The sequence below is a fragment of the Paenibacillus sp. DP01 genome (assembly GCF_044784315.1).
GTDB classification, from domain to species: domain Bacteria; phylum Bacillota; class Bacilli; order Paenibacillales; family Paenibacillaceae; genus Paenibacillus; species Paenibacillus polymyxa.
This window is the reverse complement of sequence record NZ_CP173059.1, coordinates 5,243,187-5,358,529: the sequence shown is the minus strand read 5'-3', so window position 1 is coordinate 5,358,529 and position 115,343 is coordinate 5,243,187. Positions and strand designations below refer to the sequence as shown.

The following is a 115,343-nucleotide window of genomic DNA, read 5'->3' as shown; positions in this document are numbered from 1 at the left end:
GCTTGCACAATCAGTCTGAGTGATCATCTGACCCCGTGGGAAACGATCGTGAAGCGTGTAGAAGCTGCGGCTTCGGCTGATTTTGTGATTGCCTTATACAATCCGCGCAGTGGTCGACGTACCCGCCAGATTGTGGAGACGCAGTCCATTTTGCTCCGTTACCGTGATCCGCAAACTCCAGTTGGACTGGTGAAGAGTGCTTATCGTGAACGTCAGCAGGTTATTGTAACGACGCTGGAAGATATGCTTAACCATGATATCGGGATGCTGACGACCGTAATCATCGGCAATTCCTCGACGACAGTGTATGACGGGTTAATCGTGACTCCGCGCGGCTATCAGCGCAAATACACGCTGGACGCGACCGAGCAAGTGCTCAAACCGCATCAGCGGCTTCGCACGGAAGCGGAGCCGTGGTCGCTGGGCGCGCAAGAGGATCGCGCGCTGGATACACCGCAGGGAGGTGGAGCTCTGACTGCGTCTCCCGAGCCTTCCGCGAGCAGCGCTGCGGTTGCCACGCAGGCACGCCCGCAAGCGATGGCTACCGTGCAGGCTGCGCCCGCGAAGCCAACCGGAGCGGCTCCAGCATCGCTGGCAGCAGAGGCACTAAGCCGCCTAGCTGTCGGCGGCAAGCTGCCGGGCGAAGCCAATGCTCGCTGGAGCGGGCAAGCGCCTGCCGCCCAGAGCGCCGTCGGAACAGCAACGGTGGCTACGACTGGGAAGGCGTCAGGCGGCTTTGGCAAGCCTGCGCTGTTTGAGGTGGGGGTTTCCCCTGGCGTGGGAAACAAGAAGTTCACTGCTCGGCAGATGGCATTGCTCGCCGAGGTAGCGGGTGATGATGGCGAGCTGGAATACACGCCAGATCATCAGATCGTGCTGCGCGTGCCGTGCGCAGACCCCGAGGAACTGGTCGGACGGCTTCGGGATGAACGATTCATTGTCATGCCGATCGGCGATGTGTTTAAGGTGAAGGCCTGCGACTTCTGCAATATGGAGAAAGATGATGCGGTGCCTGTGGCTGAGCATCTACAGGTTGTACTTGGCGGATTACAGGCACCCAAGGAAACGAGTATTGCTTTGAATGGATGCGGCATGGCTTGCTATGGAGCGGTGCTGGAGGATATCGGCATCGTCTATCGCAAGGGAGGATACGATCTTTTCCTTGGTGGCAAAAAATTTGGCCGAAATGCTCATGCCGCTCAGCCCGTAGCGGAAGGAATTGCGGGTGATCAGATTACGGATATCGTGGAGAACATTATTGCTGAATATAAGGAAAAAGGGCATCCGAACGAGCGTTTTCATAAATTCTTCAAACGTGTAGGCATCGTTGCGGGTTTCCGGCATGAAGATGCACCAGCAACAGTAGAAGTAAACGCGGTTTGTGGTGATTAAGTGGGTTGGTAGGCTTGATGAACAGGATACAAGCATATATATAAAATAGGGCGTCATGTAGGCTATCCCTATCAATGAGGAGGAAAACACAGCAGTGGATGCAATATTGTTGGTTGGACATGGAAGTCGGGACCCAGAGGGTAATCAGGAACTACTGGAATTTGCGCAAGCGGTGGCAGATCGGGCGCCAGGTACGTGTGTAGAAACCTGTTTTCTAGAGTTGGCACGCCCAAGTATTGCCGAAGGAGTACAGGCGTGTGTGGACAAAGGGGCGACACGTGTCGTTTTTATTCCGATTATTTTGTTCGCAGCAGTGCATGCCAAAATTGATATTCCGAAGGCAATCGACCGGGCAAAGGCAAAATACCCGCAGGTGGAATTTGTATACGGACGTCCGATTGGCGTCCACGAAAAAATCGTTAGTATATTGCTGGACCGCTTGAAGGAGGCTCGTCCAGTCGCAGTTCCAGCGGGAATGAATAGCGCTGTCGAGACATCTGCCCAGGTATCTGACGAAGAAACAGCGGTACTTGTATTAGGACGCGGAAGCAGCGATCCAGACGCGAACAGTGACTTTTTCAAAATCACTCGTATGCTGTGGGAGAAGCTTTCTTATACGTGGGTAGAAAGCAGCTTTATCGGTGTGACGCAGCCTTCTTTTCCCGATGGCCTAGAGCGTTGTGTGCGATTGGGGGCCAAAAAGATTATCGTGCTTCCGTATTTTCTATTCACGGGTGTGCTGATTAAGCGCATTGGAGAAATGACTCAGGAATTCGCCGAGGCTCACCCGGCATTACAAGTGGAAATGGGCGGATATTTTGGCTTCCATCCTCAATTAGTTGAGCTGGTGCTGGAGCGAGCTAACGAAGGTTTGTTCGGCAAGGTTACGGCTAATTGCGATAACTGCCAGTTCCGTCTGGAAGCGCAGGAGCATCACCATCATCACCACGATCATGATCACGACCACCATCACGACCATGATCACGACCATGACCACGATCACCATCACGACCATGATCACGACCATGACCACGATCACCATCACGACCATGATCATGACCATCACCACCATCATGCACATGAGCATGATCACCATCACGAGCACCATACACACAGCCACGCTCACGATCATGAGCATGTCCATGCTCACAGCCATGACGACCATGATCACCATCACGATCATTCACATGCGCCGTCTGTAGTGAATGTAACCGGGCAGGTGAATGGCTCATGATTTTTATGCTATGCGGAACGAGCGATGCAAGGGAATTGGCGCTGCAAATCCGTGACACCGGCTTTAACGTATTAACTTCGGTCGTAACCGAAAGCGCGGCGGCCAGCTTGTCCGAAGCAGGGCTGGACGTACGTACAGGCCGAATGACAGCCAATGAAATGGGTGCAATGATTCGGGAGAAGGGGATACAGGCCGTTGTTGATGCCAGTCATCCTTTTGCAGAAGAAGCACATGCGAATGCGATGACAGCTGCTCGCGAGTCTGGAGTTCCTTATATTCGCTACGAGCGGACGGGACTGGTGTATGACAATCATCCATTGCTCCATATTGTGTCTTCTTATGAAGAGGCCGCATTAATTGCTAAGCAACTCAAAGGCTCTGTCATGCTTACGACGGGCAGTAAGACGCTCGGCACATTCACCAAGCATCTACTCGGAGACCCGGAGATTCGTCTGGTTGCACGTATGTTGCCGCGCCTCGACAATATGGAGAAATGCGGCGAACTGGGGATGGAGCAAAAAAATATTATTGCCATGCAGGGGCCCTTTTCCCGTGAGATGAACGAAGCATTGTACAAGCACTTTGGTACAACCGTGATGGTCACCAAGGAAAGCGGACGCACGGGAGCAGTGGATGAGAAGGTTCAATCTGCTCTGGATCTGGGTATTCACGTCATTTTGATTTCCAGACCGGAAGTAGAGTTTGGTACGGTATTTGATCATTTCGACGGAGTAATTGATACATTGCGCACTGCAACAGGGAAGATTTCCATTTGAGTTGGTTCAAGTCCCTACGGGTTCAGTTAATCCATAACGACTGCTGGCATGTATCTAAAATATAGTCATCTTAAAATGCGTGTTTTAATAGAAATATCTGTTGTTTTAATACACGAGCAGTTATTTTTCCTAAACTAATTTTCCATAAGGGAGTGGGTCGATACCATGGACTTTAAAACAGACTTTAAACCGCTAACGGTACAGCCGCAGGAGATTGAGGGTAAAAGCTTCGCAATGATTACAGAAGAATTGGGAGAGCATCCATTTACAGCTGAACAATATCCTGTCGTACAGCGTGTCATTCATGCATCTGCTGATTTTGAGTTGGGCCGCAGCATGGTATTTCATCCAAAAGCCATTGAAGCCGGAATTGCAGCTATTCGCGCAGGACAGCCGGTGGTGGCAGATGTGCAGATGATTCAGGCGGGGTTGAGCAAGGATCGCATCCGTCAATTTGGCGGGGATGTTCATGTGTACATATCTGACCCGGACGTGATGGAAGAAGCCAAAAGGCTGAACACGACACGTGCCATTATTTCGATGCGCAAAGCGATTCAGGCGGGCGAAGGTGGAATCTATGCGATTGGTAATGCGCCGACAGCGTTGCTGGAGCTGATTCGTCTGGTGAAAGAAGGAGCGGCTAAGCCTGGACTAGTGATTGGTATGCCCGTAGGTTTTGTATCGGCGGCAGAATCCAAGGACGAGCTACGCAAGCTGGATATTCCGTTCATTACGAATATTGGACGCAAGGGCGGCAGCACGATTGTCGTAGCAGCATTGAATGCAATCTCCTTAATGGCTGTCCGCTAGATGCGGTTGTCCGTTTGCTGTATCATGAAATGAATTAGAGCATGATCAGCAGAAGAGGTTAAGGAGGAATTGGCATGGAAAAGGAAGCGGCGTCCGCCGACAGGCCCAAACGGATGAAAAGTGGTGAAGCTCCCGCGCCGGACAAGCCGATGCGGTCAGGCTTTACGACGGGGGCCTGTGCGGCTGCAGTAGCCAAAGGAGCGGTACAACTGCTCATTACGGGCATAGCGCCGAAGGAAGCGGTGATATCGCTGCCCGCGGGCTTCGATCATGCATTTGAACTGATCGAGCCTGTGTTGGATGCGGACGAAGCTTCCTGCACGACGATCAAGGACGGAGGCGATGACCCGGATGCCACGCATCAGGCGAGAATTAGCGCCTCTGTTAGCTGGCGCGAGGAGCCGGGCATTGAGCTGGACGGCGGCATCGGCGTCGGGCGGGTAACGAAGCCCGGTCTGCCTGTGCCTGTCGGGCAAGCCGCGATCAATCCGGTGCCGCGCCGGATGATTACGGAGGCCGTATCTGGCGTGCTTGAGGAGCACGGATCGGCCAAGGGTGTCCGTGTCGTTATCAGTGTGCCGGACGGCGAGGAAATCGCCAAGAAAACGCTGAACGGGCGACTTGGCATTCTTGGCGGTATTTCCATACTGGGCACACGCGGTGTAGTCGTTCCGTTCTCCACGTCTGCTTATAAAGCCAGCGTGGTGCAGGCTATATCGGTCGCACAAGCGATGAACTGCGAGGAAATTGTCCTGACCACAGGCGGCAGCAGTGAAAAATATGCAATGCAAATGTATGATCAGCTGACGGAAGAAGCCTTTATTCAGATGGGCGGCTTTGTCGGCTTTGCAGTCAAGCATGGCAAACGATTGGGAATGAAGAAGATTATTCTCGTCGGTATGCCCGGCAAGCTGTCGAAGGTTGCTCAGGGCGTCATGATGGTTCATTCCAAGAGCGCTCCGGTGGATTTTGGATTTTTGGCCCAGGTTGCGCGTGAGGCAGGTGTGGATGAGTCGCTTGCAACAGCAGTAGCTGAGGCGAATACAGCTACGCAGGTGGCGGATATGATGACCGAAGCGAATGCGCTGAGCTTTTTTGAAAAGTTATGTACCTATGGGTGTCAGCATTGTCTGGAGCATGCAGGTGGTGGAATCACCGTGGAAATGGTACTGGTAACGCTGAAAGGGAACGTGCTGGGGAGGGCGAGAGTCGGTGAGTAGAGTAATTCGTGTCATTGGTATCGGTGAAAATGGAGCGGCAGGTCTGTCGCAGGAGACGCTGGAACAAATCGAGCGTGCCGACTTGCTGGTTGGTGGTGAGCGCCAGCTAGCCTTTTTCGAGGCAGCCGCAGGAGAAAAACGAACATTAAAGAGCGGCTTATCCGCCGTGGTGGAAGAATTGGGACGGTTGCGTGAGCACAAGGATATTGTCGTGCTTGCGTCAGGCGATCCGCTTTTTTTTGGAATTGCAGGCTATTTGTCTGCCAAGCTGGGGGCTGAGCACCTGGATATTTTACCCCATCTCAGCTCGGTTCAACTGGCATTTGCGCGTCTTGGTGAAAGCTGGCAGGATGCGGTGCTGGAAAGTGTACATGGTCGTCCGATGACCGGACTGGCGCAGCGGATCGATGGACAGAACAAGATCGCGCTGCTGACGGATGACCGCAATCATCCCGCCGCGGTTGCCGCTTATCTGTTGCATTTTGGCATGACGGAATATGATGCCTTTGTCGGCGAGCATTTGGGAGGACCAGATGAGACGTATCGGCATTATACGCTGGAAGAGATGGCGCAGGGAACCTTCCAACCCTTGAACGTGGTTGTTTTGCGCCGCCGTAAGGGAGAAGACGTGCCAGCAATTCGCCGGGGATTTGGCTTCGAGGATGCGGAATTTCACCAGCGCAAGCCGGAAAAAGGGCTGATCACGAAGCGTGAAGTGCGCGTATTTAGCTTGTCCGAGCTGCGATTGACCGAGCGAAGCATCGTATGGGACATCGGCGCAGGCTCCGGTTCTGTAGCTGTGGAATGTGCGCGGCTGGCCAAGTACGGGCAAGTGTTTGCCATTGAGAAGAATGAAGGCGATCTGGCCAATGTGGAAGCGAACAAGGTCAAATTCCGCACTGATTTTCCAGTGATCCATGCCAAAGCGCCTGCCGGATTGGACGAGCTGCCAGACCCGGATGCCGTGTTTATCGGCGGGAGTGGAGGAGAACTGGCAGAACTGATTCGTCTGTGCGCTTCCCGTCTGCGTAAGGATGGGCGAATTGTAGTGAATGCTGCAACCATTGAGACGCTGCATGACGGTATGAAGGCGATGCAAGCCGTAGGACTCGAAACCTCGGTGACGTTACTGCAAACAGCGCGTAGCAAGCCGATTTTGAATATGACTCGTTTTGACGGACTCAATCCGATATATGTCATCACAGGACAGCCGCCGGTAGACGTGGCTGACGGAGCAGCAGAGGAGTAAGCTGGTAAATCAAGAGGGGGAGAGACAGCATGAATACGGCGGCAGTAGGAACACTTTATGGCGTAGGCGTGGGGCCGGGTGATCCCGAGCTGATCACGGTCAAGGCGTACCGGATGATTCAGGAATGTGAAGTTGTGGCATATCCGAAGAAGCGCCGGGGAGGCAAATCGTATGCTCACGAGATTGTGGAATTATACGTTAACCCGGAGGAAAAGGAGATGTTGGGACTCATTTTTCCAATGACCAAAGACCCGGTTGTACTGGAGCGGGAGTGGAACAAAACGGTAGTTGCTTGCTGGGAAGCTCTGAGTCAAGGAAAGGATGTAGCCTTTGTCACAGAGGGAGACCCTAATCTGTACAGTACCTTTATTCACTTGGCGCGTCTGATGAAGGATCTTCATCCCGAGGTGCCGATTGTATCTATTCCAGGCATCTCTTCTGTATTGGGAGCAGCGGCAGCGCTGGAATTGCCTTTGGCAGACGGAGACCAACAGGTAGGTATTATTCCGGCTACGGAGGATCGGGCAGCGATGAAGCGGGCGATTGAGAATCACGATACAGTCGTATTTATCAAGGTTGCCAAGGTACTGGATTTGATTTTGGATGTGCTGGACGAGCTCAATCTTGGCGATCGTGCCTCTGTCATTACCAAAGTCACGTCTCCTTATGAAATGGTATGGCACAACGCCCGTGAGCTGCGCGGACAGGAGCTTGAATATTTGAGTTTAATGGTGGTGAGCAAATGACGTTGGAGCCAAAGGTATATATCGTAGGAGCAGGCCCTGGTGACCCGGAGTTGATTACGGTCAAAGGCTCCCGGATTCTACGTACGGCAGATGTGGTGTTGTACACGGATTCACTAGTGAACGATGAGCTGATTGCTACGGCTAAGCCCGAGGCACAGGTACTGCAAAGCTCAGGCATGGATTTGGAGCGGCAGGTCGAGATTATGAGCGAGGCTGTGCAGGCTGGGCGCAGTGTAGCCCGTGTACATACAGGTGATCCGGCAGTATACGGTGCGATTTTGGAGCAAATGGTGCTGCTGAAGCAGCGCGGAGTAGCCTACGAAATCGTACCGGGCGTCAGCTCGGTCTTTGCTTCTGCGGCCGTGCTGGGTGCAGAGCTAACCGTGCCTGACTTGACGCAGACGGTCATTCTGACGCGTGCCGAAGGCCGTACACCTGTACCGGATCGTGAAAAGCTGCGTGATCTGGCATCCCATCACTGTACAGTGGCGCTGTTCCTCAGTGCAACGCTGGCGAAGAAGGTAGTCGTTGAATTTTTGGCGGCTGGCTGGAGCGAAGACACGCCTGTAGCCGTTGTGCAGCGCGCAACTTGGCCAGACCAAAAAATCGTGCGCACGACGCTTGCCCAATTGCCAGCCGATCTGCGTGCAGCAGGCATTACGATGCATGCCATGATTTTGGCAGGGTGGGCGCTCGACCCGGGGCTGGTGGACAAGGACGCACATCGTTCCAAGCTGTATGACAAGTCGTTCACCCACGGCTACCGAAAGGGAGTGAAGCCTGGTGAGTAATCCATTTGCCGCTGTGGCGATCACGAAGCATGGAGTCGAGATGGTCCGCAATTTGGGAGCCAGCTTTCCGGGTACGGATGTGTATTACATGTCCAAGTTTGAGCGTGGAGACGAGCAGGAGCGTGGCATTCAATTGTTCGAAGGTTCGGTCAAACTGATTTTGCCGGATTTATTCAAACAATATAACGGTATTATTTTATTTATTTCCCTCGGTGCGGTGGTTCGTATGATCGCACCGATTTTGGTGGATAAAAAGGTAGACCCAGCCGTGGTCGTCATTGATGATCGCGGAGAACATGTCATTAGCGTACTGTCTGGGCATTTGGGCGGTGCAAATGAATTGACCCGTCATGTAGCCGCTGTACTGGGGGCACGTGCGGTAATCACGACTGCATCGGACGTGCAGGGCACGATTCCAGTGGATATGTTGGGGCGGGAATTGGGTTGGGTGGTCGATAGCTTCGATAAGGCCACGCCTGTGAGCGCCGCTGTTGTGAACGAGGAGCCCGTTGTACTCATACAAGAGACAGGCGAACGGAACTGGTGGCGCTATGACAAGCCAGTACCTGCACATATCAAGGTATATGCCTCAATGGCGGAAGCGGCACAAGAACCGTTCAACGCCGCGTTGGTCGTAAGTGACCGTTTGTTGGAGCCTGAGGAAGAGGAGAGGTTTCTTTCTAATGGCGTGCTGTATCGTCCTAAAAGCTTGGTGCTTGGCATTGGCTGCAATCGGGGAACTGCATTGGAGGAACTGGAGGCTGGGGTGCTGAACACCTTGCAAGAGCTGCGTTTGTCTGTCAAAAGCGTACGGAATATTGCTACGATTGACCTGAAAAAGGATGAAGAGGGCTTGCTCGCCCTCTGCGCCAAATACGGCTGGGAGCTGGTGACGTACACTCCGTCAGAGCTGAACACGGTGCAGCTTCCCAATCCATCGGAAACTGTCTTCAAATACACTGGCGCCTATGGGGTCAGCGAACCATCAGCCCTGTTGTCTTCCGGTGCGGACCATTGGCTGCTGGAGAAGAAAAAAAGCGGAAATATGACGTTGTCTGTAGCGCGGATTTCCTATGACTGACGATATGAAGCAGGCTATACAGCCAGACTCGTCTGCCACGGCACGCAGAAGTCGTATCGTTGTCGCCGGTACGGGCAGCGGCGCGGGCAAAACGACTGTGACTCTCGGGCTGATGAAGGCGTTCGCCGACAGCGGCCTGCGAGTGCAGGGATTTAAGTGCGGTCCGGATTATATTGATCCGACCTATCATACGGCCGCGACCGGAACGCCTTCCCGTAATCTCGATTCCTGGATGACCTCGCCGGATACGGTGCGTGAAACCTTTATCCGCGCATCTGAAGGCGCAGATATCTCCGTGATTGAAGGCGTCATGGGGCTATATGACGGCAAGGACCCGCTCAGCAATATTGGCTCGACCGCCGAAATCGCCATGCTGACGGATAGCCCGGTATTGCTGGTCGTCGACGTGCGCAGCATGGCACGCAGCGCGGCCGCTATTGTGCTCGGCTTTCAGCGCTTGGAGCCCAAGCTGCGCATTGTAGGCGTAATCGTGAATCGCTGCGGTAGCCAGGGGCATTACGGCATTGTCAAAAAGGCGATCGAGCAGGAGTGCGGCATCCCTGTGCTCGGCTGGTTAAAGCGCGATGACGGATTGGATATTCCCGAGCGTCATCTGGGCCTGGTGCCTGCTGTAGAACGCGGCGAGCTGGAGCCGCTCTTCCAACGGGCGGCAGAGCTGATTCGTGCGGGTACGGATCTGGATGCACTCCGGGCATTGGCGGATTCGGCTCCGCCGCTCAGTCTGCCCGAGCACCCATTATTTCCTCCAGATCAGCCTCCCACAGCAGGACATGAAGTCGAGACTGGGGAACGTCCCATCATTGCTGTCGCCAGAGATGCGGCGTTCAATTTCTACTACCCCGAAAATATGGATTTGCTGCGCCAAGCGGGAGCAGAGATTGTCTATTTTAGTCCGCTGGCGGGAGAGCGCGTCCCTGAGCACGCCAACGGCCTATATCTGGGCGGCGGTTTTCCTGAGGAGTTTGCGGCAGATATCGCTGCCAATACGGGCTTTCTGCAAGATATCCGCAACGCAGTGAGCCGGGATATGCCTGTATTCGCCGAGTGCGGTGGTTATATGATACTGGCCCGGACACTTACGGATCGGGCGGGTCACGCCCACCACATGGCCGGGGTGATCCCTTCGGACGTTCGCATGCAGGAGAAGCGGGCTGCATTGGGATACCGGGAAGCAACCGCATTGCAAGATTGCTTGCTGCTGGAGGCTGGAGAGACGATTCGGGGACATGAATTTCATTATTCGGTCATGAGCTATGATGAATCTGCCGCCCCCTATCCCTTTGCCTATCAAACCAAGGGGATGCGCGGACTCCAGAGTGAAGGTTATGCCAAAGGGAACCTCTTGGCAGCCTACACACACATTCATCTCGCTTCTCTACCCAAGGCAGCAGCACGCTGGGTTGAAAAATGCCGAGCTTACGACTAAAACACAAAAAAGCCGGGTCCCTATAAGGGTCCGGCTGTTCTAAATATAAAGAGAATTAAATCTTACATAACATGGAAGCGTATACATTGTTTTTTTGGGCGATTCGCCTACATGAGCTTTTTCAGTTGGGAAATCCTTCCCTGACTCACGCCAAGCATGGAAGCGAGTTGTTTTTGTGAAGATGCTGGATGTTCTTCCATAAGCTCTCTCATTTTCTCCAAAATAACATCCGTGCGCTGATAAATCTTTTTCATATGCATATTTTGCTTCAGTGGAGGTGACTGGGTTTCAGTCGCTGTGACCGGAAGTAAATCTTCCGTTTTCATCGAGGTGGCACATGCATCGCAGATAAACTGATCTTTAAAATAGGTGTTGGTATCAACCGAACCGCAAAATATACAATTAGTTGATTTGTACTTACGGAGCATGAGTGTTTGGTCTTCAATAAAAAACTCTAATGGATCGCCGATGTCAATCTCCATCGTCATGCGCAACTCTTTAGGAAGCACAATTCGTCCCAAGCTGTCCAAGGGCCGGGTCATTCCAGTCCTTTTCATTCATGCAACCTCCCCAGTGTTTTAAGATTTATAGAATGTATAAGCTTTGAGGCAATTCTTATCAATTCTATAACCGCAAGCATAGATTTCTTACGAAAAGCGGCCCTTCATTGCTATTCATGCATGGACGCACTTTTTTTCTTACGAGTATACCATAAACGGGCGGAATCGCCAGCGTTCATGTTTATAAATTTATAATTAGTTTATTCCGAGCGAACATATATGCTATAATCTTCTGCTAAAGGATTTAATAGGCCGTCTGTAGAATTATTTATATATGCCGTAGCTTGGACAACGATGGCGGTGTTATGGGAAATAGATGAGGGCCAAAGGATTTTTTCAGAGCGTTTTGACCCCACAAACAAGAGACCGTTGGTACGGGACCCGCCTTTAAAGTCCTTATATACAAGTCAGGCAAGGAGGATTTATGATGGAAAAAAGAAAAGCATTGCTGCTAGGAGATTATTCATATCCGGAGTTTCACCCGCTACAAGGGGTGGACGAAGAGATTAGTCATATTTTACAAGATTGGATGACGGTTCAATGCAGTGAGAATCGTAAAATGCTGCTCAAGGAAAATCTAGCTTCATTTGATCTATGCATCTCGTATTGTGATAGCCGTAAGGAGGTTCTGTCTCCTCAACAAACAGCAGGACTGCTGTCCTACGTCAGCGGCGGAGGTGGACTGCTTGTGCTGCATAACGGAATCACATTGCAAGGACGTTATGAAATTGCACAGCTCATGGGAGCGCGTTTCCTGCGGCATCCGTCAGCGGAGCAGCTTTCCTTCAAGGTAACAGAGCCGGATCATCCGATTATGGAAGGAATCGAGCCGTTCGAGATTCAAGAGGAGCCGTATCGTTTTGATTTTGATCCATTCACTGAAAAAACACTGTTAATGGAATACGAGTATGAAGGTCAGTGGTGGCCAGCTGCATGGTCATTGTCCTATGGCTTGGGCAGAGTCGTCTACCTGATGCCTGGACATAATCAGCCAAGTTTCCAGCACGAGGGATACCGTAAGCTACTGCTTCAGGCTGCTAAGTGGGCCGGACGCTTTCCAGGTTAAGTATAATCATTCATTCCAACCATTGTGGGGGGAGCTGCGAACTTTATGCGGCTCCCCTTTTCAGGTTATACTATAGGTAATCACAGGTAGGGGAGGATATATTATGAGCGATTTGTTCAAAAAAGCCATCTCATTGGGGTGGGGCCTCACCGTTGTCAGCAAAGAAAAGGTGGAGAAAGCCGTCGAGGATCTTGTAAACCGTGGAGAACTTGCGCCCTCGGAATCCAAAGCGCTGGTCGATCGTCTGATCGAACGGGGAGCAGAGGAGCAGGGACAATTCAAAACCATGATCCGTGAGCAGGTTAGCCGCATTTTGCAGGAGCTGGAAGTACCTACCGAAAATGATGTCACAAGTTTGGAGCAGCGTGTGGCATTGTTGGAAAAAAAGGTAGCGGAGCTGGAAAAAGAAAAGGCGGCGCTTACGGGTTCGAGTGACGCTGAAGAAGCGAACCGGTTGGATTAAAATGGCCGTTCGCATGAAGCACGCCGGTCGTTACCGGGAAATTGCCATGGCGCTGGCGCGTCATGGCTTTGGCTATATGGTGGAAGAAATGGGACTGTTCCAGCTGCTATCCCTGCCCCGCAAGTGGCTAACGAGAGAAACCCCCGAGTCCAAAACCTTAGGTGAACGGATTCGGCTTGTGCTGGAGGACCTGGGGCCTGCATTCATCAAGCTTGGACAGTTGGCAAGTACACGTGCTGACCTGCTGCCAGAGCCTATTATTCGCGAACTGGTTAAGCTCCAGGATCAGGTACCGCCTTTTTCGCCTGACACGGCGCGTGGCATTCTGGAACAGGAGCTGGATACGTCATTAGAGGACATACTGGTTCGTTTTGACGATGATCCGCTGGCGGCTGCTTCGATCGGGCAAGTGCATCTGGGCAAGCTGCACAGCGGCGAAATGGTCGCGATTAAAATCCAGCGTCCAGGCGTTAATCGCATCATCCGGCGGGATTTGGACATTTTACGGGAACTGACCGCAATGGCAGCCAAGCGCTGGGAATGGGTGGAGCGTTATCAGCTTCGCCAGATGGTGGAAGAGCTGGGGAGATCGCTCATTCAGGAGCTGGATTACAACCATGAAGCTCGTAACACGGAAAAGATTGCGCTCCAGTTTGAGCAGGACCCACATATCTATATTCCGAAAATATACTGGGACCATACTTCCTCACGTATATTGACCATGGAGTTTCTGGACGGAACTCACTTAGGGAGTCGTGAAGAGTTATTGCGCCGTGGTTATAACTTGAAAGAACTGGCGCAGCGGCTGGTCAACAGCATGCTGCATCAAATTTTTATAGAGGGCTTTTTTCATGCCGATCCCCATCCGGGGAATTTGCTCGTCCTGAATAATGGAAGCCTCGCTTATCTGGACTTTGGCATGGCGGGAAGGCTAAGCGAAGAAATGAAGAATCATCTCGCTTCTCTCATGATCGCCCTGATGCGCAAAAATACCGATGCTATGGTTCGCGCCATCGAACGACTAGGGCTGGTCGAACCGGATACTGACCTGAATGCACTGCGAGCCGATCTGGACAAAATACGCGAAGATTACGCGGACGTTCCTTTCTCACAGGTCAGCATTGGCGATGCCTTGAACGACCTGTTTGGCGCAGCACAGCGCCATCGGATTGGTTTGCCATCAGACGTCCTGCTGCTGGGCAAGGCGCTGCTGACACTGGAAGGGGTCGTAGAGCATCTGGACCCTGATCTCAGCATTATTGCTTTGGCCGAGCCTTTTGGCAATAAGCTGCTGAAGGAACGCTTCAGCGGCCGCCGTATTCGGGGCAAGCTGTTGGGGAGTGCAACCGAGCTGGTGGAGACGCTGATGGAACTGCCGAGACAGACGAGGCATCTGGCCTCAATTATCAGCAAGGGTAAGCTTAAACTGGAAGTTACTGTACCAGAGCTGGAACAGCTTTTGCGCAAGCTGGATCAGATCAGCAATCGCCTGTCATTCAGTATTGTGCTGTTAGCATTCAGCATTATTATGGTCGGGCTGATTATCGGTTCATCACTAAATCATCAGGCGACCATGCTGTGGAACGTACCTGCGATTGAAATTGGTTTTGTTGTAGCGCTCTTGATGGTTGCCTTTTTACTATATTCTATTTTTAAATCAGGAAGATTCTAGATATCGACAACAAAGGAGGCGTCATGGACACTCATAAGATAAACACTGTCTCAATGAATACTCTTCAAATTACAGATGTACCGTGGCATCGCCTGACTACTCCTTATGGTAGGGGCACGGACCTGCCGCATTTGATATCCAATAGGGAGTATGCAGCCATCGCTGATCTGATAGAGCATCAAGGTACATTGTGGCAGGTTACCCCATGGGCGCTACTATTCTTATTGCGGAATATGCATGCGAGAAGCCCGCAGGATATCACGCTGAGTGAGTTGGATTTGTACCATACGGTTGTTCAAGCATTGGACATGGAAAATCTACAAGCGGACTCACAGAAGTCTGTAGAATCCTTGACTATGCTGCTAGAAGAGAAATATTTGTGGCCGGTAGACAGCGCTCCAGAAGATGATGAAGTGGAGTGGGAAGAGGAAGAAGCACGTGGCTATGATCCGGTAGCTTTTTGGAGTTATTATGTCTATAGCTGTCGGTTACTAAAGCAAGCGCTGCCTGATTTTGAGAGTTTGCTCCAGCGCTATGCGGACTCAGAGATTGCTGAATCCCTATCAGAGCTTGTGCAGCAATTACGAAAATTTTAAATATAAGAAAACGAATTAGATAAAGAAAACGGGCGATATTTCAAGTAAATAGACGTTTTCATTCTGTAAACAGCCTTTTAACTCATTCGTCTCTGCGAATCCCTTGCGTTATAATGATGGACTGGATGTAACGGAAGGGGTTCGTTTGAGAGAGACGAGCTGAATGATAGGAGAGCCTTAGCGTTTGACCGCTGGACGGATGCCCAAAGCAAGATCGGGTTGCGGGTCAAAATGCTGTTCTCTGTGAATATAGGAGGCTGGAACGAAACAGTATGAATCTTAGACAACAATGGTTCGGTAATATCCGGGCTGATATACTTGCGGGCATGACCGTGGCGCTGGCATTGATACCAGAGGCGATTGCCTTCTCCATCATTGCAGGTGTCAACCCTATGGTCGGACTGTATGCCTCCATCTCGATGGCGATTGTCATTTCTTTTGCAGGTGGACGTCCGGCGATGATCTCGGCAGCAACCGGGGCTGTAGCTGTAGTGGTTGTTGGTTTGGTCAAAGATTATGGCGTGGAGTATTTGTTTGCAGCTACTATTTTGGCTGGGATCATTCAGGTACTGCTGGGTGTTTTGAGAATAGGTCGCTTTATTAGCTTTATTTCACAGCCGGTCATGACCGGGTTTGTGAATGCGCTGGCGATCCTCGTCTTTATGGCGCAACTCACCCACTTTCATGGAGCCAATTGGATCATGTACGCGATGGTAGCGGGGACATTGCTCATTGTGTATATTTTACCGAGATTTGTGAAAAGCATTCCCGCCCCGTTGACAGCAATCATTATCATGACGATCATTACGTATGTTTTTGGATTGAATGTCAAAACGGTAGGGGATATCGGTACGCTGACCAGCTCGCTGCCTTCATTCCATTTGCCGCAAATTGAGTGGTCGTGGCACACGTTGCGGATATTGCTGCCATATTCCTTTACGATGGCGCTGGTTGGACTGCTGGAATCACTGCTGACAGCCAGTATTTTGGATGAAATGACCGAAACGAAAAGCAATAAAAACCGGGAAGCCCGTGGGCAAGGGATTGCCAACTTTGTAAATGGCTTTTTTGGGGGTATGGGTGGCTGTGCCATGATCGGACAATCCGTCATTAATGTAAGCTCAGGCGGAAGAGGACGTCTGTCCACTTTCACGGCTGGGGTGTTCTTGGCCTTTCTGCTGCTCGTGCTTGGCGGTGTTGTAAAGGAAGTACCTATGGGCGCATTGGTGGGAGTCATGTTCATGGTGTGTATCGGAACCGTGGATTGGAAGTCGCTCCGAAACATCGCCAAGGTTCCCAAAGCAGATACGTTTATTATGGTGGTCACGGTCATCATCGTGGTGGCTACGCACGATTTGTCCAAGGGCGTGATCGTAGGCGTACTGTTGAGTGCCCTGCATTTTGGCTGGAAAATGGCTAAAATCCGTATCAGTGCGACTGAGGATCAGGAAGCAAAGGTGTACCATGTCAGAGGGCCGATGTTTTTCGCCTCAACGACTCATTTTGTCGATCATTTTGAACCTTCGGATGATCCGGAGCGCGTTGTAGTGGACTTTAGCCATTCACATGTGTGGGATCACTCGGCGGTTACTGCCATTGGCAAGGTGCTGCAAAAATACAGAAACGCAGGTAAATCTATTACCTTACAAGGGTTAAATGAGGAAAGTCGTTTAATTGTGGAAAAGCTCGGTGGTCCTGTAGTTACAGAGCCGATCGTGTGATGAATCGTATAGCATAAAGCAAAGCCTAAAATGGAATTCATCCATTTTGGGCTTTTTTTATTTATTTCTGAAATGAAATAACGGTTTTCTTTCTTAATCATAGATAAATATGACAAATTTTCAGCAAAGTATTGACGTAATAAATGGGCAGGAATACAATCATTGTTATTAAGCATAGCAAATACATAGGAATAATTGAAAATTGAAAGGTATGTACATATGAACTTAGACTGGGAGTTTATTGTAGAAAGCTTGCCGCTATATGGAGAGGCCATGTGGCTGACGTTGAAGATTGCCTTTTTTGCTATTCTGTTTTCATTAGTCGTCGGTTTGCTGTGTAGCATAGTGCTGTATTACAGGGTGAGAGGAATTAGTGGAATTATTGTAGCCTATATCGAGCTTTCCCGAAATACGCCGCTGCTTGTACAGTTATATTTTCTGTACTACGGGTTTACCAAAATAGGTCTGCATATGAGCGAAATGACGTGTGCTATTGTGGGCATGACCTTTTTGGGCGGGGGCTATATGGCTGAGGCGTTCCGTGGTGGAATCGAAGCTGTGAGTAAAACCCAAACGGAATCCGGGCTGAGTCTCGGACTGTCCAAGATACAACTGGCAAGATATGTTATTTTGCCGCAGGCATTTGCCATCAGTATTCCGTCTTTGGGAGCCAATGCAATCTTTCTGCTCAAGGAAACTTCCATTGTGGGTGCCATTGCTTTACTAGATCTGATGAATGTGGCAAAGGACCTGATCGGTATGTACTACAAAACGACAGAATCGTTGATTCTGCTGGTATTGGCATATCTCGTTTTGCTTTTACCTTTGTCGATGCTGCTGACGTGGGTGGAAAGGAAGGTGCGATATGCTGAGTTCGGGGATTAATGTGCTTTTTGAGGGTTCGAATTTTGAACGTCTGTTAGGGGGATTGCTGGTTACGCTGGAAATTGCATTACTCTCCATTATTATCGGTACGCTGCTAGGCATTTTGATGGGTCTGCTACGCACTTTACAATCAAGACCGATTCGATTTGTGCTGAGATTTTATTTGGAGACATTTCGCATTATTCCGATTTTAGTGTGGTTGTATGTCGTGTATTTTGGATTTACGCCTTTGCTGAATGTGAATATCAGCGGGGAACTAACGGCCGTTATCGTATTCAGTCTGTGGGGAGCAGCCGAGATTGGTGACATCGTACGTGGTGCGCTGGAATCACTGCCTAAGCATCAGGTGGAATCCGGGCAGGCATTAGGGCTAACCTATTGGCAATTATACCGTCATGTGCTCATTCCCCAAGCGGTGCGCCGAATGCTTCCGGGTTCTATTAATCTGGCGACACGGATGATCAAAACCACGTCACTCGTGGTACTGATCGGTGTAGTGGAAGTGGTCAAGGTTGGGCAGCAGATTATTGAGCTTGGTGTAATCAAAGCGCCTTCGGCATCCTTTTGGGTGTATGGCTTTATTTTTATATTGTATTTTCTTGTATGCTATCCGTTATCCAGACTTTCCAAAAGATTTGAACGCAGATGGCAAAATTAGCAGGATGGGGTGGTGTCATGGAAGAGGCTGTGGAGGTTTTATTGGAAATTCGAGGGCTGGACAAAAGCTTCGGCGACCGAAAAGTGCTGCAGCAGATTAGTCTGGACGTAAGGAAAGGGGAAGTCGTGGTCATTCTCGGTCCTTCGGGATGTGGAAAAAGCACGCTTCTTCGGTGCCTCAATGGTCTGGAGCCAGTTCAGGGCGGAGATATCCGTTATAGAGGACAGGATCTGACGGATAGAAAAGTGAATTGGCGTGAGGTGCGGCAGCATATCGGAATGGTGTTCCAAAACTATGAGCTGTTTCCGCATATGACCGTCTTGGAAAATATATTGCTCGGCCCGCTTAAAGTTCAGCGGCGAAACAAGCAGGAGGCGCTTGCGCAAGCGGAGCAGCTATTGGAGCGAGTCGGTCTGCTGGATCGCAAGGATGCGTATCCGCGACAATTATCAGGCGGGCAAAAGCAACGGATTGCGATTGTGCGCGCCCTGTGTATGAATCCTGAAATTATGCTTTTTGATGAGGTCACCGCATCCTTGGACCCGGAAATGGTCAGAGAGGTGCTGGATGTCATGCGAGAGCTGGCCCAACAGGGGATGACGATGATTATCGTGACGCATGAGATGGGGTTTGCCAAGTCGGTAGGAGATCGTATCGTTTTTATGGATCAAGGACAGATATGTGAAATGACTACACCACAGCAATTTTTTACCCAACCGGAAACAGAGCGTGCCCAGCACTTTCTGGATATATTTCAGTACGAAACGTTATAAATAAGGGGATGAATACAGATGAGAAAAGGGATGAAGTTCACAACGTTATTACTGGCTTTGAGCTTGCTGCTCGTCGGCTTGGCGGGATGTGCAGGAGGCGGGAATACCAATGGTAGTTCAAGCTCGGCTAAATTTGCTTCAATTGAGGACATTAAAAAGAATGGCAAGATTCGAATCGGTGTATTCGCGGATAAGCCGCCTTTTGGCTACGTAGATTCAGAAGGGAAAAATCAAGGCTTTGATGTGTATATTGCGAAACGGTTTGCCAAAGACCTCTTGGGCGACGAGTCGAAGGTGGAGTTCGTTCTGGTGGATGCCGCCAGCCGGGTTGCCTATTTGGAATCCAACAAGGTAGATATCATCATGGCTAACTTTACTGTGACCGATGAACGTAAAGAAAAAGTCGATTTTGCTAACCCGTATATGAAATTATCCTTTGGCATTGTGTCACCCGACAGTGCTCCCATCACCACGATTGACCAATTGAAGGGCTCGGATCAAAAGCTGATTGTTGCCAAGGGAACGACAGCAGAGACCTATTTTACGAAAAATTATCCTGACATCAAGCTGCTCAAATTCGATCAATACACCGAAATCTTCTCGGCTCTCAAAGACAAACGCGGTGCCGCCATTGCGAACGATAATACAGAGCTGATCGCTTGGGCCAAGGCCAATCCCGGCTTTACCGTAAGCATTCCAGCCTTCGGTGGTCAAGATACGATTGCCCCTGCAGTAGCGAAGGGAAATAAGGAACTGTTGGATTGGATCAACAACGAACTGGCTACGTTGGGTAAAGAAAATTTTGTCCATCAAGCCTATAAGGACACACTGACCTCCGTTTACGGAGAAGGCTTTACGGATCAATTGGTTGTGGAGGGCGGCAAGGTTAATTAATCATCGTATAAATTGCTATTAAGTATAAAAAAGCGTTGGGCTTGCTGTCCCGACGCTTCTTGCATATGGGCAAAGGGAGATTCGCAAGTTTTAATCGAGATAATACTTCCCCAAAATCTCTTGCATGCTCGTAAATTTCATTATATAATTTTAAATGATTATGATTCTCATTATCATTTAAGTCTTTAGGCGCAGACTCCCAATATGAGCCTAAGTGAATAGGATGGTGCTTTATACATGGCTAAAACGGATGTGGCTACTGCCAGAAGACAGCTCAGCAGTCCGAACAAGGTAACGCGCAGACGGGCTTTAAGAACGATCAAAGCTGCGAAGCGCGCGAAGTAACAAGCTTCAAGTTAACTGCAAATGGCAATACCAGTGTCAAATTTTTTAGTCTCCTCGTTTTGATATTGCACCTGCCTTCCTGATGGTGGTACACAGGAAGGCAGGTGTCTTTTTTTATTTCTTTTGTGCAAACAGCCATTCAATCATATCCAGATTTTGTAAAGCAGGAACCCAGGAGAAGTGTCCTGTAGGTTTGATAATCCCTGCTTCGTATTCAGTGAAGTGAATGAGGTTTCCGTTCTGTGCTTTGATAGCAGCAACCATTTCTTCTGAGTTCTTAGGACTTACTGTCGTATCGTCCGCCGCATGGAAGGCCCAAATAGGAACGTTCTTCAATATTTCAACGTGTGCAGGGTCAACAGGGGCATACATGTTAACAGCCTTTTCATAGTTGGTCAGTCCGGCAATCGGTACGCCAGCAGCGAACAGATCAAGATTTTTTTCTAACAATCTCCATGTCCCCATAGCTCCTTGAGAAATACCTACGATATAGATGCGGTTGGTGTCGATCGGATATTTCAAGGCCGTTTCACGTACCAAATCGGCAACAGCACTGTTGCGCGGTTCATCTGCCCAAATAAATTTATGCTCTAGGTCAATCGGGCTTTGAGGAGCGATGACGAAGGATGGGTGCTTGGCTTGCTGCTCAGGAGAAGCCCAAGTAACGGCCCCGGCATTCGCTAACAGGTTAACCCCGTTTCCGTCACCACGTTCGCCGTTGCCATGTAGAAACACAACCAGCGGATAGGTTTTGCCAGGTTCTACTTTAGGCTCAAACGTAAAGTAGTTCAGTTTGAAGCCGGCTTTATTTTCAAAAGTGTTTTTTTGAAAATCGTCTACGATGGGTGTCACTTTATCGGTTGCTTTTACAGTCTGTGCAGAGGCTGGAACGACTGTTTTCTTCGAAGTTGAAATATCTTTCTTTTGGCTAATGTAATAGTTCAGCGGATTAATACGATTGACTGCGCTTGTCGAATCGTAAGTAAGGGTGCTTGCATTTTTATCCTGCGTGTCCAGCTCGATTACGACATATTTGCCATAAGTGCTGCGGTTGGTGATGGCACCCGTATCATTGGTGTATACACCAGTCACAGTTCTGTCTGCGTATACATCATTAAGCACAGATTGAACCTGAAAACTGGAAGTGGACAGGGATGATCCGTCAATATTGGTGCTGTATTTCATTACAACGGCAGAAACAACCTCACCCAGAGGCTGGACCTCAGTAAGCAGGGTTGCCTGTGGTGCTGGAACATCGGCTGCTGCGGCAGAGCTGGAGGATGGATAAAAGATCGTAAGCAGGAGCACGAAAGATAGTAGAACAAGGGCGAAACGTCTTTTTTGCATAAGATAATCTCCTTTGGCGTTTTTATAAAGCGCTTACTATATGCTCAGGATGCTTGACTGTATGCTGTAGAACTCATACAAATCAAAAAAAGGCAAACTCCGGGTACACAAGTGTACTCGGGTTTTGCCTTTTCAGTAACAATCCCAATTGAAGGATAGCATCCTCATTGGAATCTGACAAGTGAAAGCGCTACAATTTTGGATGTTTTTATAAAAAATTTTCCTTCTCAACCGGGATGCGATGGTATATAATCTCCTTAACTTAACACTGTTAACTTATATAACGACGTTAATAAGGGAGATGAAATCATGAACCAATATGATGTTATTGTCATTGGTGCTGGGCTGGGTGGTTTGTCTTGTGCAGCCAGACTTTCTGCGTTGGGTTACCGGACAGCTGTGTTTGAAAGTCATACTTTGGCTGGCGGCTTTGCTACTGAATTCACACGAAAGGGATATACCTTTGATGTGTCCTTGCACGGCGTCGGCGGACTCGAAGAAGGCAGCTTCGGTCAGATGTTAAAGGACTGCCATGTGGACCAGCAAATCGTTCCTCTCCGTAAAAAGCACCCTTACTCCATTCGCTGGGAAGGGCAGATCATTGATATCCCATCTGATGTGCAGGAGTATGTGCAACTCCTCAAAGGCATGTTTCCTGCTGAGGTAGCAGCCATTGACAAGCTATTCGCGGGCATTCGCCGTTTTGAGACAGGCTTTACCGCTTTTTCTTCCCTTACTTCCTGGCGTAAGCTGGCGGGTCTGTTCAAAGCAGGCACCTTCTTCCGCTGGACGAAAATGACCACCTGGGAGGCTGTAAGTCAGTTTGGCTTGTCTGACCGATTCACGGAGTTCTTCACTGCACTCTGGCCCTATTATGGGCTGCCCCCGAAGCGGTTGGCGGCTTTGTACTTTTTTATTCCCTGGATCGGCTATCATCTCGAGGGGACGTACTACATTCAGGGAGGTGCACAGGCCTTGTCCAATGCGCTGGTCGAAGCTATTCAATCAGCTGAAGGAGAAGTTCACCTGCGCAGTCAGGTATCTGAAATTATACTTGAACGCGGTAAAGCAGCTGGTGTACGTCTGAAAAAAGGGGATGTATATAAAGCCAACTGGGTTGTGTCTGGGATCAGTCCCCATCATACCTATGGCCGTCTGCTGGAGAGTCACAATGCCGCCCGTCGCGAGCTGGAGGCTGTAACCAGACTGGAAACTGGTACGTCTCTCACTCAACTGTACCTAGGGCTATCATGCGAGCCTCATGAGCTTGGGATCAGCGAAGAAGACTTAATCCTGTGTAACGAGCCGGATTCGGAGACGGATTATGAAGTCATGATGAGCGGCCAGTATATGAAAGGCAACTGGATGCTCACAAATTATAACGCCATGGATCCTACACTCAATGAAGCGGGAAAGGGTGTCATCGCTGTTACATTTTTGGACAGATTGGAGAACTGGCATAGTGCACGTCCCGAATATAAAGCCAAAAAGAAAGCAGTAACACAGCAGATACTGGAATGTCTTGAACAGCTATATCCTGGTTTTAGCAGCAAAGTCGTGGTGGCAGAGTTGGGCACACCACGCACCATGCAGCGGTATACTGCTAATCCCGGCGGAGCCGTTTATGGCTATGCACAAACGGTCCGGCAGTCCGGCATAAACAGACTGAAGCGCAAATCAGCAGTGAACCGCCTGTCATTGGTAGGAGCCTGGACACAGCCTGGGGGCGGGTTTCAAGGAGCTATGAACTCGGGTATAATGGAAGCTGATCGTATCGCCGCCAAATTGAGATAGGCAGAAAGGGCAAGTATATCTACTCATGAAACATATCAAACGCCGAGAACGTGAAAGCAGTGAGATTCGCCGCAAAATCATTGAGGCCGCTCGATCGCTCTTCTTGAACCAAGGGTATGCTGAGGTCTCTATGCGTAAAATTGCGGATCAGATCGAATATTCACCAACGACTATTTATCATTATTTCTCCAATAAGGAAGCGGTTGTCCGTGAACTGCTGTTAGAAGGGAATGCTTTGTTCCTGAAGGCTCTTCAGCAGCGCGTGGATGAAGCACAGGCAGCCGGACTGAACGCTCTGGACACACTGAAAACAGTGTCCGATGCTTATGTCCGTTTTGGCATGGCTAATCCCGAATACTACAACATCCTGTTTATCAGCAACCTTGAATCTGTAAGCTCGGTTACCCTTATAGACAGTGGGAGTTTTAAGGGGTTTGAGTTGCTTGAGGGCGGACTTAAAGCCGCTATGGAGGAAGGCTGCATCATTCAAGGAGATGAGCGCCTGATGGCTAGATCCGTATGGAGTATGCTGCACGGATTGACTTCTTTGCTCCTGAATTTTGAACTTCCTATGGCAAAATCAAATGATGAATTGATTTCATTTACTATAGATACTTTTATTCGGGGAATAAGCCGCTGATGCAGCGGCTCATTTTTTATCCTCACACCCCATACATGCAAGTCTGCATACGTCGATTCCAGTGTTAACGAAGTTCCAAATGTGAAAGCTGCTGAAGCACGGCTTCAATGCGACGTTTATCTTTTTTGAGCACCACGAGCTGTAAAGAAGCATGAAGCAGATTTGAGATGCTAGCCCAAGCGTCTGCTTCTAGAGTGGGCAGAAGATCGCGCTGAATCATGATATCCATCGCCTCGGTTGCAATTTTCTGATGAAGCTCGCTACCGGATAGCCATTCAATCACCTGCTCATCTGTAGGACGTGAGTAGGCGAAAAGTACTGCCCAGCCATCAACCGGATGATTGACCTTATCCCGCATCCAGTCGATGACCTGGGGGGAATGAAAATGCTGTAACTGCCCGCTAACGGTGTATCCTTCTAATTTGCCATCCTTCGCCCTATGCTGTATCAGATCATTGTAAACTTTTGTAAGCCCTTCCTGCTCGGGCAGGCAGCGGGCGGATAGATAGGCACGTGTCGAGATAAATGCGGCCCTAGCATGTGTGTTATTTGAAGCGGGAGGTCTCCATGCTTGCGCGGTATCCGTGTCCGGCTCCCATAAGGAGCGAACCCAATCAGCAGCCCCAATACCTGCGGTCTCCCCAACGAAAAATGCCCATGTAGCGAATTGGGCCGGGTTACACTGAATGCGCTGCTCCCAGGCAAGAAAAATATCCTTTGGATCATAGGCCTGGAAAGCCTGCAGTACAGCAGGATGATCTACGCCATGCATGGTGGTGTAGTGGATCAGTGTATCCAACGACCGGGCATCCTCCAGTTTCATCGTGCAGAACATATCCAACCAGCGTTGCCACAGCTGCAGCGACGGGCTATTTAGCTGAATACCATGCTCGTCTAACACGTTAGACCAGTCCCACAGCCATAGTCCGTGCAAGGTAAGCATGGTTTCTATATAGGTAGGTAGACTTTCTGCAAGCAGGGTGAACTGGTCCAACTCATGCTCATAACAGAACACTGCTGGCTCTGTTGCGGATGTCGCTCTATCAAGCAGGATCGGATCACCAGCACCGTTATAGTTCAAAATAAGATATCGTTGTTCGTCCGCTGCTGAGTAGGTATCTTCTCCATAGGATGTAAAATAGCCAATATCCTCATAATTCCAGCCAAATTCTCCTGTAATATCGTCAAGGTTAGTCGGTTCTTGTTCAAGGTCATGGCTGCCTTCATATGAATACTCTGATTCATCGACTACAACACAGTGTTGAGGGAGGCACCATAGCAGATGTAAGCTGCCACACCGCTTTAATAATTCAGACAGGGAGGCAGGCAAAGTGATCTGGAGCCGTTCCTCCAGCTCAGTCAGTTCCTCTTCGGAAATCCCCTTCGTGCATTGGTATGCCACGTCAGGCATTCCACCTTGTCTCAGACGATCAGCGATTTCCCCCAGCTTTTCTAAGGTATATGCAAAATGTACTGTCATTCGTATTCGTCCTCCTCTTACTCTACAACTCGGCAATGCTCTTTTTGCAAGAATGATAGAATTTCATCATGAAGTGCTATCGCCTTGGGTTCATAAATGATCGCCACTTCGCGTCCATATGCATAGTTGAAGCGCACATATCCGCCAAGAAGCTGGAAAAAAGCCATGCAGGTATGCTCGTTTTCGATCCATAGGTTTGTGTCAAAATGCTGTTTAAACCGCTGAGCCAATACTTGTGTAGATGCCGGAGCTATTTCCGGAATTTGATCATTCGGATTGGCTGGATCGTAAGCTTCGGCCGTATCCAGGGGATTAAATAGTAGGAATGTCGCGGTTCTGTCCAGACTGACAGGTTCGAAATAACGGGGGAATGGCTCTGTTTTTCCGAATTCATCCCGTAGTATATGCTCCAGCGTATCTGTAAATGGGGTTTGAACATCTAATGGCTTCATAGTAATGACTTCCGAATGTCGCGGTAGCCAAAGCAACCCTTCGATCTGAGGATGCACCGCTAGAAAATCACCATCTATGGAGCTGCCGATGACCACGCACTCGCCCAGCTGTTGCGCGGTGATCGGACAGTTATCATCATGCGTCCACAGTTCGTAATCTGCATAGGATTGCAAAAGTTGAGGATCAGGCGGTTCAATCACCAGCAGGCCACAATAGGTTCCTGGCCCGTATTGGGTGAGAAATGAAGCATAGGGAGTTGGTAAAGTTATGCCATGGGTATGTTCGAAATTTGTCATTTCATCGGCAGCCACTGGCGTGTGTTGTGTGGAAACCCAATACATGAAGAATACACCTGCTTTCCGGCACTCTATCTATAGGGATGGAGCCCAAATGTAAATGAGAGATATGCTATAATCAGGAAATAAAATAGTTAAATATTAGTCTATCTCAATTATGTAAGAACTACAATTTGTGAGGGTACGAAAGGGGAACACATCGTATGACATCGGGGGTACAGGCCTACATAGATCCAATTTTTGAAGAGATTGACCAGAGATACGCTTCTGAGCAAAAGCGCATCGCGGAATTCAAGAACAAAAGCGTCCTTCACGAAGGGATTCATGAATACTTAAAAGTTACCTGTAAGAGAGATGGGGTATGGGTGGATACCTACGAACCGTTTGATTGGGATCATCGTAGACCAGACACAAAAATTCCTGGTTTTACGGAGGAAGTGACGCTCCAGCAGGTGCAGGATGAATGGATGCCAGTGTTCAAAGAACGGATAGCGGCTCTGTATAATTCGGAAGAATTTGGTCCTATGTTTTTTCGTTATCGGCTGGAATTTCATTTGGAGGTGGTCTTGGAGAATAAGGCCAGTCATTTTACATTCTCGCTGCTGAACGAAGATAAGCGGCAGCACCTGTTAGCCTCTATTGAACGGTTTGTGGAGCAGAAGCTCAATCCTGCCAGTAGAGCTATGCCAAAGGAAGAGGACGATTTTTTCTTAATAAGGCACTTGCTTGATCCTCATTTGTACCCTGTAGACGCCCAGCGGGTGAATGAACTGCTGAATCGAATGGATGCAAAAGTGCAGGTCAGCCGCAAGCGAGAAGAAGCATGGAGGCATCAGCTGAGCAGAGGCTTAATGCATTGGGCTGAAGATGAATTTTTGGCTAAGTATACAGATCAGGAAAAAAGGTACGGGCTTGATTATACGGTGAGACCCGATATTCTTCCTTCAGATATTCCCGCCCCGGTTATGGAGATGTTCCTGCTGACCGCGATGCGAGTGGGTCTGACCGATGCCGATGCACGGCAGAAGTATTTGGAGATTGCTGCACAATTGGGCTCAGAGCAGGCTGTTCAGTGGCTTAAGAGCGGATCAGGCAGCATTCCAGCGTCATATACAAGCGAGCGTGTCACCTGCCAAGCGAATGATATTTTGCAAACACTAGAGGTTCAGATTCGTTCTGAGGAAGAAGAGAGCTACAGAGAAGCACTCATATATCTATGTGATATATTACGGAAAGGCTTTACTAAGGAATATGGGATGAAGTTTAAAAGCAAAGTGAAAAACTATCTACCCGTACCCAAGTTGGCCAAATCTGCATTACATCGTTTCTTTGCCAATGCACTTGAATACCCTTCGCTGCTTCCGTTGCTGGCGGAATATGCCGAGAACGTGATGGAAGAATTCAAGTGGTACAACGATGTAGAGCCGGGGGAGAAGTCGGCGATGCCAGGAACCTATGCGGTGATGGGATTAGGACTTAAAGGAACGGAGTATTTTTCGCTGGTGAATCGTTATATGAAGCTGGTAGACAGTGAGCATCAGTCGGTACAGGACGGTTACGCTGCTGTATTTGCTGAGGCGCATGGACTGACACCGGATACGATCCCCGTTTGGGCGAGGATTCTTTTGGCAGGTAATGATTCCGCCAAACCACTAAAATCGGCTGGCATTGAAAGTGTAGAGCAGGCACAGGCGTTAGTAGATGTGCTTCTACAACTGGAAGACTACGAACAAGAGATGCTCGTTTGTCGTATATGGGGTGGCGCGAAGAAACTAAAAAACAGCCTGAAGCAGGCTGTCCCTGAGGTAAAAGAGTTACTGGAGCCGCTTATTCCATAAAAGCATCGTATTCTTGATCATATCGCAGTCCCTGCGCAATGTGTTGAATATCTGGCTCGCTTCCACTGCGGCGTAGCACTTCAATAACATCCTGTACAGTCGCTATTTCCAGCCAAGATTGCACGTGCTGGTCTGGGAAACGGCCTGGATCAGTGCTTCTAGGCTGTCAAAAGTTTGTATACTCATGTTTGGTAATGCTCTCCCTTAGACGCTTGTTTATGCTGTAGCTTTTGTAATATTTTTAAAATGGCCTGGCGATTTTTAGCATCCTTAATGTATTTGGGAATGGAATGGGAAGCCGTACGCATCATACCGGATGAGGGTTTTTCTCGCAACTCGGCAGAGATATAGGAGAGCAGGTAATTCAGGTGTATCCGGTTAAGAGCCCAGACTGGTTTCCCCCGATAGTAATCAAGGAAGTACAGCTGGAGCTGGAAAATAGGATCTTTTCCATTTTGGATCACGTCCGTATGCCATTCACGTGACTGCATACGATGCACCGGAACCTGATTACGTGTCTCGCAATGCGGACAGTGTATATTTGTATTTTTGTGAGTAACCGTTCGGTCATCATGAATTTCGATATTAAAATACCGCTCACAGTGGCTGCATACGCCGCGTGCATAGAATTTATACGATTCTGGCTGCTGAAATGTGTAGTAACAATGAGAGCAGCGAACAACGTAATAACAGTCTTCCTTTGATTTGGAAATAGAAGCTTGACTCTGACAGCGAGGGCAGTGGACAGCTACCTGTTCTCCCCTCCTGATCACGGCGGCAAAGTCATATTTATATCCATATTCATCTTTGAAGCGTTTTTGCTCCATGTTCGTTCCTCCTTTTCGGAAAGAGCGTAAAAACGTACTTTTTATATATCATATGCTATAATATTCCTTAACAACAGAATGGCTTAGATGGGCGGTCGGCTAGTCTCCTGTGAAGGAGGTGAGGGTCCTGATTCTTTCCTTCCATAAAAAGAAATAGACCGCCCGTGGTAGGAACCGGTCTATTTCATGTACCGTAAACTTGCAGCCACCGCCCTTAAAAGCGGCTGTTGCCAAAGAGTGAGGATGTTGACGCATCTTCACTCTTTTTTAGAATATACATCTTATTCCCATTTTAACACTTGAAAAAGGCGTTTTCAATGTGCCGAAGCGTGGAAATAGGATTACGTAGTGCAAAGGAGAATGGGTATATGAGCATTTTTACAGGACTGCAGCGTCCGCAATTCCAGGCCTACTATGATGAGGAATTTCTTATAGAGCATCGTTTTGAAAACGGTCGAGGGTTTCCGCCTTCCTATATAAATTACGTCAAAACTCTCGGCTACGGGCGGTTATGCGGCCTATGGAACATCCATATTCCTCTCGGTGATCACCCGGATTCATGGCTTCGTCGTTACCATGACTGGCGAGCCTGGTTTGATGATGTACTGGAATCGGAAGAGGTTTTACAAGAAGCGGCGCTGGAGCCAGATGGTTTCCCGGAACTATTGGAGCATGCAGTTCCCTTCGCTTCCAGTGAAGGAAATGACCTGCTGGTCTGGGATGTTCAATCGCCTGATGAACGGGGGGAATTCCCGATTTATGCTTTGAATCTGCGCACATGGGGCAACTTTCGGTATGCAGCCCCTGATTTGTATAGCTTCGTCGAAGCGCTGCTGGATGGGGAGCGTGTAAAGTCGATTTTGGGAACACATCGTACACCATTCCCTTATACATTTGAACCCTTTTAGATCGTTAAAGAACCACCCTAGTTTTCGAAGTCTAAGGTGGCTCTTTGCGTTGCTATTCTTCTAGCTTTTATGTTTGGGCTAAATATTGCTGTACTAGCTCATATCCAGCCACGCCCATTACAGTATATTGATTATATTCTTCCAGTTCCAGATTGCGTATATATTCATCCCCGCAATACAGATGGCCCGCACAATTAAAATACTTTAGCTGCTGTTGCTCCTCGGATAGAGGGCGATGATCGATAATGGGCCATACTCCCTTCGTCAGATTTTGGGTAGCGGTGAATATAACCTCAAATCGACCCCGGTAATGTGTGAAGGAGAGATAGGTGGTTTCATCCTCGTACGTTTGATTCTGACCTATGGATAGCACCCCAAAGGAGAATGCCTTTTTGAATCGACCATACAGCGCGCAGATCACCTGACATACCGCAAAGCGGCCGTCATGCATGGGGATAACAAAAATATCGCCTTCCTGATGTTTGATTCTTTTGAATATCATCGTCAGGCCAGCTCTTCCTGAATGATCTCTGTTTTTAAGCCTTTAGCGCTGATAATCGTAATACTGATCGCATCAAAGCCATTTCGCTTTACCTCTTCAAAATCACATCGTTCGCCGCTGATCAACTCCAGCTGCCCGTTCTCATCCACATCATCCGCAAACTCGTCATCCCAATCAACATTATAAAAAGCAGTCACGGTCACCTCAAAGGTATCTTCACCATCATCGTCCAGATAAGGTAGCAGGGGAGTGCGATTGTTCTGCTGTTCTTCCGTATATACTTCACACAGCAGTGCATCGTAACCATGGCGGGTTCCATCAAAAATCACGATCTGCTCACCTGTGACTGCATCTTCTGCAATAATGAGCTGGGGTGCAAACTCCGTTACAGCGATCAGCTCGTCCATGAACTCTCCATAATAAAAAATGTGGAATTTCGTATTTCCGGCCTGTGAACGGAGCTTACCTGTCCATTCCTGCTCGACCCATGCCTCCGGGTTTTCGGGCACAACCCAACCATCCAAATAAGCGGGTCCTAATTTAACATGATGTGTTTCTGTCATCCGTAGCGCCTTCCTTTCTTTTCGTTCATTATGACATGGACAGGGTCACGATTTTGTTGTCCTCGTCAACATCTACCTTCACATTCACTCCCAGCTTGTCCTTAAACAGCTTACTGATATTGATATAGTTATCCTTTACCGCACGGCTTGAATTACCAGTGGTGCGAGTCATCCCAGCGGTGATGATGGAGCGAACATAGGTTTTGTCGAGCTTGGCTTCAGGATTGTAAGTATAAATAACCTGCTCTTGTTGATTGTAGTAATGGGTTAACTCCGTATAGTCGTTGGCGTTCTCATACTGTTTTTCCTCACGCACATAATCGGGATGGTCCATGGTGTAGTGGATTCCCCCGTCCAGAAAAGGATTATCCTTGGAGGGTCTGAGTTCATATTGTCCATATGCGAGTTGAAACAGGTATTCTATGCCTGAGCCCTCTGCTTGATAGTAGAGCTGACGATGATCCCCTTTTTTATCGATCGCGGTATAGCTGCTGATTAAAGGCCAGGTATCATACTTTTTACCCTTTACCTCAACGGCAACCTTATAATGTACGAGCACCTTTTCATTTTGGAATAACCCAAAGCTGCTCATAATGAAATACGCAGGCACACATATAATTCCGATAATCAATATGAATATAAATATTCTTACACGCATGAGTAGAGTAATTCTCCTTTAGTTGTCGATTATGTGGACAGCTCACGCTTCGCAGATGCGCCGAATTCCTCATGTTGCAATAATTGCTTCAGCGCATGTAGTGCAAAAGGGTTGGCTTTATGTGCGCGGAGCAGTGCAAAAGCGGCCCCCTTGACTAAGATATATGTATCACTGCAGATTATGTCCAAAGCTAAACGTAGCTCTGCTTCTGAACAAGGCATCCATGCCAAAGTTTGTAAAGCTGCGTTTTGCACATCATCATCTTCATCAGGCTTGGACAGCAGCTCGCGAATTCCTCGCATGATCATCGGCTGCTGGCTCTGAGCTGCATATAGTCCGATGACCTTCAGCGCTTCTATACGAAGCAGATCCTCCTCGGATGATTGCTGCGCAAGCTGCAAAAGTAATGCGATGGTGTCCTCCACAGGCTGGGGGATCGCTGTTAATTCGCGTAGTGATACCAACCGATCTTCATACGATAGTGTAGGGAAAATAGATAAAAATGTCTTTCCCTCATCATCGGTTTGTATGGACATATACCCTCCTTATTTCTTAGCCAGATTACTTTTGGCATTGTGTATTACCTACTCTTATGTCTATAGTTCGATAAAGCCTCTTCCGTTCCGCCCCCCTCCAGCAGCACCATAATCGCATAGGAGATTGTATCAATCCAATCGTCAAGGGTACTAATCTGCTCTGCGGTCAGCAGGTGATTCCGTTGCAGCATACTATCAGGATACAACGCCCATGCCCGTGTATATTGGCAAATTCCCCACAGAGCGGATATAAGCTCCCGTTCTACGGACGGTTTCTCCAGCTCATCTGCCAGAACTTCAATGATAGTCATGAGCTCATGGAAGTTGTCCTCGATCAGTTCGCCTTGAAAGGGACGAAGCATCCCTAGAAATCCGCTTTGCATTTTGGGATGCTCCAAATCATCATGAATAAAAGAATGACAGCGCAACAGCTCGCGAGCCTCTTGTTTATTCATGAAGTTCCGTAATCTCTGCTCGGATGCCTCTGCATAGAAAGCTACCTGACAGTCCCGACAAGGCATCGATGTCAACGACCATGTCTGCTTCTTCATAGCGGAAATCAAGCTGCAAGATGATATTTTCTGTTTCTACAGGGGTTAATACATGCTCTTTGGTTTCCAGAAATGTAAAAGTCACTGCATAGCGTGGAATGTCTTTCGCTGAAGCTTCAAGGATCACAGGTGCCTCAGCCGAAGGTTCCAGATCCGGTGATTTAGGAACCAGCACACTAGTGGGGGATAGCTCAATCGTCAGTGTAATCTGGTCTTTCGTCATATTGGCAGCTGTGACTCGGTCATAGTGGAAAGGTGGGAAATAGCCGAGCTTTTCGACAATGCTGTCTGCACCTTGAATAGAAACGGTTGGAGAGAAAGCCAGTTCCAGTCCGATAGACCCTGTCAGTTGGTCTTCATATTCTGGATTGATACGGATAAGGGCCTGTTCCGGCTCTACCTTCAAAATCGTACCTATAAAATACTGTTTGCCATGGATCAGGACAACATCATGCGGAACGAACGGCAGTGCTCCTCCGGCTTGATAATGAATGAGATATTCGTTTCCTTTTTTTTCAATGTTGTGAACTTGAATTTGCATAAATTGCAGCCTCCTAGGGTTAATGAGATGACGGATAGTTTAAGTGTGACGTAAAGGGTACGGAGTCCACGATTGAAAAACATACTTCATATCCGGGGTATTCTTTTCGAGCATAAATGGGAGAATATCCATAATAGCCCTTGCTTTACTGCCAGCATAAAAGTTGCGCGAGCTGTGTAACAACTTGTCTGCCTTCAACCACTGGCTCAGCTTCATCATAACGTCTTCCATGCTTGTTTGGTCGATATGTTCATAAACGTCCTGACGGATCGAAACGAGTATGCCGCAATTATTGGAGGATCGGGACATGGTGTCATTGGACAAAAGAATGTACACTTCCGGCGTGGTACCTTTGTTATAGGACGATTTGATACTAGGAGCCTCTATAACCAGCATCAAAGGAGTCATTTCATCATCGGTTACAATGCGGAGCAGCTCCTGCTTGTCCCAGCGGATCTTGCCGTGTTTGGCTTTCTTGGATTGATAGATAGACACACGGGTGTTACGGATTCCTGATATGTTCAGGAGCGTTTCAAAACAATCGAACAGGTTAGTAAAGCAGTCTTCGGCAAACAAAGTGTGTTTCTCCGATAAGGAGCCTGTCATTATGAAATTATAATGCAGGTTGTTAACCACAAGCATCCACCCTTTATTCATGAATTACCAATTATCCTACCATAATATATGACATGGTGATTGAATTCACCTTTTGCGGGATTCGTTAAAATCGTTTGGAAACCAGTTCAACTTCGCGTATACTAGGAAAGTCATATATGGAACGGCCTGAGCCGCCTTGCGGCCGTATGTTGAGTTACATGAACAGATTCAACGATAACGGATATGCTCCCTTCCTGAAAAGGGGAGAATGAGAACCGATACAAAAATGGGAATTCTGAACTATGGAACGATAGATGTCATATGGCACATGAACCTATTTTACGTGACACATATTGAATACAGATAAGGGAAGTGAATACAACTTGAAGAATTTTACAGCATTAGGCGTGGAGCAACATTGGGTAGAAGCCTTGAAAGAGCAAGGCATCTCAGCGCCAACACCTGTACAACAGGAGTCCATTCCACTGTTGATGGAAGGTCAGGATGTGATTGCCGAGGCACATACGGGCACGGGGAAGACGCTTGCGTTTTTACTGCCGATTCTACAAAAGCTGAATTTGGACAAGCGGCATCCGCAGGCGCTCGTGATTGCACCTACGCGTGAATTGGCGCTCCAGATTACAGAGGAAGCAAAATGCTTGGCTGCTGCGGAACCGAGTTTATCTCTGCTAGCTGTTTACGGAGGACAGGACGTGGAGCGTCAGCTTCGTAAACTAAAAGGTGGCGCACAACTGATTATTGGTACACCTGGGCGACTGTTGGATCACCTGAGACGTGGCACGCTTGATTTAGGCGGCATTAAAATGCTGGTCCTGGATGAGGCTGACCAAATGTTACACATGGGCTTCTTGAACGATGTGGAAACGATTCTTCAGGAGGTTCCTTACCGGAGACAAACCATGCTGTTTTCCGCTACGATGCCAGCTGGTATTCGCAAGCTGGCTCGTGTCTATATGAACGAACCCGTTGATGTCAAAGTGAAATCGGCTTCTTCCGTTCCCGTGAGCCAAATCCGTCAGGTCGTTGTGCAAACAACAGACCGTGGTAAGCAACAGGCATTGGTAGATATGCTGAATACGGATCGTCCGTATCTGGCTGTTATTTTCTGCCGTACCAAGCGCCGGGCTTCCAAACTGAATGAAGAACTCCAGGAGATGGGGTTCGAGAGCGGTGAGCTGCATGGGGACTTGTCCCAGAACAAGCGGGAGCAAGTGATGAAGGCGTTCCGTGAAGCGAAACTTCAATTGCTCGTAGCGACAGATGTAGCCGCACGCGGCCTCGATGTAGAAGGCGTCACGCATGTCTTCAACTATGACATGCCGCAGGATGCCGAAAGCTACATCCACCGCATCGGACGTACCGGTCGTGCCGGAGGCAAAGGCGTTGCGGTGACGCTCGCCACGCCAAGGGATGTTCCTGAGCTTCGGAACATCCAAAGAGTTGCTGGTGTCACATTCACCAGCAGTGAGGGCGGCGGGCAGCGTAGACCTGCTCCCGATACGCCTGAGCGGCAGGGTAGAAATGACCGCTCAGGCAGAAACGACCGCCGTTCCTTTGGCGGCAACGATGCTGGCGGCGGACGCCGCAGCGGCCGCGAACAGGCGGGTCGTCGTGACGGTGCAAGCGGCGAGCGTCGCTCCAACCGCAGTAGCAGTGAACGTGGCGGATATGACCGCAGTAGCGGCCGTTCTGTACGCGAAGGTCAAGGCCGCTCGGCAGGCCAAAGCAGCGGACGTGGCGGATATGACCGCAGCAGCGGCGGATCTGCACGCGGAGGTCAAGGCCGCTCCGCAGAGCAAAGCAGCGGACGTGGCGGATATGACCGCAGCAGCGGCGGATCTGCACGCGGAGGTCAAGGTCGTTCGGCAGGCCAAAGCAGCGGACGTAGCGGATATGACCGTAGCAGCGGCGGTTCCGCACGCGGAGGCCAAGGTGGACGCGGTGGACAAGGTCAAGGAGGCCGACGCGGTCGGTCCAGGTAGATAAAATGGGGGTATTCTCATAGAATGCTCCACTATGGTTATCATAATAGCCCCGGGGAGGCTCATCTTCCGGGGCTATTGTAATCTTCATATATGCCGCTGTAAGAACAGCATCATAAGATAAAGTGCAACCAAAGATGCCCTGAGATAACCGAATAGCGGTCAGGACATTTTTTAAAAGATAATTTGGAGGGGTTATACATCATGCAGGAACAGGATATGGGCAAGCGTGCCATGGTCTCAGCATGGATCAGCCTGATCAGCAACATCCTCTTAACCGGCATCAAAATAATCGCAGGACTCATGTTCAACAGTAAGGTGCTGGTGGCCGATGGTGTGCATAACGCCGGGGACGTCATTGCTTCTGCAACGGCACTGGGAGCGATGAGAATATCCAGCCAGCCGCCGGATGAGGATCATCCTTATGGTCATGGCAAGGCAGAAGTAATTGGTGCTAGTGTAGTGGCGGTCATACTGTTCGGGGCAGGCATATTTATCGGCTATCATTCCATTGCCGCACTGTTCGAACCGATGCCACAGGAGCATATACTGGCATTGGTGGCCGCCATTATTTCCTTGCTCTGGAAACAGTGGCTGTATATCTACACGATTCGTATTGGCAGAGCGGCCAATAGTCAGGGTCTCATTGCGACGGCAAAAGATCACCTCGCTGATGTGTATGCCTCGGGAGCGGCTGTCTTGGGGATCGGATTAGGACTGATTGGGGAACATTGGAATATTCCGATTTTATCTTACGGCGACCCCATTGCGGGGTTCGTAGTGGCGTTGCTGGTTCTGAAATTGGCGTGGGAAATGGGTCGCGAATCCATAGATGTGCTCATGGAGAAGGCCATTGCAACCGAGGAAATCGAAAGCTACGCAGCAGCGGCACTGAGTGTAGTCGAGGTTCAGCGTATTGATCGTATCCGTGCCCGTGAGCATGGTCATTATATTATCGTTGATATCCGAGCTTCAGTGGATGCCTCTTTGACGATTCAGCAGGGACACGATATTATCCGGCTGATCAAGAGGGCCGTCATGAAGCAGGAGCCGCGGGTTTATGAGGTGCTTGTCCATTTGAATCCGTGGTATGCAGACGACCTCCATGCTGTAAAATCAACACAAAAAGACCCTGAAGAAAAGGTATAACCGATACGAATAACGCCCCTAGAACATACGACGCGAATTGACAGATAACTTGCCGGAAGGGTATGCTTTTAAAAGCCGAACGATGATGAATAAAAGCGAGGTTACCCGAAAATATGCGAAAATTTTTAAAATGGCTAGGTATTTCTGTGACTGCTGCAGTCCTTTTAGTGGGCGGATATTATGCTTATTCTATATATCATTTTACGAACCAAATTTCGGTTGCTTCCGGACAGGATTCGAAATTTAAACCGCAAACCCAAACTTCAACCAATGTACAACCTGTAGAGGTATCACTCCCACCGGAATGGGATGGAACAGAAAGAGTAAATATACTGCTGCTTGGCGGAGATTCCCGTGGAGAAGATTCAGGGCGTTCTGACTCGGTTATGGTTGCTTCTGTTGATCCGGTTACGAAAAAGGCCACACTTATGTCGATTCTTCGTGATACGTATGTCAAGATCCCGGGTCATGGGCAAAGTCGATTGAATGCTGCCTTTTCCTACGGTGGGCCGGATTTGACTAGACAGACTGTGAGCGACCTTCTGGGCATACCGATTCAATATTATGTATATACTGATTTTAATGGTTTCATTGCACTGGTTGACTCTGTAGGTGGTATTGACCTGGATGTCGAAAAAGATATGCATTACACGTCCAAGGCAGACAAACACCAGTTTGATATTGACTTGAAAAAGGGAATGCAGCACATGGACGGTAAAACAGCCTTGCAATATGTACGTTTCCGTCATGATGCGACTTCGGATTTTACACGTACGGAGCGACAGCGCAAATTCATTACCGAACTGGGCAGTAAAATACAATCGACCTCGTCGCTCATTAAACTGCCAAGTATTTTAAATAGCATTTCTCCTTATATTGAAACGAATCTGAGTACAACGGAAATGCTGCAGTTGGCTTCATTGGGTTTTAATATCGATGCTAAAACAGTAGCGAAGCAGCAAATCCCGCCAAATGAACTGGTGCGTGGGGAAACCATCAAGGGTGCACAGGTGTTGGGTGTGGATGAGCGAAAGCTCAAGCGGTTCATACAGAATCTTTTTGATCAAGAAAACAAACCTGTGACTACGACGGTGGAGGCTGCCACCACGACAAATGATACTCCATAACCATTCAAAGCAAGCGAAGTTCGTACAATAACGTACAACTTTGTTTGCTTTTGTGTTTATTTGGGTATAACCTTGTATATTTTGTTCCAAAAATATATCGTAATTATGAAGAACGTATACTCATCTGTCTAAAGAGAAGGGGAATGTCATGTGGAAATAACTCCGGCATGGAAAGACCGGTTTAAGAAGTTTTTTCTGAACAACAAGTTTGTGTTATTCCTGTTGGTACTGCTGCTGATCGGCTTGAATATCTTAGTGCTTACCAAAATTTCATACATATTTACCCCTGTCATCGTGCTGCTGAAAACGATTATTCTCCCTGTCATTTTGTCCGGTGTATTGTACTATCTGCTCAATCCGTTGGTAGATGTACTGGAGCGGAATAAGGTAAAGCGAGTATACTCCATTGTTGTTCTGTTTTTGCTCATTATAGGCATTATCGCTATTGTGGTTACGTCGGTGGTACCTGTGATCCGTGATCAGATACAGGGCCTTATCCAAAATGTCCCTGCCTATACCGAGCAAGTCAAACAACAGTTTGAGCGACTGATTGGCAGTAACTTTGTGAACCAGTTCCAGAACACCATTCAAATAGATCCATCTGAACTGGCCTCCAAAGCTTCTGAAAAGTTATCTGGCTTTATCAATAATGCATGGACGGGTGTGGGAAGCTTTTTGGGTGTGATTACGGAAACTGTGCTTGCGATCGCTACGGTTCCGTTCATTCTGTTCTATTTGCTGAAAGATGGACACAAGCTGCCGCAGTGGATTCTAAAAATGCTTCCACCTATGTTTCGTAAAGAGACAGATCGTATCATGACCGAAATGAATCATCAGGTCAGCTCGTACATTCGTGGACAAATTATTGTTAGCTTCTGTATTGGAGTGCTGCTATATATAGGTTATCTGATTATTGGATTGGACTACTCTTTGACGCTTGCGGTCATTGCGTCTTTTACGAGCGTGGTTCCCTACTTAGGTCCTGTAATTGCCATTACACCCGCGTTAATCGTAGCTATAGTTACCTCACCGATCATGCTGCTCAAAATGGTTATCGTATGGACAGTTGTCCAGCTTATTGAGGGTAAATTTATTTCACCACAAATTATGGGCAAATCGCTTCGAGTACATCCGATTACGATTATCTTTGTTATTTTGACAGCAGGCAATTTGTTTGGTGTGGTAGGGATTGTACTGGCTGTTCCAGGTTATGCCGTCTTGAAAGTCATCGTGACCCATCTGTTTAGTTTCTTTCAAAAGCGTTCACATCTTTATGAAGCAGATAAAGTAAAGTAAAAAGCAGTCTCTATGAAAAGTAAACATGACTAATGGGCGCGTTAAATCTACTATTTTGCTCCTCTTGGTTAACTGTGGCTTTGCGTGCTATACTTAATGCCTATTCTTATTCCAAAATAGAAAGGTCAGACTTTTTATGATAAAACTCAGCATTCTTGACCAATCTCCGGTATCGGAAGGCATGACGCATGCACAAGCATTACAAAAGACTGCTGAGCTTGCTATAGAGGCGGAACGCTTGGGTTATCATCGCTTTTGGGTATCCGAGCATCATGCTGCCTCTAATCTTGCAGGGTCCAGCCCCGAGGTATTGATTTCACACCTGGCTGCTCGTACCCAGACGATTCGGGTAGGGTCGGGCGGTGTGATGCTGCCCCATTACAGCGCTTATAAAGTAGCGGAAAACTTCCGGGTACTGGAGGGATTGTATCCGGGGCGCATTGATCTGGGTCTGGGGCGAGCGCCCGGAGGAATGCCGATTGCTACCAGAGCTTTGCAGGAGGGGAAAATGCGGGGCGGCATTGATCTGTACCCCGAGCAGCTGGATGATCTGCTAGCCTACTTGCACGATAGCACAGGCAGCCAGCATCGCTTCGGTTCGCTACAGGCGATGCCGCTCGTAGAGACTGTGCCGGAAATGTGGCTGCTTGGCTCCAGCGGTGATAGCGCGGGTCTGGCCGCCGAGCGTGGCGTAGGCTTTGCGTTCGCGCAGTTTATTAATGGTGAAGGCGGCACAGGTGCTATGAAGGGATATCAGGAAAACTTCCAGCCTTCCCAGCATAGTGACCAACCACGTTCGCTTGTCTCCGTATTTGCGATCTGTGCGGATACTGAAGAGGAGGCCAATCGTTTGGCATCCAGCATGGACTTGTCCCTGGTGCTTTTGGAACAGGGAACGCGTTCCGCAGGAACACCTTCCGTCGAAAAGGCGCTTGCGTATCCGTATACGCCATATGACCGGATGCGCATTCGTGAGAATCGCAAGCGTATGGTGGTTGGTTCACCCGCACAGGTCAAGCGTCAGCTTGAGCAATTATCCAAGGACTATAATGCGCAGGAGATCATGGTTGCGAGCATTATTCACGACTTCGATGCCAAAATGAAATCTATACGTCTCATGGCTGAAGCATTTGGACTGTCCTCTGTACAGGCTTAATGCGAATGGCCAGAATTTTGTTGATGCTATACAGAATATTAGAAGTTTGGAGCACAAAGAGGAGCCGATGCGATCAGCACGGCTCCTCTTTTATTCCGAAATATGCTTATTATAAAAATGATAAAGATTATCAACTTACAAGTTTGGAATATAGAGGTAAAACCTATTTATTCCTTCTCTTGACCAAAAACACCAAAAAATATAAAAACCCAAAAATAATACTTATTAGAAATGAGGTTGATAATGTACTAAAAATAAAATCAGACGCAGGTAAAGTGAAGAACTTAGTCGCTCCATTAACTGTAGATGAATGTGTTGGGCCTTTGATGAAGGAATAATATATACCTACCATAAATCCGTAAGACAAATACTTAATTAGTTTTTTTTCAAATTTACTCATAACGATAACCACCCTAAAATTATTTTTTTGGAAAAGGAGAATTTCAAAAAATGAAACCAATTAAGGTAATAACGAAAACCGCAATTTTGGCAGCAATGACGGCACTATTACTCCCATACGTCCCCCTTGCTTCTGCAAGTGAATCACCAAATCCGTTATCTTCCAGCATACAAGCAGAGGCAGGTAATTGGGAAAAAACCGATGAAATAACATCCGCACATGGACAAGTATACAAATATATAGATCCGACTAGCAGTGTTGGAGAGGATGTTTATTACTATTATGTCAATTATAATGACTTGACGCAAGAAAAAGGCAATAAAGGTGTTGTTAGTCCACAGTCTTGGGGAATTGGCCCAATTGTTAAAACTAATGAAAATAAAGGATATTGGGTTGATACTAACAATGCACTTCGTGTAAGTACCTATTATGGACCTGGCAGTGCAAAACTTACAGTATCATCTTCAATTACAGCCCAAGTAGAAGGATCGATTTCGGGTTCTGCGGAAGCTATTGAAGCGAGCATGGGATTTAGTTTAAGCCAGGGTTTTTCTCTATCTGATGAATACTCTGTGAATGTTCCTAAGGGAGAAAGATGGGTTGTTAGTGCTTTCCCACGATATGAAAAACATAGATTAGGAGTTTATGATCCATACCCATGGGGAGATTCCTTCTTAGGTTATGTTATGGTGTCTAAGCCTGTGGGGGTTGCCTTCAGAGTCGATAAGCATTAAACAGGTAAAATAAATATATCTAAAATTAAAACAGGAGCCCTGCGATCAGCACTGCTCCTATTTTGTTGCAGAATTTCTCAAAATAACAATATAGGGGTAGGAGAGCGCTGCTGAGAGCCATCAGACCGCATAAGTAAACTCATCATAGGTGAATCGTTATAGCATCCGATGCGGTCCAAGATTTAAAGGAATATGTGAGTTAACACTTGATAATGATTATCAATATCTTTATTATATAAAGATAGAATGAAGTTTTGATGAATGTCGTGCGTTAAGCCCGTGATTATATATATTGGATTAGGGAAAGGGATGATTCCAAATGTTTCGTCTGAAAACGGCAAATCTGGATATTGCTTATGAAGATCGATTGATAGTAGAAGATCTGAACGTAGAAATACCGCAAGGGAAAATTACAGCGTTGGTGGGTGCAAATGGCTCCGGTAAGTCGACCATTTTGAAAACGATGGCTCGCATCATGAATCCTAAAGGCGGTAGCGTTCTGTTGGATGGTAAATCCATTCATAAGCAATCCACCCGGGAGGTAGCCAAGCAGTTGGCTATTTTGCCGCAGAATCCGACGGCACCGGAAGGATTGACCGTGACGGAACTGGTATCATACGGACGTTTTCCCTATCAAAAAGGTTTTGGTTCCATGAAAGCGGACGATCGCAAAATGGTAGAGTGGGCCATCCAAGTAACAGGAATGAGCGAATTTCACGATCGTCCGATTGATCAGCTTTCTGGGGGGCAGCGTCAGCGTGCCTGGATTGCTATGGCGCTTGCACAAGATACGGATATATTGTTTTTGGATGAGCCGACTACATTTTTGGATATGGCGCATCAACTGGAAGTGCTGCATCTGCTAGAGTATCTGAATACTTCGGCAGAACGCACCATTGTTATGGTCGTGCACGACTTGAACCACGCAGCCCGCTATGCTCAGCATATGATTGCGATCAAAAAAGGGAAAGCGAAGGCGGTAGGAGCCCCGACGGAGGTTATGACCCCAGATGTGCTGCGTGAGGTATTCGGAATTGAGGCGGATATTGTTACTGATCCTCGTACGGGGGTACCACTCTGTCTTCCGTATGCTTTGGCTGGTCAGCCTGCGGTAAGCCAAGCAGTAAAGGGAATGAATGTAGAAGAGAAACAAACGGTGGGTTCTGTTGCCGAGCGGCGTGATGCTAGACCACAAGTAGCAGCAAGAGGTTAGAGGGTGCGCCAAGTGGCAGCATCACGGTAAGGGTTTGTGAATATTGGCATGTCCGTCACGTTTTGGGTAAAATAGGTTGAGAACCTAAACCAAGCGACATGAAGGAGGATGCTATATGTCTGTCTATTCATATAATGCCGTAACACCAGCCAATCAGGAGGTTTCTCTGGAAACTTACACAGGTAAAGTGCTGGTTATTGCGAATACCGCTAGTAAGTGCGGACTTACCCCGCAATATGGGGATTTGCAAAAGCTTTATGACGAATATAAGGATCGGGGACTCGTTGTTTTAGGCTTCCCTTGCAACCAGTTTGGCGGTCAGGAGCCGGGCAGCAGCGAGGAAGCGGCTGAATTTTGTCAATTGAATTACGGGGTTAATTTCCCGGTATTCGCTAAAGTGGATGTGAACGGACCAGATACAGCCCCTCTGTTTGAATATTTGAAGAAGCAACAGCCTGGAGAACAGGAAGATGGTACAATTCAGTGGAATTTTACAAAATTCATTGTGAATCGTGAAGGTGTGCCTGTGGGACGCTTTGAGCCCAAGGAGTCACCGGAAGCGATGAAAACGGCCATTGAGCAGTTATTATAATAGCTTCGTGTAATTCCAAAGTATATGTGTAAACAAGGTCTGATTTCCGCTTGTCTTAGGGGAAACGGACCTTTTTTTATTCCCTACATACGCATTTGCCTAAAGATTGACGTATCGTGTGAAAGTCTGTTCCAGGAGCATAATCAAGAGGCAGGTAGGGAAAACTGAATGGAGCAAAAAAAGATTTCAGCAAACGGCTGAGTTCAGATATCCTTGCCTTTTAAAATGTGGACAAATTGTGAATATCATAAAAAGCTATTGTAATGTGAAAAATATCACACTATAATAAGCGCATGAAGTGAAATAAATCACAAGAAGTAATGAGTTATCTAAGTGAAAGTATTCACAATTATTATACATTTTATGCCCACACACCAAGGAGGAATTCAACATGAAAGTAGCAGTTATCGGATGTACACACGCAGGTACGGCAGCCATAGTCAACACAGCTAAATGTTATCCAGATGCCGAAATTACGGTCTATGAGCGTAATGACAATATTTCATTTTTATCTTGTGGTATTGCACTGTATGTAGGTGGTGTCGTCAAAGATCCGCACGGATTGTTTTATTCGTCCCCAGATCAACTGGCTGATATGGGTGTAGTGACCAAGATGCTTCATGAGGTAACGAGTGTAGATACAGCGGGCAAGACGCTGCATGCACGTAATCTCCAAACCGGTGAGGAATTTACGGATACATTTGATAAATTGATTGTGACTACTGGATCGTGGCCAATTATTCCGAAGCTGGAAGGCATTGAACTGGATCATATTTTGCTCTGCAAAAACTATAATCATTCGAATGAAATCATTGAGAAAGCCCAACATGTAAAGAACATTACTGTCGTGGGAGCTGGATACATTGGTGTTGAGCTGGTAGAAGCTTTTCAAATGAACGGTAAGAACGTAACGCTGATCGACAGTGCCGATCGTATATTGAATAAGTATTTAGACCATGAGTATACAGACCGGATTGAGAATTCCCTGAGAGAACATGGCATTAAGCTGGTACTTGGCGAGACAGTAAGTCGTTTTGAGGGGACTAACGGTAAAGTAAGTAAGGTCGTGACCTCCAAAGGAGAATATGAAACAGAGCTTGTTATACTCTGTATCGGTTTCCGACCTCAAACGGATCTGCTCAAAGGTCAGGTAGATATGTTGCCTAACGGTGCGATCATTGTGGACAATTATATGCAAAGTAGCTGCCCAGACGTGTTTGCTGCAGGCGACAGTTGTGCAATTCGTTATAATCCAACCGGCAAAACAGCTTATATCCCATTGGCGACCAATGCGGTTCGTATGGGTACGCTGGTGGCACGTAATCTGGTACAACCTACCATTGCCTACATGGGAACACAAGGAACCTCGGGTATCAAAATTTACGAAGACAATATTGCAGGAACAGGAATGACGGAAGCCGCAGCAATGGACGAGGGGATGACTGTAGAAGCTGTAACCATTGAGGACAGCTACCGTCCTGAGTTTATGCCAACTTCTGAAAAGGTGTTGCTGAAGGTTGTATATGAGCAGGAGACACGGAGAATTGTTGGGGCACAAATTATGTCGAAGGTTGATTTGACGCAATCCATTAACACCCTGTCTGTAGCCATTCAAAATCATATGACCATTGATCAGTTGGCCTTTGTCGATTTCTTCTTCCAGCCGCACTATAACAAGCCTTGGAATTTCCTGAACGCGGCAGGTTTGCAGGCATTGCCTACAATATCCGAACGGAATCCAGTTACTGTATAATCCGATTTGTCTGTGACATTGTTCATAAGTTTGTCAACAATCTGAAAGCGTACGATGAATCCTTATAGTACAATATAGAGAGCATAAGGATTAGGGGGAGAAGTAGATAATGGGTTTGTTTTATATCCTTTTTCTTGTAGTTGTTGCAGCCATCGGTCTGGGCGGAGTACTTTGGTTCTTGAAAGCCGTTGAAAAGGAAGAATATAATTAAATGTAAAGCGCATAGCAGCGCAGTAGCAGTAGATGTAATAAAATAGAAAGACAGTCCTTTTTCGAGGGCTGTTTTTTTTATAGCTGAGAAAGTGATTTTTTTCACAAACAAAATCACTGATTTTAAATAAAATATGAAAGAAGAATATTTTGTTTAAAAGATATTAAAGGAGCGGGGGCAGATGGCAAGCTATAAACCGGGGCAAATTGCCGAAAAGACGGTGGAAACAGGAGTGGCCAAGGCGAACAACCCGTGGACTGTGGCGGTGGTATTGGGATTTTTGGCAGGTGCATTTATTGCACTCGGGTTTTTGCTGGATATACGCGTTATTGCAAGTGCACCTAAAGAATGGGGAAGCATTGCTACCTTTATTGGAGCTGCGGTGTTCCCTGTAGGTCTGGTGTTAGTTTTGATAGCTGGTGGGGAATTGCTGACCGGCAATATGATGGCAGTCCCTTTGGCGAGATGGGCAGGACGAATTAAGACAGGAGCCATGCTTCGTAATTTGGCAATTATTACGCTCAGTAATTTTGCAGGTGCATTATTTGTTGCGTTTTTCTTTGGGCATGTTCTAGGCTTGACCGAAACGGGTCCTTACCTGGATAAAGTGGTGGATATGGCAGGACATAAGCTGCATGAAAGCTTTTTGCAGTCTTTTATATCAGGTATAGGATGTAACTGGCTCGTAGCACTGGCTGTGTGGATGGCATATAGCACAGACTCTATCGGCGGCAAAATTATGGGAATTTGGTTCCCGACCATGGCCTTTGTTGCTATTGGATTCCAGCACGTTGTTGCCAATATGTTCCTCATTCCGGCGGCTATATTTGCAGGTCATTTTTCGTGGGCAGAGTATGTTATGAATTTCATTCCGGTCTGGTTGGGGAATCTGGTAGGAGGCAGTCTGTTTGTGGCTGGAGCCTACTGGCTGGCCTATCTGAAAAAAACTCAAGCCAACACACATTCCGTGAATGAATCTCAAACTACTTCTTCAGTTACATCCAAGCCGTTGAGTGATCATGCATAATCACGTTACTTTATGAAGCAATAAACAAAGCAAATCCGCCATGACAGGCCCGGGGGAACGAAACCTGTCATGGCGGATTTTTTTGGGAGTGGTCCATGATTTGGCATGGAGGATGAGTGTGCTCTCGTCCATAATGCCTTGATCTCTTTTACCCTGGGTATGTAATGATGAAACAGAATGATAAAAAAATAATTATACTTTTTAAAATCCGTTTTGCTCTATGCAGCAGACGGATTTTTTTATATTTTGGAGAGCTACTGTGTGGTAAAATCCTTCTCTTGCCATAGGCCAAAGCTGTAGATATGATAAGAACAGTGTAATTTTTGGAAACGGTAACGGAAAGGAGCATTTAACCATGGATCATAGCAATAGCGCGCCTCTTGAGGCCACACTTCAACAAAATCTACAAAGAGGACAGCGGATGACGGAGCAGCAGAATGGTATTTTTCCGGCTGTATGCCCGTTGGATTGCCCGGATACGTGTGGGCTCCTGCTTCACAAGGAAGATGGAAAGATAGCCAAGGTGACTGGTAATCCGGATCATCCCATTACGAAAGGGGCTATATGCAACAAAGTCCGCAATATGACCGAGCGTGTATATGATCCGGATCGGGTGCTTTATCCGTTGAAGCGTGTAGGTGCCAAAGGGGAAGGGAAATTTGAACGAATTAGCTGGGAAGAAGCGGTCGATACCATTACAGGTCGGTTCAAGGAGCTGATACGTACGGATGGGCCGGAATCCATACTCCCCTACAGCTTTTATGGCAATATGGGCGTATTGAGTGTGGATGGAATGGATCGTCGCTTTTTCAATGCACTAGGTTCAAGCCAGCTGGATCAGACGATTTGTAGCGTGGCTGGGAATGAAGGCTGGGCATCCGTTATGGGGTTTAAGGGCGGCACGAGCCCGGAGGATACAGAAGATGCAGATCTCATTATTGTATGGGGTGGAAATGTCATCAGCACCAACATGCATCAGGTCGTATTGGCTGAGAAAGCACGTAAAAAAGGTGCTAAGGTGGTCGTAATTGATGTTCATCGCAACCGGACGGCGCAATGGGCGGATTGGTTCATTCCATTATATCCGGGTACGGATACGGCGCTTGCGCTGGGGGTTATGCATGTACTGTTTGATCAGGGACTGACAGACGACGAATTTTTACATCACTATACTATAGGTCACGAGGAACTGCGCGAGCATGTTAAGACCTATACACCAGAGCGAGTTTCGCGGATTACCGGCGTGCCGAAAGAGGATATTATCCGTCTGGCGGAAATGTACGGAAAGGCGCGAGCGGCCTATATCAATATTGGAAATGGGCTTCAGCATCATGATAATGGCGGTATGAACGTACGCGCAGTTACATGCTTGCCTGCACTCACTGGACAATGGTTGAAGCACGGCGGAGGAGCGTCGCGCTCCAATGGCGCTTATGCCAAGATTAACAGCGCCCATCTGGAGCGTCCTGATCTGCGACAGAACCCGGATGCCCGGGTGATCAACATGAACCGGATTGGAGAGGCGCTGCTACAAAAGGAACAGCCGATTAAGGCGTTATTCGTATATTGTAGTAATCCAGTAGTTGTAGCACCCGATTCGCAACGGGTAACGGAGGGATTTGAACGAGAGGATCTGTTTACGGTTGTTCATGACCTGTTCCTTACCGATACGGCCTGCTATGCAGATATTGTGCTGCCTGCTGCGTCTTCTTTTGAAGGAACAGATCTATACAAATCGTACTGGCACCACTATATCCAGATGCAGAAGCCTGTTATTGATCCGCTAGGGGAAAGCAAAAGCAATTATGAGCTATTTAGCCTGCTCGGACAGGCAATGGGCTTTGATGAAGCTGTCTTTACGGAAAGTGAAGAGGATATGATCGCAGGAGCGCTTGATAATCCAACGAACCCTTATCTCAATGGTGTAACCTTGGATGCCTTAATAAAGTCGCCTTTTGTAAAGCTCGATATGACGCCAAAGGCTACTTATTTGGAGCGTTTAACTACGCCTTCAGGCAAGATCGAGTTGTATTCGGAAAAGATGAAACAAGCAGGTCTGCCTGCATTGCCCTCCTATGTACCGCTGGTCGAAGGGTATGACGGAGAGCATCGGCCGCAAGCGGATGATCGTTTTCCATTGATGTTTGTTTCACCGCCAAACCATAATTTTTTGAATTCTACATTTGCTAATTTGCCCAAACATCAGCGCTTGGAACGGGAGCCCTTGCTGCAAATTCACCCGGAGGATGCTCAGGCAAGAGACATCGCAGATGGTGATCTGGTTACCGTCTGGAATGACAGGGGAATGTATGAATTGAAAGCCAAGGTCACCGATCTGATGCTGCCCGGCACGGTGATTAGCCAAGGATTATGGTGGAAAGGCAAAGGACGCAGACAGCGCGCCAATGCGTTAACCTCTGACCGGCTGTCGGATATGGGGCAGGGGGCTACTTTTTTCTCAACGGTGGTGAATGTGAAGCGCCAATGAGAAACTGCCTTTCATGGCGCCAGGTGCAAAAGGAGAAGTAAAACATATGAAATGGTTGGAGTCTTATCCGAAAGAAGTAAAAGTATTTCTCATTGCCAGCCTGATTAATTCCGCCGGAAGTTCCCTCATGTGGCCGCTCGTTAGCATGTATGTATTTGACGAACTGAACCGTAGTATGGAAGATGCGGGGATTGCAATTTTAGTGCAGTCTTTAGGCGGAATTTTTGGTCAAGTGCTGGGCGGAGCCCTTTATCATCGTATTGGAGCCAAGCAACTGATTGTCGGCTCACTGGCCATGAATGCGTTGGGACTTCTCTCGCTTCCATTTACCAGTGGTCATTGGGTAGCTTTTGTCATCATGATGGGCATTATCGGCTTTTTTAATGTAGTATCCGTGCCTGCGATTCAGGCTTTTGTAGGTTTTCGTTTTGCTGACCGACGTGGAGAGCTGTTTAATATCATTTATGTCGCGAACAATATTGGGGTGGCACTCGGAACGGGACTGAGCGGCGTTCTGGCCGACCTTTCCTATCAGCTCAGCTTTGTGATGAACGGGGTGACTTCTGCGGTATTTGCTGGATTCTTCTGGTCTTATCTAAGCAGGGTAGATCGGGAAGAGGGAGAAGTCCAGCTCAGCAAGTCTGTGATGAAAAAAGAAGAAATACCCGCTCGGTTGCTGTTTCGTGATACCAGGCTGTATCTCTTTGTGGGGTTAGGCTCGCTTTTTTTATGGTTCGGCAATTCGATCTGGAATACGGGAGTCTCTCCCCATATTATTGAACAGGGCTTGCCTAAAACGATGTATGGATTATTATGGACGTTGAATGGTATTCTCATTTTTGCCGCACAACCTATTATTTTCTGGATCAAACGGCTGTACGCTCATCACGCTTCTGCGCAAATGACATGGGCTGGAGGATTTTATTTGGCAGCTTATATTGTCATACTGGGCACACAGAACTATACTGGGATGATATTCGCTATGGTACTGGCGACTCTGGGAGAAATGCTGATTGCACCTGCGGTTCCAGCATTCCTGTCTGATCATGGAGGTCGGGGCGCCCCCTTTTACATTGGACTTGTGGGGGGCATTGGTGCAGCCGGACGGGTGATGGGACCTTATTTTATGGGAAAGTTGTATGATGGCGGTGGGTTACCTCCTACACTTTGGCTGGCAGCGGGCGTAGCGGTGTTGTCGATTCTATTTTTCGTCCTGCATAGCTGGTTGAATCGTTACCGTCACAATATGGGTGATTTTGACACTTCTTCCAAGGCGGACGTTCCCAGTCCTTAAGTCCTAATAAAAGTTCAGTAATGAGCTGCGATTATGGTACAATAAGTGACGAATGGTTGCAGTTATTGCTTCAGGAAAGCCTTCACAGGAAGGATTGAAAGGAATTGTTTACAAGTCAACCCTTGACGATACGTCATTCGGAGATGAAGGATGCTCCTGATCTGATTGCGCTGGATGAATTGGTATGGAATGAACGCACGGCTCCTGCTTCGCTGTCATGGAAGTCGCGCGGAGAGTTTCTGCGCAATACGCCTCCAGGCTCTCAACTGGTTGCCATCGAACAGGAAGTGCTCTGCGGGTATATTGGATTTCGTCCTCCAACGCTGTTGGCTAGTAATTGTCATGTGCTCGAAATAAATATAGCTGTGCGTCCAGACTATCATCGCAAAGGTATTGGGACGGCGCTCATGAACTCCATGAAGGAGATTGCAGCTGCGGAGGGCATCCGCAAGTTAAGTTTGCGTGTACTGTCCTGTAACACGGAAGCCCTTATGTTTTATGAAAAATGCGGTTTTGCAATTGAAGGGCGGCTGCATGAGGAGTTTTATATCGCAGGCCAATTTGTGGATGATGTTCTAATGGCCTATTTCTTAAAATAGACCGGATGATACAGACAGGCAGCAACATTCGGTTGTGATGTCCAGTTCATAATCAACAACGCCGCAGACCTGATCAGGCCTGCGGCGTTGTTGTGCAGTACAAGGCTATCGAAGTTGCTTCCATTCATTCTGGAGCATACCATACACTGCGTGGTTCATATAGCCATCTGGCAGCAACTCTGCTTCGCGTACAATGCCTTCGAGCACAAAGCCCAGGCGTTCTGGAATACCGCGGCTGCGGCGGTTTGTCGTTGCACAACGGATTTCGACCCGATGCAAGTCCAACTCCATCAACGCATATTCGACGAATACGCGGCAGGCACTGGTCATGAGACCCTGTCCTTCGTAACCGTGCCCAAGCCAGTATCCGATGCTAACCGAACGGTGAGCCCAATTGATCTCATGGTAGCTGATGATGCCAGCAAGCTCGTTGTCTATCCAAATTCCAGCGGTCAGGCTACCGTTCTCTGCGGCTTGTTTCAAGGCGCCTTGCACGAACTGCTCTGTATGGCTGATTTCCGTGGTGGAGTCTACCCATGGAAGCCATTGACGCAGACGGTCACGGGACATTTCGATCAGCTCAAACAGAGGCTGCACATGCTCCTTGGTGAGCGGCCGAAGGACTGTGCGTTCGTCCAACGCATATGTAAACATGATTAATCCCCTCTTTCACTCGGAAAATCGCTAAACCAGCCAGTCTAGCATTTAATCCCATGCTACCTTATTCTGCGAGAGTCGTCAAAAGGGAGAGGAAGCTTCAAATTTTATAGGTCCCACCCGGAACTGCCCCTGCTCGTATACATATTTCAGATCCAAATCCCCTACAAATTCGCTTGGCGATACGCTACCGGATACCGTGGCATGGAGTGGGAATTGTTCGGCGTTATACATTACAACAGAGCTAAAATCGAGATGCTTTGTAAACTGGGCTGGATCATCGTAAAATACAGACGCTTTGGGGTCTATCGTGTGTGTAGTACCATCAATCATAACCGCGATATGCACCTGGCGGTTGTGGTCACGCAGCTCCACGGAGCTATGTACTCGCTGGGATACAGCATTTTCCGCTGATTCAACGGCATATTCCTCCATTGTCTGTACGTTAACAATATGCAACTCCTGCAATTCCACACCCGTTCCCGAGGCACGCGTGAGAATAACAACGGCTTCACGGATCCCGTCTTCGTTTACATCTCTGTAAAATAACTGTGGTGCAGTGGAAATATCCGCCGAGCCCGACCACTGGAATGTGCGGTGCTGCTGGCCGATTTCCAGTACGGCTGAATGAAAGAGCCCCTGAGACGGGCTCACGGCATATAAGCGGACAGATGAGTCTTCTGGCGCGCTGGCCAGCGGATGAGATAATGCAGTTTCGGTCACCATGCTTGAAGAAGGATGATCGGTAGTCATAACGGAAGAGGATAGTAGCATAGACAGCAGGATGACGATCAACAGCTTAAACACGGGTGGGTCTCCTTTTCCGGTAAAATAAAAGATATATACACTATAACGAATTTATTTGCCGAAAATGTTAACTCTTTTTCATAACTTGCATCTTTTTTTGCTGAAGAGAGCATCCCGATTTTCATTTTATTGAGTTATGCGGTGTGAAAGGGTATATTTAAGGGAACAGGTTGTATACAGATTATACGGAAGAAAGGTTGATTAGTGTGGAGAAGCCGATTACTCCCCCCAATTTTATTAAAAATGTTATTGAAGAGGATTTACGTACGGGTAAGGTCAAGGAGGTTGTTACACGCTTTCCACCTGAACCCAACGGATATTTGCATATTGGACATGCTAAAGCCATCTGGATCAATTTCTCGTTGGGAGATGAATTCGGAGGACGCACGAACCTGCGTTTTGATGACACCAATCCGGCGAAGGAAGACACGGAATATGTGAACTCCATTCAGGAGGACGTGAAGTGGCTTGGTTATGAATGGGAAGAAAAACATTTTGCTTCCAATTACTTTGAAGAGATGTACAAGCGTGCTATCCTGCTGATTCAAAAGGGGAAAGCCTACGTAGATGACCAAAGTGCGGACCAAATCCGTGAAACGCGCGGAACACTGACAGAACCGGGACAAAACAGCCCCTATCGGGATCGCAGTGTGGAAGACAATCTGAAGCTGTTTGAAGAGATGCGTGCAGGCAAATACCAGAATGGTGAAAAGGTGCTGCGTGCCAAGATTGATATGGCTTCGCCAAACATCAATTTGCGTGACCCAGTTATTTACCGCATTTCACACACGGCCCATCACAATACAGGCGATACCTGGTGCATCTATCCGATGTATTCCTATGCTCATCCGCTGGAAGATGCAATTGAGGGTGTAACGCATTCGCTTTGTTCGCTGGAGTTCGAAGATCAGCGCCCACTGTACGATTGGGTTGTAGCTGAATGCGAGATGGAAAACGTACCTCATCAATACGAATTTGGACGGCTAAATCTAGCTCAAACGGTAACCAGCAAACGTAAGCTCAAGCTCCTGGTTGATGAAAAACACGTAGACGGCTGGGATGACCCGCGGATGCCGACCATTTCCGGTTTGCGTCGTCGTGGCTATACGCCAGAGGCCATTCGCAGCTTCGTATATGAGACAGGCATTTCCAAAGCCTACGGAGTCATTGATTTGCAGGTGCTGGAGCATTTTGCACGTGAGGATTTGAAGCTTAAGGCTCCTCGTACGATGGCAGTTATAGATCCGTTGAAGGTGGTCATTACGAACTATCCTGAAGGACAAGTGGAAATGCTGGAGGCGGAGAACAATACAGAAAATCCGGAGCTTGGAACACGCCAAATTCCATTTTCTCGTGAGATTTATATCGAGCGTGAGGACTTCATGGAGAATCCACCGAGCAAATACTTCCGCTTGTTCCCTGGTAATGAGGTGCGTCTCAAACATGCTTACTTCATTAAATGCAACGATGTCATTAAGGATGCGGACGGTCATGTAACAGAGATTCACTGTACCTATGATATAGAAACCAAAAGTGGATCGGGCTTTACGGGACGTAAAGTGAAAGGTACAATCCATTGGGTTGAGGCTACTCAGGCTGTTCCGGCTGAATTCCGTTTGTATGAGCCATTGATTAACGCAGAGGAACCAGAGGTGCTGGAAGAGGATGGATCGGAAAAAACATTCCTTGATCAATTAAATCCGAACTCTTTGGAAATTGCTCATGGCTATGTGGAGCGGAATATGAAAGAAGCACAATCGCAGGACAAGTTCCAATTTTTCCGTCATGGTTATTTCAGTGTAGATCCGAAGCTTTCCAAACCGGGTGAGCCTGTATTTAACCGTGTGGTATCATTGAAAAGCTCTTTCCAATTGCCTAAGCAATAAGACGTTGGAAACAGTGGGACGGATGGTTGCTTCGTGCGACCAAGTGAAAAAGGAGTCTGCCAACGGCAGACTCCTTTATTTTACGCACAACCGTTCTTCAGAACATGTCCATTGACTTGAAGACACTCTATTGTCGTTGTGGTGCTTCTTCTATTGGTTTATGCTCGCCTGGTTTGTGCTCGCCGCCATGCCCTGGCTGGTAGCCGTTCTTGTACAGCATATACCACATGATAGCGAATCCCGCAGAGCCCAGCAGGGCGAAGAAGACACCTGCATGGTACATCATTTCACCGCCGAAGTTCTGGAATAGCCAACCGCCAGCAAAACCTGCTACGATACCGGATATACCACTCCAAGTCAAGGTATATACGGCCTGTCCGGATGATCGGTATGCTGCAGGAGTGAACAGGACGGTCAACTGGGTGCCTACATAGAAATATCCACCGAAGGTGACACAATGAAGTGCCTGAATGAACACGATCTGGATCGGGTCTGTAGCCAGCGCCATGAGTTCCCAACGTAAGGCAAACAGCAAACTGACGAGTGCCAAACAGCCGACCATCACGGTCATTTTTTTCTTCAAGAAGCGATCAAACAGTAAAAAGACAATAATTTCGAATACCGATGACATAAAAACGGCAAAACCAAGCATCAGCTTGGACCCACCCAGTTCGGTGATGTACAAGGACATAAAGGCGCCGTTGATTGAATTAGGAATTGATACAAGGATGCCTAACAAAATGAAGGATATGAAATATCCGTTTAATATAATACTGCCAAAGCCACGCAAATGAATGGTTGCCGTCTCCACAGTGCTTTTCAGTGGTGGAATTGCCAAAGTGCAGATCAATGCAGCCAGAAGAAGTATCGTAAAGATAGTCGATATACTGGATACTCCTGTGTGGTCAACAACGATGCCGGCAACTGCCGCAGTCACAGCCCAACCGAAGGAACCCCATATGCGAAATGAACCAAATTTCCGGTCTGTGCCCTCAATATAACTGAGAATCAGGGTATTGCTTTGAGCAAATAACGGGCTTTGAAAAAAGTAAAAGCCAATCATCGACACATAAATCATGACATACGTGTGAACATGAAATAAAGCTTGGAGCAGTAACAGTGTACCTATAATCATAAATAGTAGGATACGTCGGAGATTTCGGCTGCGGTCGCTTGTATATCCCCAGAAAGGATTCGCGAATACAGATACAAAAGGTCCGATGGCCATCAGACTCCCGATTTCCAGCTTGTCCATGCCGATATCTTGTAGATACAACGGAAAGAAGCTGGAGAAAATGACCATAGCTCCATATAGAAAAAAGTTATATAGCTTTAGGGAATATAGGGGAGTCTCTTGAATTTCTCTCTTTTGCAAGACAAGCCATTCCTTTCTTAGCCCGATAGAGAACTACGCACCGATGTCGATCTGTGGGAATGTTCTTTATTCCAATGTATCATGTGTTGAAAGGGTTAACAAACCAATAAAATTACAATTATGTAAATTTCAATTTTGTCCAAAATTCCATATGCATATTTGTGATTGTTTTTAGAAAAAAAGGAGGAGTTTTCCGTGGAAGTGACTGGTATTATCATCGCAGGAGGACGTTCCAGCCGAATGGGACAGGATAAGGCCCTGCTTGAGATTGAGGGAGCTACTATGCTTGAACGGACATTTATTACCTTACAGCAGGCGGTCCAACGGGTGGTAGTAGTCACTCGTGACGATCAAGAATATGGACTGAGCGGTATTGAGACTATATCTGATATCTATCCGGGTATGGGACCCTTGAGTGGTATTCATGCAGGCTTATCTGCATCTACTACCGAATGGGGAATAGTCGTGGCCTGTGATATGCCTTTTGTACAGCTGGAAGTGCTGCAAGCCTTGCTCGTTTTAACTGAAAAGTGGGCGGCACCCAAAGAAGTAGCGGAATCACCACTGCAAGCGGTAATTGCTTCTGTGGCTGGACGTATGCATCCTTTGCTGGGAGTGTATCATCGGAGCATACTGCCATCTGCTGAGGAACGTTTGCGGAATAAAATGCTCCGTCTCACCGAATGGTTGGAAACGTTGAATGTTCGTTATGCCACTATAGAGGACATGCCAGGAGTGACAGAGAATATGTGGCACAATGCCGTGTTCAACATGAACAAACCTCAGGATTACAAGCTTGTGTTAGAGCAGTTCCGGAAGGATTAGAAGCATTTAGAGAATATTAGGCAATGAATTTGGGGGAGTACATAACATGCTGGAAGCTATTATTCATGCCGTTTTATTGGCATTGGGATTGATTTTGCCTTTAGGGGTACAAAATGTATTTGTGTTTAATCAGGGGGCGTCCCAGTCGCGGTTTCGCAATGCCTTGCCTGCGGTCATTACAGCGGGTGTCTGTGACACCATTCTGATCACGCTTGCAGTTGGGGGAGTATCCCTCATTTTGCAGCAATTTCTATGGCTCACGAATGTGCTTTATGCGGCGGGCTGTTTTTTTTTGCTGTATATGGCTTGGACTCTTTGGAGGTCCAAGGCTGCTTCCTCGGGAGAAAGTCAGCCGATGCTGCCGAAACGCCAGATGATCTTTGCCGCTTCGGTATCGCTACTGAATCCACATGCCATACTTGACACGGTTGGTGTAATTGGAACCAGCTCCCTTCAATATAACGGCGGGGAACGTTGGGCCTTCGGTCTGGCTGCCGTGTCAGTATCGTGGATATGGTTTGTGGGTCTGGCAACGGCGGGGCGGCTTGTAGGACGTATGGATTCAGAAGGAAAGTTTGGTACTATGCTCAACAAAATATCGGCACTGATTATTTTGGGTCTGGCCATTTATATGGCGATAACTTTTATGACTAGTATGTGACCCAAGCCTTGTTAGAAGAAAAATTTCAATAAAGCGAATACCCCGCTCAAAGCAAAGGGGACACCGATCAAAAACAACATAAAGGCCAGACAGCCTGCACCATTTACACCGCCAGCAATTCGGGCGTCCCGAGGGTTGGCCGGATTGTATAATACCTTAATCTTGCTGCCAACCCGGTTGAGGCTGAGATTGGTACTATAAGGATTCCAGAATTCCACGACTTCACCTGAAGCGGTATAGAAGCGTACCTTTAATCGGCGGGTGTAGCTGGTATCTACCGGATCATCACGGTCAAAAGGAACGACATCTATGTCTACTTCGATATGCGCGTCAACGATTTGCCCTTTGGTACGGACCCAGTGGCGTTTACGATAACGGTGGCGACGGATCGTTCTGAATCCGAAATAGATGAGCAGCAGACCGATCAAGCTGAACAACGGCATGAGCAGATCGGAGCTAAAATGAAACCAGTACACATTGAAGTCAATTGAAATGATAATCTACTCCTTTAAACAAGCGATAAACAATATATCGGAAATACTTAGGAATAGTTTAATTTTTCCATAGAGAATAGGGTGGAGATGAATGGAGTATAAAAAAAGATCCGCTTCCCCGGGAAGTGGATCTTTTTAATAGCTGTGGGGACTACTTCTTGCTCGATTGGGACATGTCAAAATCAACATCCTCGATAAATTCGATAACCTCACCATTAGGGCTGTGGACTAATGCATTGGTGACTACTAGAGGAGGTTCGCCAAGTGTAAGCTGATTGGGTTCCACAAAGGTTCTTGCTCCGTGGACAAGGGCTTTTTGGTATATTTCATCCACATTGTCTACGTAAAATGCGAGGTGTAATAAAGCCCCATGAGCAATGTCCTGCTCGGATGCAGCCTTTTTCCCTTGGGCAGGAATGACGGCATCGTTATCAAAGATTTCGAGACAGGTTCTTTGGTCAGGTGAGATCAGCATGGAAGCTTCTTGAATCCGAAAGGATGGAAGACTCCAGTGATGTCCTCTTTTAAATCCCAGTACTTCGGTATAAAATGCAATGGTTGCTTGATAATCACGGGCTTGGATGGCCACATGAGCTAGTCCCTTCACACTCATTTCAGATCCTCCTTATATGTAAGTAAACCTTATTATATGAATAATTATGTGCTACATATATATTTAAAATAAGCTTTTTATACTATATTGGTTATGAAACCGAAGATATTTTTGACGAAAAACGTTACTTTTTAAATCCAAATCAGGAGGTACTTGATATGCAGCATCACATAGACGAGATAGACTACAAAATCATGAAATTGTTACAGCATGATGCGCGAATAACGATTTCCCAAATCAGCAAAGAAATTTCGATGTCACAACCGTCCGTTAAAGAAAGAATGACCAAGCTTGAAGAACGAGGGATTATTTCTGGATATAATGCTGTATTTAATTTACGGGAACTGGATCGGGGGACAACTACGTTTATTCTGATAAAGACAGAACATTGCCAAGAGCTGATTGATTTTTGTAAGGAGGCGAAGGAGGTTACCGATTTGTTTCGCATCAGCGGGGAATTTAATTATCTCATTAAGGTACAAAGCGCGTCTGTAGAGGAAATTGCAGAGTTTCAGGATTCACTAGTCAAGCTGGGGCCTTCCAAATCGCATATTTGTATGAAAAATATACTGGAAAACAGGGTTTTGTTGTAAGTCATCCGGCAACGCATATTTGGAACATAAATCATTCAGAAAGCTGTTATTCGTAACATTAAATTAAGCGAATAATTGGATGAAATAAAAAAATTGACGCTGAATTACACCAGCGTCACCGTAATTCCTTGCTTCAGACGTTCCACGTCCTGAAGCTCGATCTTGCCGGCCATGGCGTGCAGAGCAGCCGCCGTGCCGCAGGCCGCTCCCTGCCGTAGCATGGCAGGGAGCTCCAGCCCCGCCACCGCGCCGCTAACCAGCCCGGCGACCATGGCGTCACCGCTGCCGAGCGCGCTGACAATGTCCGCGTCCGGCAGGCTTACGCGGTAGCGTGCATCGCGCGTTACCGCTAGTGCCCCGCGTGCGCCGAGCGAGATGACGGCCAGCTGCGCTCCGGCTTCCAGCAGCTGTAATGCCGCCGCTTCAGCGGCATCTGGGCGCGTGGCGTCGATCCCCGCGAAGCGGGCGGCCTCGTCCTCGTTAGGCTTCACGAGGTCGGGCTTCCCGCGCAGCCCCAAGCGCAGCGCCTCGCCGCTCGCGTCCAGCGCCACGCGCGCGCCGCGTTCCTTTGCCAGCGTGCACAGCTCGGCGTACAGATCGGACGGGCAGCCGGGTGGCAGGCTGCCGGAGAGAACAACCCAAGCCGAATCCTCGGCAAGGGTCGCGATTTTGCGCCGCAGCGCGGCTAGTTCAAGCGGCCCAACGGTCGGGCCGCTCTCAATCAGCTCGGTCTGCGTGCGGGCAGCCGGGTCGAGCACGGTTATGGCGAGACGGGTTTCCCCGTATGCCGTTTCGATGAAATCGGCGCTTACGCCCTCCGCGCTCAACCCGTCGATGAGCAGCCGTCCGGTATGTCCAGCTACAAACCCGGTCGCCCGTACAGGCTGACCTAGCGTGCGAATGACACGAGCGGCATTCACGCCCTTGCCGCCTGGTACCGTTAAGCCCCCTTCAATGCGGTGGACGGCATTCAGTCCAAAGCCTGCAACCGTGTAGATTTTATCCACTGCTGCGTTAAGCGTTACGGTGGTAATCACAAGGCATCACTCCTTTAAGAAATCAGCTTTAAGCCCAATGCTGCGGCAAGAATCATGGCGATGAATAAAACACGCAGTACGCTTTTTTGCTCACCATACAAGAACATGCCTGTAATCGTACTGCCGACGGTTCCAATGCCTGTCCATACGGCATAAGAAGTTCCCATCGGCAAACTTTTCATGGCGAAGCTGAGCAGAGAGAAGCTAAGAATAAAGGATAAAATCATAAGTGCTAAAGCCTTCCACCCTTTACCGACCGTAACTCCCTTCATGCCGATGACTCCAAGCACTTCCGAGCAGCCCGCGATAACCAATGCAATCCAAGCCATTATGCACCACTCCCTTCCTGAGCATCACGATCGGTAACTAACTTCAAGCCGATCACACCTGCTAGCAAAAGGGCGATTAGCAGCGTTTTGGACCATTGAAACGGTTCCCCGAAAAGCAGCATTTCGCCTACGACGGTTCCCCCTGTCCCCAGTCCGGTAAATACAGCATACACCGTGCCTACAGGCAGACGCTTTGCAGCCTTCATGATTAAATAAAAGCTGGCCACCACAGCCAGCACAGTTACAGCCCAGGTGAGTACAGAATCTGCATGCTTCAAGCCTGATACCCATACGACCTCAATCAGGCCTCCAACAAAAACGTAAATCCAACTGCGATTCATGATGAATTTCTCCTCAATTCAGTATAATTTTCAATTACGACTGCTTCACCCTTCATGAGATGAAGTTAACGTAATCCCACGCCAAAAAATAGGCCATGCAGCGTTTAGCCTTCGGTGGTAGTTGGTGCTTCCGCTGTACAGCAGCTCTACCATGATTCCATCCACCAGCGTCATGTAGGCTAAGGCCACATCCGCTGGCTTCATATGTCCAAAGGGTTCCCGATCCCGTACATTTCGGAGGCGACGAGTTAATTTTCGCTCCATTTGTTCCAGAAAAGGATTCACAATATTCAGTACCTCGTTATATAAAGATACAGGCGGAAAAAAGGAAAAACGAAGCATAAACTTGGCTGAGTTGTTGCCCTCATATTCCTGTTCCATCCAGAACAAGAAATTATGCAGTGTATGCTCCAGCGACTGTTCTTTGCGTTCCGTAAAGTATTCAAAAATACGTAAATTCTGCTCTTGAAACGCGTAACTTGCCACCTGCAAAAACAAATCCTCCTTACCCTGAAAATGCGCATATATAGACGGTTTTCGGATTCCAACCTCGGCGGCAATACTGCTCAAGGATGCTCCCTCATACCCATTGGCGGCAAATTGGAAAAGAGCGGCCTTTCGAATCTCTTCCATTCCCATCATCATCACCTACCTAACGTTCGTTAGTTTATTTTCACATGAAAAAAAGTAAGTGTCAACCCATCGACATTTCATTATGTACTCTGGATTTTTTTATTCAACATTTAAATAAAAAAGTGGGAAGAAATAAGGGGCTCATGTACAATATAATGAGGAATACCTGTTCAAATGCAGTCCATTGGAAGTGAGGTTAGTTATGAGGCGAAGCTTACTGGCCGTATTGATCGCGGCTATGGTGTTTATTATTTATTATTTTGGCTTGTTTAATTACATCGGTAAAAATGAAGGAACTGTCATCAGTATTTTCTCTACCTTGACGGTTATTTCCATAAGTCTGATTATTTTCACGGAGAATCGTAATCCTTCCACCACCATGTCATGGATTTTGCTGCTGGCGTTGTTGCCAGTCGTTGGACTTCCTCTTTATTTTTTATTTGGGCAAAATGTATTCAAGCGCCGTAAGTATGACAAAAAGGCATTGCGTGACCAACAGGCGTATGAGCGTATCGAAAAGGACGCTTTGCGGGTCAAACGAGATCTGACCTGCTTTACAGATGAGCAGCAGCAGTTAATGCGCCTGGCCCGGAGATTGGCCCGCTCCCCGATTTATTTTGCGACAGAAACCCAGATTCTGAATAATGGAGATGAAACCTTCTCCACGCTGCTCGAAGAACTGCGCAAGGCGCAGCATCATATCCATATGGAATATTACATTTTCCGCTCGGATGATATCGGTACCAGTATTCAGAAAATTTTGATTGAAAAGGCTAAAGCGGGTGTTAAGGTTCGGTTTATGTACGATGCAGTCGGTAGTATTCAGTTATCGAAGGCATTTTTGAAGGAAATGAAAGATGCAGGAGTCGAGGTTGTTGCATACGGAGGCGCTCGGATTTTGTTCTTCTCCAGTCGGGTAAACTACCGTAATCACCGTAAAATTGTAGTTATCGACGGTAAGATTGGATTAATCGGTGGCCTAAATGTGGGAGATGAGTATCTCAGCCGCAACAAAGCCTACGGCTTTTGGCGTGACACGCATATGATTGTGAAGGGCGAAGCTGTACGGACGTTGCAACTTATATTTTTACAGGATTGGCTTCATATGACGGGTGAATCGGTACTGGATAGCGAATATCTGTCTCCCGATATTGAACCGATCACGGATGGCGGCGTACAGATTATTGCCAGCGGACCAGACAATGAGCGGAGAGTGCTTAAAAATCTGTTCTTCTCCATGATCACATCCGCTCGAAAATCCGTCTGGATTGCCACTCCTTATTTTATCCCGGATGAAGATATCCTGACTGCTTTGCGGATGGCTGCTCTATCCGGGTTGGATGTGCGTATTCTATTTCCCGCGAAACCGGATAAATGGCTGCCTTTTCTCGCATCCCACTCGTATTTCCAATCGTTGCTGGAGGTGGGAGTCAAGGTATATGAATATGAAAAAGGGTTCCTTCATTCCAAGCTTCTCATTATTGACGGGGAAGTTGCGACTATTGGGACAGCCAATATGGATATGCGCAGCTTCCATTTGAATTTTGAAGTGAACGCTCTGTTGATTCAAACACACAGTGTGCAGCAGATGGTGAACGACTATGAGCGAGATTTGCACAATGCCAGCTTGATCGTACGTGAGGAATTCATGAAAAAGCGTCTGTTCAAACGTTTGATGGAATCGCTCGCTCGGCTGCTTTCACCACTGCTGTAATGTACAAACGATGAGCTGTGGATATGGAAGCAGATCTTAGAGTCAAAATGTAGTAAAGCCCAAAATATCCTGGAGACGGTATACAATATCTTTCCAAAATGTTGAATGATCCTCGTAAGCCGCCAGCTCCAGGCTGTATTCAGCTCCCCGGTTATTCCACAGCTTATCAAAATAGGCCGCCACCTGTCGGGTCAGCTTGCTGTCCGCCGGAGCGGCCACCCACAGTTCATTCTCCAGATTCAAATCATCCAAATTACGGGGGGTCAAATTGGTAGAGCCACCCCAAATCAAATGCTCTCCTTGTGCCTTGGCAATATAAATCAGCTTCGTATGGAATTGCTCATGGGTAGTATGATACCAGCGAATTTGAATGTTTCCATCCGATTTATCGGATAACTCTTGGGCAACCGGACGATTAGGTATGCCTATTTTTTCCTGACCAAACGCGTTTTCATTGGGGTCCAGCAGCAATTGGATATTCACACCGCGCGCCGAGGCATCCAACAGGCTATTCAATACTTTGCGGTCAGCTAAATAAAACATGCCCATATGAATGCTGTCACCTTGCTTCGTATGCTTAATGCCATTCAAAATGGAGGTATACACTTTACCTTCAGTGAGATATTTGATCCGGTAGCTGTCCTTACCTGATGGGACTAGGGGCTTTGCTTGAGGTGTGTAGACAGGAAGTTGCCCTCCGCCCGAGAAGTCCAATACCGCCTGCTCTGTTTGTAAAATATCTCCGATGATCGGCCCCTTCACCTCTAGGGCAACATTGGAATGATAGGCACTTGCATCGTGAACATTGCCTGTAGAAATGAGAGCAGTTTGCTCGTTGGTAACCAATTTTCGGTGATTGGCTTTGACGTTTAACAGCTTTAAATAGGAGCGAGCCGTAACGTCAGGTCCGTCACTGGCCATCAGATTGGGAATCCAGCCTGTGCCTTGCTGCCCGAACCACTGGAAAAAGGTACGCCACACCGCTGAATAGATGGGCGTGGAGTCCCGCAATGGATCTACATCGGTCTGCACGACCTGAATTCCTACTTGCTTCATATTCTCCAACAAAGGATTGGGAGCAGAATTATAGTTGGTATTGACTTCATCTGTAATGAAAAAGATAGGCATCTCAGGATGGGCTTTCTTTTTGGCGATAAGATGCTGGGTCATTTGCGCGCTGACTTCGGGGAAGTGCTGCCCTTTATGTTTATAATCGTTGAACAGAAACAGGTCAATGACGATAAATTGCTGAGCTTCATCAATGATTCCGAGCATACGATTCAAAATTTGTCCTTCATGTTGTACAGTGCTTCCATCCCCAGTAGGGTAGGTCAAATCCGTCCAAAAGTTTACCTCGTTCGTTGAATACTCCTGACTCTCGTAAGAGACGAACGGAGGCAATGGTTTATGGGTTTGATACAGCATAACGGCAATCAGCCACAGGATAAGGACCAAAATGGCGATTTTAAGAGCACGGCCCTTGTACATGAATTTTCTTTGGGATTCCGGCGCAGAATGCAGCGGATTTTGTTTAGTCATACGACGATCAGCTCCTCCATTGAATGCTGCATTCCATTTTATCGTGACCGAACATGCAGATTATGATATAGATACTGTCTAATTATTACCGCAAGTCCACAGGATTGAAGCGGAATGCTGAACGGAATGAATGAAGAACGTTTTATTAATTGAGGACATATGTCCTTTATAGGCAGGCTGACCTATACTTAAATAGATACAAAAGTCATTTATATGGGGAGAATAACGATTTATGAGAGGAATCTTGTTTGCTTTTCTGGGAGGCGCTTGTATTACGTTACAGGGGGTAGCGAATACACGGATTAGCCAGGATATCGGGACATGGCAGGCGGCTACCGTTACTCAGCTAATAGGTTTTATTTTGGCAGCATCAGTTTGGATGTTTACAAAGGATGGCCGTGTGTCTGAAATGAAACAGGTAAAGCCGATGTATCTTTGGGGTGGTGCTTTTGCGGCTATCATTATATTTAGTGAAGTCACAGCCATTCAACATATTGGGGTTACGTTCACAATCTCGGCGCTGTTGATTGCTCAGTTATGTTTAACCTTCCTGGTAGACATCAAAGGATGGTTCGGCATAGTGAAGCAGAAGATGAAGCTGCCACAATTTATAGGTATTGGTATGATGATCGCGGGTGTCATTATATTAAAACTCTAAAATAAAACTTTATTTATAGAAAAAGCTTAGAACGTAGAAAATGAAGGTGAGCTAAGCAATGAGAGAAATTCAGGATCAAGAGCAGCTAAAGTATTTTTTGCATCTGCATCAGTTAGAATCCATACTCTACGAGCCACTACATCCCTATTTGTCGCTGCATCGTTTGGAGCAAGGGGAAAAGCTCTGTTCGCAGGGGGACGCCATTGAGCATCTGTATATTCTGGTGCAGGGCAAGGTCAAAATTTTTACCAGCTCTACAGAAGGAAAGACTCTGATCCTTTGCTTCAAAACACCGATCGAGGTCATAGGAGATGTTGAATATATTCGTAATAGTCACGTCATCAATACAGTAGAGGCAGTGTCGTCGATCTATGTGATTGGTGTTCATCATCAATGGATGAATAAGTACGGCAGAGATTATGCTCCTTTGCTGCAATTTCTATTGGATATTGTCACGCGGAAGTTTTGCCTGGACTCTGATTTCTCCAATTTCAACCTGATGTATCCGGTGGAAGTTAGGCTTGCGAGCTACCTGCTATCTGTTTCTTTTGACGAATCCAATTCTGCCTTTCATGAGGAACTACGGGCATCCAGTCTGGTGGATGTGGCGAATTTGATCGGAACCAGCTACAGACACCTCAACCGTGTCATTCGCAAGCTGATCGAAGAGGGATTGGTTGAACGGGCAAAAGGCTATATTGTCATTAAGGACAGAAAAGGTTTGAGTGAACTGGCTGGCCATAATATTTATGAATCGTTGTAATCATAGTGCTTTGAATAAGTGCAGCACTATAAAGGGACTATCAAGGGAGAGTTAAATATGTTATTAGGGCTTATATTGGCAGTTATCGCAGGTGCTTTGGTCAGTCTGCAAACGATATTCAATAATAAGGTGAATGAGCGGACAGGTTCATGGGCCACAACGACATTGGTACTGGGAACAGGGTTCCTGGCTTCCTTGCTCGGGAGTCTTATTTTTGAAGGGAAAAATACATTTGCTTTACAGCATATGCAGCTGTGGTACTGGTTCAGTGGCATGATTGGTGTCGGCGTTGTGTTCTGTCTGGTGCAAGGAATGAAGCGACTTGGCCCTACCTATGCGATCTCCATCGTATTGACGGCACAATTAGGTACAGCCTTGTTGTGGGATTCATTAGGATGGCTTGGACTAGAGAAGATTCCGTTTACCTTCAATAAGTTGATTGGTGTATTGGTCATTATCGGTGGTATTCTCGTTTTCAAATTTGGACATGGGCGTACAAAGGAACCACAAGAAAATATTACAACTATACCTGATTCGATGAAGAGCTAAAGAAGGTTGTGATGACCTTAATCCTGCTTGATTGGGGTCCCACTTTCGGAGGGGTATTTTGCATTTTGCAGAGAAGCTGCATCTTAAGCAGGTGCTGCTTTTCGATCCCATAGGCAAAGAAAAATGTTCACGGTCATGTATATATTTTTCCATCCATGATACAATGAAAATATCTTAAAATAGTGCTTTAAGGGCCTAGATATTTGATATATGAGATGATAAATAGATCGGTTACCGTGTTCGGGAACGGTCTTATTTGTGCTTCACGAACCTGATGGAATGCACAGATTGACTTTGGATGAGGTGGAACATAGATGAGTAATACAGAAAATAAAAATGGATCACCTGACGGCTCAGACAGATCCGGCTCTTTGTTGCCTGCCACGCAGACAGGTGAACGGAAAATTGAGCATGTCCGCCTTTGTCTGCAGGAAGATGTGGCCGGACACGGCATTACCAGCGGACTGGAGCGATATAGTTTTAAGCACTGCGCTTTGCCGGAGCTACATTTTGACGAGGTGCGTCTAGATACAACTTTTATGGGGCGCACTGTACGGACACCGCTGCTCATCAGTTCGATGACAGGCGGTAGCGCCGAGACAGGAGCGATTAATGAGCGGTTGGCAGAGACAGCAGAGAGACGCGGCTGGGCGCTCGGTGTCGGCTCCGTACGAGCTGCGGTGGAAAAAGAAGAGTTGGCTTCAACCTTTGCAGTTCGCCGTCTAGCACCTAGCATCCCGATCCTTGCCAATCTGGGTGCAGTGCAGCTGAACTACGGGTTTGGTGTGGACGATTGCCAGCGTGCAGTGGAAATTGCCGGAGCGGATATGTTGGTGCTGCATTTGAACGGCTTGCAGGAGATATTCCAACCTGAAGGGAATTTGGATTTTAGCGGGCTGCTTGAGCGCATTGAGAAGTTGTGTCGTCGTCTTCCGGTGCCTGTAGGCGTGAAGGAAGTAGGCTGGGGCATAGATGGTGAGACGGCATCGAGATTATATGATGCAGGCGCTGCTTTTATTGATGTCGCAGGTGCGGGCGGGACAAGCTGGAGCCAAGTGGAGAAATTTCGCAATCCTGATCCTGTGCGCCGTGCAGCGGCAGAGGCGTTCGCCGATTGGGGCAATTCGACCGCTGATTGTATCGTGGAGGTTAGAGCAGCCCAGCCTAATGGCGCTCTGATCGGTAGCGGTGGACTGAAAAACGGTGTCGATGCTGCGAAAGCACTTGCTTTGGGCGCTGACATGGCAGGCTTCGGTCGCTCTTTGCTTGGCTCGGCGGTCACCTCCAGCGAGGCATTGGAAGCGCGATTGGAGCAAGTAGAGCTGGAATTGCGTACAGTCATGTTTGGCATCGGAGTAGCTGGGATCGAAGGTCTTAAAGAAACGACCAGACTAAGAAAGAAGGCGAACGGATGAGTGGATTCATTAAGTTGGTTCCGATGAACGCAGAGCAGTATGATCGCTTTGAGCAGCGCTCGCTCGCTGATTATGCGGAGGAGAAAATCCAGGCAGGCACGTGGACGGTGGAAGAGGCACCGGAACGGGCAAAGGAAAGCTTTGCAACATTTTTGCCACAAAGACTGGATACGCCCCATGCTCACCTGTACATGCTTGAGTATTCAGGTAGTGTGGGTCAAGGCCCCGAGGAAGCGGGATATATCTGGTTCAACATTACAGAAGGTACGCAAGGCAAAGAAGCTTTTTTGCTGGATATTCTCGTTTACGATTCATATCAGGGGCGAGGCCTGGGTACGTTGACGATGCAGGCGTTGGAACAAGAAGCTCGGAGGCTGGGTGCGGTTCGCATCGGTCTGCATGTATTTGGGCATAATGAGCGGGCTTTACATGTATATCGCAAGTCTGGTTATCGGGTTACGGATATCCAGATGAGCAAGGAAATCTAAATAAAGCTATCTAAATAGGGATGCAGCAAAATCCTAAATTCACAGCCGTATGCTTGCCGCATGTATAGGTTCTCCTATATAATGTGGGTTGGTAAACTAACAGAGGGTATAGCGCATATTTTATATAAACGGGAGTTGTTCTGATTATGGCTTTAAAAGCGGGGATCGTGGGTCTGCCGAACGTGGGCAAATCAACACTGTTTAACGCAATAACGCAGGCGGGGGCGGAATCCGCAAACTATCCATTTTGTACAATTGACCCTAATGTAGGGGTCGTTGAAGTACCGGACGAGCGACTGGATAAGCTGACTGAACTGGTAGTACCGAACAAAACGGTACCAACGGCTTTTGAATTTGTTGATATTGCAGGGCTTGTACGAGGTGCCAGCAAAGGCGAGGGTTTGGGTAACAAGTTTTTGGCTCATATTCGCGAAGTAGATGCCATTGTTCATGTGGTACGCTGCTTTGAAGATGAGAATATTACTCATGTGGACGGCAAAATTGATCCAATCAGCGATATTCAGACGATTAATCTAGAATTGATTCTGGCGGATATCGAAAGTGTAGACAAGCGCATTGATCGTTCCCGTAAGAACATGAAGGGCGGCAACAAGCAGTATGCCCAAGAGGTTGAAGTACTGGAACGGATCAAGGAATCGCTGTATGCCGACAAACCTGCACGTAGCGTAGAATTGTCAGAAGACGAAAAGCTGATTATACGCGACCTTCATTTGCTCACAATGAAGCCTGTATTGTACGCGGCTAATGTCAGTGAAGATGGTGTAACGGAAGCTGACAGCAATCCATATGTGCAAAAGGTACGTGAATTTGCAGTAGCGGAAAATGCTGAAGTGGTACCGATCAGTGCCAAAGTAGAGGCTGAAATTGCTGAGCTGGAAGGCGAAGACAAGGCAATGTTCCTTGAGGAGCTAGGGCTGGCTGAGTCTGGTCTGAACCGTCTGATCAAAGCAGCTTACCGCTTGCTGGGACTGTATACGTATTTCACAGCAGGTGTGCAGGAAGTACGCGCATGGACTATTCACAAAGGAACAAAAGCACCTGGCGCTGCGGGCGTAATCCACTCGGATTTTGAACGCGGATTTATTCGCGCTGAGGTTGTATCCTACGATGACTTGGTCGCTGCTGGATCTATGAACGGGGCCAAAGAACGTGGTCAGCTTCGTTTGGAAGGCAAGGAATATGTGGTGCAGGACGGAGACGTTATGCATTTCCGTTTTAATGTTTAGGATGCATCTCGGCGTATAGCAAACAGGGTTTATATACAAACATATTAGGTCATTGTATATGTGTTATCCGCATGTACTAACTTACTTAGTCGCTGCCTGTCCCGGGCGGCGACTTTTTATTTGATTCGTATTCCTTTTTCCTGATTGAGAGTTTGTTACCAAATCTTTAGCGGAATATTGTTTATTCGACTTCAATTGATTTGTTGATTTTTGCAAAATCCTAAATTAGCAAGTATTTTATGTAGCTAATTAATCGATTAGTTGTTATAATAAAGAGCTGTAGCCAGTGAATTCAAAGCTGGTTTCATATTAATTTAACTGAAGAGGTGAATCGCTTGTTGGACCGATTGCAATCATTGGCGGACCGCTACGATAAACTGAGCGAACTGCTCTGCGATCCGGATGTGGCGAACGATAGCAAAAAACTTAGAGATTATTCCAAAGAACAGTCTGATTTACAGCCTGCTTATGAAGCATATACCGAATATAAAACTGTCGTTGAGGAGCTGGACGCTGCTAAAGCCATGCAGGCTGAAAAGCTTGACGACGAGATGCGTGAAATGGTCAAAATGGAGATCGAAGAGCTGAGTGCCCGTAAGCGGGAACTGGACGAGAAAATCCGCATTTTGCTGCTGCCGAAGGACCCGAACGATGATAAGAACGTTATTATCGAAATTCGTGGTGCTGCGGGTGGGGACGAGGCTGCACTGTTTGCAGCGGACTTGTACCGGATGTACACTCGTTATGCAGATACACAAGGCTGGCGTGTAGAATTGATGGATGCGAACATGAATGACCTTGGAGGCTTTAAAGAGGTTATTTTCATGATTAACGGACGCGGTGCCTACAGCAAAATGAAATTCGAAAGTGGCGCACACCGTGTACAGCGGATTCCGACAACAGAATCTGGCGGACGTATTCATACGTCTACCTCCACGGTTTCCGTGATGCCTGAGGCAGAGGAAGTAGATATCGAAATTTTAGACAAGGATATCCGCGTGGATACTTTCTGCTCCAGCGGTGCGGGCGGTCAGTCCGTTAATACAACCAAGTCGGCGGTGCGTGTAACGCATATGCCAACAGGTATTGTGGCAACCTGCCAGGACGGCAAATCCCAGAACTCCAACAAGGAGAAGGCGCTGCAAGTTTTGCGTGCTCGTATTTCGGATATGATGCGTCAGGAAGAGGAAGCCAAATATGCAGGCGAGCGTAAGAGCAAAGTAGGTACCGGGGATCGCAGTGAGCGTATACGTACTTACAACTTCCCGCAAAGCCGTGTAACGGATCATCGCATTGGTTTGACCATGCACAAGCTGGACCAGGTGATGAACGGAGAGATCGAAGAAATCGTATCAGCACTCACGATTGCAGAGCAGGCTGATTTGATGGAACAAGAGGTTTAAGTTTTGGGGAACGAACGCGATTGTGTGTATCGGATGCCGCCGGAACGGAACATGAGTGTCAGAGAAGCCTTAGTTGAGGCTTCTTCTTTTTTAGGAAGTTGCGGCGTGTTGGAGCCGCAGCATAATGCCCGCTTGCTGCTGGAACATGTGCTTGGGCTGGAAGGTACGAGGTTTTACGCCGCTCTGGGCGATCCGTTCCCTTCCTCCGTTAAGGAGACGTGGGAACGGATCATCGCCCGCAAAGCTGCGGGTGAACCGGCGCAGTATATTATCGGACGGCAGGAATTTTATGGCCGCCCGTTCGCGGTTTCACCGTCGGTGCTGATTCCGCGCCCCGAGACAGAGCTGCTCGTCGAGGCGATACTCCAGCACGGCGACCGGCTGTGGTCGAGCGGTGCTCTGCACGCGCTCGACATTGGCACGGGTAGCGGCGCGATTGCCGTGACGCTGGCGGCTGAGCGGCCGCGCTGGCACGTAGCAGCGGGGGATATTTCTGCTGCTGCGCTTGAAATGGCGTCCCAGAACGCCGCCGCAAACGGCGCAGCCGTAGAATTCCGCGAGGGCGATCTACTGGTGCCGTTTGCGGGAACAGCGGTGGACATCCTCGTGTCCAACCCGCCATATATCCCGGCTGCTGACATCGCTGGCTTGCAGCCAGAGGTGCGCGACCATGAGCCGCGAATGGCGCTGGATGGCGGTCCTGACGGGCTTGGCCCGTATCGGGCAATGCTGGAGCAGCTGGGGCTCCTTCAGGCCCCACCCCGGCTAATCGGGTTTGAGCTGGGGATGGGACAGGCCAGAGACGTGGCTGGCCTGCTGGAACAGGCAGGTCATTGGAAGAACATTCTAATCATTCCTGACCTTGCGGGGATCGAGCGACATGTCCTAGGCGTCTCGGAGTAATGCTGCATTTTCTTTTTGCGAGTCTTTCCTTTAGAATAAGAGGAGTATGACCGAGAAACGGCTCAGGGGGAAATCATGCTTCAGAAATTGAAAAAAATTGATGGTCCGGTTATTTTTATTCTGGTTTTGCTCATGGCGATTAGTATCATAACGGTATACAGTGCTGGTAGGGGTCCTACGAACTTGGCAGAGCACGGCAACGATTACCAGAAGATGATCGGGTATTATATATTGGGCTTTGTAGCGATCTTGGGTTTAGCGATAGTTGATTTTCGGATATTCATTAAAAAAGCCTTGTATGTATATGGAGGCGGGATATTTCTGCTGATCCTCGGCTTTTTTGGCGGGACGGTTAATAACTCTCAAGGCTTTTTGAAAATTGGTGGCTTAAATCTCCAGCCTGCTGAGGTATTCAAGCTGGTTCTTATCATTTTTTTGGCGTATATGCTGATTAAAAAGCGCAAGAGCAAGCTGTATTTTATTCAGGATGTCCTTCCAGTTGCTCTGGTGAGCTTTGTCCCATTTGCCATGGTCATGGCACAAAATGACTTGGGTAATGCGCTCGGTTACATTGTCATCGTCATTGGTATGCTATGGATTGGTAATGTGAAGGCATCCCATGCGCTAATCGGATTTATCGTATTTGCAGTCGCCGTTGGTGGCGGGATCAAAGCGTATATTTCGTTTCATGATGAGATTGATTCCTTTATGAAAGGCATTGGACGTAGTCACTGGGTAGAGCGTTTAGACCCTTGGCTGGTACCAGAAGAAGCGACTGCGAAGGCATCTTATCATACGAAAAATGCCAAACTGGCCATAGCTTCTGGCGGAATGATGGGCAAGGGCTTCTTGCAGGGAACTTCGGTACAGTCCGGACGTGTTCCCTATACCTATGCGGATTCTATTTTTGTAGTTGTAGCAGAGGAGTTTGGGTTTGTAGGCTCATCCATTCTGCTGTTGCTATATTTTATTTTGATTCATCGAATGATCCTGATTTCGCTGGAATGCCGGGATCGAGCTGGACCATATATTATTGTCGGGATTGTGTCCATGTTGCTATATCAGATTTTTGAGAACATTGGTGCGTTTCTGGGCATTATGCCACTTACGGGGATTACGCTCCCGTTCATAAGCTATGGCGGTACCTCGTTGCTTATTAACATGGCTAGTATTGGCTTAGTTATGAGCATTAAGGTGCATGGTCAGGAGCTAGAGGATGACCTGCCGCAGCCTTCCAGAGTAAGCTTGACGAAGGCGAAAAAAGCCTAGTACAGGTGGGTTGTGGCTTAATATTAATAGTTATTTTTACGAGTTGAAACGGTGCAACAAAAGAGTCCAGATTGTGAAATCTGGGCTTTTTTATATCCCTAGGTGACGATCTAGCTTGCAATAGCCTGAATTATTTTACGAGATTCATAGGTTTAGACTCTCCCAAACCGGACAGACTGATAGACATGATAGAGTTTGGGTTTGGGGGGACGAAGATGAGAAGTTGGATAAAGCAAGCTGCAATGATACTCTTTTGTATTTCAATATTAATGATGTCTTGGGAAGGTCAAAAAACAGATGCAGCTATGACCACGGGGGCAAGAGGAACTTTAGCATCTGGAGTGGCCACCACAGGGTTGAAGGTAATTCCGCACGATTCCATTCGACTGCGCATTTTGGCTAATTCAGATCGTCCGGAGGATCAGTTGGTTAAGCGCGAAATACGGGATGCCATCGTGCAGCAGATGAATGCGTGGGTGGGTGAGCTGGACAATCCACAAAGCCTAAATCAAGCCAGAGTGTTGATTGACGCACATTTACCTGAAATTGATCGCTTGGTAGGTGAAGAACTGGCTCTTCGCGGTATAGCGTATGATCATCAGGTGGAGCTGGCAAGTGTACCTTTTCCGACGAAAATGTACGGTGGTCTTGTCTACCCGGCAGGGAATTATGAGGCGCTTCGGGTTACACTGGGGCAAGGGAAAGGGCAAAATTGGTGGTGTGTGCTGTTCCCACCGTTGTGCTTTATTGATGCAGGCAGTGGTGAAGCAGCAGCACAAACTGTATCGGCAAAAACAAGTCATGAAGACAATCGAACGAACGCCGCTGACAAGGAGCCGGAAGTACGTTTTTTCCTGTGGGATGCCCTTACGGGGCTGTGGAGCTGGGTGAGTGGCTTGTTTGCCTAAATGTTTCGTCAGTGCTATGGAAAAGAGAACAACGAGTGTAATTTTCCCCATATGTTATAATGGAACTTACGATAGATATACAGAGGGCAGAGCCAAATCGAACTGATTTGTTAAAGTAGGTTTTGGGGATCAGGGCCATGAAATGGCCTTTATGACAATAAGATATGGGATGATCTGATATGAGTGATAAAGTGAATCAAATGCATGACATGCACGTAGGTTTTGTGAAAAAAGAGATAGCAGAGCAGGAGCAGACGTTACAGCCTTCTCATACACACTGGTGGGATGTAAGATGTCTGGTTCCTGTAGAGAGCACGACTGTATCTGCTATCTCGTCTTTTGAGGTGGAAAAAGTGGATTCCGTTGATTCTGTGAACAACACTGACGGGGATGGTTCTGACGAACTTTCAGCTGGACAGGCTCTGATCGCAGCGGAAAAGGGCATACGCGAGGCCGCCGTACTTCTCCAGGCTGGAGAGACGGTAGCCTTCCCTACGGAAACCGTGTACGGACTGGGGGCCGATGCACGCAGCACGAAAGCGGTGGAGGCGGTATTTGCTGCTAAAGGTCGTCCTTCCGATAACCCGCTCATTGTACATATTTCCGATGCTGCTCAATTAAAAGGCATGGTAGCGGAAATTAACGATACATCCCGAGCGCTGATGAATGCATTTTGGCCAGGACCGCTGACCCTCGTATTGCCGGTAGTGCCGCAGGCACTGTCATCGCGTGTGACAGCAGGTTTGGACACGGTCGGTGTGCGCATGCCGGATCATCCGATCGCGCTGCGCTTGATCACGGAAGCCGGTTGTCCGCTGGCTGCACCAAGCGCCAACCGCTCGGGAAGACCCAGTCCGACTCTAGCACAGCATGTGCTGGAGGACCTGGAGGGTCGCATCGGCGGTATTTTGGACGGAGGTCCCACGGGGGTGGGACTGGAGTCCACGGTAGTGCAAGTGGGTGACGACGGAACCGTCACCATTCTGCGCCCCGGCGGCGTGACGGCTGAACAGCTCGCTGCGGTTGCTCGCGCCGTCGTATTGGACCCGGCGCTGGCTGACACGTCCGGGCAGGATGTCGACAGCCTGGCGCCACGCTCGCCGGGCATGAAGTATACGCACTACGCGCCGCGAGGCCGCTTGAGCGTGGTACAAGGCCCGTCGCCTGTTGAAGTGACGGGCTGGATTCGCGCTGCGTTGGCGGAGGCTGCTGCGCGCGGGGAGCGCACGGCGGTGCTCGCGTTCGACGACCATGCCGCCGGCTACGCCGGAGAACGGGTCTACACGCTGGGCAAGCTGGACGCGCTTCATGAGGCAGCGCAGCGTCTATATGGCGTGCTCCGACGCTGCGATGAAGACGGCGTCACCTACATTTTGGCGGAAGCCTGCCCGCCGAAGGGATTGGGAGACGCCGTCATGAATCGACTGCTTAAAGCGGCAGGTCATCGAATTAACCGATTGTAGCTTCTGTAAAGTATGGAGTCTCTTATTTTAATTCCTCCTCTCTCCTCGTCTCTGTTTTGGGTATTTTCAGTACCTGCTTGTACTGATTTGCCCCTTGTCCGCATAACGTGTACAAGAACAGACGGATAATGGAGGGATGGAGTATGCTGGCAGCCTCTGCCGATGCTGGGCAGGTTGTAACGATTCTGATCATGGCGGTAGCGCTAGGGATGGATGCGCTGTCGCTGGGCGTAGGGATCGGTATGAAGGGGATACGCCTGCGAGACGTGCTGCGCATCAGCATTGTGATTGGTTTTTTTCACATCCTGATGCCGTTGCTGGGAATGTTCACAGGCCATTATATGAGTTCTTTATTAGGCCATGTGACGACCTATTTCGCAGGGGGATTACTCATCCTTTTGGGCGGGCATATGGTGTACAATTCCTTCAAGGGAGACGGCGTACACGTATTGGATCATCGGTCGCCTTTGGGTCTTTTGCTATTTGCACTTGGGGTGAGCATTGACTCATTTTCTGTGGGAGTTTCCCTGGGGATGTTCCAGAGTGACCTGGTGCTGACTGTTCTGGCCTTTGGTTTTTGCGGGGGAGCGATGGCGATGCTGGGGCTGTTACTGGGGCGCAAGGTCAGCCGCAATCTGGGGGATTATGGAGAAGCGGTGGGCGGTGCCGTTTTGCTGGCATTCGGCTTTATGTTTATGTTTTGATTTTAACGTAGACAGTGTAAAATAAATACAGGATTTGAGTAATCCTCTGTTTATATATTTTTTCAACATACGGGGGGTGAAGACGTTGAAGAATATCTTATTTGTATGCACAGGGAACACCTGTCGCAGTCCAATGGCTGAGGGGATGCTGCGTAAGTTGGCTGCTGAGCATGGACTGGAACTGGAAGTGCGTTCCGCTGGAGTAGCTGCGATGGATGGGGCGTCGATATCCCGGCATGCAGAGGCGGTTCTACGTGATCACGATATATCCGATCAGATCACTTCAACCCCTTTAAGCGACGGGCTTGCCGAGTGGGCACATCTGATCTTAACCTTGACGCAAGGACATAAACAGCATGTCATTCAACGGTTTCCACAAACGGCGGGCAAAGTATTTACGCTGAAGGAATATGTGGAGGACCGGGACGCAGTGCTGAATGACGTACAGGAGTTAGATGGTTTGTATGCATCACAGCAGTTGATGGCTTCACTTGGACAAGAGCTATCAGCGCAGGAACGTGAGCGAATGATTGAATTACATCAACGGATTCCGGGCTTCGATATCTCAGATCCGTTTGGCGGTTCGCGGGAGGACTACGATGTCACAGCTGCGGAAATCCGTGTAGCTTTGCATAAGTTGCTGGACAAGCTAAAGGGATCTTCCGAATAAAGTCGGTACCATTCCTCTATTTTGTACGGAATCTGTTGATTTTCGAAAGTTAATCCGTTAAGATAAGGTGGAAAAATGAGAATCCGATGTAACTGGCGACAAAAGTGGGATTAACCACGATGGAGCATCGGATATACGGCCGGTCGCCTGGGCAAAAGAGCAATTCCACATAGGTGTGGACTGCTCTTTTTTCGTATACGAGCTACAGCAGATCTTCTGTTGCCTTCTTGTTCTTCCATTTTTTCTGCTCGAAATCTGAAACATCGGCTATAATATAGTCAGATTGTGATCAGGAGAGAGTGTGTTGAACTTGGGGCATGGGACCATGCCTAGTCTCTGAGAGGCTGTTCAACCAAAGGAGGTTCCAATGGTAGAACAATTGGATCATGAGATTTCACTCGAAGCACAGACCGCTTCTGTCGTGCGGGAAATTGCAGAAGTGGCCAGTCTTAAAGCTGGTCGCCTGCTGGTTATTGGCGCAAGCACGAGTGAAGTGGCTGGAAGTCGGATCGGCACAGCAGGAGCGCTGGATGTGGCTCAGCAAGTGTTGTCTGGAGTAGAATCCGTTCGCAGAGAGTATGGCTTTGATGTGGCGTTTCAATGCTGTGAGCACTTGAACCGAGCACTGGTCGTTGAACGTTCTCTACTGGAGCGATTAGGCCTGATGGAGGTTGCGGCTGTTCCTGTTCGTACAGCAGGGGGCTCTATGGCTACCGTTGCCTATCGCTCTATGGACGATGCGTGTCTGGCGGCGAATGTGCAGGCTCATGCCGGGATAGACATCGGCGAAACGCTGATTGGCATGCATTTGCGCCCGATTGCCGTTCCGTTTCGCCCAAGCCTTCGCTGGATTGGTGAAGCACGTGTGACGGCCGCGTTCACTCGTCCTCCACTTATTGGCGGACAACGGGCAGTGTACAGTCTGGAACAAGAAGCCGGCGGAAACTGCGATTAGCATTTGGCATGTCGGCATGTTTGTACTGATCTTTTTTGCATTGATGATGAGGTACCCAACAGAGGAGCAGGCATTTGCTTGTATACCCAACAATTTGACCATGGAGAGGGAGTAATCAATCATGATGGAACATCTGCGTAAAAGTGACCCGGCAGTGATGGAAGCAATGGGGCTTGAACTGAAACGGCAACGCCACAATATCGAGCTGATCGCATCTGAGAATATCGTCAGTGAAGCAGTAATGGAAGCCATGGGCTCCGTGCTTACCAATAAATATGCTGAAGGTTATCCGAACAAACGCTACTATGGTGGCTGTGAGCATGTAGATATCGTCGAAGATATTGCACGTGACCGTGCGAAAGAACTATTTGGCGCCGAGCATGCGAACGTGCAGCCTCACTCTGGAGCGCAGGCTAACATGGCGGTATATCTGGCAGCTCTTCAACCTGGAGATACTGTACTGGGTATGAATCTGGCGCATGGCGGCCACTTAACACACGGAAGCCCGGTTAATGCCTCCGGTTTGTTGTATAACTTTGCTGCTTACGGTGTACGTGAAGACAACTTCCGCATCGACTATGATGAAGTGCGCAAAGCAGCCTTCAAGCACCGCCCTCGTCTGATCGTAGCTGGTGCAAGTGCATATCCGCGTACTATCGATTTTGAAGCCTTTGCTTCCATTGCTAATGATGTAGGTGCTTTATTCATGGTGGATATGGCACATATCGCAGGTCTCGTGGCAGCAGGGATTCACCCTAGTCCAGTTCCTCATGCCCAATTTGTGACAACAACGACACACAAAACGCTGCGTGGTCCGCGTGGGGGCCTAATTCTGACTCGCAAAGCGTGGGCGCAAGCGATTGATAAAGCTATCTTCCCTGGTACTCAAGGAGGACCACTGATGCACGTGATCGCGTCCAAAGCAGTTGCTTTGGGTGAAGCGCTCCAGCCATCATTCAAAACCTATGCGCAAAACGTAGTTCGCAACGCACAGGTGCTGGCTGAGACACTGCTGGCAGAGGGGATCAACATTGTATCCGGTGGTACGGATAATCACCTGATGCTGTTGGATACCCGCAATTTGAATATTACAGGTAAGGAAGCGGAGCATGTATTGGATTCCGTGGGTATCACGGTCAACAAAAATGCTATTCCTTTCGACCCAACGAGTCCGTTCGTTACCAGCGGCATCCGTATTGGTACACCTGCTGCAACTTCTCGTGGTATGGATGAAGAGGCTATGGTTAAAATCGGTAAAATCATTGCTGATACTCTTAAAAATCCAAAAGATGATACTGTATTGTCCAAAGCAAGCCAAGCGGTGGGCGAGTTGACAGACAAGTTCCCGATCTATCCAGGAACACAATACTAATTCATCGCCATTCCTTTTAATCTTTATATGATAAGGCTGTTTTCCTTTCGTTAGCGAAGGGAGAACAGCCTTTTTTTGATTCCAGACGACTCGAAACTTACGTTTTTGGGTAATAAGCGATTAAAGTAAGGATTTATGCGCATTTTCCTTCATGATCTACGACAAAGGAGTGATTGCATTGAGCCAAAGAAAATCCGCGCAATTATTGCAGCAGCTCATATTTGTAGGACCGATGGCGTTGTTTTTCGTCTTAATTATGGTCATTCCGTTTCTGTTGGGGCTGTATTATTCCATGACGAACTGGGATGGCGTATCTGAACATGTCCGATGGCTCGGGCTAGGGAATTACATTCATATTTTTAAAGATGATCCGGACTTCCGTAATGCATTTTGGTTTACGGTCCGCTTTACCGTATGTGGTGTCATTCTAACTAACCTGGTGGGCTTTTTCCTGGCCTATGCGCTTACAAAGCCGTTGCGTACCCGCAATGCACTGCGAACTGTATTTTTTATGCCTAATATGATCGGCGGCTTGCTGCTCGGCTTCATCTGGCAATTTATATTTGTACGCGGCTTTTCGGCGGTGGGAGAGGTCACAGGGCTTTCTTTTTTCAAACTGCCGTGGTTAGGTGATGGGCCGACTGCATTTTGGGGAACTGTCATTGTGTTTGTTTGGCAATACGCAGGTTATCTCATGGTTATTTACATATCCTCTCTAAATAATGTCCCACATGCTCTTATTGAATCAGCCCAAATTGATGGTGCGAGCCGAAGACAGGTTTTGCGTCATATCGTGGTGCCGCTTATTATGCCAGCAGTGACCGTCTGCTTGTTCTTGGCGATATCCTGGTCCTTTAAAGTATTTGAGCTGAATTTGGCTTTGACAAAGGGTGGACCATTCAAGGCGACAGAGTCTGTAGCGTTGGACATATATAATGAAGCGTTTACAAATAATCGACTTGGATTGGGAACTGCTAAGGCTATGATTTTCTTTGTGGTCGTTGCGATCATTACCAGCATTCAGGTGCGTCTCACGAAGAAAAAGGAGGTCGAAATGTAATGGAAAAAACATCGAACTATCGTTTAAGCACATGGGTAGCTGAAATATTGCTTATTGTGGTTGGGTTGATCTTTCTAGTTCCGTTCTATTTTTTGCTCGTGAACTCGGTTAAATCTTTTGGAGATATTTTGGCTCATTCCGCTTCGTGGCCGACAACCTTCCGTTTTGAAAACTATGCTAACGCCTGGAATAAAATAAACTTTCCCACAGCACTGGGGAATTCACTGATCGTCACCATCGTCAGCAATGCGCTTTTGCTGCTGATCAGCTCGATGGCCGCCTACCAAATGGTTCGGCATGATACTCTTTTTAATCGGTTCCTGTTCGGTTTACTTGTGGCTGCGATGGTCGTACCTTTTCAATCGATTATGTTGCCGCTTATGGAAGTGTCCAACGTATTGAGCCTAAACAACAACATACTAGGACTGATTTTGTGCTATCTGGGTTTTGGAGCGCCTTTATCAGTTTTTCTGTTTCATGGTTTTATTAAAACGGTGCCTATTGAGGTTGAGCAAGCGGCGAGAGTAGATGGTTCCTCTCGTTACGGGGTGTTCTTTCGCATCGTTTGTCCACTGTTGCTCCCTATGTTCGTGACCGTACTTATTTTGAATACGTTATGGATCTGGAATGATTATCTGCTGCCTTCGCTCATTTTGAATGATCCTGAGCTGCGTACGATTCCGATTGCGACCTATATGCTGTTTGGTCAATATACCAAGCAATGGGACTTGGCGTTGCCTGCACTGGTGCTCGGAATCACGCCAATCGTTGTGTTTTTTCTGGTGATGCAAAAATACATCGTTTCTGGCATTGCGGCCGGAGCGGTTAAAGGCTGATGGGAGGGTTATCGGATGAAAAAGACAGTGCTGCTTGTCATCTCCCTGATGTTGCTGCTTACGTGTATGCTTGCAGGTTGTGGTAATACAAAGGCTCAACAGAGTGGGACCAAAACGATACACATTTATCAATTCAAAGTGGAGATTTCGGAACCGTTGAACAAACTGAAGGCTGAGTATGAAAGAACGCACCCTGGTATCAAGCTGGATATTCAATCTGTCGGTGGGGGTACGGACTACGCTGCTTCGTTGAAGGCTAAATTCGCCTCAGGCGATCAGCCGGACATTTTCACGAATGAGGGTTACCAGGATCGCGATACGTGGTTTGAGTATCTGGAGGATTTGTCGGATCAGCCATGGGTGAAGGACCTGGACGATTTCGCCCGTAAGCCGATGACGGTTAACGGTAAGATTTATGGACAGCCTATGAACCTGGAGGGATTTGGTTTTGTTTATAATAAGGATTTGTTCAAAAAAGCGGGTATAACCAAATTGCCTCAGACGTTAGATGAATTGGAGGAAGCAGCCAAGCGACTGAAAGCAGCAGGGATTATCCCTTTTGCTAACGGCTATGCAGAATGGTGGGTTCTGGGAAACCATTTTATCAATATCCCCTTTGCCAGACAGCCGAACCCGGAGAGCTACGTTGCGGATTTAAACCAAGGAACTGCTCGCATTCCTGGTAACCCCGTGTTCGATCAGTGGGTGAAGTTGCTTGACCTGACTTTAAAATATGGAAACCCCAATCCGCTCACGACGGACTACAATACACAAGTGACACTGTTTTCAACAGGCAAGGCCGCTATGATGCACCAGGGGAACTGGACGCAGCCGCAAATAGATGGAATTAATCCTAACTTGAATTTGGGTATTCTTCCTACGCCTATAGACAATAATTCTTCCACTGGAGACAAACTGGCTGTGGGAGTGGCCTCGAACTGGGTTGTCAACAAAAACTCGCCTGTGAAGCAGGAGGCAAAGGAATTTCTCAACTGGCTGGTCACATCAGAAACAGGCAAGCATTATATTACCAAGGAGTTTAAGTTCGTTCCTGCCTTCAAAAGTATCACGTCCAGTGACGAGACCACAGGTGATTTGGGTGCGGAAATATCTCGGCACGTGAAGGAAGGCAAGATATGGAGCTGGAACTTCCAGCGCTTTCCAAAGGGGCTAAATCAGGATTTAAGCAGTAGTATGCAAGCCTATATCGCAGGCGTTATTACGAAGGACGAAATGCTTCAGCAATTTCAGGGAGCGTGGGATAATCTTAAGTATAGATAAAGAATATATGCGTGGGATAGCAGAGGCTATATCTCAGGCAGGAAGTTTAGAACTGGTAGGCTTTGACGGTCAAGGACCGTCAGAGCCTTTTTAGTATGATTTCATATGACAAAAGTCACACGTAAATGGGCCTTGCCAAGTATTTTGCCTGTCATATCTTTCCCTTGACAAAAGGTTGCAGTGGCAGGTGTTAAATCAATCAAGGGAATGTTATAATAAACAGGATTTACAGGCACGCATTGCATCTGTGCTTATTTGGTTTGTACAAATAGGTTACATAGATCCTTTCGAATCAGGATGTTCGATATGCTGGTGCGGAAGAACGTGACGATAATACCGGAGGGAATATATTATGGCAAAACTGGTGGTTTGCGATCACCCTTTGATCCAACACAAACTTACATTTATCCGCGATGTGCGGACCAACACGAAAGATTTCCGTGAACTGGTTGATGAAGTAGCAACTTTGATGGCTTATGAAATTACAAGAGATATTCCGCTGGAGAGCATTACGGTACAGACTCCAGTTGCTGAAACTGAAGGTAAAGTGATTTCTGGACGTATGTTGGGCCTTATCCCGATTTTGCGTGCAGGCCTGGGTATGCTGGATGGTGTCGTAAAGCTTTTGCCTGCTGCAAAAGTAGGACATGTGGGGTTGTTCCGTGATCCTGAGACATTGCAACCCGTAGAATATTATACGAAGCTGCCTACGGATGTAACTGAACGTGAATTGATCGTAATTGATCCGATGCTCGCAACGGGCGGGTCGGCGATCGCAGCGATTGATGTGTTGAAAAAAAGAGGCTGTACTCAAATTAAAATGATGAATCTGATTGCCGCTCCTGAAGGAGTGAAAGCTGTGCAGGATGCGCATCCTGATGTAGACATTTATGTCGCTGCACTGGACGAGCGTTTGGATGATCATGGTTACATCATTCCGGGTCTTGGGGATGCGGGAGACCGCTTGTACGGAACTAAGTAGACTGCTTTTAGCGGTTCGGCACAATCTATGGACGCTAAGACAGATCATCTATCTGAATCACGGAAGATCTGGGAAGCAGACGTTTATTATGAAAAGGGGTTCAACAGAAAATGTCTAAAATCAAAGTAATGACAATTTTCGGTGTGCGTCCGGAAGCGATTAAGATGGCACCTCTCATTTTGGAGCTTCAGCGCCATCCGGAGCATATCGAGTCCGTAGTATGCGTAACAGCTCAACATCGCCAGATGCTTGATCAGGTTCTGGAAGTTTTTAATATCCACCCTGACTATGATCTGGATGTAATGAAGGATCGCCAGACACTCAATGAAATCTCCATACGTGTACTTCAAGGTCTGGAACCCGTATTGCGTGAAGCCAAGCCTGATATCGTGTTGGTTCACGGCGATACGCTGACGACTTTCTTGGCTAGCTATGCAGCCTTTATGCAGCAAATTGAAGTAGGGCATGTGGAAGCAGGTTTGCGGACATGGAACAAGCTTTCTCCATATCCTGAAGAAATGAATCGTCAGCTCACAGGTGTGCTGTCCGATCTGCATTTTTCGCCTACTTCTTTATCGGCTGGAAATTTGCGGAAGGAAAATAAACCTGAATCGCGAATATATGTAACAGGCAATACAGTAACTGACGTGTTTCAGTATACGGTTCGCCAGGACTACGAGCATCCGGTACTGGACTGGGCTCAGGGCAAACGCCTGATTCTCATGACAGCACATCGCCGGGAATCCCAAGGGGAACCGCATCGTCAGATTTTTAACGCGGTTAAGCGGATCGCAGACGAATTTGAGGATATTGCTATTGTGTACCCAGTTCACCCGAGCCCGGCTGTGAAGGAACCTGCATTTGAAATTTTGGGCAACCATCCGCGTATTAAGCTGATTGATCCGCTGGATGTAGTGGACCTGCACAATTTTTATCCGCACACGCATCTGATTCTTACCGATTCCGGTGGTCTTCAGGAAGAAGCGCCTTCGTTCGGAGTACCTGTCCTAGTGCTGCGTGATACGACCGAAAGACCGGAAGGGATTGAAGCGGGTACCTTGGAACTGGTGGGTACAAGTGAAGAGAACGTGTACAATCGGACCAAGGCTCTTTTGACAGATTCCGCGTTGTATGAGTCTATGAGTCAGGCAGCGAATCCTTACGGTGATGGACAGGCATCTGTAAGAATTGTCAATGCAATTTTGCACCATTATGGTGTTCAAACAGAACGTCCTGAAGAATTTCACACAATGTTCACAAAAGGCGTCCGTTCGTAATAATTAATCTTTACAAGGTAAGCATACAGTTAAACTGTACGGTTACCAAGGGATACAGCATTTTTAGATGCTTTGTCGACTGATTTTTATACTTTAGGGCGCTAAAATATCTCAATTGACAAAGCATCTTATATTTAAGTAAAATGGACTGGAATTGCAGGGGTGACATGAGAAAAGTGGTCAAACCTTCCAAGCAAAACAACAACCGAAACAACACCGGAAATGCCTTTAAGGCTATAGGACTGGTGAGCGCGATCGGCATTGATTTGACGATATGCACACTGGGTGGTTTCTATGCCGGAAAATGGCTTGATACCAAACTTGGTGGCTCCGGAATTTGGATTGGCGTAAGCGTTCTCGTAGGCTTGGTTGTAGGCGCATTAAGTATTGCCCTTGTGATCGGAAAGGTATTGAGGGATAACCATGAATGAGATGACCCGTATGCAAAAAATGTTATGGATCGTGGCGCTTGGTATTATGGCTCTGTGTTTCCTGGTCTCCGCCTTCATGCCCCAACATCGTGACATTGCTCACGGAATCATTCTGGGAACGGGAGTAAGCTGTCTAAATGTGCTGTATATGGCCTACAAAATTCGACAGGTTGCGAGTGCGGCCGCCGGTGAAAGAAAGAAGAGAGTGTTTGGTATTGGCTTTGGCGTTCGATTAGGGACCTCAATTTTGGCAGTGGTGCTGGCTATAGAATTCCCGGCCTATTTCCATGAGATCGCTGTAATGGCAAGCTTGGTGACCGGACAATTTCTTCTGTTAATTATAGGCATCATATTCGCGCTTCAGGAAAAATGATAGCTCAACTGAGAAAGGGGTGAGAAAACATGTTGCATGAATCACCGATTATCCAATTGGGCGGGTTTAACATTGACTTGTCCGTCATTATTATGCTGGTTGTGACCTGCGCGATTGTATTTGGACTGGCATTTGCTGCAACGCGCAATTTGTCTGTGGACAATCCGAGCAAGTTGCAAAATTTTATGGAATGGGTCGTAGAATTCGTTCAAGGACTGATTTCCAGCACGATGGATTTGAAAAAAGGGAAGCCATTCCTCTCCTTGGGGATGACGCTGATCATGTTCATTTTCGTGGGCAATATGCTGGGTTTACCGTTCGGCATTGTGACTGAATTCGATAATGTGCAAAGTGCCCAAGTATTTGGACATGAAATCATTCCAGTCAAAGAAGCATTAGAACAAGCACAGGCGTCTCACCCGGGCGAAGCTGCCCATGTAGGTATCAGCTGGTGGAAATCACCTACCGCAGATGCAGGGGTATCCATTGGACTGGCATTGATGATCTTTGTCCTGGTTCATTTCCTGGGGATCTTCCGTAATACCAAAGCTTACTTCAAGCATTACGTTCAGCCATTTCCGTTCTTTTTGCCAATTAACTTGATTGAGCAGTTCTCAAAACTATTGACACACGGTATGCGTCTATTCGGCAATATTTTTGCCGGCGAAGTTTTGATTAGTGTTTTGCTGAAAATGACAGCACTTGGTGTGGGAGGTATGGTTGCTTCCGTATTGGGACTCGTAGTCTGGCAGGGATTCAGTATTTTTGTCGGCAGTATCCAAGCGTTCGTATTTACGATTCTAACGTTTGTATATATTTCGCAGTCCATTGACACGCATGAAGAAGAGCATTAGACAAGCACGTTTTCCGGTTTTTAGTTAAGTTTAGGAGTACGCTTCGCACTTAACTGCAAATACATGTAAAACACAAATACACATCACTAAGGAGGATTTTTTAAAATGGGAGTTTGGGCATATATCGCAGCTGCAATCGCAGTAGGTTTGGGCGCTTTGGGCGCAGGTATTGGTAACGGTCTGATCGTAAGTAAAACAGTTGAAGGTATTGCTCGTCAGCCTGAAGCTAAAGCAACATTGCAAACGGTAATGTTTATCGGTGTAGGTCTGGTCGAAGCCCTGCCAATCATCGGGGTCGTTCTGGCATTCATTTTCTACGCAGGTGCTTAATTGAATGGAAGCAAGGTTTGGCGGGGAAGGCACAGCCATCCGCGCCTTCTTTGTTCGTTTGAACATGAAAGACCCAGAACCGACGTTCACCGGAAAGGAGTGACTTCAATTGAGTTTAAATTGGACAAGTATCGTTTTCACTATCATTGCATTTTTGATCTTGTACTGGTTACTGACGCGCTATGCATTTGGCCCCCTCTTTTCCGTTATGGAAAAGCGGCGTCAACTCGTGTTACAGCAAATGAATGAGGCGGCACAAACACGTGAACAGGCTGTTGCTTATGTTGAGGAGCAAAAGCAGGCTCTCCAGCAGGCGCGTAAGGAAGCCTACGATATTATAGAGCAGTCAAAACAAACAGGTAACAAGCAAGCGGAACAAATTATTATTCAGGCCAAAGACGAAGCTGTCCGCCTGAAAGACGAAGCTGTTCGTGAAATCACAAGCGAGCGTAATAAGGCAGTTGCCGAATTGCGCAGCGAAGTGGGTAAAGCTTCGGTACAAATTGCTTCCAAACTGATTCAAAAGGAAATTAAGGAAGATCAAGTCCAGGGAGAGCTTGTCGACCAATACCTTAAAGAGGTAGGAGGCAAAGCATGAGCCGAGATACGGTAGTTGCCAAACGGTATGCGAAAGCTTTGTATGAAGTAGCAGAGCAGGAGCAAACCATTATGGAAACCGAACAGGAGCTACGTGCTTTTGTAGAAGCTGTATCGGGGGATGCTGAAATCCGTAAATTCATTAATTCTCCTAACATTACGGAAGCAGTCAAGCTTCAGGTTCTGGCTAGCAATTTTGAAGGCAAGTTGTCTGCGTCGCTGATTAACACGATTAAGCTGCTGATTCAGCGCAGTAGAGCAGATTTGTTCGAATCTCTCCTGGCCGGATATCTCGATATTCAGGAGTACAAGCTGGGAATTGCCCATGCTAAGGTGTATTCGACTTATGCTTTAAGTGATCAGGAAAAAACAGCGGTAGCCGAGGAATTCGGAACCCGTGAACATAAAACAATCCGTGTGGAAAATATAGTGGACCCGAGTCTGCTGGGCGGATTGAAAGTGGTTATCGGCGATACACTGTACGACGGCAGTCTGGCCGGCAAGCTGGATCGTCTCGAGAAATCCTTTAACAGACGAGTATAGAAGATAGGGGTGAACACACTTGAGTATCAAACCTGAGGAAATCAGTTCATTGATTAAAAGTCAGATTGAACAATATAAAAATGATATCGAGGTCGTTGAAGTCGGCACTGTTGTTGAAGTCGGCGACGGTATTGCCCGCGTCTACGGACTGGAAAAAGTTATGGCCGGTGAATTGGTCGAATTCGACACTGGCGTATTGGGCTTGGCGCTCAATGTGGAAGAGAGCAATGTCGGTGTTGTTATTTTGGGTCAATTCTCCGACATTCGCGAAGGTGGTCAAGTAAAACGTACAGGTCAGATCATGCAAGTCCCTGTAGGCGAAGCAATGATCGGACGTGTAGTTAACCCGCTGGGACAACCGGTAGACGGTAAAGGACCGATTGCTACAACAGAATTCCGTCCGGTTGAAAGTCAGGCTCCAGGCGTTATGGCCCGTAAATCGGTACATGAGCCTATGCAGACAGGGATTAAAGCTATTGATGCGATGGTTCCGATTGGTCGTGGCCAACGTGAGCTGATTATCGGTGACCGTCAAACAGGTAAAACTTCTATCGCAATCGATGCTATTTTGAACCAAAAAGGCAACGGCATGAAATGTATTTATGTTGCTATTGGTCAAAAACAATCCACGGTTGCTCAAGTTGTTGAAACATTGCGTCGTCATGGTGCGCTGGAATACACGATTGTCGTTACGGCATCTGCTTCCGAACCATCACCATTGCTGTACATTGCTCCTTACTCTGGCTGTGCCATGGGTGAGTACTTTATGTACAAAGGCGAGCACGTCCTCGTTGTTTATGATGACTTGACTAAACAAGCGTCTGCTTACCGGGAACTTTCCCTGTTGCTGCGTCGTCCACCGGGTCGTGAAGCATATCCGGGTGACGTTTTCTACCTGCACTCTCGCTTGCTGGAACGTGCAGCGAAGCTGAATGATGAGCTCGGTGGCGGATCACTTACCGCATTGCCGTTCATCGAGACACAGGCTTCCGACGTTTCTGCGTATATTCCAACTAACGTTATTTCCATCACGGATGGACAGATCTTCCTGGAAGCTGACTTGTTCTATGCAGGGCAACGTCCGGCGATCAACGTAGGTATTTCCGTATCTCGTGTAGGTGGCTCCGCTCAGATTAAAGCGATGAAAAAGGTTGCAGGTTCCCTGCGTCTGGATCTCGCTCAATATCGTGAGCTTCAAGCGTTCTCCCAATTCGGGTCCGACTTGGATAAATCCACCAAAGCCCGTCTCGATCGCGGTGCACGCATGATGGAAATTTTGAAACAAGGTGTTAACCAACCGCTTGCTGTAGAGCAACAAGTAGTGAGCTTGTATACTGCTGTAAAAGGCTTCCTCGATGATATTCCTGTAGCGGATGTAAAACGTTTTGAAAAAGACTTCCTGTCTTTCATGGAGTCCGATCATCAGGATGTGCTTCAATCTATCCGCGACACGAAAGACTTGGTTGCTGATAATGAAGCAGCTTTGAAGGCAGCTATCGAGAAATTCAAAAAATCATTCGCCACGTCGGTTTAATACATTGGAATTTGCCTGTTTATGATGAAAGATGTCCTAAGGAAGCGTACCCTCTGGGTTGTGGCTTCCTTGGCATGTTTTACCCTCACTAACAGGCCCTTTAACATATGTCCGGCTGGATTTGAATCTTACGAAGTTAGCTTTGGCTTTGTCAAAGCTTGAAGGTGGTGAAATCATGGCAAAAGGTATGCGCGAGATTAAACGTCAGATTAAAAGTGTGCAGAGTACGAAGCAGATCACGAAAGCAATGGAAATGGTCGCTGCATCCAAGCTGAGAAAAGCTCAGGAAAAAGCGGAATCGGCTCGTCCTTACTCGGAAAAGCTTAAAGAAGTTGTGAGTAGCATTGCTTCTGGAGCGAATAACATCAAGCATCCAATGCTAGAGACGCGTCCAGTTAAAAAGACGGCTTATCTCATCATTACATCTGATCGTGGTCTGGCTGGTGGTTATAACGCCAATATTTTGCGACAGGTTACGCAGACGATTGCTGAACGTCACCGTTCACAGGATGAATTTATGATTTTCATCATTGGGCGAAAAGGACGGGATTATTTCAGACGTCGTGAATTTCCTATCGCTGAATCGGTAACAGATCTGTCAGATACACCTGCATTTGCAGATATCAAAACGATTGCTAGCAAGGCAGTACAAGGCTTTGAACTTAAAGAATTTGATGAGCTTTATCTATGCTATAACCGCTTTGTCAACGCATTGACTCAAATTCCAACAGTTGATCGTTTGTTACCGATGGCAACACCGGATTCTGCTACGACTTCATCCTCAATTAACTATGAGTATGAACCTTCACCAGAAGGTGTGCTTGAAGTATTGCTACCGCGTTACGCGGAAACGCTCATTTACGGCGCTTTGCTGGATGGTAAAGCAAGTGAGCTGGGAGCGAAGATGACGGCAATGGGATCAGCTACGAAGAATGCTACCAAGTTGATTGGAGAGCTTTCCTTAACCTATAACCGTGCTCGTCAAGCGGCTATTACCCAGGAAATTACGGAAATTGTCGCAGGGGCTAACGCTCAGTCTTAATGCGACTTCTTGCGACTGTTTTATAACAGGGTCTACACTATTATGATAAATTGCGGGCGCAAAACCAATCAGAATGGTTCGGATTTGCGGCTGTGCAAGCTTGTAGGAGGGAAACCAAAAGATGAACAAAGGACGCGTAGTGAGCATCATGGGTCCGGTTGTCGACGTTGAGTTTGAACGTGGGCAGCTTCCGGAAATTCTGAATGCCATTCATATTGGGACTGTGCTGGAGAGCGGAGTCAAAATTGATCTGACGCTCGAAGCTTCAAAACATCTAGGTGACAACCGTGTGCGTTGTATTGCCATGTCTTCCACAGATGGTTTGGTTCGTGGAGCTGAAGCAATAGATCTGGGAGCGCCTATCTCGGTACCTGTCGGCGAAGCTACTCTTGGACGTGTATTTAACGTGCTTGGAACGCCAATTGATAATGGTGCTGATATGAGTGAAACGGCTAGAAATCCGATTCACCGTCAAGCACCTTCTTTCGAAGAACTGACAACTCAAGCAGAGATGCTCGAAACTGGTATTAAGGTTATCGACTTGCTGGCTCCTTATGCCAAAGGTGGTAAAGTCGGATTGTTTGGTGGTGCTGGTGTAGGTAAAACCGTAACCATTCAAGAATTGATTAACAATATCGCTCAGGAGCATGGTGGTATTTCTGTATTCGCAGGTGTAGGTGAACGTACACGTGAAGGAAATGACTTGTACCATGAAATGAGAGATTCCGGCGTTATCAACAAAACTGCGATGGTGTTTGGACAAATGAACGAGCCTCCGGGTGCGCGTTTGCGTGTTGCCCTCACAGGTCTGACGATGGCTGAGTATTTCCGTGATCAAGAAGGCCGTGACGTGTTGCTCTTTATTGATAACATTTTCCGCTTTACCCAAGCAGGTTCTGAGGTTTCTGCCCTGTTGGGACGTATGCCTTCCGCAGTAGGTTACCAGCCTACGCTGGCAACTGAGATGGGTCAATTGCAAGAACGGATTACTTCTACTAAAAAAGGTTCAGTTACTTCCATTCAGGCAATCTACGTGCCTGCGGATGACTACACTGACCCGGCTCCTGCTACGACGTTTGCCCATTTGGATGCTACAACAAACCTGGAACGTAAAATTTCCGAAATGGGTATTTACCCAGCGGTTGATCCACTCGCATCAAGCTCCCGTATTTTGGCTCCAGACGTTGTGGGTGAAGAGCATTATAATGTAGCGCAAGGGGTAAAACAAATTTTGGCCCGCTACAATGAGCTTCAGGATATTATTGCGATCCTGGGTATGGACGAGTTGAGTGAAGAAGATAAAATGCTGGTAGCACGTGCCCGTAAAATCCAGCGTTTCCTTTCACAACCTTTCCATGTTGCCGAAGCATTTAACGGCTTCCCGGGTAAATATGTGCCGGTTAAAGAAACTGTACGAAGCTTCAAAGAAATTTTGGAGGGCAAGTATGACCACCTTCCAGAAGCGGCCTTCCTTTTTGTAGGAGCCATCGAAGAAGCAGTTGAAAAAGCTAAAACGTTGTAAACATACAGGCAGAGAATAGCCGAGCCTTACGAAGTGAGCTGTCTGTGGACAGCTTCCAGGAGGGATTCAAGTGAGCACGTATTTACTAGAGATTGTGACGCCGGAGCGCCTGGTCTATACGGAACAGGTAAACAGCATCAGTGTTCGCGGCTCGGAAGGCGATCTTGGGATTTTACCAGGACACCTTCCCTTGGTCACTCCCTTGAAGATTGCACCGATACGAATTAAAATCGGTGGTCAAACTGAAGTGATCGCGGTCAATGGGGGCTTTGTTGAAGTCCGCAAAGATAAAGTGGTCATTTTGGCTGAGAGTGCGGAACGTTCCGAAGATATTGATGTGGAGCGTGCCCGTGCGGCAAGGGAGCGGGCAGAACTGCGGCTCCAGAGCAAGCAGGAACAGATAGATCATCATCGGGCAGAAGTCGCTCTGCAACGGGCGCTTAACCGATTGAATGCTACAAGTATCAGAACCAATAAGAATTAATATTGGATTTTGAGTGGAATTTTAAAAGGGTTCGGCATAGTATACGGATGGAATGACAAAGAGACCACTTCATAACTTCTGCCCAAGAATGCCTGCAGAAGGTAAGTGACGCCTTTGCTTCCTTCGATCACTGTGATCGAGCCCTTTTTTAGCTGTCTTTTCCAAAAATATAGTCCTATTTCTTGTTTGATGGCTAGGTATTTAGTACCTTTTAAATTCGCGAAACAGAAGTGATTATTCACATTTTGTCGAAATAAATGTACTGGAAACAGAAATAGCACTGGCATATTAGGCGCTCGCCGAGTATTATAAAGAAGTCTGTGACGCAGATGGGAGGAATTACGGATGAACGGGAAGCAGCAGTTGGCTGAACAGTTAAGTCAATCGGCGAGTATGACCGCGCTGATCTCCATGATCGTATCGCTCGTCTGTATAGCGTTAGCTTGGTGGGCTTTGCAAAGCTTAAAGCTGGATTTGTTAATCCGGCAACCCAAAGGACCGCAGGGCAGATTGCTGCACTTGTTTCTTGCTATAATTTTGGGACAGTTGGTTTCTGGTTTCTTGTTGAACTACATCTCTTGGAGCCAGATGCTCTAGAATTTGTTTTAACATGAAGTAGGCGGGTTATATGATTTTATGACTGTGGATGTTGCAGGAATTGTCGAATAACATCGTGCCATATTGTTAACAATGGTAAACAAAAGAACCATACATGTATAACTGGCTCAATCAGTTAGAACGCAATGGTCGTCAATGGTCGTCAAGTACAAAAAAACGCTTGTATACTTGTTTTAATCAGTGGTATGATGGCAGTTAGGGTATTAGTAAAATCTTGTTTTTTTATGTAATGAAAAAGCAAGGCATGAAAATAGCGGAATATGTTCTTTTTTTCAAAAATGGAAAAGAGAAATGACGCGCGGAGGGAACCATAGATGAGCAAATTTATCGTCCGCGGTGGCAACAGATTGACCGGGAGTGTCAAAGTCAGCGGAGCCAAAAACTCAGTTCTGCCGATCATCGCCGCTTCTCTGTTAGGAGAAGAAGGAGAAAGTGTTATTATGGATGCACCTCCTCTAGACGATGTGATGACCATTAACAAAGTGCTGGAGTCCTTAGGAGCAGGCGTTACATACCAAGACGAGGTCATTCGTGTTGACGCGCGGAAGATAATTTCCTGTGAAGCCCCTTACGAGTGGGTTAGGAAAATGCGCGCATCATTTTTGGTTATGGGGCCATTGCTTACACGTTTGGGACGTACAAGAATCTCGCTTCCAGGCGGATGCGCAATTGGAACAAGACCTATTGATCAGCATTTGAAGGGGTTCGAAGCGTTGGGCGCCGAGATAAGCTTGGGCCAGGGCTTTATTGAAGCTAAAAGTAACGGTCGTCTGCGCGGAGCTAAAGTTTATTTGGATGTAGCCAGCGTAGGAGCAACCGAGAATATTATGATGGCCGCTACTCTTGCTGAGGGCGTAACTACCATTGAGAATGCTGCTAAGGAACCTGAGATCGTTGATCTCGCCAACTTCCTGAATGGCATGGGAGCCAAAGTACGCGGTGCAGGCACAGGCGTAATTCGTATAGAAGGCGTCGAGAAGCTGCATGGTGTAAAACATACGGTCATTCCCGACCGGGTAGAAGCAGGTACTTATATGGTTGCTGCTGCGATCACAGGCGGGAACGTATATGTAGAAGGCGCGATATCCGATCATTTGGGACCGGTTATATCCAAGATGGAAGAAATGGGTGTAACGATTCAACCCGATGAAAATGGTATTCGTGTCATTGCGGATAAGCCGCTAAAGGCCGTTGATGTTAAAACGCTGCCTTATCCTGGGTTTCCGACCGATATGCAGTCTCAAATGATGGCACTTCAACTTGCCGCTGAAGGAACGAGCATCATTACGGAAACTGTGTTTGAAAATCGTTTCATGCATGTGGATGAATTTCATCTCATGAATGCGGAAATTAAGGTCGAAGGTCGTTCGGCGATTGTAACTGGCAATGCTAAGCTGACGGGTGCGAAAGTAACCTCGACAGATTTGCGTGCAGGAGCTGCGTTAATTCTGACCGGACTTATTGCGGAAGGTACAACGGAGGTATCTGGCGTTCATCACATCGATCGTGGTTACGTTCATTTGGCTGAGAAACTGACTGGATTGGGAGCGGATATTTACAGAGTGACTGTAGATGAATCCAAACTGGATCATTCGGCCAGCACAGAGCGCGTTGTGGCAGAAGAAACGTCAGGGAATCTGTTCAAGAAGATTCAACCTTCCCTCGCCTAACCTTTAACGTATTGGCATAAGTATTAACTTGAACCATTAGAACCAAGTCCGAAAGGACTTGGTTTTTTTGTGTTTTTGCTGCCTGTCTTTTTCATTCTTTCAGTTCTCTCAAAACGGTTCTATCAAAGTGGACGACCTCATATGATTGAGAATATCTGCTGGAGTATATGTGTACTTTAGCCGGACACTTAACCCTTTGATGGAGGTTTCAGCTTATGAAAGATTCACAGGTTCGCATCCGTATACCAATACATCATCCTAAGGAACATCGCCAGGCCTCACTTGCGAAGGAAAGCTCTGGCTCTATAGCAACTTCGTTGCAGAAAAATAAGCTTATGCAGCAGCAACCAGGCACAACAGGCGCATTGCCGCCTATCGCCAAGACCCATCGGCGTACCACAGCGTTGACTTCCACTATACACACTGTCGGTGCGATGCTTCCTGACACTGGAACAGCTCCCGGTAACACATACGACGCAAGCAGGCGGCAGGGACCGCAGCCGCATCTGCGACCTACATCCGGGCGAGCCCCGCGTTGGGGGAGCCGCCGCCCATGGCTGCCCTTTGCCGCCATGGCAGGGGTGCTGGTGCTTGCCATGGCGGTGCCCGCACTAATGGCATGGCCACGCCAGGCAGTGCAGCCTTTGCCGTCCGGGAGCCGCACAGCCGCACCCGCGCAGCCTAATACGGCGGCAAAGAGCGAGGCGCCCGTTACGCGCCTGCCGGGTGTCCCGCCGATGCCGGCCGTACCGGCTGCTCCAGTGCGCAGCGTGCCAGCTGCGGCAGAGCCGGACGTGCGGGTGTACGTCACGTCTACTGGCCGGACGGAGACACTGCCTTTGGAGCAATACATTGTCGGCGTAGTAGCAGCTGAAATGCCGCCCAGCTTTGAGGAAGAGGCATTGAAGGCACAGGCCATTGCCGCGCGTACCTTCATTACCCGGCGTTTGTTGGCTGATGATACCAGTGGTGCCCCGGCGGGCGCAGATGTGACAGATACCGTTAAACACCAGGCTTACATCTCCAAAGCTAAACTTACTAGAGAATGGGAGCAGTCTGGTAAATCCGCAGATCTGACTAAAATTCGTCAGGCTGTACGCGACACCAAGGATACAATCATGGTATATGATGGCAAACCCATTACAGCTTCTTTTTTTTCTACCAGCAACGGCTATACCGAAAATTCAGAGGATGTATGGGCGAAGGCCGTGCCCTATTTACGAAGTGTGTCCAGTCCATGGGACAAGCAGTTGGCTCCTCGTTTTACAGAAACCGTTACACTGAGCCGTCAGAGCTTGTTCGATAGATTAGGATTGAGTCGTGCTGCGGTCACTGCTTCTACTGGAGGGGGGAGTATGCCAGAGATTCGTATACTCTCCAAAACAGAAGGGCATCGCATCAAAAAGATTGAGGTGGGAGGTTCGCTCTTTACGGGACCGGAGATTCGTAACAAACTAGGGCTACGATCGGCTGAATTTACGTGGAAGACCGAAGGGGATCGGATTGCTATAACGACCTACGGTTATGGCCATGGCGTCGGTATGAGTCAGTGGGGAGCCAACGGAATGGCCAAGGAAGGCCATACGGCCACTCAGATTCTTCTTCACTATTATACTGGCATTTCTTTTGCGAATGCCTCTCGTATTCTAAGTTAGTAAATTTTTCGTAACTTTGAAGTATAAAAGAGTTGCGCCCGGTAACACTGGTTACTGAGGTGATGAGCAAATGAGTGAACAAAATAAAAACCAGAACCAAAATCATGAAGATACACCCAAAACCTTTCAGGGTGGAAGAGCTTCACGGCCGTCTTCGTGGAAAAAGCTGTTGTCCAAAAGGTGGGCATACCCGGCAGCCTACATTGCCGCAGCAGCCATTATACTAACCTTAGTGTGGGTCTATCAGGATGCTAGCCATAAGTCTTTCAAACCTGACCCAGCTAGTCCATCGGTACAAAGCACAAGCGCAGTGAGTACCGATGTTAACGAACAACAACCAGAAAGTGTGGAGGTTGTTGCTCAGTCGGAAAATATCGCATGGCCGGTGGCAGATGCTAGCGCAGTGCAGGTCGTTAAGCCTTTCTTTGACGAAAACGCGACGGCTGATGAGCAAGCGGCAGCTATGGTAGAGTACGATAAAACATTTACCGCTAACACCGGGATTGACCTTTCTCGGTCCGACGATCAAGCGTTTGAAGTGAGAGCTGCACTGAGTGGGAAAGTATCCCGTGTGGAACAACATCCGCTGGTAGGTAACGTCGTAGAAATCACGCATGATAATAATCTCAAAACAGTGTACCAAAGCTTGAGCGATCTGAAAGTAAAAGAAGGCGATCAAGTGAAACAAAATGATGTGATTGCTTCAGCAGGTCGCAATGAGCTCGAAAAGGATTTGAAAACACATCTGCATTTTGAAGTGTACCAGGATGACAAGCCGGTGAATCCAACAGGTCTGCTTCCTAAAAAATAAATGGGTCATAGCTTTGCATGCAAAGCGGGGAATTCATATTCCCTGCTTTTTTCTTGTGTAGTTTTAGCGCATAAGGTAAACATAAGCTACTTTTGCCAAATAAATAGGCCTTCCGAAGCATGTCTTACCACCAAACCGCGAATATATAGGCACGCTCCTCATATAATGTACCAAACTATCCACAGTAGGGAGGCGGGAGCGTGCACGATTACATCAAGGAACGGACCATCAAAATCGGTCGCTGTATCGTGGAAACAAGGAATACGGTCCGTACGATTGCCAAGGAATTTGGTGTCTCCAAGAGCACGGTGCATAAAGATCTGACCGAACGGCTGCCTGAGATTAACCCGGATCTTGCCGATCAGGTGAAGCACATTCTCGAATACCATAAATCCATCCGTCATCTGCGGGGGGGTGAAGCGACGAAAATTAAATACAAAAAAACGAGTGGGAAAAGAAGGGGAATTCTTGTTTCTGGCAAGTCCTAAAAATATATAGTGAATTGGCTGGCAAAGCCATTGAATCAACCCCCTGAAGTATGATATGTTAAAAGATGGTACAAGACGAAAAATGACATGTAACCGTAGGTTTATACATATATTTGCCGCTTCTTGTCGAATCTTAGCTTTTTAAAATATCACTTTGGGGGCCTTTTTAATATGTTCAGTAATGATATCGGTATCGACCTCGGTACGGCCAACGTGCTTATCCACGTCAAAGGTAAGGGGGTTGTTCTTGACGAACCTTCCGTTGTTGCGATAGAAAGCGATACAAAAAGAGTTCTGGCTGTCGGAGAAGAAGCGCGCCGTATGGTAGGACGTACTCCTGGTAATATCATAGCCATCCGTCCATTACGTGATGGTGTCATCGCCGATTTTGAAGTAACGGAAGCGATGTTAAAATATTTTATTAATCGGGTAGGGGGGAAAAGCTGGTACAGCCACCCTCGTATTTTGATTTGTGCGCCGACGAACATTACCTCAGTGGAGCAAAAAGCGATTCGTGAAGCGGCGGAGCGTAGCGGGGCGAAAGAAGTATTTTTGGAGGAAGAGCCAAAGGCGGCTGCCATCGGGGCCGGAATGGATATCTTTGAGCCTAGCGGCAACATGGTCGTAGATATTGGTGGCGGAACAACAGACGTTGCAGTCCTCTCTATGGGAGATGTTGTAACAGCTTCTTCTATTAAAATGGCAGGGGACAAATTTGATACAGCCATCATGAAATATGTGAAAACGAAGTACAAGCTTCTCATCGGGGAACGTACGGCTGAGGATATCAAGATTGCTATCGGAACCGTGCATCCGAGCGGACGACGTGCTGAGATGGACATCCGTGGACGGGATATGGTATCCGGATTGCCCAAAACGTTAAGTATTTCCGCGGAAGAAGTGCAGGACGCGCTGAGAGATCCCGTGTCAGCGATTGTAGCTGCAGCTAAGTTTGTACTGGAGCAGACGCCACCGGAGCTATCAGCCGATATTATTGACCGTGGTGTCATTTTGACTGGCGGTGGTGCGTTGCTTAGCGGTTTGGACGAGCTGCTTGCTGAAGAATTGCGTGTTCCAGTGCTGGTTGCCGAAGATCCGATGCATTGTGTCGTTAAAGGTACAGGAATTATGCTGGATAATTTGGATCATGTGGTTAAGAAAAAGTTCTAATCTGCCGATAGTGACTATAAGAGACTCGTGTGCGGTCAGGCAGGTTGCCTAGCATTTTGGCTTTAGTGCCTCCATGCGAGCATATAATTGATGAGCAGAGTATAGGATTGGGGTGCACAATACATGTTGAGAGGTTTATATACTGCGGCCGCCGGAATGATGACACAACAACGACGTCATGACACTGTGACGCAAAATATTGCTAATATGAATACCACGGGATATAAACAGGAGAATAGCGTTCAGCGCTCATTCCCCGAAATGCTTATTTCCATGACGGGGGGAAACCCTGATAACCCGGACCGTACGGTCGGCAAGCTTAATACTGGCGTTTTTGCTGAGGAAAGCCTCTCTCCTTACATTCAGGGAGCGTTGAAGGATAGTGGACAAACTACGGATTTTGCGATACAGTCCAATATTAATGTGAATGACCCGGCTACTGGTCGACCTATGGCTTTTGATCAGGCGGGAAAATTCATCAATGCTAACGGTGAAGTCACCTATCGTCCAGAAGCGTTTTTTACGGTACGGGACAATAATGGTAATGTCCGCTATACACGTGATGGACATTTTCAAGTAAATGGAACGGGAGCATTGCTTTCGTCGACTGGTTCAGCAGTGTTGGATACGAATGGAAACCCAATTCAATTGACGGGGCCTGTCTCAGCGCTTAAAGTAAATGAACGGGGTCAATTGGTGGACAGCCAATCTAACCAGTTGCTCGGAACGACGCTTGGAATTAGTGTTATTGATCGGCCATACCAGCTCGTTCGTGAGGGCAACGGTAATTTCCGTCTGAATGATACGGATGGTGCTACGGCTAGAATGATGACCGCTAACGATACTGTATCTGTTCGCCAGGGCTATCTGGAAGTATCTAATGTAGATGCTGCTCAGTCGATGGTGGATATGATGGCTGCGTTAAGAGCGTATGAAGCGAATCAGAAGGTTATTCAATTTTATGATAAAAGCTTGGACAAGGCCGTTAACGAAGTAGGCCGTGTATAACAGGGGGTAAGTGATGAACAACTCCATGATTGGCGCAATGGTGTCTATGGCCAGTGTGCAGCAGCGTTTGGATTTAATTGCCGATAATATCGCCAATGTCAATACAGTTGGTTATAAGAGTAAACAAGGTTCCTTTGAAGATGTATTGGCTAATGTGCAGCAACAGCCTTCGACGTATCTCCAAAATGGACGGGCGATGCCGCTCGGCTATAATTTGGGCTACGGAGTCAAAACGGCCGCAATTATGAAAAATATGGAGCAAGGTCCGCTCAAGGAGACGGGACTTCCTACCGATCTGGCGATCCAGGGGAATGCTTTGTTTGAAATCCAAGGAAATGGGCAAAAAGCTTGGACGCGTGATGGCAGCTTTCATTTTATTCCTGATCCGAATGATAATGAGACGATGATGTTGACCACTGCCGAAGGTTATTCTGTGCTGGATAATAACGATGTTCCTGTGACTGCACCAGCGGGTTCCAAAGTAGCTATTAACTCCGATGGCGAATTGCTGATTCGTGCTAATGGAACTGGCGCTCCGACAGTTGGTCAGCGAATTAAGCTAATGGATGTACAGCGTCCAGAAGGTTTGCAACAGCGGGATGATAACCTGTTTGTGTTAGCAAATGGCGTGACAGAAGCCGACGTATTCGGTGCAGCAGGGGTGGCAGGTGCTGTTCCAACGGACGTATCTGTGCGTTCCGGTTATCTTGAGGAGTCTAATGTGGATTTAGCGGGCGAAATGACGGATATGATGCAAGTCCAGCGGATGTATCAAATGGCGGCACGGGCATTAACCTCTAGCGATACCATGATGAACCTGGCTAACAATTTGAGGGCTTAAGGATTTGGTGATGAAGGAAGAACAATCTGATTCCCGTCCGATGCCTGAAAAGACTAAATCCCGCTGGCGTACTGCTCGTTATTTCGTAGTTCCGTTGCTGCTCCTGTTCTCGCTGTTAGGCGGCTTAATTGCAGGATATGTAATTGTAGGTAAGCAAGGGCTGGCAGGCGTATTTGAATGGAAAACCTGGCAGCATGTCATTGATCTTATATTTGCGCCTTAGTTTACTTTAATGAGTGGGGGCGGGAAAGGTCGCTCTGCGTGCAGATTGTTTTTCCGATTGCTGTTATCCCCAGATTCATTTTGATTTTAAGGCATTCAAGGTTTGAATCCGGGGATAAAGGCAAACGCTGTGCTTCTCCAAAACAATTCTGCCCGCTCCGCTAGCTACCCGCCATTAGGGCCACTCTTATTAAAATAAACCACCCGCGATTGTGTGGGGAGTATAGAAAACAAAACCCTGTGCCAGTGGCGCAGGGTTTTGTTATGTCGCCGACGGCAAGAGCCGCCAGCGTAGCACGCATGGATTGCGGCCAATGTAGGCCATTCGCAGAGTCCTCCGATTGTTTCTCTGCCCTTCACGACAAGCGAGTATTATTGAGGTGGGCTTTCTCTATGAGTCAAAAATAACTTGGCGGAGGGGATGGAATCGTTCTGAAGAAGCGATAGCGTTCGCCTTTATCCTCGGATTTTAACCCTTTCGGGTTTTATATAATGGAAAATCTGAGGATAACAGCGATCGGAAGAATGATCCATCCCCCGTAGCCTGCTCACCTTGACTCAATTGAAACTTCGCTTCACTCCATAATAGGAGCAACAAATATGGTACTTCCGCATAATTTTCTTTTTGCACCTGATGAATGTATAATGATGGGGAGTTTATAACACTGCGGGGTAAAACCAAGCACGAGCAAAAGGGCTTCTTCTCGCCTCTGGTTGCGTAACCGGCGGAAAAAGCCCCTTATCTCAACCTTCACTTCTGCAGTAGGTGAAGGATATCTAACATTGTTGCCGTGATGAGCTGTTTTTATACAGCGTTAGCGGGGTAATATTATGCTTGCAGTAACTCTGGCTGAACAGAGTGAAATCTGCAAGCGGGAGGAGTTATTAAGCTAAATGGACAAATTGCAATTGGATGTTAATCAAATTCAGGAGATTATTCCGCATCGACCGCCATTTTTGTTGGTGGACCGTATTATTGAACTGGAGGAAGGGAAGAGAGCAGTAGGCATTAAAAATGTAACGATGACTGAGCCTCATTTCATTGGACATTTTCCGGGTTATCCCGTTATGCCTGGTGTGTTGATCACTGAAGCGTTGGCTCAAGTCGGAGCAGTCGCATTACTGCACCTAGAGAGCAATCGCGGCAAAATCGGCTTTTTGGCAGGGTTGGACGGTTTCCGTTTCCGTGGACAGGTAGTCCCTGGGGATACGCTGACACTTGAAGTGGAAATTACTCGTTCCAAAGGCGCTTTTGGCAAAGGGAAAGCTACGGCGAAAGTGGGCGACACGGTAGTAGCTGAGGGCGAGATTATGTTTGCTTTATCAGACCCACCACAATAGACAAGCCCTGCCGACATAAGCACGACGTCTGAACCGAGTGCATGTGTACATAGAGATCCTGTTTTGACAACCCAAAAATGGAGAGGGGAAATTCCGTATGACGCAGTTGAGTAAAAAAGCATTAGAAGGCATTGAGAGCTGGCTGCAAGACCCTTATATTGATGAAGAAACCAAACAGGAGTTGCGCGCATTGCAAGGCAACGACCAGGAACTAGAGGATCGTTTTTACAAAGAACTGGAATTCGGTACAGGCGGTCTGCGTGGAGTGATCGGGGCAGGCAGTAACCGGATGAATCGTTATGTGATTGGACGTGCGACTCAAGGGCTCGCTCGCTATATCTTAGAGCAGCATGCTGGCAAAGAAGGAAAACCTTCAGTTGTCATTGCACATGATTCGCGCCATTTTTCGCCAGAGTTTGCTTTGGATGCAGCTTTGGTGTTGGCGGGCAATGGTATCGTAGCTAAGTTGTTCCCTTCCTTGCGTCCAACGCCACAGCTTTCGTTTAGTGTACGTCATTTGGGAGCCAGTGGAGGAATCGTTGTAACGGCGAGCCACAATCCTCCCGAGTATAATGGTTACAAGGTATACAATAATGAAGGTGGTCAGCTTGTTCCTGATCAGGCTGAAAAGGTGATTGGCTATATTCGTGAGGTTCCTTCTTTTGCTGACATCAAAAGTCTGACACGTGAAGAAGCAGAGGCGCAGGGATTGTTGGTTTGGCTTGGAGAAGAGGAAGATGAAGCGTTTGTAGATACGGTAGCCAGTGTGAGTGTGAACCGAGAACTGATTGCAGCTGGACCGGGCAAGAACTTCAAAGTTGTGTTTACACCTCTTCATGGCACTGGAAATATACCTGTTCGTCGTGTGCTGGAAAAAATCGGTTTTGAACAGGTGCATATTGTGCCTGAACAAGAGCAGCCAGATGCAGAATTTTCGACCGTTAAGTCGCCTAATCCGGAAGAACGTGATGCGTTCAAGCTGGCCATTGCGCTGGGTGAGAAAATTGGTGCAGATCTGTTGATCGGAACAGACCCTGATGCTGACCGTATGGGGGCAGTTGTGAAAAACCGTGATGGCGAATATGTGGTCTTGTCCGGTAATCAGTCCGGCGCCATTATGGTTTACTACTTGCTGAATCAACTGAAAGAAACCGGCAAGCTTCCAAATAATGGTGCAGTTATCAAAACCATCGTAACTAGCGAAATGGGTGCAGTTATTGCTGAGCATTTTGGAGCAACAGTGTTTAACACGCTAACTGGCTTCAAGTATATTGGCGAGAAAATGAACCAGTTTGACCAAACTGGCGAGTATACCTACCTGTTTGGCTATGAAGAGAGCTACGGCTATCTGGCAGGGAATTATGCTCGTGACAAGGATGCTGTTTTGGCGGCCATGCTGATCGCTGAAGCTGCTGCTTATTACAGCACGCAAGGCAAGACGCTCTATGATGTTTTACAAGAGCTGTACGAGCAGTTTGGCTACTTCCTTGAGAAGCTGGAGTCTCGTACACTCAAGGGTAAGGATGGAGTAGAGCAAATTCAGGGCAAAATGACGGATTGGCGCAGCAACGCACCACAAGAGATTGCAGGTGTGAAGGTAGACAAAGTACTGGACTACTCTCAAGGCCTGGACGGACTTCCGCAGGAAAACGTACTCAAGTTTTTATTGGAGGACGGTTCATGGTTCTGCCTGCGTCCTTCGGGCACAGAGCCTAAAATCAAGGTATATTTTGCAGTACGTGGTTCCTCGCTGTCAGACGCGGAGCAAAGAATCAGTCAGCTGGTCAATGCTGTTATGGCTCGCGTAGACGCTTGAGAAAATTCCCTTTATAATAGAATAGGTTAAGGTAATTAGATATGAAATGAGTAATCGGTGACCTCTCACGGCAAAGGGCAGTACGCCGTGGAGGTCATTTCTCTGTATTGCAGAATAACCTGGAAGAGGCTTTGGAAAAATAGGCTTATTCCGGCAACGGAGGATTTTGCAAAATTCAATGAGTGACCTACCTAAAGGGCAGAATGGCAAGTGGGCAGCATTGAATTTTGCAAAATCCCGAATATTAAGGAGGTTCTTTGGTGTATCAGAAATGGCAGTATTGGAATACGGCTTCTCGAAAATGGTTGTGGATTCTGGTCGCTGTTGGCTTGCTGGCTTCCATTCCAGTCATCGCCGATCGTGTAAAGACAGAATCCTCGAGTAAAAAAGTAGAGATTGTATTCGATTATCGGGATTTGACGGAGGCGGCTTCGTATCAGGCTCATCCGCAGGACTATCTGAATGAGCAGCTTGACCGCTTACAACAGGCTGGTGTGAACAGCATGGCGATGTATGAAAGTACGCTGGATGATTTCCGTAAAGCGGGCCGTATTGTAACATATACGACTCAGAATGTTGCGGATCTAGAAAAACGTCTTTCACCTGCAAATGAGAATTATACGTACGTTGTTTTCGCTGACAAAGAAAATGCTGAGGCACTAAAGCCGTTAATTTTACGTACGTTTACAAGTCTGGGCATCAACGTAAAGCCGTGGAGTTATCAGGGACAGGAGGGGCTTGTTGTGGAAACATCCCCCGAGGATGCGTATCTCAAGCCTATGCAGCCTGACCCGATTGCTATGAAGCAGCTTCGGAGCAAAGGATTTTTTATTGTTCCACGCATGAGTGACAGCCTTCCCTATAACCAGGAGTTGACGGAAGAGATGCTGGCTTCCTTTCAGCAAAATGGTGTAAAACGCATTTTGTTTGAAGGTGATTCAGTCAAAGGCTTTACTGATAATGAGAAAGAGCATAGCTTAGCGGCATTTGCTAAATTGCTGAACAAATACGATATTGGCCTAGCTGCTATTGAAAACTTAAAAAAACCGCAGGCAGGCTTCAATAAGCTCGCTTACGATATCCATTATAATGTTGTGCGTCTCTACTCACTAAGTGATAAAGATGCAACGCTCGATGTGGAAACGTTGGCCGATCGTTTTGCACTGGCCACCAAGGATCGGAATATTCGCATGTTGTATCTGAATACCGCGCCTAGTCGTAGTGTTGCTGAGGCCAAGGTGAAAGACTCGGTTGACAACCTGATTCACAGCTTAGACAAACCGGGCAACGCTGTACAACGAATGGAGAAAAAAGGGTTTGAACTTGGACAAGCTGAACCGTTCCAAGTGGTCGATTCCTCCATTCAGCGCTATCTCAAAATGATCGTCGTACTGGGTGCACTAGCTTTCTTCTCCATAATGGTGTCCTATTTCGTTCCGGCATTGACTCTGCTTGCATTTGCACTCGGTTTGGTAGGCTCTGCAGGGCTTTATGTTTTGAACTCCAGCTTAATGGAACAAGGTTTGGCGCTGCTCGCAGCGATTAGCGGACCTACGGTTGCAATGATCATTGCAGTGCGTACGATCAGAATTAAACGTGAACAGGGGCCTGAACTTTCTGTAGGTCAACGTTTGAGTCAAACGCTTTTACTATACGTACAGACATCGATCTTGTCGCTGGCTGCAGTGCCTTTTGTTATTGCACTGTTGAACAGCATTGCCTACAGTCTGGTGTTAAACCAATTTAGAGGTGTAAGCTTGCTTCACATTCTGCCGATCTTCTTGGCTGCGATTTATATTTTCTTTTATCGTGGCGTTTCTATACGGGAGGAAATCTCCAAACTGTTACGTACGCCGATTACTGTATTGTGGGTTATCGCATTGGCTGTTATCGCAGCGGCAGGCTACTACTATTTGACTCGTACTGGAAACGCAGGTACGGTGTCGAACACAGAACTGGTTTTCCGTAATTTCCTTGAGAATGCGTTTGGTGTACGCCCGCGTAATAAGGAATTTTTAATGGCTCACCCACTGTTTATTGCAGGGATATTCTTGGCTTTGAAATATCGCAAAGCAATCTATTTGCTGATCATAGCTGCTATTGGTCAAGCCTCGATGGTGGATACCTTCGCTCACATTCACTCTCCAGCTGCACTCTCGCTTAGTCGCGGGCTGTTGGGATTGGGATTGGGTCTGGTGCTGGGAATCATCGCAATTGTCGTGTGGCAAGTGCTGGAAGGATGTTGGAAGAAATGGTCACCACAGCTAAAACGATAATAATCTCGGGTTATTACGGGTTTCGCAATAGTGGGGATGAAGCGGTGCTCATGTCGATTCTGACTGCTTTAGAAGAGGAGAGTCGTCAGGCGGGGCTTACGGTCAAGCCTGTTGTTCTATCTTCTGACCCTGCTTGGACACAGAAAATGTACGGAGTAGAAGCTGTTCCGCGTATGAGCCTAGGAGAAGTGCGGAGAGCGATTAAAAACAGCGATGGGCTAATTAGTGGCGGCGGGAGTCTGCTCCAGGATGCTACAAGCCCTAAAAGCATTCCTTATTATCTAGCGATTCTGAAACTGGCTCAATGGGCTGGAAAGCCTACGTTTGTATACGCTCAGGGCATGGGCCCGGTACAGCGGAAGATATTTTATCCTATGATCCGATCTGTGTTTCAACGCTGTGAATATGTTTCCGTCAGAGATGAGCAATCTGCTGCTTTGCTGGGTACCATGAAACTGAAACGCCCGGTTGTTCATGTTGTTCCTGACCCTGTAATGGGGCTTCCTTTGCCCTCTGGTTCCGAGCTACATAATGCAGCAACTGAGACTGATGAGGATAAACTCCCGGTTGTTGGTGTGTCTGTACGCTACTGGGATAAGGAACAACGCGATTTAACGGCTATTGCAGATGGCTTAAAAAGATTAGCCGCGGAACGCCGTGTTCACTTGCGTTTCTTGCCATTCCATTTACCTGACGACGTACAGGCTTCAAGGATGGTAATGGATTTGTTGGGGGATATTAGGGGGACGGGAAGCCTTGTCAGCATGTGTGAACAAGTTACCGATCCGCAACAGATGCTTTTGGAAGTCAGCAGATGTAGTTTGATGATCGGGATGAGGCTGCACAGCTTAATTTATGCAGCGTCCCATCAGGTGCCCCCGTTGGGGATTTCTTACGATCCCAAAATTGATCATTTCCTCAGCCGTGTTGGTAGCCAGCCTGTAGGTACTACAGATGCACTGGATGGGCAAAAGTTGGCTAATGAGTCCATACGACTGCTGGATCAGCGCAGTCAATGGATTGAGAGCCAGGGGGCAGCAATTGCTTTGTTAAAAAGTGAGGCTCGCTTACCAGCACAATATATCGTTAATTACTTGTGTCGCAAAGGATGATGGATACAGTGACAGTTGATAAGGTTACGAGTGTGCCTACCGTCCCGATTTTCGGTGTTCAGGTATCAAGGCTTAATATGAAAGATACATTAAATGTATTAATTCAGGCGGTGAAGTCTCGCCGCCCCCATCAAGTGATCACTGCCAATCCGATTATGGTAATGGCTGCATTGGAAGATCCAGTGTATATGAATGTGATGAAACAGGCAGAGTTGATTGTTCCGGATGGAACTGGTGTGGTCTGGGCTGCAAACTATGTTGGGCATCCTGTACCCGAGAGGGTGGCGGGTTTTGACTTGTTACATGAATTGCTCGCAGCTGGAGAAAACTATCATTGGAAAGTTTACTTACTTGGATCGACGCCTGAAGTGATTCAGGCGACCGCTCAGCGGGTACATGAGCTTTATCCTGGAATTACGGTTTGTGGCAAGCGCGATGGTTTTTTTGGTCCTAACGAGGACGAAGCAGTGATTGCGGCTATTCGTGAAGCGAACCCTGATTTGTTGTTTGTAGCACGTGGAGCGGACACACAGGAACCTTGGATTGGTAAATACAAGGATAAACTTGGTGTGCCGGTGATGATGGGGGTCGGCGGTAGTTTTGATGTTATATCAGGCAAAACAAAACGCGCACCTAAACTGTTTCAAAAGCTACGAGCCGAGTGGTTATATAGACTCCTAAAAGAGCCCACTCGTTACAAAAGAATGCTTGCGTTGCCGAAATTCGCAGTGAAAGTGATGCGTGAAAAAGAAAACGTCACAAAAGTGTGATAAATAGCTTGAATCTGCCTTTAAAACCCGCTAATTTGCCAGAATATGAGGCTTGGTATTTATTTTTGATCAGAGTATAATTCAATGCGGTTACATCTGAAAAGGCATTGCTTTAAAATTGGGGGTCGAATGATCAAATGTTATTGATCTATATTATTGGTTTCATCATGGCACTGGGACTTGCGCTGTTACTGACACCGCTCGTCAAGAAATTCGCTGTGAAGGTTGGAGCCGTCGATGTGCCGAATGCCCGAAAAGTACATACCCGAATTATGCCGCGTCTTGGCGGTCTGGGGATTTTCTTGGCATTTCTGTTGTCCTTATTGGCGATGTTACCTTTTGTGCCTGACGGAATGCTGTCCTCGCGGGATATTAACTTTATTGCAGCCTTTCTGATTGGCGGTACGCTGATTACATTGATTGGTGCTCTCGATGATCGTCTTGATCTTAATGCAAAATTGAAATTTTTGGCTCAAATTGCCGTGGCGTGTATGGTCGTGTTTGCTTTTGATATTCGTGTGGATTTTGTAAATGTACCTTTTCAAGATGCATACTCTTCTTTAGAAAGCTGGATTTCCATTCCGCTTACGATTTTTTGGATCGTAGGTGTGACCAATGCAATCAATTTGATTGACGGTCTGGATGGACTGGCTGCAGGTGTCTCAGGAATTGCGATTGGAACGATCGCTGTGATGTCACTACTAATGGGCAATTACATGGTAGCCATGCTTTGCCTTGTACTGTTGGGCAGTATTATCGGATTTTTGTTTTTCAACTTTCATCCTGCAAAAATATTTATGGGTGATACAGGGTCCTTATTTTTAGGCTTTTCTTTGGCTATGCTTTCAATGCTTGGTTTCAAGCAAATTGCTATCGTATCATTTATTACGCCATTGATTATTATCGGTGTGCCTTTGTCAGATACATTCTTTGCTATTATTCGTCGCAAGTTGCAGAAAAAACCGATATTCTCACCGGATAAAGGTCATTTGCATCACTGCTTACGCGAACTAGGCTTCAGCCACAGACAGACGGTGTTGATTATCTACGGTATTGCTGTATTTTTCGGTATATTAGCCGTGATTCAATCGTCGGCTGCGCTTAATGAAGCCAACTGGGTCACCTTTGTCGTGATATGTATCATGATGTTCTTCCTACAGATCGGGGCAGAAGTTATTGGGCTCGTTGGCAAAACCAAACGTCCTGTTCTTAACACACTAATTCGGTTGTTGGCTAAGCCAGATTCCCAGACGCGATCGAAATTATAATTTTAATTTAAATGTAAGCCTTCAAGCTTAGCGGTATACCGCGGGTTTGAAGGCTTTTTTGATGTTTGCTGTAAAAAAACTCCCTCCTTTTTTGAGAATTTACTAATTTTTTGTATGTTTGCTACCGATAAAAAAAGTAATGAATGATTACGTACCCCAAGGTGCGACAGAATCAAAGGAGGACAATGATTTGAAACGATTGCTATCCATGTTGCTGACGGTTGGTCTCATCATTGGCTTGGTGCCGGCGGCCCTGGTAGGTACGGCTCATGCTGCGACAGGAACTTATTTCATTTTTCCAAATGAAAAATATGATGCGGATTCGGCTAGAATGGTAAACACCGACCGTGTTACAGTTAACGGTACGATTAACGGAGTGAATGGAAGTACTATATCTTATAGTGTATTCCAACTCTCCAAAAATGGAACAAACCTTACAGTAGTTAATAAAAATGAGAGTCAAAAGGGCGGAATTACGGTCAATGGCTCTGCAATTCAAATTTCAGATATTAAACTGTTCCCTGGTTTGAACCGAATTACATTCCAAAGCAGTCAAAATTCGGCTGAAATGAAGGATTCCATTTACATTGAGTATCAGGATGGACCTAAGCTGTATGATCTGTCTGCTACGCTGAATGGCCAAACCCAGCAGTTGCTAGAGAATCAGACGGCGGTGCTGACAGATGCAAAAAATAGCGGCACAGATGACGTGAAGGTAGTCATTCAAGGTACAGCTCCTAATGCTGACAGTGTAACGCTCACTTCTACAAAAAGTAGTAACACGTATAATGTTTCCTCTTATACTAGCTATAAATTAACAGGTAGTGTTGTACTCACTCCGGGTAAAAATATAGTGTCGATTAAAGTGAATAACGGAACTCAGGCTCTTACAGTTACGCGTGAAATTACGATATATACCGGTAAACCTGAATTTTCTGATTTGACCTTGAATAAGGACGGCAATGTGTCTGCTGATCTGACGACTTCGCCTGACTTTACCGTATCGTCTACAAGCGGTGTGGTTTTGAAAGGTAATGTTCTGGTTCCTTCCGGAGCAACTGATCCAGTAGTGAGCAAAATTAATGCCAGATTTACGGATGTAAGCAATAACGGTAGCGCCATTGGGGATACCAATGGAATTGATGCTACGATTGATACAGCCAATGTTGTTACATCCAGTGGTTACAAAGTATATCCGTTCCAGGTAACTGTGCCTGATGGTATCGTAACTGACCACTTGATTCGTGCATCCCTGAGTGTAGGGTTTGCAGATGGGACGAGTTCGAATGCATCTGCGGTTCAATTTACATTGCGCAGTAGCACTCAGCCTTATATTGACGACGTGAACTTTCTCCCTGATTTTAATAATCAGCTGTTAAGTAGAATTAACGGTAGCGGGTCTGATCAAGCTGCTGCCATAGATGAAGCTATGAAATTAACAGGAAGTTCTATGAAGAACAAGACTACAGATGCTCCATCTGTACCTGTAGGTATGGAGTTTATCATTGTTAATGGTACACCTAGTTCAATTAGCGAGCTTTCTGGGATATCCGTTCATACTGTGGGTTCACCCCAAGATGTGATTCGGACAATCAATGGTAAGTCAACACAAGTGAAGAAAGTTGTTGCTTATGTAGATACTTTGCCTAAAGAAGGACAAAACGTCCTGAATTTCTACCTGAATGGTGACTCAAGCAAATTGATTAAGGCAACTGTAAACTTATTGCAGGGTCCATTCATGAAATACGATACGATTTATGATGGTCAACAAATTCCGTTGAATACATCGAGTGCAAACTTAAACACCTATAAACTGAATCAATTGGGTTATTTTAAAGGTAAATTGCTGGATGTAAGTAATGCAGCGGATATTCACTATACTGGCAGTAACCGAAACGTATTCTTGTATGTGAACAACGTATTAGTTGACCTTGAAGGCTCAGGAGCGAACTTTAAGCTGGCTGCTTCCTCCGAAACAGCGGCTGCAAACGCACTGGCAAACGGAAATAATGAAATCAAGTTTGTGTTCAAGCCAGGTATCGAGTATAGCAATACGGTAAAAGTAAACTTTACACAAACGAATATTCCAGTAATTCCTGCTCCAAACACACAAGGAATTATTCCTTTTACACCCGTTAGCGGCCTGAGCAATACGCCGAAGTATAGCGAAATTGCACCGAAAGCAAAAGATGCAAATTTCACTAAAGTAGATGACACTAACTACAAAACATCTCTGAAAAATATCAATATCTTTGGTACCTTCAGTATTGCTGATTTGGGTAAAGCGGATCAGGTAAGTGGTTCATTAAGTGATATTGCCAATAAAGATCAATACATTTTAGAGATTAAGGGATCAGACGACAGTGAGGTTAACTGGACGCTGAATAACGAGTTCTTCTCAGCAGAAGATGCCAAAACGGCATACAACTCTGGTGCTACTACGGATAAGTTTACAAGCAAAGATTTGAAAGACCTGCTCGTATACTACCATCCGGACAAAAAGTATTTCAGCTTTGTATTGAAAAACCAAACTATTTCGCAAGATGGAACGCCAGTAGCTTATAACATTACCTTGTACAATAGTGGCAAGAGCGGACCGTTTGCTACTTTCCGGCTGCAAGTATCTGGTCAATCCACTTCGTTTGATATCTTGCGTCCGCTTCCTGAAAAACGGATCGTGAATCAAAACTTTGTGCAAGTTGTTGTAAACGCAGGTAATGCAGATAGTGTTACAGTAGGTAAGGAAACAGCAGTTCAAGAAGGATTCGACTCTGATTATGATGGTACTGTGGATTACCCATCAACTTACAAAGCCATCGTAACAGGTCTAAAAGCCAACAAAGATAATAAAATTGATGTAGTGGTTACAGTTGGCAAGGAAAAATTAAAACAGACCATTACTGTTAAATATGTGCCTACTAATATTCCTGGCGAGCAGTACATGGAAGCGATGAAAACATCGCACAAAGTGTTTGATGGTAATCTTACACTTGCTTTCGCGAAGGGAACGAGCCTGATACGTCGGGATTACGATCAACCACAGCAATTCAAAAACCAGGTTTTCTCTGGTCATACTTTGTACTTTGCGATCGCGAATAGCGAAGATGGTGTGGTAGACCGTCATGAATTTGAAACTGAAAAAGCATTGTCCGACATGCAGAGTTTGATTGCTGATGGAAGTAGATACTTCAACAGAGATTTCCCAAGTCGCTTTACCAAGTCCAGTCCAGTATTCTGGATTGACCCAGGTACAGCAGATGATATCAAAACAGATGCTTACGATCCCGTAACGTATGGTGCCGATCCATATCAATTGGCAAACAAATCGCAAAATGACAGTAGCAAGATCAAAAACTTCTACTGGCGTGACCCATCTAACGAGCTAGTACCTTCCAAGCGTGCTACATTGACGCTAACGTATGATAGCAGTATTGCTCAGGATGCAGGGAAACAAATGACAGTGTTCTTTTTTGATCCTGATTTGAAGGATTGGCAGAACATTGGTGGTGTGGTGGATCCGAAGAAACATACCATTAAAGTACCGTTTGATCGTTTCGGCTACTATGTAGTTGCTAAGGTTGGAGAAACATATAGTGATGTCATTAAGCACAAGTACGCCAGAGATTACATCGAAGCGATCTTGGCTAAAGGTGTTATGAACCCAATGGATCCAATTAATAGCTTTGGACCTGACAGCTACATTAAGAGAGGCGAATTCACGTCGATGATTGTCAAAGGTTTGCAAATTCCACTTAATTTCAGTGGAGCGAAGCACTTCGACGACGTGTCTATTCCAAATACGATATCCGCAGATGCGCTCTACGATTATCGTTATATTGAAACAGCTGCGCGTGCCGGTATTGTCAAAGGTTCGCAACCAAGAATCTTTATGCCGGAAGATGTAATCACACGTCAAGATGCAGCAGTCATTATCGCCAAGGCATTGAATTTGAAGCTGGAAACAGATCATGACAAGATCATGAAAAATCTGTCCAAGACCTTTAAAGATGCGGACAAGATCGATTACTACGCGCAAGCATCTGTATTGGCTATCGCCAAGAAAGGCTTTATCACAGGGTCTCCTGTAGATGCAAGTGATCCGAAAAAAGGTTATATGTTTAACCCTACATCCTTGACCTTGCGTGGAGATGCAGCGATTATTGTGGCTAAAGTTATGGCTGATAAAAAACTGCTTCCTAAAATTTAATCATTCAAAAACCTGAAATTATCAAACATCCCTCCATGAGAAATGGAAATTCCCTTTCATATACATGAGAGGGATGTTTTTTATAAATCAGCTATTTGACTGGAATTACGGGCCTATGCCATAATATCAATGAGATGAAAACTTTGGATAAGCATTACTGCATTTTTTATTTTAGCTTTGCCTTAAATGGGTGTATTAATTGCTTTTTTTTAAGAATTTATCTCAAAATGTGTTTATTATTTTTGTATATGTTTTTTTTGCGCATTTATCTGAAACTTTACGCCTATTTCATCGTAGTAGAGGATGTGTGTGCTTAAATATTACATAGAGAAGTGAGTGGGGAGTGATGAGATGTCTCAGTTTTCAATACGCCGTCCTGTAACAGTATTTATGTTAATTCTTGTTTTGCTAATCGGGGGCGGTATTTTTGCGTTAAGGCTTCCTGTCGAGTATATGCCAGATATGAAGCTGCCTTACGCTGCAGTGGTGACCAGTATTCCAAATGCGACACCTACTGAGGTTGAGGAATTGGTTACTAAACCTATTGAAAAGAGTCTGGCTTCTATCGAGAACGTGGATACAATCACGTCCGAGTCTTCAGAAGGATCATCTATGGTCATGATTCAATTTAACTGGGGAGTAGATATGAACCAGGCCACCCTCGACATGAGGGATAAAGTTGATACGATTAGAGGTTCTCTTCCAGATGCGGCAAATTCGCCGCGTGTCCTTAAAGTGGATCTCAATGCAACGCCAGTTATTACCCTGGCTTTCACAGGAGACCAGGATATTAACAAGCTGAAGCCTATTGCTGAAGATATTATCGAGCCGCGGCTTGAAAGAATTGCGGGAGTAGCTGCAGCCAACATGTCAGGTGGACAAGAACGGCTTGTGAAGATTACCGTAGATCAGGCCAAGCTTCAAAGCTATGGCATTACGCTGGATCAAATTCGCCAAGCTCTGTCGGCTAATAATGTTGCTGGCTCTGCTGGTTCTGTATATCGTGGTAATACACAAATCCAACTTCGCGTTCAAGGTGAATATAAAGCTGTTTCAGAAATGGGCGAAACACCAATCCCTGTAGGCAAGGGAAGTGTAAAATTAAAGGATATCGCGACGGTTGAAGACTCCGTAGAAGAAGTCACTACTATCTCTACCTTTAATGGAAAGCCGAGTATCAATATATCTGTAACGAAAGCAACAGGAGGAAATACTCTTTCAATCGCCGATTCGGTGAAGGAAAGTTTAGAGGCAATACGGAAGGATCTGCCTCCGGGAACTCAACTGGAGATGGTAACTGATGCATCCAAACCCATTAGCGATTCCGTACACTCACTAATAGAGCATGCTATATTAGGGCTTATTATCGCAGCCATTGTGTTGCTGTTATTTTTGAATAGTGTACGTTCTACTATTATCGCTACGATTGTTATCCCAATTTCTTTCGTAGCAACGTTTATGATGATGTATTTCACCGGACAAACTATTAATATTATATCACTGAGCGGTTTGCTTCTGGGACTAGGATCCTTTGTCGACTTTGCCGTTGTTATTATTGAAAATATATTTAGGCAACGACATGAAGGGAAAAGTATGCTACAAGGAGCTATTGATGGTTCCAAGCAAGTGGGCAATGCCGTTATGGCATCTGCACTTGCACAGATTGTAGTATTTTTACCAGTTGTTTTTGTTGACGGAATT

General features: G+C 47.2%; 112 protein-coding genes and 1 riboswitch (2 of these 113 cut by a window edge). Of the genes, 90 read left to right on the top strand and 22 right to left on the bottom strand.

Translation table 11 applies throughout. The features are described from left to right. The 10 genes from cobJ to ACH59B_RS23575 all read left to right on the top strand — a co-directional run. A protein-coding gene (gene cobJ / locus ACH59B_RS23620) for a precorrin-3B C(17)-methyltransferase (RefSeq protein WP_016822796.1) crosses the window boundary here: on the top strand, positions 1-1,392 show its 3' portion. The gene continues 405 nt to the left of window position 1, outside the view; only the last 1,392 of its 1,797 coding nucleotides appear in the window; its start codon lies off the left edge, out of view; the stop codon is at positions 1,390-1,392. A gap of 94 nt (positions 1,393-1,486) precedes the next feature. Next, the gene (locus tag ACH59B_RS23615) at positions 1,487-2,626 is read left to right on the top strand and encodes a sirohydrochlorin chelatase (protein WP_404302824.1); all 1,140 of its coding nucleotides are present in this window, start codon (positions 1,487-1,489) and stop codon (positions 2,624-2,626) included. Continuing rightward, positions 2,623-3,402 (top strand): precorrin-6A reductase, encoded by a 780-nt coding sequence (gene cobK, locus ACH59B_RS23610; RefSeq protein WP_016822798.1) that lies wholly within the window; start codon positions 2,623-2,625, stop codon positions 3,400-3,402. Before ACH59B_RS23615 ends, cobK begins: the two co-directional genes overlap by 4 nt. A gap of 165 nt (positions 3,403-3,567) precedes the next feature. Beyond that, positions 3,568-4,212, top strand: a complete 645-nt coding sequence (locus ACH59B_RS23605) for a precorrin-8X methylmutase (protein ID WP_013373522.1) — start codon at positions 3,568-3,570, stop codon at positions 4,210-4,212. Positions 4,213-4,286: 74 nt separating this feature from the next. Next, on the top strand, positions 4,287-5,432 hold the full coding sequence (locus ACH59B_RS23600; protein ID WP_404302821.1) for a cobalt-precorrin-5B (C(1))-methyltransferase: 1,146 nt from the start codon (positions 4,287-4,289) through the stop codon (positions 5,430-5,432). Continuing rightward, entirely contained in the window at positions 5,425-6,681 is a 1,257-nt protein-coding gene (locus ACH59B_RS23595; RefSeq protein WP_025366057.1) for a bifunctional cobalt-precorrin-7 (C(5))-methyltransferase/cobalt-precorrin-6B (C(15))-methyltransferase, read from the top strand. The genes ACH59B_RS23600 and ACH59B_RS23595 overlap by 8 nt, the downstream gene beginning before the upstream one ends. A gap of 29 nt (positions 6,682-6,710) precedes the next feature. Then, a complete protein-coding gene (gene cobI / locus ACH59B_RS23590; RefSeq protein WP_019688869.1) occupies positions 6,711-7,427 on the top strand; it encodes a precorrin-2 C(20)-methyltransferase in 717 nt (238 codons plus the stop codon). Next, positions 7,424-8,218 carry a precorrin-4 C(11)-methyltransferase gene (cobM, locus tag ACH59B_RS23585; RefSeq protein ID WP_013373518.1) on the top strand — a complete coding sequence of 265 codons (795 nt, stop codon included), beginning with the start codon at positions 7,424-7,426 and terminating at the stop codon, positions 8,216-8,218. The genes cobI and cobM overlap by 4 nt, the downstream gene beginning before the upstream one ends. Continuing rightward, positions 8,211-9,299: a cobalt-precorrin 5A hydrolase gene (locus ACH59B_RS23580; RefSeq protein WP_025366056.1), complete on the top strand. Its 1,089-nt coding sequence runs from the start codon at positions 8,211-8,213 to the stop codon at positions 9,297-9,299. Before cobM ends, ACH59B_RS23580 begins: the two co-directional genes overlap by 8 nt. Continuing rightward, positions 9,292-10,746: a cobyrinate a,c-diamide synthase gene (locus ACH59B_RS23575; RefSeq protein ID WP_404302817.1), complete on the top strand. Its 1,455-nt coding sequence runs from the start codon at positions 9,292-9,294 to the stop codon at positions 10,744-10,746. Before ACH59B_RS23580 ends, ACH59B_RS23575 begins: the two co-directional genes overlap by 8 nt. A 107-nt stretch (positions 10,747-10,853) precedes the next feature. Here the strand turns inward: ACH59B_RS23575 and ACH59B_RS23570 are convergent, their stop codons facing one another. Further along, positions 10,854-11,303: an AbrB/MazE/SpoVT family DNA-binding domain-containing protein gene (locus ACH59B_RS23570; protein WP_016822806.1), complete on the bottom strand. Its 450-nt coding sequence runs from the start codon at positions 11,301-11,303 to the stop codon at positions 10,854-10,856. A 430-nt stretch (positions 11,304-11,733) separates the two neighbouring features. Between ACH59B_RS23570 and ACH59B_RS23565 the strand changes: the two genes are divergently transcribed. From ACH59B_RS23565 to ACH59B_RS23520, 10 genes are all read left to right on the top strand, one after another. Beyond that, positions 11,734-12,372 (top strand): ThuA domain-containing protein, encoded by a 639-nt coding sequence (locus tag ACH59B_RS23565; protein ID WP_016822807.1) that lies wholly within the window; start codon positions 11,734-11,736, stop codon positions 12,370-12,372. 103 nt (positions 12,373-12,475) lie between these two features. After that, complete coding sequence (locus tag ACH59B_RS23560) at positions 12,476-12,835, top strand: phasin family protein (RefSeq protein ID WP_016822808.1); 360 nt, start codon at positions 12,476-12,478, stop codon at positions 12,833-12,835. 1 nt (position 12,836) lies between these two features. After that, the gene (locus tag ACH59B_RS23555) at positions 12,837-14,507 is read left to right on the top strand and encodes an AarF/ABC1/UbiB kinase family protein (RefSeq protein ID WP_045244684.1); all 1,671 of its coding nucleotides are present in this window, start codon (positions 12,837-12,839) and stop codon (positions 14,505-14,507) included. 23 nt (positions 14,508-14,530) lie between these two features. Beyond that, positions 14,531-15,103 carry a hypothetical protein gene (locus ACH59B_RS23550; RefSeq protein ID WP_052679228.1) on the top strand — a complete coding sequence of 191 codons (573 nt, stop codon included), beginning with the start codon at positions 14,531-14,533 and terminating at the stop codon, positions 15,101-15,103. Between the two features lie 272 nt (positions 15,104-15,375). Further along, positions 15,376-16,824 (top strand): SulP family inorganic anion transporter, encoded by a 1,449-nt coding sequence (locus ACH59B_RS23545; protein ID WP_019688861.1) that lies wholly within the window; start codon positions 15,376-15,378, stop codon positions 16,822-16,824. 219 nt (positions 16,825-17,043) lie between these two features. Further along, positions 17,044-17,709: an amino acid ABC transporter permease gene (locus tag ACH59B_RS23540; RefSeq protein WP_016822815.1), complete on the top strand. Its 666-nt coding sequence runs from the start codon at positions 17,044-17,046 to the stop codon at positions 17,707-17,709. Beyond that, on the top strand, positions 17,690-18,367 hold the full coding sequence (locus ACH59B_RS23535; RefSeq protein ID WP_016822816.1) for an amino acid ABC transporter permease: 678 nt from the start codon (positions 17,690-17,692) through the stop codon (positions 18,365-18,367). Before ACH59B_RS23540 ends, ACH59B_RS23535 begins: the two co-directional genes overlap by 20 nt. 17 nt (positions 18,368-18,384) lie before the next feature. Further along, entirely contained in the window at positions 18,385-19,140 is a 756-nt protein-coding gene (locus ACH59B_RS23530; protein ID WP_045244682.1) for an amino acid ABC transporter ATP-binding protein, read from the top strand. Between the two features lie 18 nt (positions 19,141-19,158). Continuing rightward, complete coding sequence (locus ACH59B_RS23525; protein ID WP_025366052.1) at positions 19,159-20,034, top strand: cysteine ABC transporter substrate-binding protein; 876 nt, start codon at positions 19,159-19,161, stop codon at positions 20,032-20,034. A gap of 237 nt (positions 20,035-20,271) precedes the next feature. Beyond that, complete coding sequence (locus ACH59B_RS23520; protein ID WP_016822819.1) at positions 20,272-20,379, top strand: putative metal homeostasis protein; 108 nt, start codon at positions 20,272-20,274, stop codon at positions 20,377-20,379. Positions 20,380-20,493: 114 nt separating this feature from the next. Here the strand turns inward: ACH59B_RS23520 and ACH59B_RS23515 are convergent, their stop codons facing one another. After that, positions 20,494-21,726, bottom strand: a complete 1,233-nt coding sequence (locus ACH59B_RS23515; protein ID WP_045244681.1) for a PHB depolymerase family esterase — start codon at positions 21,724-21,726, stop codon at positions 20,494-20,496. A gap of 309 nt (positions 21,727-22,035) precedes the next feature. Here ACH59B_RS23515 and ACH59B_RS23510 point away from each other — a divergent pair, with 309 nt between their 5' ends. Together ACH59B_RS23510 and ACH59B_RS23505 are read left to right on the top strand one after the other, a co-directional pair. Next, positions 22,036-23,520 (top strand): NAD(P)/FAD-dependent oxidoreductase, encoded by a 1,485-nt coding sequence (locus ACH59B_RS23510; protein WP_045244680.1) that lies wholly within the window; start codon positions 22,036-22,038, stop codon positions 23,518-23,520. 25 nt (positions 23,521-23,545) lie between these two features. Continuing rightward, a complete protein-coding gene (locus ACH59B_RS23505) occupies positions 23,546-24,160 on the top strand; it encodes a TetR/AcrR family transcriptional regulator (RefSeq protein ID WP_016822822.1) in 615 nt (204 codons plus the stop codon). A gap of 64 nt (positions 24,161-24,224) precedes the next feature. Here the strand turns inward: ACH59B_RS23505 and ACH59B_RS23500 are convergent, their stop codons facing one another. Together ACH59B_RS23500 and ACH59B_RS23495 are read right to left on the bottom strand one after the other, a co-directional pair. Beyond that, a complete protein-coding gene (locus ACH59B_RS23500; protein WP_404302812.1) occupies positions 24,225-25,640 on the bottom strand; it encodes an SMI1/KNR4 family protein in 1,416 nt (471 codons plus the stop codon). A gap of 17 nt (positions 25,641-25,657) precedes the next feature. Next, positions 25,658-26,389, bottom strand: coding sequence for an SMI1/KNR4 family protein (locus ACH59B_RS23495; RefSeq protein ID WP_404302810.1), 732 nt, complete (start codon positions 26,387-26,389; stop codon positions 25,658-25,660). 203 nt (positions 26,390-26,592) lie between these two features. Here ACH59B_RS23495 and ACH59B_RS23490 point away from each other — a divergent pair, with 203 nt between their 5' ends. Beyond that, positions 26,593-28,227, top strand: coding sequence for a DUF6138 family protein (locus ACH59B_RS23490; protein WP_404302808.1), 1,635 nt, complete (start codon positions 26,593-26,595; stop codon positions 28,225-28,227). A 182-nt stretch (positions 28,228-28,409) separates the two neighbouring features. On the opposite strand, the gene ACH59B_RS23485 is transcribed toward ACH59B_RS23490, so the two are convergent. Then, positions 28,410-29,054: a hypothetical protein gene (locus ACH59B_RS23485; RefSeq protein ID WP_025366046.1), complete on the bottom strand. Its 645-nt coding sequence runs from the start codon at positions 29,052-29,054 to the stop codon at positions 28,410-28,412. Positions 29,055-29,422: 368 nt separating this feature from the next. On the opposite strand from ACH59B_RS23485, the gene ACH59B_RS23480 reads away from it, so the two are divergent. Beyond that, positions 29,423-29,962, top strand: a complete 540-nt coding sequence (locus tag ACH59B_RS23480) for a hypothetical protein (RefSeq protein ID WP_404302806.1) — start codon at positions 29,423-29,425, stop codon at positions 29,960-29,962. A 67-nt stretch (positions 29,963-30,029) separates the two neighbouring features. Here the strand turns inward: ACH59B_RS23480 and ACH59B_RS23475 are convergent, their stop codons facing one another. The 7 genes from ACH59B_RS23475 to ACH59B_RS23445 are packed head-to-tail and all read right to left on the bottom strand — an operon-like array spanning position 30,030 to position 33,970. Then, positions 30,030-30,464, bottom strand: coding sequence for an immunity 26/phosphotriesterase HocA family protein (locus tag ACH59B_RS23475; protein WP_016822829.1), 435 nt, complete (start codon positions 30,462-30,464; stop codon positions 30,030-30,032). 2 nt (positions 30,465-30,466) lie between these two features. After that, a complete protein-coding gene (locus tag ACH59B_RS23470; RefSeq protein ID WP_016822830.1) occupies positions 30,467-31,027 on the bottom strand; it encodes a hypothetical protein in 561 nt (186 codons plus the stop codon). A gap of 28 nt (positions 31,028-31,055) precedes the next feature. Continuing rightward, positions 31,056-31,685, bottom strand: coding sequence for a hypothetical protein (locus tag ACH59B_RS23465; RefSeq protein ID WP_016822831.1), 630 nt, complete (start codon positions 31,683-31,685; stop codon positions 31,056-31,058). A 29-nt stretch (positions 31,686-31,714) separates the two neighbouring features. Beyond that, positions 31,715-32,221 (bottom strand): HEAT repeat domain-containing protein, encoded by a 507-nt coding sequence (locus tag ACH59B_RS23460; protein WP_404302803.1) that lies wholly within the window; start codon positions 32,219-32,221, stop codon positions 31,715-31,717. Between the two features lie 44 nt (positions 32,222-32,265). After that, the gene (locus tag ACH59B_RS23455; RefSeq protein WP_016822833.1) at positions 32,266-32,676 is read right to left on the bottom strand and encodes a hypothetical protein; all 411 of its coding nucleotides are present in this window, start codon (positions 32,674-32,676) and stop codon (positions 32,266-32,268) included. Further along, positions 32,669-33,313: an immunity 50 family protein gene (locus ACH59B_RS23450; protein WP_016822834.1), complete on the bottom strand. Its 645-nt coding sequence runs from the start codon at positions 33,311-33,313 to the stop codon at positions 32,669-32,671. Before ACH59B_RS23450 ends, ACH59B_RS23455 begins: the two co-directional genes overlap by 8 nt. Positions 33,314-33,352: 39 nt before the next feature. Beyond that, entirely contained in the window at positions 33,353-33,970 is a 618-nt protein-coding gene (locus ACH59B_RS23445; protein ID WP_016822835.1) for a hypothetical protein, read from the bottom strand. A gap of 323 nt (positions 33,971-34,293) precedes the next feature. Here ACH59B_RS23445 and ACH59B_RS23440 point away from each other — a divergent pair, with 323 nt between their 5' ends. The 14 genes from ACH59B_RS23440 (at position 34,294) to ACH59B_RS23375 (ending at position 50,952) form a co-directional block, all read left to right on the top strand. Next, complete coding sequence (locus tag ACH59B_RS23440) at positions 34,294-35,913, top strand: DEAD/DEAH box helicase (RefSeq protein ID WP_016822836.1); 1,620 nt, start codon at positions 34,294-34,296, stop codon at positions 35,911-35,913. A gap of 204 nt (positions 35,914-36,117) precedes the next feature. Next, positions 36,118-37,062: a cation diffusion facilitator family transporter gene (locus tag ACH59B_RS23435; RefSeq protein WP_016822837.1), complete on the top strand. Its 945-nt coding sequence runs from the start codon at positions 36,118-36,120 to the stop codon at positions 37,060-37,062. A gap of 113 nt (positions 37,063-37,175) precedes the next feature. Then, complete coding sequence (locus ACH59B_RS23430) at positions 37,176-38,189, top strand: LCP family protein (RefSeq protein WP_016822838.1); 1,014 nt, start codon at positions 37,176-37,178, stop codon at positions 38,187-38,189. A gap of 150 nt (positions 38,190-38,339) precedes the next feature. Then, positions 38,340-39,485, top strand: coding sequence for an AI-2E family transporter (locus ACH59B_RS23425; RefSeq protein WP_016822839.1), 1,146 nt, complete (start codon positions 38,340-38,342; stop codon positions 39,483-39,485). 136 nt (positions 39,486-39,621) lie between these two features. Next, positions 39,622-40,641 (top strand): LLM class flavin-dependent oxidoreductase, encoded by a 1,020-nt coding sequence (locus ACH59B_RS23420; protein ID WP_016822840.1) that lies wholly within the window; start codon positions 39,622-39,624, stop codon positions 40,639-40,641. Between the two features lie 5 nt (positions 40,642-40,646). Continuing rightward, entirely contained in the window at positions 40,647-40,979 is a 333-nt protein-coding gene (locus ACH59B_RS23415) for a hypothetical protein (protein WP_049800039.1), read from the top strand. Between the two features lie 112 nt (positions 40,980-41,091). Then, positions 41,092-41,775, top strand: a complete 684-nt coding sequence (locus ACH59B_RS23410) for a hypothetical protein (protein WP_016822842.1) — start codon at positions 41,092-41,094, stop codon at positions 41,773-41,775. A 319-nt stretch (positions 41,776-42,094) separates the two neighbouring features. Further along, a complete protein-coding gene (locus tag ACH59B_RS23405; protein WP_016822843.1) occupies positions 42,095-42,988 on the top strand; it encodes an ABC transporter ATP-binding protein in 894 nt (297 codons plus the stop codon). Between the two features lie 115 nt (positions 42,989-43,103). Continuing rightward, positions 43,104-43,580, top strand: a complete 477-nt coding sequence (locus tag ACH59B_RS23400; RefSeq protein ID WP_016822844.1) for a glutathione peroxidase — start codon at positions 43,104-43,106, stop codon at positions 43,578-43,580. A 391-nt stretch (positions 43,581-43,971) separates the two neighbouring features. Further along, positions 43,972-45,333: an FAD-dependent oxidoreductase gene (locus ACH59B_RS23395; RefSeq protein ID WP_404302797.1), complete on the top strand. Its 1,362-nt coding sequence runs from the start codon at positions 43,972-43,974 to the stop codon at positions 45,331-45,333. 392 nt (positions 45,334-45,725) lie between these two features. Next, entirely contained in the window at positions 45,726-46,571 is an 846-nt protein-coding gene (locus ACH59B_RS23390; RefSeq protein WP_019688842.1) for a formate/nitrite transporter family protein, read from the top strand. A 355-nt stretch (positions 46,572-46,926) separates the two neighbouring features. After that, complete coding sequence (locus ACH59B_RS23385; RefSeq protein WP_103042611.1) at positions 46,927-49,059, top strand: molybdopterin-dependent oxidoreductase; 2,133 nt, start codon at positions 46,927-46,929, stop codon at positions 49,057-49,059. Positions 49,060-49,105: 46 nt separating this feature from the next. After that, complete coding sequence (locus ACH59B_RS23380; RefSeq protein ID WP_404302794.1) at positions 49,106-50,353, top strand: MFS transporter; 1,248 nt, start codon at positions 49,106-49,108, stop codon at positions 50,351-50,353. 104 nt (positions 50,354-50,457) lie between these two features. After that, positions 50,458-50,952, top strand: coding sequence for a GNAT family N-acetyltransferase (locus ACH59B_RS23375; protein WP_016822850.1), 495 nt, complete (start codon positions 50,458-50,460; stop codon positions 50,950-50,952). Between the two features lie 105 nt (positions 50,953-51,057). Here ACH59B_RS23375 and ACH59B_RS23370 read toward each other — a convergent pair whose 3' ends face one another. After that, positions 51,058-51,606 carry a GNAT family N-acetyltransferase gene (locus ACH59B_RS23370; protein WP_013373475.1) on the bottom strand — a complete coding sequence of 183 codons (549 nt, stop codon included), beginning with the start codon at positions 51,604-51,606 and terminating at the stop codon, positions 51,058-51,060. A gap of 84 nt (positions 51,607-51,690) precedes the next feature. Beyond that, positions 51,691-52,416: a copper amine oxidase gene (locus ACH59B_RS23365; RefSeq protein WP_404302791.1), complete on the bottom strand. Its 726-nt coding sequence runs from the start codon at positions 52,414-52,416 to the stop codon at positions 51,691-51,693. Positions 52,417-52,622: 206 nt separating this feature from the next. On the opposite strand from ACH59B_RS23365, the gene ACH59B_RS23360 reads away from it, so the two are divergent. Continuing rightward, a complete protein-coding gene (locus ACH59B_RS23360; RefSeq protein ID WP_025366028.1) occupies positions 52,623-54,302 on the top strand; it encodes a glutamine--tRNA ligase/YqeY domain fusion protein in 1,680 nt (559 codons plus the stop codon). A 127-nt stretch (positions 54,303-54,429) separates the two neighbouring features. On the opposite strand, the gene ACH59B_RS23355 is transcribed toward ACH59B_RS23360, so the two are convergent. Then, complete coding sequence (locus tag ACH59B_RS23355; RefSeq protein ID WP_240753365.1) at positions 54,430-55,677, bottom strand: MFS transporter; 1,248 nt, start codon at positions 55,675-55,677, stop codon at positions 54,430-54,432. Between the two features lie 195 nt (positions 55,678-55,872). Here ACH59B_RS23355 and ACH59B_RS23350 point away from each other — a divergent pair, with 195 nt between their 5' ends. Both ACH59B_RS23350 and ACH59B_RS23345 read left to right on the top strand, forming a co-directional pair. Beyond that, on the top strand, positions 55,873-56,502 hold the full coding sequence (locus ACH59B_RS23350; protein WP_151255480.1) for a molybdenum cofactor guanylyltransferase: 630 nt from the start codon (positions 55,873-55,875) through the stop codon (positions 56,500-56,502). A 46-nt stretch (positions 56,503-56,548) separates the two neighbouring features. Continuing rightward, the gene (locus tag ACH59B_RS23345) at positions 56,549-57,163 is read left to right on the top strand and encodes a LysE/ArgO family amino acid transporter (RefSeq protein WP_017427153.1); all 615 of its coding nucleotides are present in this window, start codon (positions 56,549-56,551) and stop codon (positions 57,161-57,163) included. An 11-nt stretch (positions 57,164-57,174) separates the two neighbouring features. Here the strand turns inward: ACH59B_RS23345 and ACH59B_RS23340 are convergent, their stop codons facing one another. Both ACH59B_RS23340 and ACH59B_RS23335 read right to left on the bottom strand, forming a co-directional pair. Then, positions 57,175-57,639: a DUF3592 domain-containing protein gene (locus ACH59B_RS23340; RefSeq protein ID WP_016822856.1), complete on the bottom strand. Its 465-nt coding sequence runs from the start codon at positions 57,637-57,639 to the stop codon at positions 57,175-57,177. Positions 57,640-57,808: 169 nt separating this feature from the next. Then, positions 57,809-58,270 carry a VOC family protein gene (locus tag ACH59B_RS23335; RefSeq protein WP_016822857.1) on the bottom strand — a complete coding sequence of 154 codons (462 nt, stop codon included), beginning with the start codon at positions 58,268-58,270 and terminating at the stop codon, positions 57,809-57,811. A gap of 158 nt (positions 58,271-58,428) precedes the next feature. On the opposite strand from ACH59B_RS23335, the gene ACH59B_RS23330 reads away from it, so the two are divergent. After that, positions 58,429-58,863, top strand: coding sequence for an Lrp/AsnC family transcriptional regulator (locus ACH59B_RS23330; protein ID WP_019688833.1), 435 nt, complete (start codon positions 58,429-58,431; stop codon positions 58,861-58,863). Positions 58,864-58,967: 104 nt separating this feature from the next. Here ACH59B_RS23330 and ACH59B_RS23325 read toward each other — a convergent pair whose 3' ends face one another. The 4 genes from ACH59B_RS23325 to ACH59B_RS23310 are packed head-to-tail and all read right to left on the bottom strand — an operon-like array spanning position 58,968 to position 61,209. After that, a complete protein-coding gene (locus ACH59B_RS23325; RefSeq protein ID WP_151255482.1) occupies positions 58,968-59,900 on the bottom strand; it encodes a 1-phosphofructokinase family hexose kinase in 933 nt (310 codons plus the stop codon). Positions 59,901-59,914: 14 nt separating this feature from the next. Beyond that, positions 59,915-60,229 carry a multidrug efflux SMR transporter gene (locus ACH59B_RS23320; protein ID WP_016822860.1) on the bottom strand — a complete coding sequence of 105 codons (315 nt, stop codon included), beginning with the start codon at positions 60,227-60,229 and terminating at the stop codon, positions 59,915-59,917. After that, a complete protein-coding gene (locus tag ACH59B_RS23315; RefSeq protein ID WP_016822861.1) occupies positions 60,229-60,570 on the bottom strand; it encodes a multidrug efflux SMR transporter in 342 nt (113 codons plus the stop codon). Before ACH59B_RS23315 ends, ACH59B_RS23320 begins: the two co-directional genes overlap by 1 nt. 45 nt (positions 60,571-60,615) lie before the next feature. After that, the gene (locus ACH59B_RS23310; RefSeq protein ID WP_017427148.1) at positions 60,616-61,209 is read right to left on the bottom strand and encodes a TetR/AcrR family transcriptional regulator; all 594 of its coding nucleotides are present in this window, start codon (positions 61,207-61,209) and stop codon (positions 60,616-60,618) included. A gap of 196 nt (positions 61,210-61,405) precedes the next feature. Here ACH59B_RS23310 and cls point away from each other — a divergent pair, with 196 nt between their 5' ends. Next, entirely contained in the window at positions 61,406-62,917 is a 1,512-nt protein-coding gene (gene cls, locus ACH59B_RS23305) for a cardiolipin synthase (RefSeq protein WP_016822862.1), read from the top strand. Positions 62,918-62,959: 42 nt separating this feature from the next. On the opposite strand, the gene ACH59B_RS23300 is transcribed toward cls, so the two are convergent. Next, positions 62,960-64,456, bottom strand: coding sequence for a phospholipase D family protein (locus ACH59B_RS23300; protein ID WP_025366020.1), 1,497 nt, complete (start codon positions 64,454-64,456; stop codon positions 62,960-62,962). Between the two features lie 232 nt (positions 64,457-64,688). Here ACH59B_RS23300 and ACH59B_RS23295 point away from each other — a divergent pair, with 232 nt between their 5' ends. The 47 genes from ACH59B_RS23295 to ACH59B_RS23065 all read left to right on the top strand — a co-directional run. Continuing rightward, a complete protein-coding gene (locus ACH59B_RS23295) occupies positions 64,689-65,114 on the top strand; it encodes a DMT family transporter (protein WP_016822864.1) in 426 nt (141 codons plus the stop codon). Positions 65,115-65,172: 58 nt separating this feature from the next. Beyond that, the gene (locus ACH59B_RS23290) at positions 65,173-65,877 is read left to right on the top strand and encodes a Crp/Fnr family transcriptional regulator (RefSeq protein WP_045244659.1); all 705 of its coding nucleotides are present in this window, start codon (positions 65,173-65,175) and stop codon (positions 65,875-65,877) included. A gap of 57 nt (positions 65,878-65,934) precedes the next feature. Next, positions 65,935-66,426 carry a DMT family transporter gene (locus ACH59B_RS23285; protein WP_016822866.1) on the top strand — a complete coding sequence of 164 codons (492 nt, stop codon included), beginning with the start codon at positions 65,935-65,937 and terminating at the stop codon, positions 66,424-66,426. A 314-nt stretch (positions 66,427-66,740) separates the two neighbouring features. After that, complete coding sequence (gene fni / locus ACH59B_RS23280) at positions 66,741-67,841, top strand: type 2 isopentenyl-diphosphate Delta-isomerase (RefSeq protein WP_290409794.1); 1,101 nt, start codon at positions 66,741-66,743, stop codon at positions 67,839-67,841. After that, positions 67,838-68,329 (top strand): GNAT family N-acetyltransferase, encoded by a 492-nt coding sequence (locus ACH59B_RS23275; RefSeq protein WP_290409795.1) that lies wholly within the window; start codon positions 67,838-67,840, stop codon positions 68,327-68,329. Before fni ends, ACH59B_RS23275 begins: the two co-directional genes overlap by 4 nt. 146 nt (positions 68,330-68,475) lie before the next feature. Beyond that, positions 68,476-69,576: a redox-regulated ATPase YchF gene (gene ychF / locus ACH59B_RS23270; RefSeq protein ID WP_016822869.1), complete on the top strand. Its 1,101-nt coding sequence runs from the start codon at positions 68,476-68,478 to the stop codon at positions 69,574-69,576. A 335-nt stretch (positions 69,577-69,911) separates the two neighbouring features. Further along, positions 69,912-70,979 (top strand): peptide chain release factor 1, encoded by a 1,068-nt coding sequence (gene prfA / locus ACH59B_RS23265; RefSeq protein ID WP_013373454.1) that lies wholly within the window; start codon positions 69,912-69,914, stop codon positions 70,977-70,979. A gap of 3 nt (positions 70,980-70,982) precedes the next feature. Continuing rightward, complete coding sequence (gene prmC, locus ACH59B_RS23260; RefSeq protein WP_404302783.1) at positions 70,983-71,882, top strand: peptide chain release factor N(5)-glutamine methyltransferase; 900 nt, start codon at positions 70,983-70,985, stop codon at positions 71,880-71,882. Between the two features lie 75 nt (positions 71,883-71,957). After that, positions 71,958-73,151, top strand: a complete 1,194-nt coding sequence (locus ACH59B_RS23255; protein ID WP_013373452.1) for an FtsW/RodA/SpoVE family cell cycle protein — start codon at positions 71,958-71,960, stop codon at positions 73,149-73,151. A gap of 215 nt (positions 73,152-73,366) precedes the next feature. Further along, positions 73,367-74,059, top strand: a complete 693-nt coding sequence (gene spoIIR, locus ACH59B_RS23250; RefSeq protein WP_016822871.1) for a stage II sporulation protein R — start codon at positions 73,367-73,369, stop codon at positions 74,057-74,059. Between the two features lie 179 nt (positions 74,060-74,238). After that, a complete protein-coding gene (locus tag ACH59B_RS23245; RefSeq protein WP_318300746.1) occupies positions 74,239-75,522 on the top strand; it encodes an L-threonylcarbamoyladenylate synthase in 1,284 nt (427 codons plus the stop codon). A gap of 143 nt (positions 75,523-75,665) precedes the next feature. Next, complete coding sequence (locus tag ACH59B_RS23240) at positions 75,666-76,226, top strand: manganese efflux pump MntP family protein (protein WP_016822873.1); 561 nt, start codon at positions 75,666-75,668, stop codon at positions 76,224-76,226. An 85-nt stretch (positions 76,227-76,311) separates the two neighbouring features. Then, positions 76,312-76,896, top strand: coding sequence for a low molecular weight protein arginine phosphatase (locus ACH59B_RS23235; RefSeq protein ID WP_019688822.1), 585 nt, complete (start codon positions 76,312-76,314; stop codon positions 76,894-76,896). Between the two features lie 78 nt (positions 76,897-76,974). Beyond that, positions 76,975-77,056, top strand: a riboswitch (ZMP/ZTP riboswitch). Positions 77,057-77,263: 207 nt separating this feature from the next. After that, complete coding sequence (locus ACH59B_RS23230) at positions 77,264-77,851, top strand: TIGR01440 family protein (RefSeq protein WP_016822875.1); 588 nt, start codon at positions 77,264-77,266, stop codon at positions 77,849-77,851. Positions 77,852-77,972: 121 nt separating this feature from the next. Then, complete coding sequence (glyA, locus tag ACH59B_RS23225) at positions 77,973-79,223, top strand: serine hydroxymethyltransferase (protein WP_016324828.1); 1,251 nt, start codon at positions 77,973-77,975, stop codon at positions 79,221-79,223. 178 nt (positions 79,224-79,401) lie between these two features. Then, a complete protein-coding gene (locus ACH59B_RS23220; RefSeq protein ID WP_016822877.1) occupies positions 79,402-80,283 on the top strand; it encodes a carbohydrate ABC transporter permease in 882 nt (293 codons plus the stop codon). Further along, the gene (locus tag ACH59B_RS23215; protein ID WP_016822878.1) at positions 80,283-81,119 is read left to right on the top strand and encodes a carbohydrate ABC transporter permease; all 837 of its coding nucleotides are present in this window, start codon (positions 80,283-80,285) and stop codon (positions 81,117-81,119) included. Before ACH59B_RS23220 ends, ACH59B_RS23215 begins: the two co-directional genes overlap by 1 nt. 15 nt (positions 81,120-81,134) lie before the next feature. Then, positions 81,135-82,400, top strand: coding sequence for an ABC transporter substrate-binding protein (locus ACH59B_RS23210; RefSeq protein ID WP_045244657.1), 1,266 nt, complete (start codon positions 81,135-81,137; stop codon positions 82,398-82,400). Between the two features lie 352 nt (positions 82,401-82,752). Then, complete coding sequence (gene upp / locus ACH59B_RS23205; RefSeq protein ID WP_013312332.1) at positions 82,753-83,382, top strand: uracil phosphoribosyltransferase; 630 nt, start codon at positions 82,753-82,755, stop codon at positions 83,380-83,382. Positions 83,383-83,492: 110 nt separating this feature from the next. Next, positions 83,493-84,659: a non-hydrolyzing UDP-N-acetylglucosamine 2-epimerase gene (gene wecB, locus ACH59B_RS23200; protein ID WP_016822881.1), complete on the top strand. Its 1,167-nt coding sequence runs from the start codon at positions 83,493-83,495 to the stop codon at positions 84,657-84,659. A gap of 167 nt (positions 84,660-84,826) precedes the next feature. Then, a complete protein-coding gene (locus ACH59B_RS23195) occupies positions 84,827-85,090 on the top strand; it encodes an AtpZ/AtpI family protein (RefSeq protein WP_045244656.1) in 264 nt (87 codons plus the stop codon). Then, a complete protein-coding gene (locus ACH59B_RS23190) occupies positions 85,083-85,463 on the top strand; it encodes an ATP synthase subunit I (RefSeq protein ID WP_013312329.1) in 381 nt (126 codons plus the stop codon). The genes ACH59B_RS23195 and ACH59B_RS23190 overlap by 8 nt, the downstream gene beginning before the upstream one ends. A gap of 29 nt (positions 85,464-85,492) precedes the next feature. After that, entirely contained in the window at positions 85,493-86,317 is an 825-nt protein-coding gene (gene atpB, locus ACH59B_RS23185) for a F0F1 ATP synthase subunit A (RefSeq protein ID WP_016822883.1), read from the top strand. Positions 86,318-86,422: 105 nt separating this feature from the next. After that, complete coding sequence (gene atpE / locus ACH59B_RS23180; protein ID WP_007432750.1) at positions 86,423-86,647, top strand: F0F1 ATP synthase subunit C; 225 nt, start codon at positions 86,423-86,425, stop codon at positions 86,645-86,647. Between the two features lie 109 nt (positions 86,648-86,756). Beyond that, a complete protein-coding gene (gene atpF / locus ACH59B_RS23175; RefSeq protein ID WP_013373436.1) occupies positions 86,757-87,245 on the top strand; it encodes a F0F1 ATP synthase subunit B in 489 nt (162 codons plus the stop codon). After that, positions 87,242-87,787 (top strand): F0F1 ATP synthase subunit delta, encoded by a 546-nt coding sequence (locus ACH59B_RS23170; RefSeq protein ID WP_016822885.1) that lies wholly within the window; start codon positions 87,242-87,244, stop codon positions 87,785-87,787. The genes atpF and ACH59B_RS23170 overlap by 4 nt, the downstream gene beginning before the upstream one ends. Positions 87,788-87,806: 19 nt before the next feature. After that, the gene (gene atpA / locus ACH59B_RS23165) at positions 87,807-89,321 is read left to right on the top strand and encodes a F0F1 ATP synthase subunit alpha (RefSeq protein ID WP_016822886.1); all 1,515 of its coding nucleotides are present in this window, start codon (positions 87,807-87,809) and stop codon (positions 89,319-89,321) included. A gap of 175 nt (positions 89,322-89,496) precedes the next feature. Then, the gene (atpG, locus tag ACH59B_RS23160; RefSeq protein ID WP_025366011.1) at positions 89,497-90,363 is read left to right on the top strand and encodes an ATP synthase F1 subunit gamma; all 867 of its coding nucleotides are present in this window, start codon (positions 89,497-89,499) and stop codon (positions 90,361-90,363) included. 121 nt (positions 90,364-90,484) lie between these two features. Next, a complete protein-coding gene (atpD, locus tag ACH59B_RS23155) occupies positions 90,485-91,885 on the top strand; it encodes a F0F1 ATP synthase subunit beta (RefSeq protein WP_016822888.1) in 1,401 nt (466 codons plus the stop codon). A gap of 70 nt (positions 91,886-91,955) precedes the next feature. Next, positions 91,956-92,369: a F0F1 ATP synthase subunit epsilon gene (locus tag ACH59B_RS23150; protein WP_016822889.1), complete on the top strand. Its 414-nt coding sequence runs from the start codon at positions 91,956-91,958 to the stop codon at positions 92,367-92,369. Positions 92,370-92,714: 345 nt separating this feature from the next. Beyond that, positions 92,715-92,966 (top strand): DUF1146 family protein, encoded by a 252-nt coding sequence (locus ACH59B_RS23145; RefSeq protein WP_016822891.1) that lies wholly within the window; start codon positions 92,715-92,717, stop codon positions 92,964-92,966. Positions 92,967-93,301: 335 nt separating this feature from the next. Further along, positions 93,302-94,657, top strand: a complete 1,356-nt coding sequence (gene murA / locus ACH59B_RS23140; RefSeq protein ID WP_017427134.1) for a UDP-N-acetylglucosamine 1-carboxyvinyltransferase — start codon at positions 93,302-93,304, stop codon at positions 94,655-94,657. A 215-nt stretch (positions 94,658-94,872) separates the two neighbouring features. Then, positions 94,873-96,312, top strand: a complete 1,440-nt coding sequence (gene spoIID / locus ACH59B_RS23135; protein WP_404302772.1) for a stage II sporulation protein D — start codon at positions 94,873-94,875, stop codon at positions 96,310-96,312. A 70-nt stretch (positions 96,313-96,382) separates the two neighbouring features. Continuing rightward, positions 96,383-97,123 (top strand): M23 family metallopeptidase, encoded by a 741-nt coding sequence (locus ACH59B_RS23130; protein WP_016822893.1) that lies wholly within the window; start codon positions 96,383-96,385, stop codon positions 97,121-97,123. Positions 97,124-97,323: 200 nt separating this feature from the next. After that, positions 97,324-97,611, top strand: coding sequence for a sporulation transcriptional regulator SpoIIID (spoIIID, locus tag ACH59B_RS23125; RefSeq protein ID WP_013373425.1), 288 nt, complete (start codon positions 97,324-97,326; stop codon positions 97,609-97,611). Positions 97,612-97,782: 171 nt separating this feature from the next. Next, on the top strand, positions 97,783-98,781 hold the full coding sequence (locus ACH59B_RS23120; protein ID WP_016324820.1) for a rod shape-determining protein: 999 nt from the start codon (positions 97,783-97,785) through the stop codon (positions 98,779-98,781). A gap of 123 nt (positions 98,782-98,904) precedes the next feature. Beyond that, positions 98,905-99,789, top strand: coding sequence for a flagellar hook-basal body protein (locus ACH59B_RS23115; RefSeq protein ID WP_016822894.1), 885 nt, complete (start codon positions 98,905-98,907; stop codon positions 99,787-99,789). Positions 99,790-99,802: 13 nt separating this feature from the next. Continuing rightward, positions 99,803-100,630 (top strand): flagellar hook-basal body protein, encoded by an 828-nt coding sequence (locus tag ACH59B_RS23110; RefSeq protein ID WP_025366008.1) that lies wholly within the window; start codon positions 99,803-99,805, stop codon positions 100,628-100,630. A gap of 10 nt (positions 100,631-100,640) precedes the next feature. Next, a complete protein-coding gene (locus ACH59B_RS23105) occupies positions 100,641-100,853 on the top strand; it encodes a DNA-directed RNA polymerase subunit beta (protein WP_019688814.1) in 213 nt (70 codons plus the stop codon). 893 nt (positions 100,854-101,746) lie between these two features. Then, the gene (gene fabZ / locus ACH59B_RS23100; RefSeq protein WP_013373420.1) at positions 101,747-102,193 is read left to right on the top strand and encodes a 3-hydroxyacyl-ACP dehydratase FabZ; all 447 of its coding nucleotides are present in this window, start codon (positions 101,747-101,749) and stop codon (positions 102,191-102,193) included. Between the two features lie 97 nt (positions 102,194-102,290). After that, positions 102,291-104,009 (top strand): phospho-sugar mutase, encoded by a 1,719-nt coding sequence (locus ACH59B_RS23095; protein WP_025366007.1) that lies wholly within the window; start codon positions 102,291-102,293, stop codon positions 104,007-104,009. Between the two features lie 260 nt (positions 104,010-104,269). Beyond that, entirely contained in the window at positions 104,270-106,285 is a 2,016-nt protein-coding gene (locus tag ACH59B_RS23090) for a DUF5693 family protein (RefSeq protein ID WP_123797730.1), read from the top strand. Then, complete coding sequence (gene csaB, locus ACH59B_RS23085; protein ID WP_123797729.1) at positions 106,261-107,397, top strand: polysaccharide pyruvyl transferase CsaB; 1,137 nt, start codon at positions 106,261-106,263, stop codon at positions 107,395-107,397. Before ACH59B_RS23090 ends, csaB begins: the two co-directional genes overlap by 25 nt. 8 nt (positions 107,398-107,405) lie before the next feature. Next, the gene (locus ACH59B_RS23080; protein WP_016822899.1) at positions 107,406-108,167 is read left to right on the top strand and encodes a WecB/TagA/CpsF family glycosyltransferase; all 762 of its coding nucleotides are present in this window, start codon (positions 107,406-107,408) and stop codon (positions 108,165-108,167) included. A gap of 137 nt (positions 108,168-108,304) precedes the next feature. After that, complete coding sequence (locus tag ACH59B_RS23075; RefSeq protein WP_019688811.1) at positions 108,305-109,435, top strand: glycosyltransferase family 4 protein; 1,131 nt, start codon at positions 108,305-108,307, stop codon at positions 109,433-109,435. Between the two features lie 190 nt (positions 109,436-109,625). Beyond that, positions 109,626-113,642 carry an S-layer homology domain-containing protein gene (locus ACH59B_RS23070; RefSeq protein ID WP_044786146.1) on the top strand — a complete coding sequence of 1,339 codons (4,017 nt, stop codon included), beginning with the start codon at positions 109,626-109,628 and terminating at the stop codon, positions 113,640-113,642. Positions 113,643-113,993: 351 nt separating this feature from the next. Continuing rightward, positions 113,994-115,343: the 5' portion of an efflux RND transporter permease subunit gene (locus ACH59B_RS23065; protein ID WP_123797728.1), read on the top strand. It continues 1,788 nt past the right edge of the window; the window shows 1,350 of its 3,138 coding nt (coding positions 1-1,350); its start codon is at positions 113,994-113,996; its stop codon lies off the right edge, out of view.

What these genes read in the sequence shown, in the direction of transcription:
- ACH59B_RS23240 (WP_016822873.1), top strand. Translation starts at nt 75,666, where the DNA reads ATGCTGGCAGCCTCTGCCGATGCTGGGCAGGTTGTAACGATTCTGATC.
- csaB (WP_123797729.1), top strand. Translation starts at nt 106,261, where the DNA reads ATGGTCACCACAGCTAAAACGATAATAATCTCGGGTTATTACGGGTTT.
- ACH59B_RS23290 (WP_045244659.1), top strand. Translation starts at nt 65,173, where the DNA reads ATGAGAGAAATTCAGGATCAAGAGCAGCTAAAGTATTTTTTGCATCTG.
- ACH59B_RS23465 (WP_016822831.1), bottom strand. Translation starts at nt 31,685, where the DNA reads ATGCGTGTAAGAATATTTATATTCATATTGATTATCGGAATTATATGT.
- atpD (WP_016822888.1), top strand. Translation starts at nt 90,485, where the DNA reads ATGAACAAAGGACGCGTAGTGAGCATCATGGGTCCGGTTGTCGACGTT.
- atpG (WP_025366011.1), top strand. Translation starts at nt 89,497, where the DNA reads ATGGCAAAAGGTATGCGCGAGATTAAACGTCAGATTAAAAGTGTGCAG.
- ACH59B_RS23230 (WP_016822875.1), top strand. Translation starts at nt 77,264, where the DNA reads ATGGTAGAACAATTGGATCATGAGATTTCACTCGAAGCACAGACCGCT.
- ACH59B_RS23310 (WP_017427148.1), bottom strand. Translation starts at nt 61,209, where the DNA reads ATGGGAATGGAAGAGATTCGAAAGGCCGCTCTTTTCCAATTTGCCGCC.
- ACH59B_RS23210 (WP_045244657.1), top strand. Translation starts at nt 81,135, where the DNA reads ATGAAAAAGACAGTGCTGCTTGTCATCTCCCTGATGTTGCTGCTTACG.
- atpB (WP_016822883.1), top strand. Translation starts at nt 85,493, where the DNA reads ATGTTGCATGAATCACCGATTATCCAATTGGGCGGGTTTAACATTGAC.
- ACH59B_RS23560 (WP_016822808.1), top strand. Translation starts at nt 12,476, where the DNA reads ATGAGCGATTTGTTCAAAAAAGCCATCTCATTGGGGTGGGGCCTCACC.
- spoIIR (WP_016822871.1), top strand. Translation starts at nt 73,367, where the DNA reads ATGAGAAGTTGGATAAAGCAAGCTGCAATGATACTCTTTTGTATTTCA.
- ACH59B_RS23145 (WP_016822891.1), top strand. Translation starts at nt 92,715, where the DNA reads ATGAACGGGAAGCAGCAGTTGGCTGAACAGTTAAGTCAATCGGCGAGT.
- ACH59B_RS23215 (WP_016822878.1), top strand. Translation starts at nt 80,283, where the DNA reads ATGGAAAAAACATCGAACTATCGTTTAAGCACATGGGTAGCTGAAATA.
- ACH59B_RS23545 (WP_019688861.1), top strand. Translation starts at nt 15,376, where the DNA reads ATGAATCTTAGACAACAATGGTTCGGTAATATCCGGGCTGATATACTT.
- ACH59B_RS23515 (WP_045244681.1), bottom strand. Translation starts at nt 21,726, where the DNA reads ATGCAAAAAAGACGTTTCGCCCTTGTTCTACTATCTTTCGTGCTCCTG.
- ACH59B_RS23495 (WP_404302810.1), bottom strand. Translation starts at nt 26,389, where the DNA reads ATGACAAATTTCGAACATACCCATGGCATAACTTTACCAACTCCCTAT.
- wecB (WP_016822881.1), top strand. Translation starts at nt 83,493, where the DNA reads ATGTCTAAAATCAAAGTAATGACAATTTTCGGTGTGCGTCCGGAAGCG.
- ACH59B_RS23430 (WP_016822838.1), top strand. Translation starts at nt 37,176, where the DNA reads ATGCGAAAATTTTTAAAATGGCTAGGTATTTCTGTGACTGCTGCAGTC.
- ACH59B_RS23435 (WP_016822837.1), top strand. Translation starts at nt 36,118, where the DNA reads ATGCAGGAACAGGATATGGGCAAGCGTGCCATGGTCTCAGCATGGATC.
- ACH59B_RS23075 (WP_019688811.1), top strand. Translation starts at nt 108,305, where the DNA reads ATGTTATTGATCTATATTATTGGTTTCATCATGGCACTGGGACTTGCG.
- ACH59B_RS23120 (WP_016324820.1), top strand. Translation starts at nt 97,783, where the DNA reads ATGTTCAGTAATGATATCGGTATCGACCTCGGTACGGCCAACGTGCTT.
- ACH59B_RS23095 (WP_025366007.1), top strand. Translation starts at nt 102,291, where the DNA reads ATGACGCAGTTGAGTAAAAAAGCATTAGAAGGCATTGAGAGCTGGCTG.
- murA (WP_017427134.1), top strand. Translation starts at nt 93,302, where the DNA reads ATGAGCAAATTTATCGTCCGCGGTGGCAACAGATTGACCGGGAGTGTC.
- ACH59B_RS23420 (WP_016822840.1), top strand. Translation starts at nt 39,622, where the DNA reads ATGATAAAACTCAGCATTCTTGACCAATCTCCGGTATCGGAAGGCATG.
- ACH59B_RS23575 (WP_404302817.1), top strand. Translation starts at nt 9,292, where the DNA reads ATGACTGACGATATGAAGCAGGCTATACAGCCAGACTCGTCTGCCACG.
- ACH59B_RS23565 (WP_016822807.1), top strand. Translation starts at nt 11,734, where the DNA reads ATGGAAAAAAGAAAAGCATTGCTGCTAGGAGATTATTCATATCCGGAG.
- ACH59B_RS23110 (WP_025366008.1), top strand. Translation starts at nt 99,803, where the DNA reads ATGAACAACTCCATGATTGGCGCAATGGTGTCTATGGCCAGTGTGCAG.
- ACH59B_RS23445 (WP_016822835.1), bottom strand. Translation starts at nt 33,970, where the DNA reads ATGAATAAAGGGTGGATGCTTGTGGTTAACAACCTGCATTATAATTTC.
- ACH59B_RS23480 (WP_404302806.1), top strand. Translation starts at nt 29,423, where the DNA reads ATGAGCATTTTTACAGGACTGCAGCGTCCGCAATTCCAGGCCTACTAT.
- ACH59B_RS23490 (WP_404302808.1), top strand. Translation starts at nt 26,593, where the DNA reads ATGACATCGGGGGTACAGGCCTACATAGATCCAATTTTTGAAGAGATT.
- cls (WP_016822862.1), top strand. Translation starts at nt 61,406, where the DNA reads ATGAGGCGAAGCTTACTGGCCGTATTGATCGCGGCTATGGTGTTTATT.
- ACH59B_RS23330 (WP_019688833.1), top strand. Translation starts at nt 58,429, where the DNA reads ATGCAGCATCACATAGACGAGATAGACTACAAAATCATGAAATTGTTA.
- ACH59B_RS23540 (WP_016822815.1), top strand. Translation starts at nt 17,044, where the DNA reads ATGAACTTAGACTGGGAGTTTATTGTAGAAAGCTTGCCGCTATATGGA.
- atpE (WP_007432750.1), top strand. Translation starts at nt 86,423, where the DNA reads ATGGGAGTTTGGGCATATATCGCAGCTGCAATCGCAGTAGGTTTGGGC.
- spoIID (WP_404302772.1), top strand. Translation starts at nt 94,873, where the DNA reads ATGAAAGATTCACAGGTTCGCATCCGTATACCAATACATCATCCTAAG.
- fni (WP_290409794.1), top strand. Translation starts at nt 66,741, where the DNA reads ATGAGTAATACAGAAAATAAAAATGGATCACCTGACGGCTCAGACAGA.
- ychF (WP_016822869.1), top strand. Translation starts at nt 68,476, where the DNA reads ATGGCTTTAAAAGCGGGGATCGTGGGTCTGCCGAACGTGGGCAAATCA.
- cobK (WP_016822798.1), top strand. Translation starts at nt 2,623, where the DNA reads ATGATTTTTATGCTATGCGGAACGAGCGATGCAAGGGAATTGGCGCTG.
- ACH59B_RS23570 (WP_016822806.1), bottom strand. Translation starts at nt 11,303, where the DNA reads ATGAAAAGGACTGGAATGACCCGGCCCTTGGACAGCTTGGGACGAATT.
- ACH59B_RS23390 (WP_019688842.1), top strand. Translation starts at nt 45,726, where the DNA reads ATGGCAAGCTATAAACCGGGGCAAATTGCCGAAAAGACGGTGGAAACA.
- ACH59B_RS23130 (WP_016822893.1), top strand. Translation starts at nt 96,383, where the DNA reads ATGAGTGAACAAAATAAAAACCAGAACCAAAATCATGAAGATACACCC.
- ACH59B_RS23475 (WP_016822829.1), bottom strand. Translation starts at nt 30,464, where the DNA reads ATGATATTCAAAAGAATCAAACATCAGGAAGGCGATATTTTTGTTATC.
- ACH59B_RS23525 (WP_025366052.1), top strand. Translation starts at nt 19,159, where the DNA reads ATGAGAAAAGGGATGAAGTTCACAACGTTATTACTGGCTTTGAGCTTG.
- ACH59B_RS23415 (WP_049800039.1), top strand. Translation starts at nt 40,647, where the DNA reads ATGGCCAGAATTTTGTTGATGCTATACAGAATATTAGAAGTTTGGAGC.
- upp (WP_013312332.1), top strand. Translation starts at nt 82,753, where the DNA reads ATGGCAAAACTGGTGGTTTGCGATCACCCTTTGATCCAACACAAACTT.
- ACH59B_RS23485 (WP_025366046.1), bottom strand. Translation starts at nt 29,054, where the DNA reads ATGGAGCAAAAACGCTTCAAAGATGAATATGGATATAAATATGACTTT.
- ACH59B_RS23255 (WP_013373452.1), top strand. Translation starts at nt 71,958, where the DNA reads ATGCTTCAGAAATTGAAAAAAATTGATGGTCCGGTTATTTTTATTCTG.
- ACH59B_RS23190 (WP_013312329.1), top strand. Translation starts at nt 85,083, where the DNA reads ATGAATGAGATGACCCGTATGCAAAAAATGTTATGGATCGTGGCGCTT.
- ACH59B_RS23450 (WP_016822834.1), bottom strand. Translation starts at nt 33,313, where the DNA reads ATGCAAATTCAAGTTCACAACATTGAAAAAAAAGGAAACGAATATCTC.
- ACH59B_RS23245 (WP_318300746.1), top strand. Translation starts at nt 74,239, where the DNA reads ATGAGTGATAAAGTGAATCAAATGCATGACATGCACGTAGGTTTTGTG.
- ACH59B_RS23550 (WP_052679228.1), top strand. Translation starts at nt 14,531, where the DNA reads ATGGACACTCATAAGATAAACACTGTCTCAATGAATACTCTTCAAATT.
- ACH59B_RS23470 (WP_016822830.1), bottom strand. Translation starts at nt 31,027, where the DNA reads ATGACAGAAACACATCATGTTAAATTAGGACCCGCTTATTTGGATGGT.
- ACH59B_RS23395 (WP_404302797.1), top strand. Translation starts at nt 43,972, where the DNA reads ATGAAAGTAGCAGTTATCGGATGTACACACGCAGGTACGGCAGCCATA.
- ACH59B_RS23410 (WP_016822842.1), top strand. Translation starts at nt 41,092, where the DNA reads ATGAAACCAATTAAGGTAATAACGAAAACCGCAATTTTGGCAGCAATG.
- ACH59B_RS23320 (WP_016822860.1), bottom strand. Translation starts at nt 60,229, where the DNA reads ATGGCTTGGATTGCATTGGTTATCGCGGGCTGCTCGGAAGTGCTTGGA.
- ACH59B_RS23370 (WP_013373475.1), bottom strand. Translation starts at nt 51,606, where the DNA reads ATGTTTACATATGCGTTGGACGAACGCACAGTCCTTCGGCCGCTCACC.
- ACH59B_RS23345 (WP_017427153.1), top strand. Translation starts at nt 56,549, where the DNA reads ATGCTGGAAGCTATTATTCATGCCGTTTTATTGGCATTGGGATTGATT.
- fabZ (WP_013373420.1), top strand. Translation starts at nt 101,747, where the DNA reads ATGGACAAATTGCAATTGGATGTTAATCAAATTCAGGAGATTATTCCG.
- glyA (WP_016324828.1), top strand. Translation starts at nt 77,973, where the DNA reads ATGATGGAACATCTGCGTAAAAGTGACCCGGCAGTGATGGAAGCAATG.
- ACH59B_RS23600 (WP_404302821.1), top strand. Translation starts at nt 4,287, where the DNA reads ATGGAAAAGGAAGCGGCGTCCGCCGACAGGCCCAAACGGATGAAAAGT.
- ACH59B_RS23510 (WP_045244680.1), top strand. Translation starts at nt 22,036, where the DNA reads ATGAACCAATATGATGTTATTGTCATTGGTGCTGGGCTGGGTGGTTTG.
- ACH59B_RS23400 (WP_016822844.1), top strand. Translation starts at nt 43,104, where the DNA reads ATGTCTGTCTATTCATATAATGCCGTAACACCAGCCAATCAGGAGGTT.
- ACH59B_RS23195 (WP_045244656.1), top strand. Translation starts at nt 84,827, where the DNA reads ATGAGAAAAGTGGTCAAACCTTCCAAGCAAAACAACAACCGAAACAAC.
- ACH59B_RS23335 (WP_016822857.1), bottom strand. Translation starts at nt 58,270, where the DNA reads ATGAGTGTGAAGGGACTAGCTCATGTGGCCATCCAAGCCCGTGATTAT.
- cobI (WP_019688869.1), top strand. Translation starts at nt 6,711, where the DNA reads ATGAATACGGCGGCAGTAGGAACACTTTATGGCGTAGGCGTGGGGCCG.
- ACH59B_RS23385 (WP_103042611.1), top strand. Translation starts at nt 46,927, where the DNA reads ATGGATCATAGCAATAGCGCGCCTCTTGAGGCCACACTTCAACAAAAT.
- ACH59B_RS23380 (WP_404302794.1), top strand. Translation starts at nt 49,106, where the DNA reads ATGAAATGGTTGGAGTCTTATCCGAAAGAAGTAAAAGTATTTCTCATT.
- ACH59B_RS23295 (WP_016822864.1), top strand. Translation starts at nt 64,689, where the DNA reads ATGAGAGGAATCTTGTTTGCTTTTCTGGGAGGCGCTTGTATTACGTTA.
- ACH59B_RS23285 (WP_016822866.1), top strand. Translation starts at nt 65,935, where the DNA reads ATGTTATTAGGGCTTATATTGGCAGTTATCGCAGGTGCTTTGGTCAGT.
- ACH59B_RS23105 (WP_019688814.1), top strand. Translation starts at nt 100,641, where the DNA reads ATGAAGGAAGAACAATCTGATTCCCGTCCGATGCCTGAAAAGACTAAA.
- ACH59B_RS23530 (WP_045244682.1), top strand. Translation starts at nt 18,385, where the DNA reads ATGGAAGAGGCTGTGGAGGTTTTATTGGAAATTCGAGGGCTGGACAAA.
- ACH59B_RS23535 (WP_016822816.1), top strand. Translation starts at nt 17,690, where the DNA reads ATGCTGAGTTCGGGGATTAATGTGCTTTTTGAGGGTTCGAATTTTGAA.
- ACH59B_RS23170 (WP_016822885.1), top strand. Translation starts at nt 87,242, where the DNA reads ATGAGCCGAGATACGGTAGTTGCCAAACGGTATGCGAAAGCTTTGTAT.
- ACH59B_RS23500 (WP_404302812.1), bottom strand. Translation starts at nt 25,640, where the DNA reads ATGACAGTACATTTTGCATATACCTTAGAAAAGCTGGGGGAAATCGCT.
- ACH59B_RS23405 (WP_016822843.1), top strand. Translation starts at nt 42,095, where the DNA reads ATGTTTCGTCTGAAAACGGCAAATCTGGATATTGCTTATGAAGATCGA.
- ACH59B_RS23300 (WP_025366020.1), bottom strand. Translation starts at nt 64,456, where the DNA reads ATGACTAAACAAAATCCGCTGCATTCTGCGCCGGAATCCCAAAGAAAA.
- ACH59B_RS23115 (WP_016822894.1), top strand. Translation starts at nt 98,905, where the DNA reads ATGTTGAGAGGTTTATATACTGCGGCCGCCGGAATGATGACACAACAA.
- ACH59B_RS23460 (WP_404302803.1), bottom strand. Translation starts at nt 32,221, where the DNA reads ATGTCCATACAAACCGATGATGAGGGAAAGACATTTTTATCTATTTTC.
- ACH59B_RS23505 (WP_016822822.1), top strand. Translation starts at nt 23,546, where the DNA reads ATGAAACATATCAAACGCCGAGAACGTGAAAGCAGTGAGATTCGCCGC.
- ACH59B_RS23605 (WP_013373522.1), top strand. Translation starts at nt 3,568, where the DNA reads ATGGACTTTAAAACAGACTTTAAACCGCTAACGGTACAGCCGCAGGAG.
- ACH59B_RS23520 (WP_016822819.1), top strand. Translation starts at nt 20,272, where the DNA reads ATGGCTAAAACGGATGTGGCTACTGCCAGAAGACAGCTCAGCAGTCCG.
- ACH59B_RS23555 (WP_045244684.1), top strand. Translation starts at nt 12,837, where the DNA reads ATGGCCGTTCGCATGAAGCACGCCGGTCGTTACCGGGAAATTGCCATG.
- ACH59B_RS23275 (WP_290409795.1), top strand. Translation starts at nt 67,838, where the DNA reads ATGAGTGGATTCATTAAGTTGGTTCCGATGAACGCAGAGCAGTATGAT.
- ACH59B_RS23315 (WP_016822861.1), bottom strand. Translation starts at nt 60,570, where the DNA reads ATGAATCGCAGTTGGATTTACGTTTTTGTTGGAGGCCTGATTGAGGTC.
- cobM (WP_013373518.1), top strand. Translation starts at nt 7,424, where the DNA reads ATGACGTTGGAGCCAAAGGTATATATCGTAGGAGCAGGCCCTGGTGAC.
- ACH59B_RS23455 (WP_016822833.1), bottom strand. Translation starts at nt 32,676, where the DNA reads ATGAATAAACAAGAGGCTCGCGAGCTGTTGCGCTGTCATTCTTTTATT.